This window comes from Acidobacteriota bacterium (genome assembly GCA_016196035.1).
Taxonomy (GTDB): Bacteria; Acidobacteriota; Blastocatellia; order RBC074; family RBC074; genus JACPYM01.
The window spans coordinates 1-115,343 of the sequence record JACPYM010000125.1 but is presented as its reverse complement, the minus strand read 5'-3'; the positions used below and the strand labels follow the sequence as shown (position 1 = coordinate 115,343).

General features: G+C 58.8%; 84 protein-coding genes and 2 tRNA genes (1 of these 86 running past the window's edge). 49 read left to right on the top strand and 37 right to left on the bottom strand.

Annotated elements, in window-relative coordinates:
* A protein-coding gene (locus HY011_35110; GenBank protein ID MBI3428184.1) for a Gfo/Idh/MocA family oxidoreductase crosses the window boundary here: on the bottom strand, nucleotides 1-341 show its start. The gene continues 637 nt to the left of window position 1, outside the view; only the first 341 of its 978 coding nucleotides appear in the window; the start codon lies at nucleotides 339-341; its stop codon lies off the left edge, out of view.
* A gap of 141 nt (nucleotides 342-482) precedes the next feature.
* Nucleotides 483-1,055, bottom strand: coding sequence for an elongation factor P (gene efp, locus HY011_35105; GenBank protein MBI3428183.1), 573 nt, complete (start codon nucleotides 1,053-1,055; stop codon nucleotides 483-485).
* A 149-nt stretch (nucleotides 1,056-1,204) separates the two neighbouring features.
* Here efp and HY011_35100 point away from each other — a divergent pair, with 149 nt between their 5' ends.
* On the top strand, nucleotides 1,205-2,374 hold the full coding sequence (locus HY011_35100; protein ID MBI3428182.1) for an NAD(P)/FAD-dependent oxidoreductase: 1,170 nt from the start codon (nucleotides 1,205-1,207) through the stop codon (nucleotides 2,372-2,374).
* Nucleotides 2,375-2,486: 112 nt separating this feature from the next.
* Here the strand turns inward: HY011_35100 and HY011_35095 are convergent, their stop codons facing one another.
* Nucleotides 2,487-3,293 (bottom strand): L,D-transpeptidase family protein, encoded by an 807-nt coding sequence (locus HY011_35095; protein ID MBI3428181.1) that lies wholly within the window; start codon nucleotides 3,291-3,293, stop codon nucleotides 2,487-2,489.
* Nucleotides 3,294-3,409: 116 nt separating this feature from the next.
* Between HY011_35095 and HY011_35090 the strand changes: the two genes are divergently transcribed.
* Nucleotides 3,410-4,243: a lipase family protein gene (locus HY011_35090; GenBank protein MBI3428180.1), complete on the top strand. Its 834-nt coding sequence runs from the start codon at nucleotides 3,410-3,412 to the stop codon at nucleotides 4,241-4,243.
* Between the two features lie 224 nt (nucleotides 4,244-4,467).
* Here the strand turns inward: HY011_35090 and HY011_35085 are convergent, their stop codons facing one another.
* The 4 genes from HY011_35085 to HY011_35070 all read right to left on the bottom strand — a co-directional run bounded on the left by HY011_35085 (nucleotide 4,468) and on the right by HY011_35070 (nucleotide 6,861).
* Nucleotides 4,468-5,916, bottom strand: coding sequence for an adenosine deaminase (locus HY011_35085; protein ID MBI3428179.1), 1,449 nt, complete (start codon nucleotides 5,914-5,916; stop codon nucleotides 4,468-4,470).
* A gap of 193 nt (nucleotides 5,917-6,109) precedes the next feature.
* Nucleotides 6,110-6,373, bottom strand: a complete 264-nt coding sequence (locus HY011_35080; protein ID MBI3428178.1) for a UPF0175 family protein — start codon at nucleotides 6,371-6,373, stop codon at nucleotides 6,110-6,112.
* A 52-nt stretch (nucleotides 6,374-6,425) separates the two neighbouring features.
* Nucleotides 6,426-6,608: a hypothetical protein gene (locus HY011_35075; GenBank protein ID MBI3428177.1), complete on the bottom strand. Its 183-nt coding sequence runs from the start codon at nucleotides 6,606-6,608 to the stop codon at nucleotides 6,426-6,428.
* Complete coding sequence (locus tag HY011_35070; protein ID MBI3428176.1) at nucleotides 6,589-6,861, bottom strand: hypothetical protein; 273 nt, start codon at nucleotides 6,859-6,861, stop codon at nucleotides 6,589-6,591. The genes HY011_35075 and HY011_35070 overlap by 20 nt, the downstream gene beginning before the upstream one ends.
* Nucleotides 6,862-7,085: 224 nt before the next feature.
* Between HY011_35070 and HY011_35065 the strand changes: the two genes are divergently transcribed.
* Nucleotides 7,086-7,382 (top strand): tyrosine-type recombinase/integrase, encoded by a 297-nt coding sequence (locus HY011_35065; GenBank protein ID MBI3428175.1) that lies wholly within the window; start codon nucleotides 7,086-7,088, stop codon nucleotides 7,380-7,382.
* A gap of 91 nt (nucleotides 7,383-7,473) precedes the next feature.
* Here the strand turns inward: HY011_35065 and HY011_35060 are convergent.
* Nucleotides 7,474-7,545, bottom strand: a tRNA-Cys gene (locus HY011_35060).
* Nucleotides 7,546-7,805: 260 nt separating this feature from the next.
* On the opposite strand from HY011_35060, the gene HY011_35055 reads away from it, so the two are divergent.
* The 8 genes from HY011_35055 (at nucleotide 7,806) to HY011_35020 (ending at nucleotide 15,817) form a co-directional block, all read left to right on the top strand.
* Nucleotides 7,806-7,889 (top strand) — tRNA-Leu (locus HY011_35055).
* An 80-nt stretch (nucleotides 7,890-7,969) separates the two neighbouring features.
* Nucleotides 7,970-9,247 carry an MFS transporter gene (locus tag HY011_35050; GenBank protein MBI3428174.1) on the top strand — a complete coding sequence of 426 codons (1,278 nt, stop codon included), beginning with the start codon at nucleotides 7,970-7,972 and terminating at the stop codon, nucleotides 9,245-9,247.
* An 11-nt stretch (nucleotides 9,248-9,258) separates the two neighbouring features.
* Nucleotides 9,259-10,524, top strand: a complete 1,266-nt coding sequence (gene larA / locus HY011_35045) for a nickel-dependent lactate racemase (GenBank protein MBI3428173.1) — start codon at nucleotides 9,259-9,261, stop codon at nucleotides 10,522-10,524.
* Nucleotides 10,525-10,660: 136 nt separating this feature from the next.
* Nucleotides 10,661-11,926, top strand: coding sequence for a cysteine desulfurase-like protein (locus tag HY011_35040; GenBank protein MBI3428172.1), 1,266 nt, complete (start codon nucleotides 10,661-10,663; stop codon nucleotides 11,924-11,926).
* Nucleotides 11,927-11,958: 32 nt separating this feature from the next.
* Nucleotides 11,959-12,384 carry an OsmC family protein gene (locus tag HY011_35035; GenBank protein MBI3428171.1) on the top strand — a complete coding sequence of 142 codons (426 nt, stop codon included), beginning with the start codon at nucleotides 11,959-11,961 and terminating at the stop codon, nucleotides 12,382-12,384.
* Between the two features lie 374 nt (nucleotides 12,385-12,758).
* Nucleotides 12,759-14,831, top strand: coding sequence for a S9 family peptidase (locus tag HY011_35030; GenBank protein ID MBI3428170.1), 2,073 nt, complete (start codon nucleotides 12,759-12,761; stop codon nucleotides 14,829-14,831).
* Between the two features lie 12 nt (nucleotides 14,832-14,843).
* A complete protein-coding gene (locus HY011_35025) occupies nucleotides 14,844-15,215 on the top strand; it encodes a VOC family protein (protein ID MBI3428169.1) in 372 nt (123 codons plus the stop codon).
* A gap of 221 nt (nucleotides 15,216-15,436) precedes the next feature.
* Nucleotides 15,437-15,817 (top strand): response regulator transcription factor, encoded by a 381-nt coding sequence (locus HY011_35020; protein MBI3428168.1) that lies wholly within the window; start codon nucleotides 15,437-15,439, stop codon nucleotides 15,815-15,817.
* On the opposite strand, the gene HY011_35015 is transcribed toward HY011_35020, so the two are convergent.
* Nucleotides 15,805-16,416, bottom strand: coding sequence for a hypothetical protein (locus HY011_35015; GenBank protein ID MBI3428167.1), 612 nt, complete (start codon nucleotides 16,414-16,416; stop codon nucleotides 15,805-15,807). The genes HY011_35020 and HY011_35015 overlap by 13 nt on opposite strands.
* 439 nt (nucleotides 16,417-16,855) lie before the next feature.
* On the opposite strand from HY011_35015, the gene HY011_35010 reads away from it, so the two are divergent.
* Entirely contained in the window at nucleotides 16,856-20,503 is a 3,648-nt protein-coding gene (locus HY011_35010) for a hypothetical protein (GenBank protein ID MBI3428166.1), read from the top strand.
* A 474-nt stretch (nucleotides 20,504-20,977) separates the two neighbouring features.
* Nucleotides 20,978-24,247, top strand: a complete 3,270-nt coding sequence (locus HY011_35005) for a tetratricopeptide repeat protein (GenBank protein MBI3428165.1) — start codon at nucleotides 20,978-20,980, stop codon at nucleotides 24,245-24,247.
* Nucleotides 24,248-24,409: 162 nt separating this feature from the next.
* Here the strand turns inward: HY011_35005 and HY011_35000 are convergent, their stop codons facing one another.
* Nucleotides 24,410-27,421, bottom strand: coding sequence for a hypothetical protein (locus HY011_35000; protein ID MBI3428164.1), 3,012 nt, complete (start codon nucleotides 27,419-27,421; stop codon nucleotides 24,410-24,412).
* Nucleotides 27,422-28,126: 705 nt separating this feature from the next.
* Here HY011_35000 and HY011_34995 point away from each other — a divergent pair.
* From HY011_34995 to HY011_34875, 25 genes are all read left to right on the top strand, one after another.
* Nucleotides 28,127-28,627 carry a hypothetical protein gene (locus HY011_34995; GenBank protein MBI3428163.1) on the top strand — a complete coding sequence of 167 codons (501 nt, stop codon included), beginning with the start codon at nucleotides 28,127-28,129 and terminating at the stop codon, nucleotides 28,625-28,627.
* Between the two features lie 73 nt (nucleotides 28,628-28,700).
* Nucleotides 28,701-30,959 carry a glycosyltransferase family 4 protein gene (locus HY011_34990; GenBank protein MBI3428162.1) on the top strand — a complete coding sequence of 753 codons (2,259 nt, stop codon included), beginning with the start codon at nucleotides 28,701-28,703 and terminating at the stop codon, nucleotides 30,957-30,959.
* Between the two features lie 114 nt (nucleotides 30,960-31,073).
* Complete coding sequence (locus tag HY011_34985; protein ID MBI3428161.1) at nucleotides 31,074-32,015, top strand: glycosidase; 942 nt, start codon at nucleotides 31,074-31,076, stop codon at nucleotides 32,013-32,015.
* Between the two features lie 23 nt (nucleotides 32,016-32,038).
* A complete protein-coding gene (locus tag HY011_34980; GenBank protein ID MBI3428160.1) occupies nucleotides 32,039-32,596 on the top strand; it encodes a DUF1003 domain-containing protein in 558 nt (185 codons plus the stop codon).
* Nucleotides 32,597-32,810: 214 nt separating this feature from the next.
* Nucleotides 32,811-33,509 (top strand): lipid-binding SYLF domain-containing protein, encoded by a 699-nt coding sequence (locus HY011_34975; GenBank protein ID MBI3428159.1) that lies wholly within the window; start codon nucleotides 32,811-32,813, stop codon nucleotides 33,507-33,509.
* A 107-nt stretch (nucleotides 33,510-33,616) separates the two neighbouring features.
* Nucleotides 33,617-35,323, top strand: a complete 1,707-nt coding sequence (locus HY011_34970) for an OmpA family protein (GenBank protein MBI3428158.1) — start codon at nucleotides 33,617-33,619, stop codon at nucleotides 35,321-35,323.
* Nucleotides 35,324-35,393: 70 nt separating this feature from the next.
* Nucleotides 35,394-35,954 (top strand): DUF1269 domain-containing protein, encoded by a 561-nt coding sequence (locus HY011_34965; GenBank protein ID MBI3428157.1) that lies wholly within the window; start codon nucleotides 35,394-35,396, stop codon nucleotides 35,952-35,954.
* Between the two features lie 24 nt (nucleotides 35,955-35,978).
* Nucleotides 35,979-36,161, top strand: a complete 183-nt coding sequence (locus tag HY011_34960) for a hypothetical protein (GenBank protein MBI3428156.1) — start codon at nucleotides 35,979-35,981, stop codon at nucleotides 36,159-36,161.
* A gap of 89 nt (nucleotides 36,162-36,250) precedes the next feature.
* Nucleotides 36,251-36,685, top strand: coding sequence for an SH3 domain-containing protein (locus tag HY011_34955; GenBank protein MBI3428155.1), 435 nt, complete (start codon nucleotides 36,251-36,253; stop codon nucleotides 36,683-36,685).
* A 90-nt stretch (nucleotides 36,686-36,775) separates the two neighbouring features.
* Nucleotides 36,776-37,375, top strand: a complete 600-nt coding sequence (locus HY011_34950) for a BON domain-containing protein (GenBank protein MBI3428154.1) — start codon at nucleotides 36,776-36,778, stop codon at nucleotides 37,373-37,375.
* A 128-nt stretch (nucleotides 37,376-37,503) separates the two neighbouring features.
* On the top strand, nucleotides 37,504-37,725 hold the full coding sequence (locus HY011_34945; GenBank protein MBI3428153.1) for a CsbD family protein: 222 nt from the start codon (nucleotides 37,504-37,506) through the stop codon (nucleotides 37,723-37,725).
* A 246-nt stretch (nucleotides 37,726-37,971) separates the two neighbouring features.
* The gene (locus HY011_34940; protein ID MBI3428152.1) at nucleotides 37,972-38,181 is read left to right on the top strand and encodes a CsbD family protein; all 210 of its coding nucleotides are present in this window, start codon (nucleotides 37,972-37,974) and stop codon (nucleotides 38,179-38,181) included.
* A gap of 61 nt (nucleotides 38,182-38,242) precedes the next feature.
* Nucleotides 38,243-39,067: a PRC-barrel domain containing protein gene (locus tag HY011_34935; GenBank protein MBI3428151.1), complete on the top strand. Its 825-nt coding sequence runs from the start codon at nucleotides 38,243-38,245 to the stop codon at nucleotides 39,065-39,067.
* Nucleotides 39,068-39,939: 872 nt separating this feature from the next.
* Nucleotides 39,940-40,620, top strand: a complete 681-nt coding sequence (locus HY011_34930) for a Crp/Fnr family transcriptional regulator (GenBank protein MBI3428150.1) — start codon at nucleotides 39,940-39,942, stop codon at nucleotides 40,618-40,620.
* A 208-nt stretch (nucleotides 40,621-40,828) separates the two neighbouring features.
* On the top strand, nucleotides 40,829-43,681 hold the full coding sequence (locus tag HY011_34925; protein ID MBI3428149.1) for a UPF0182 family protein: 2,853 nt from the start codon (nucleotides 40,829-40,831) through the stop codon (nucleotides 43,679-43,681).
* A gap of 203 nt (nucleotides 43,682-43,884) precedes the next feature.
* Entirely contained in the window at nucleotides 43,885-46,434 is a 2,550-nt protein-coding gene (mgtA, locus tag HY011_34920) for a magnesium-translocating P-type ATPase (protein ID MBI3428148.1), read from the top strand.
* Between the two features lie 1,025 nt (nucleotides 46,435-47,459).
* Entirely contained in the window at nucleotides 47,460-47,828 is a 369-nt protein-coding gene (locus tag HY011_34915) for a hypothetical protein (protein MBI3428147.1), read from the top strand.
* 88 nt (nucleotides 47,829-47,916) lie between these two features.
* The gene (locus HY011_34910) at nucleotides 47,917-48,063 is read left to right on the top strand and encodes a hypothetical protein (GenBank protein ID MBI3428146.1); all 147 of its coding nucleotides are present in this window, start codon (nucleotides 47,917-47,919) and stop codon (nucleotides 48,061-48,063) included.
* 401 nt (nucleotides 48,064-48,464) lie between these two features.
* Nucleotides 48,465-50,102, top strand: a complete 1,638-nt coding sequence (groL, locus tag HY011_34905; GenBank protein ID MBI3428145.1) for a chaperonin GroEL — start codon at nucleotides 48,465-48,467, stop codon at nucleotides 50,100-50,102.
* Between the two features lie 164 nt (nucleotides 50,103-50,266).
* The gene (locus tag HY011_34900; GenBank protein ID MBI3428144.1) at nucleotides 50,267-50,653 is read left to right on the top strand and encodes an STAS domain-containing protein; all 387 of its coding nucleotides are present in this window, start codon (nucleotides 50,267-50,269) and stop codon (nucleotides 50,651-50,653) included.
* The gene (locus tag HY011_34895; GenBank protein ID MBI3428143.1) at nucleotides 50,628-52,115 is read left to right on the top strand and encodes a B12-binding domain-containing radical SAM protein; all 1,488 of its coding nucleotides are present in this window, start codon (nucleotides 50,628-50,630) and stop codon (nucleotides 52,113-52,115) included. Before HY011_34900 ends, HY011_34895 begins: the two co-directional genes overlap by 26 nt.
* A gap of 156 nt (nucleotides 52,116-52,271) precedes the next feature.
* Nucleotides 52,272-52,475, top strand: a complete 204-nt coding sequence (gene rpoZ, locus HY011_34890) for a DNA-directed RNA polymerase subunit omega (protein MBI3428142.1) — start codon at nucleotides 52,272-52,274, stop codon at nucleotides 52,473-52,475.
* Between the two features lie 34 nt (nucleotides 52,476-52,509).
* Nucleotides 52,510-52,761 (top strand): hypothetical protein, encoded by a 252-nt coding sequence (locus tag HY011_34885; GenBank protein MBI3428141.1) that lies wholly within the window; start codon nucleotides 52,510-52,512, stop codon nucleotides 52,759-52,761.
* Between the two features lie 20 nt (nucleotides 52,762-52,781).
* On the top strand, nucleotides 52,782-52,982 hold the full coding sequence (locus HY011_34880; GenBank protein MBI3428140.1) for a hypothetical protein: 201 nt from the start codon (nucleotides 52,782-52,784) through the stop codon (nucleotides 52,980-52,982).
* Complete coding sequence (locus HY011_34875; protein MBI3428139.1) at nucleotides 52,979-53,212, top strand: hypothetical protein; 234 nt, start codon at nucleotides 52,979-52,981, stop codon at nucleotides 53,210-53,212. The genes HY011_34880 and HY011_34875 overlap by 4 nt, the downstream gene beginning before the upstream one ends.
* A 44-nt stretch (nucleotides 53,213-53,256) precedes the next feature.
* Here HY011_34875 and HY011_34870 read toward each other — a convergent pair whose 3' ends face one another.
* Both HY011_34870 and HY011_34865 read right to left on the bottom strand, forming a co-directional pair.
* On the bottom strand, nucleotides 53,257-54,513 hold the full coding sequence (locus HY011_34870) for a hypothetical protein (GenBank protein ID MBI3428138.1): 1,257 nt from the start codon (nucleotides 54,511-54,513) through the stop codon (nucleotides 53,257-53,259).
* A 207-nt stretch (nucleotides 54,514-54,720) separates the two neighbouring features.
* A complete protein-coding gene (locus tag HY011_34865) occupies nucleotides 54,721-55,785 on the bottom strand; it encodes a hypothetical protein (GenBank protein ID MBI3428137.1) in 1,065 nt (354 codons plus the stop codon).
* A 440-nt stretch (nucleotides 55,786-56,225) separates the two neighbouring features.
* Between HY011_34865 and HY011_34860 the strand changes: the two genes are divergently transcribed.
* The gene (locus HY011_34860) at nucleotides 56,226-58,874 is read left to right on the top strand and encodes a hypothetical protein (GenBank protein MBI3428136.1); all 2,649 of its coding nucleotides are present in this window, start codon (nucleotides 56,226-56,228) and stop codon (nucleotides 58,872-58,874) included.
* A gap of 238 nt (nucleotides 58,875-59,112) precedes the next feature.
* The gene (locus HY011_34855; protein MBI3428135.1) at nucleotides 59,113-60,243 is read left to right on the top strand and encodes an SPOR domain-containing protein; all 1,131 of its coding nucleotides are present in this window, start codon (nucleotides 59,113-59,115) and stop codon (nucleotides 60,241-60,243) included.
* Between the two features lie 109 nt (nucleotides 60,244-60,352).
* Here HY011_34855 and HY011_34850 read toward each other — a convergent pair whose 3' ends face one another.
* The 9 genes from HY011_34850 to HY011_34810 form a co-directional block, all read right to left on the bottom strand.
* Entirely contained in the window at nucleotides 60,353-62,230 is a 1,878-nt protein-coding gene (locus HY011_34850) for a hypothetical protein (GenBank protein ID MBI3428134.1), read from the bottom strand.
* Nucleotides 62,231-62,302: 72 nt separating this feature from the next.
* Nucleotides 62,303-63,790, bottom strand: coding sequence for a sodium/solute symporter (locus HY011_34845; GenBank protein ID MBI3428133.1), 1,488 nt, complete (start codon nucleotides 63,788-63,790; stop codon nucleotides 62,303-62,305).
* 492 nt (nucleotides 63,791-64,282) lie between these two features.
* On the bottom strand, nucleotides 64,283-65,698 hold the full coding sequence (locus tag HY011_34840) for an amino acid permease (GenBank protein MBI3428132.1): 1,416 nt from the start codon (nucleotides 65,696-65,698) through the stop codon (nucleotides 64,283-64,285).
* 31 nt (nucleotides 65,699-65,729) lie between these two features.
* Entirely contained in the window at nucleotides 65,730-66,920 is a 1,191-nt protein-coding gene (locus HY011_34835) for a hypothetical protein (GenBank protein ID MBI3428131.1), read from the bottom strand.
* A gap of 50 nt (nucleotides 66,921-66,970) precedes the next feature.
* Nucleotides 66,971-67,165, bottom strand: coding sequence for an antitoxin family protein (locus tag HY011_34830; protein ID MBI3428130.1), 195 nt, complete (start codon nucleotides 67,163-67,165; stop codon nucleotides 66,971-66,973).
* A 47-nt stretch (nucleotides 67,166-67,212) separates the two neighbouring features.
* Nucleotides 67,213-68,778, bottom strand: a complete 1,566-nt coding sequence (locus HY011_34825; GenBank protein ID MBI3428129.1) for a serine hydrolase — start codon at nucleotides 68,776-68,778, stop codon at nucleotides 67,213-67,215.
* 288 nt (nucleotides 68,779-69,066) lie between these two features.
* Complete coding sequence (locus HY011_34820; GenBank protein MBI3428128.1) at nucleotides 69,067-69,795, bottom strand: hypothetical protein; 729 nt, start codon at nucleotides 69,793-69,795, stop codon at nucleotides 69,067-69,069.
* Nucleotides 69,796-70,036: 241 nt separating this feature from the next.
* A complete protein-coding gene (locus HY011_34815; GenBank protein MBI3428127.1) occupies nucleotides 70,037-70,711 on the bottom strand; it encodes an HAD-IB family phosphatase in 675 nt (224 codons plus the stop codon).
* Complete coding sequence (locus HY011_34810; protein MBI3428126.1) at nucleotides 70,708-71,448, bottom strand: outer membrane lipoprotein carrier protein LolA; 741 nt, start codon at nucleotides 71,446-71,448, stop codon at nucleotides 70,708-70,710. Before HY011_34810 ends, HY011_34815 begins: the two co-directional genes overlap by 4 nt.
* 128 nt (nucleotides 71,449-71,576) lie before the next feature.
* Between HY011_34810 and HY011_34805 the strand changes: the two genes are divergently transcribed.
* Nucleotides 71,577-73,616 carry a hypothetical protein gene (locus tag HY011_34805; GenBank protein ID MBI3428125.1) on the top strand — a complete coding sequence of 680 codons (2,040 nt, stop codon included), beginning with the start codon at nucleotides 71,577-71,579 and terminating at the stop codon, nucleotides 73,614-73,616.
* Nucleotides 73,617-73,624: 8 nt separating this feature from the next.
* On the opposite strand, the gene waaF is transcribed toward HY011_34805, so the two are convergent.
* Entirely contained in the window at nucleotides 73,625-74,749 is a 1,125-nt protein-coding gene (waaF, locus tag HY011_34800) for a lipopolysaccharide heptosyltransferase II (protein MBI3428124.1), read from the bottom strand.
* Between the two features lie 180 nt (nucleotides 74,750-74,929).
* Between waaF and HY011_34795 the strand changes: the two genes are divergently transcribed.
* Nucleotides 74,930-76,300, top strand: coding sequence for a sigma-54-dependent Fis family transcriptional regulator (locus tag HY011_34795; GenBank protein MBI3428123.1), 1,371 nt, complete (start codon nucleotides 74,930-74,932; stop codon nucleotides 76,298-76,300).
* Nucleotides 76,301-76,308: 8 nt separating this feature from the next.
* Here HY011_34795 and HY011_34790 read toward each other — a convergent pair whose 3' ends face one another.
* The 8 genes from HY011_34790 to HY011_34755 form a co-directional block, all read right to left on the bottom strand.
* Nucleotides 76,309-77,607, bottom strand: a complete 1,299-nt coding sequence (locus HY011_34790) for a nucleotidyltransferase family protein (GenBank protein ID MBI3428122.1) — start codon at nucleotides 77,605-77,607, stop codon at nucleotides 76,309-76,311.
* 102 nt (nucleotides 77,608-77,709) lie between these two features.
* Nucleotides 77,710-78,861, bottom strand: a complete 1,152-nt coding sequence (locus HY011_34785) for a periplasmic heavy metal sensor (GenBank protein MBI3428121.1) — start codon at nucleotides 78,859-78,861, stop codon at nucleotides 77,710-77,712.
* A gap of 6 nt (nucleotides 78,862-78,867) precedes the next feature.
* Complete coding sequence (locus tag HY011_34780; GenBank protein ID MBI3428120.1) at nucleotides 78,868-79,554, bottom strand: hypothetical protein; 687 nt, start codon at nucleotides 79,552-79,554, stop codon at nucleotides 78,868-78,870.
* A gap of 86 nt (nucleotides 79,555-79,640) precedes the next feature.
* Entirely contained in the window at nucleotides 79,641-80,213 is a 573-nt protein-coding gene (locus HY011_34775; protein MBI3428119.1) for a sigma-70 family RNA polymerase sigma factor, read from the bottom strand.
* Nucleotides 80,214-80,593: 380 nt separating this feature from the next.
* On the bottom strand, nucleotides 80,594-81,694 hold the full coding sequence (locus HY011_34770) for an alpha/beta hydrolase (GenBank protein MBI3428118.1): 1,101 nt from the start codon (nucleotides 81,692-81,694) through the stop codon (nucleotides 80,594-80,596).
* Nucleotides 81,695-81,724: 30 nt separating this feature from the next.
* The gene (locus HY011_34765; protein MBI3428117.1) at nucleotides 81,725-85,219 is read right to left on the bottom strand and encodes a TonB-dependent receptor; all 3,495 of its coding nucleotides are present in this window, start codon (nucleotides 85,217-85,219) and stop codon (nucleotides 81,725-81,727) included.
* 561 nt (nucleotides 85,220-85,780) lie between these two features.
* Nucleotides 85,781-86,935 (bottom strand): hypothetical protein, encoded by a 1,155-nt coding sequence (locus HY011_34760; GenBank protein ID MBI3428116.1) that lies wholly within the window; start codon nucleotides 86,933-86,935, stop codon nucleotides 85,781-85,783.
* 21 nt (nucleotides 86,936-86,956) lie between these two features.
* A complete protein-coding gene (locus HY011_34755; protein MBI3428115.1) occupies nucleotides 86,957-88,507 on the bottom strand; it encodes a hypothetical protein in 1,551 nt (516 codons plus the stop codon).
* Between the two features lie 308 nt (nucleotides 88,508-88,815).
* Between HY011_34755 and HY011_34750 the strand changes: the two genes are divergently transcribed.
* A complete protein-coding gene (locus HY011_34750) occupies nucleotides 88,816-89,808 on the top strand; it encodes an NAD-dependent epimerase/dehydratase family protein (GenBank protein ID MBI3428114.1) in 993 nt (330 codons plus the stop codon).
* Between the two features lie 136 nt (nucleotides 89,809-89,944).
* Here the strand turns inward: HY011_34750 and HY011_34745 are convergent, their stop codons facing one another.
* Together HY011_34745 and HY011_34740 are read right to left on the bottom strand one after the other, a co-directional pair.
* Nucleotides 89,945-92,989 (bottom strand): serine/threonine protein kinase, encoded by a 3,045-nt coding sequence (locus HY011_34745; protein MBI3428113.1) that lies wholly within the window; start codon nucleotides 92,987-92,989, stop codon nucleotides 89,945-89,947.
* Nucleotides 92,970-93,584, bottom strand: coding sequence for a sigma-70 family RNA polymerase sigma factor (locus HY011_34740; GenBank protein ID MBI3428112.1), 615 nt, complete (start codon nucleotides 93,582-93,584; stop codon nucleotides 92,970-92,972). Before HY011_34740 ends, HY011_34745 begins: the two co-directional genes overlap by 20 nt.
* 249 nt (nucleotides 93,585-93,833) lie before the next feature.
* On the opposite strand from HY011_34740, the gene HY011_34735 reads away from it, so the two are divergent.
* Together HY011_34735 and HY011_34730 are read left to right on the top strand one after the other, a co-directional pair.
* Complete coding sequence (locus tag HY011_34735; GenBank protein ID MBI3428111.1) at nucleotides 93,834-95,795, top strand: hypothetical protein; 1,962 nt, start codon at nucleotides 93,834-93,836, stop codon at nucleotides 95,793-95,795.
* Nucleotides 95,796-95,855: 60 nt separating this feature from the next.
* The gene (locus HY011_34730; GenBank protein MBI3428110.1) at nucleotides 95,856-98,594 is read left to right on the top strand and encodes a hypothetical protein; all 2,739 of its coding nucleotides are present in this window, start codon (nucleotides 95,856-95,858) and stop codon (nucleotides 98,592-98,594) included.
* A 30-nt stretch (nucleotides 98,595-98,624) separates the two neighbouring features.
* Here the strand turns inward: HY011_34730 and HY011_34725 are convergent, their stop codons facing one another.
* The 5 genes from HY011_34725 to HY011_34705 all read right to left on the bottom strand — a co-directional run bounded on the left by HY011_34725 (nucleotide 98,625) and on the right by HY011_34705 (nucleotide 104,026).
* The gene (locus HY011_34725) at nucleotides 98,625-99,164 is read right to left on the bottom strand and encodes an inorganic diphosphatase (GenBank protein ID MBI3428109.1); all 540 of its coding nucleotides are present in this window, start codon (nucleotides 99,162-99,164) and stop codon (nucleotides 98,625-98,627) included.
* 6 nt (nucleotides 99,165-99,170) lie between these two features.
* Nucleotides 99,171-99,701, bottom strand: coding sequence for a phosphohistidine phosphatase SixA (gene sixA / locus HY011_34720; GenBank protein ID MBI3428108.1), 531 nt, complete (start codon nucleotides 99,699-99,701; stop codon nucleotides 99,171-99,173).
* A 230-nt stretch (nucleotides 99,702-99,931) separates the two neighbouring features.
* Complete coding sequence (locus HY011_34715; protein MBI3428107.1) at nucleotides 99,932-101,554, bottom strand: acyl-CoA carboxylase subunit beta; 1,623 nt, start codon at nucleotides 101,552-101,554, stop codon at nucleotides 99,932-99,934.
* 49 nt (nucleotides 101,555-101,603) lie between these two features.
* Nucleotides 101,604-102,041 carry a MaoC family dehydratase N-terminal domain-containing protein gene (locus HY011_34710; protein ID MBI3428106.1) on the bottom strand — a complete coding sequence of 146 codons (438 nt, stop codon included), beginning with the start codon at nucleotides 102,039-102,041 and terminating at the stop codon, nucleotides 101,604-101,606.
* A gap of 113 nt (nucleotides 102,042-102,154) precedes the next feature.
* Complete coding sequence (locus HY011_34705; GenBank protein ID MBI3428105.1) at nucleotides 102,155-104,026, bottom strand: PAS domain-containing protein; 1,872 nt, start codon at nucleotides 104,024-104,026, stop codon at nucleotides 102,155-102,157.
* An 884-nt stretch (nucleotides 104,027-104,910) separates the two neighbouring features.
* Between HY011_34705 and HY011_34700 the strand changes: the two genes are divergently transcribed.
* The 4 genes from HY011_34700 to HY011_34685 all read left to right on the top strand — a co-directional run bounded on the left by HY011_34700 (nucleotide 104,911) and on the right by HY011_34685 (nucleotide 114,875).
* On the top strand, nucleotides 104,911-108,345 hold the full coding sequence (locus HY011_34700; protein MBI3428104.1) for a TonB-dependent receptor: 3,435 nt from the start codon (nucleotides 104,911-104,913) through the stop codon (nucleotides 108,343-108,345).
* Between the two features lie 327 nt (nucleotides 108,346-108,672).
* Complete coding sequence (locus tag HY011_34695; protein MBI3428103.1) at nucleotides 108,673-109,686, top strand: carboxypeptidase regulatory-like domain-containing protein; 1,014 nt, start codon at nucleotides 108,673-108,675, stop codon at nucleotides 109,684-109,686.
* Nucleotides 109,687-111,098: 1,412 nt separating this feature from the next.
* Complete coding sequence (locus HY011_34690; GenBank protein ID MBI3428102.1) at nucleotides 111,099-112,658, top strand: tetratricopeptide repeat protein; 1,560 nt, start codon at nucleotides 111,099-111,101, stop codon at nucleotides 112,656-112,658.
* A 93-nt stretch (nucleotides 112,659-112,751) separates the two neighbouring features.
* A complete protein-coding gene (locus tag HY011_34685; GenBank protein ID MBI3428101.1) occupies nucleotides 112,752-114,875 on the top strand; it encodes an SUMF1/EgtB/PvdO family nonheme iron enzyme in 2,124 nt (707 codons plus the stop codon).
* The last annotated feature ends 468 nt before the right edge of the window (nucleotides 114,876-115,343 follow it).

Sequence of the window (115,343 nt, the reverse complement as noted above, 5' to 3'; positions counted from 1 at the left end):
GCGCAGGCGGCGATCATGAGGTCGCATTCGGCGGTGTTCAGCGCCATCGGTTTTTCACACAGCACGTGCTTGCCCGCTTCGGCGGCGGCGATGGTTTGTTCAGCGTGCAAACTCACGGGCGTGGCGATGTAAACGGCTTGGACTTCCGGATCGGCCAGCAACTCGCGCCAGTCGCGGTACCAGCGGCGCGCGCCGAATTCGCGGGCGAACTCTTCGGCCAAGTGGAAGCTGGCGCGGTTGACGGCGGTCAATTCGCAATTCGGCAAGTCGCGTAAGGCGGGCGCGACGCGTTTGCGCGCGATGTCGCCGCAACCGATCAGGCCCCAGTTGAGTTTTTGCATGGCTTATTTCCAATGAAGACAAGGAACGTTGATACAGTACGGGGAGCGTGAGCGACCTGAGCCGCGGAGTTAGGCGGTGTGGTTGCTGCTCAATGCTTTAACGACCGAGGCTCAGGTCGCTCACGCTCCCCGTACTGTATCTTATGCACGGCTCACAAACTCGCCCGTCTCGGTGTTCACGCGCACGACTTCGCCTTCTTTGATAAACAACGGCACGCGCACGACGAGACCGGTTTCGAGCGTGGCGGCTTTAGTGGTGCCGCCCGAAGCCGAATCGCCTTTCAGCGCGGGTTCGGTTTCCTTAATCGTCAAATCCACCATCGTCGGCAATTGAATCGAGATCGGGTCGCCGTTGTATTTGCGAATCTGCAAATTCATGCCGTCTTTCAAATAGAGCCGCTCGTCGCCCAGTTGCTCTTCCGACAGGGCGAACTGTTCATAACTCTCGTCATCCATAAAATGGAAGCCGTCGCCATCGCCGTACAGGAACGAGGCGGGTTTCAATTCGACATCGGGTTCCTCGAATTTCTCGCTGGTCTTGAAGGATTTTTCCAGCACGTTGTCGGTCAGCAGGTTGCGCAGCTTCGTGCGCACCATCGTCGAAGCGCCGCGCGCCGAGGGCGAGGCGAAAGAGACCTCGACCACGGCGTAAGGCTGGCCTTCGACCGCGATAAACATTTTGCGTTTGAGTTCGTTTGCTCCAATCAGTGCCATATCAACCTCGAAAGAAGGATGTGCCGCAAAAAGGCGCACAAGACGCAAACTTTGCCAAACAGTTTTTGCGCGTTTTGTGCTTCTTTGCGGCTGAATTAAGGCGGGCAGGATAAGCTACGCGGCAGCGTTTGGTAAACTGACCCTGACATATGCAACCTGACATCATTATCATCGGCGGCGGCGCGGCGGGTTTGTTCTGCGCGTTCACGGCGGGGCGGCGCGGGCGCAAGGTCTTGCTCATCGAACACGCGGGGCAAGTCGGCAAGAAGATTTTGATCAGCGGTGGCGGGCGCTGCAATTTCACCAACCTGTACGCCGCGCCCGAAAATTTCATCTGCCGCAATCCGAACTTTCATAAATCAGCGCTGGCCCGCTACACGCCGCACGATTTCATCGAACTGATCGAACGCCACGGCATCCGCTATCACGAAAAGAAGCTGGGCCAGTTGTTTTGCGACGGCTCGGCGCAAGAGATCGTCGAGTTGCTGTTGCGCGAAGGCGAACGTGCGGGCGTGACCATTCGCACGGGCTGCCGCGTTGAGACGGTGGATCAACAGCACGGACGTTTCGTCCTCACGACCAATCAGGGCCGTTTTGAAAGTGCCGCGCTGGTCATCGCGACGGGCGGACTTTCGATTCCGCAGATGGGCGCGACCGATTTTGGCTACCGCGTTGCCAAGCAGTTCGGCTTGAAGCTGGTGCAGACGCGCCCGGCCTTGGTGCCCTTCACGCTGGACGGAGCTGACCGCCGCGTGCTCAGCCCGCTGAGCGGCGTTTCAGTAGATGCGCTGGTGAGCCTGGATAATCAAGCCTTCCGCGAAAACATTCTGGTCACGCATCAGGGCTTGAGCGGCCCGGCCATCCTGCAAATCTCTTCGTACTGGCAACCGGGCGCGGCCATCAGCATTGATCTGTTGCCTGATACCGACGCGGCGGAATTGCTGAGCGCCGCGCGCGGCAGCCAAAAGGAGCTGCAAACGCTGCTTGGCCAATACTGGCCCCAACGTTTCGCGCAGGCGTGGGCACAGCTCAACGCCACAGCCAAACCGTTGCGGCAATACTCGAACAAGGAATTGCAAAGCATCGCCGAATGCATCCAGCGCTGGCGGCTCAGGCCCAACGGCACCGCTGGCTTCCGCAAAGCCGAAGTTACGGCGGGCGGCGTGGATACAGACGAACTGTCCTCGCGAACGCTGGAAGCGCGGCGCGTGCCTGGCTTGTATTTCATTGGCGAAGTCGTGGATGTGACGGGCTGGCTGGGCGGGTATAACTTTCAGTGGGCTTGGGCGAGTGGTTATGCGGCGGGGCTGGCAGCCTGACGGGCCTGAAAGCAAAAGGCAAAAGGCAAAAGGCAAAAATGGGGGGAAGCCTGGCGCCACCCTTTTGATTTTTGCCTTTTGCCTTTTGCCCTTTGCTTTATTTTCTCTTCCGCTACGGCAACCGCCACGCCCCTTTCAACCGCGCATATTCGCTAACCAGCAATTGCACCAGCACCGGCTGCTGTCGTGCATCCAGCCAGCGCAAGACCTCTTCCATCAAGCTGGCTTCCATCGCCGTGCAACCGGATGTGCTGGACTTCGGGCCGCCCCAGATGTGCAGGAAGATGCACGAGCCGCCGCGTGGTTTGGCTTTCACACTGCTTTGACCGACGCCGCCCGCGTTGTGTTCGACGACGACGCCCCAGCGGTACAACTCATCTTTGCGCAGCATGTCTTCGTGACTTTGCCAATCGGGTTGTTTGAGGTCGGCGCGATTTACGACGCGGTTGTAATAGGCCGATTGCGCGTCGTCCACGCATTGCATCGTCGCGGTTGACGCGACGTAAGGCATTTTCAACTGGCCCGCCTTCCCTTTCGGCGCATAACCAAACGCCGCATTCAGCCGAAACGCGCCCGCCGGAGATTTGCCATCGCCTTCCTGTTTTAACGGATCGTTACCTTGCGCCAGCGTGGCCGGTTCGCCGTGCAGCCCTGCGCCCCAGGCCAGGCCGCTGCGCCCGACAACGATGGGAACGGGTTTACCGACAGGTTGCCAGGCGCTGCGCGTGGTGCGGCGGGCGTAGCGTTGCAAGGTACCGGGCACGGTCTGCCAATCCTTCGTCGTCACGACAATCATTTGCCGCGACTGGGTGAGCGGCGACTTGGCCGCTTGTCCATAGACGGGCGTTGATGTTCCGTTGGTCATGATCACGAGCAAGCTGGCGCAAAGCGCGCCGCTCAATGTTTGCAAGGCTTTCATTCGACATCCTCAATTACTGTTGCTAGACTCCGCGTCGCGTTCGCCCCAGCATGGCAGATCAATTCGGCAGCACGCTGACCGATTACACCCACAACCTTTTTGCAGCGGAGACCATTATGCCTACCTTTGCGTTCAATGCTAAAGACGAAACTTACAATCCCCAAAATGCGCTGACGCTGGGCGAAGCCGCCCAATTGGCCTATGCCGACCCGGATGAAATCAACAAATGCGTCCAGGGTTGGGGCTTTGCGCCCGACCGCATCCACCACTTCCACAAGCATGTCTTGCTTCCACCGGTGGACACGCAGGGCTATGTGTTCAGCAACGAGGAAGCGATCATCGTCGCCTTTCGCGGCACCAGAGATAAATTGGATTGGCTGACTGACGCCAAGTTCCTGCCGGTGCCAGGGCCAAATTCGATTGGCTTTGTACACAGTGGATTTGAATTTGCCCTCGCACCAATCATTGACGAACTGGTACAAGTCATCAGCCGGTTCCGTGATAACGGTCAACCGATCTTTTACACCGGCCACAGCCTGGGTGCGGCGCTGGCAACGCTGGCGGCGCGGCGCGTGCAATTCGCCAGCAAAAACGTGCATTGGCCGCAGGGCGTTTACACCTTCGGCTCGCCTTGCGTGGGCGATCACGCGTTTGCCAATGCGTATGACAAGGAACTGCAATCGCGCACCTTCCGCTTCGTCAACAACAACGATGCCGTGCCGCGCTTGTTGATGGCGACGTTCCGACACGTCGGGCGCTTGCTTTATTTCGACGGCGAGGGCCGCGTGAATTCGGAGACCACGGCGATGCAGCGTTTCGCCAACCTAATTATGGCGGCGGTCAAAGACGTGCGCGCCGCCAACGTTCATCAGATCGCCGGCCTCAACGATCACGGGATGGCACATTACGTCGAGCATCTCAAAGCCAATCTCGATAAAGACCTGCTGTAATTTACGGCACAGCAATGCGTGAAACTACAGCTTTCAAGAAAAAGAAATTCTCCCACGAAGCTACACGAAGAAAACACGAAGCCGGATTGATTTGTATTTCTTTCTTGGTGGAAGCTTCGTGTGGCGTCGAGGGGAAAATCATTATCTTGAAATCTATCACCTGAGAGGCACCGGCAACTGAAGCTCACAAGTCAGCGCCGCTCACGTTAAAGGGAAAAACTGTATTACTGCGGCAGCGCGCGCTCGAATTGCCGCAAGTCCTCTTCGAGTTGCCATTGCAGCCGGGCTTTTTCATTGCCATTCAAAAATTGCTGACGGGCGTTCGTTGCCCCGTTGGCGCACGCCGGCACGGGCTGAAAGCGGCGCGCATCGGCCCACAAACTTTTGCCCGGCAAGAAAGCATGTTCCAGGCTGTGGCGCGCCAGCGCCTTGAGTTGCAGATAACCCAGCCCGTGCTCTTCAGCAGCTTTCAAAAATTCGCGCGAAATTTCAGAACGCGAGACGCCTTCGTCATCGGTCGCCAACGCCACCGGCACGCCGAATTGCAGATAGGTCGCCAGCGGATGCTGTGCGCCCCGCACGCCCAGAATCACCTCATTACTCGTCAGGCAGATTTCCACCAGCACGCGGCGGCGCGCCATTTCGCGCAGCAACTGGTACGGCTCGTCTTCGTGCATGATGTCTACACCGTGCCCGATGCGTTCGGCCTGCGCCTTCAGCACCGAATCACGAATGTGAAACGACAACCCGGCGGGAGGTACGCTGCCGGGCGCGAGTTCGCCCGCGTGCAAGCTCAAATGCGCCTGTGGATAGCGCGGACGCAGGAAGGCCAGCATCTCCATGTGCAACGCGAAATTTTGCATCGAGAGCAAGCCGTCTTCCGGCTGCACCAGATTCACCCCGACGACTTTGGAATTTGGATCATTCGCCAGCGCCAAGCCTGTCGCCATTTGCGCAAACACGACACCGAGCGCCGCGCCACGCGAAACCTGCGCGACATAACGCAACGTCACCTTGCATCCGGCAGCGGCTTGCGGGGTGCCACATTGCAACACCTTGTCCTTTTCGGCTTCGGCTTGCTGCAACGCCTTGACGCCTTCGGCTACCGCGTCGGCGAGGCCGTTGCTTTTCAATTTGTCCAAAGTGCCCGCGAAATCACCATCCCAGCCGACCTTCAAGCCCAACGCCGTAGATTGCCCGCTCGCCGGTGTCAGCATCACTTCCAAGTAACTGACCCGCCCCCTGGCCGCCCGCGCCGCCGCTTCGGCCAGCATCTGCCCCGTCTGCCCGGCGGTCGCCGCGCCGAATTTGCCAAAGGCATCAAAGAAATGATCGTGCCCGTTCTGCCCCGACAACGGCCCCGGTTGCCAATATCGCATAGACCAGGCGTCAATCAATTGCCGGTACAACATCCCATCCGTCAGCGCCTTGCTCACCGGCGGCACGCCCTTGTCGGGGTCACAGGATGGTTGCGTCAGCACGCCCGTCGCCTGATTCACACACAGATTTTTCTCCGCCGCCCACTGGATAAACGTTTCGGCGTAAATGCCTCCCGACAGATGATTGTGCAAATCGCCGCCCTTCGGCATGCGCAACAAAAAGGCCAGCATCTGCGGCGGCGCACGGCGAATGGATTCAAAGTAGCGGGCGGCGCGTTGTTCTGGCGTCCCCAAGCGGACGGGCGGCTTGACTGCTTGCGCCTGGGCAGGCCAAACGAACAGTAGCAGCCAGAGGAGATCGACGAGGTATTGCTTAAAGGAAGCGCGGGAAGAAGTAGTGGGGTTCATATTTTAGCTTGATAGGGCGGATTATCGAATTCGCCGAGTTCCGCTAACAGGATCAAAGGGGAGGCATTTGAGACAGCAATCACGAGGAAATTTGCGGCAAGAGTTTTCCGATGCTCAACTGATCTTGTTCGTAATCTTCCTGCGCATAATGCAACGGCACGGCACGTTCAGCGGCGAAGTCCATAAACTCGGCGACTAACACGCCGCCCAGTTCTGCCGCGCCCCCCAGCGACACGGCATCCTCGCGGAACAATTCCAACGCCAGCAGCTTGGGCGTTTCACTCGCCTGAATGCGGGCAGCGTCTAACAACTCAGCCGGTAGCTCAACCTGTACAGTCATCATTCATTGTTTACCACCTTGCTTTCAGCATAGCACAGACGGCAACTTCCACTCATCACGCTAACACCGCCCGCTCCACCAACGCCCGCAACACCGGCTCACGCTCTTGCGCTTCAACCAGGCGGCGCAAGTCTTCGCCGTCAATCGGCACGACGCGCAAGCTGTCTTTGCTATCGCGCAAGGCTTCGCGGTGCAAGGTCTCGGCTATTCGGTGCAGATCAGGAAACCCAACGGGCACTATCCACCGCGCGTTTCGAGCCTGCGGTAAAACTGCACGTCTTCATTCTTGCCGCCGCGCGGGGCTTGCCGGTGTTTGTTTCGACCAGGATGAGGCTGCCCCAGCCGCGCCAGAACGGATCGGCGCTCGCATTGCGCAACGCCAGCTCAAGCTCTTCCGTTGCCGTGTGGTAGTTGCGCTCGCCGACGGTGAACCCAGGATTGTGGCAAAACTGCCGCGGTGTTATCTCGCGGACGCTTCCCAACCCTTGCACGACATCGCCGCCTTAATCTTGCAGACCGGCTGCCGTCCAGAGGAAATCTATCCGCTGACAGCAACCAACGTGAATCTTGTCGAAGGCTTCCCCCAGGTCACAAAAGGCAGAACCAAAGCCGCACGTCGCCGCATCCCGCTCACCTAAACCGCAAGTGAAGTCCTTGAGAAACGCATTAACGAAGCCGAAGCGAAGGCACTGACCCATTCCCTCACAAGGAAAACTTGAACAAACCGATGCTGAAGGCCAATCACGCCCATGACGGGGCACTCAGACGTAGCGGCATCGCCAAATGCACCATTTACAGCTTGCGCCAGATCTTCGCCAGTCGTGCGGCAATGAGCGGAACTAATTTCGTCACGCTCGCGGCATTGCTGGGACACAGCCGTATGCAAATGGTGCCGCGCTACGCTCACTCGTCAGAAGAACACAAGATCAACCCTATTTGGAAAATGGAAGATTGGAACCGGGAGCTTGCGATGTCAGAATTTCAGGTTGGTAATGCTGAGACGGTCAATTGATGGCAGGGCTGATTCCGAAGAAGTGCGAATAGCCCCCACAGCGGCTATTTTGACGCGAACTGCAAACCCTGCAAATTCTTGAAAAGAAAAGAGGCGGCGATCGGAATCGAACCGATGGATAAAGGTTTTGCAGACCTCTGCCTTACCACTTGGCTACGCCGCCTAATCTGACTCGTAAGTTGGAAAGAAGGCTCGCTATCCGAGAAAAAGGGCTTCATGTAGAAGCCCGCGAGCGAGGCGTATAGTTCCATAGAAGGTAGCCCTCGTCAAGACCCCGACCGTGCATAAATTCAAGCAATGGTGCGAGAAAACAATCCTTATAAAAGCTGAAGACAGGGTGTATTTATGCGCCTGTCCGCTGCTTGACAGGCTATAGTTCGGTCGCTACTATGCACGCCGTCTCAACACTGAGAGCACTGATACGCGGATGTGGCGGAACTGGTAGACGCGCAGCGCTCAGGACGCTGTGGAAGCAATTCCGTGGAGGTTCGATTCCTCTCATCCGCATCAGCGAAATAAAGGGCGACCAAGCTGGTCGCCCTTTTCGCTTTCCCAACACTTATTCAACCTGCTTTGCACTTCTTCGTATGGATACGGATTCGGCGCTCACTGAGACTGCGGCCAAACGCGATGCCTATGGCGTCTTGCGCGTGCGCGCTTACCGGCTTTTTCTCATTGGTCATGTCGTATCCGTCCTGGGCGTGCAAATGCAAACGGTGGCTGTCGGTTGGCAACTCTATGAGCAAACACGCTCGGCCTGGGCGCTGGGCATGGTCGGCTTGGCGCAGTTCGCGCCCATGCTTGGCTTTTCGTTGATCGCCGGACAAGTGGCGGATCGGTATGACCGGCGCAAAGTGCTGATGAATGCCACCTTGCTGGCCGTAGTCGCGGCCTTCGGCTTGGCCATTGCCGCAACACGCGGACAGCTTTGGATGATTTACGCTTGCCTGTTTCTGAGTGGGATGGCCCGCGCCTTTCAAGGGCCAGCGCGTTCGGCCTTGGTGCCGCAGCTAGTCCCGCGCCATCTGTTCAGCAACGCCGTCTCGTGGAATGTCAGCGTGTTTGAATTAGCCTCGCTGACGGGGCCAGCTTTAGGTGGCTGGCTCATTGCGTTATTGGGCGGCGCAAAATGGGTCTATGTCTTGGGCGGCTTGGGCAGCGTCTGGTACTTGGCCTTTCTGTCGGCGATGACGAATAAAACGTCTGTGGCGGCCAGCACTGAAGAGAATAAAGCCACGCCGAATTGGCAGACCATTCTCGCGGGTTTCGCCTATTTGTCCAAAACGAAAGCCCTCTTCGCCGCCATTAGCCTGGACATGTTCGCTGTGCTGTTGGGCGGCGCAGTGGCCTTGCTCCCGGTTTATGCCAAAGACATTTTGCGCGTCGGGCCGACCGGCTTGGGCTGGTTGCAGGCTGCGCCTTCGCTGGGCGCCGTCACGATGGCGCTGGTCACGGCGCACTTGCCGCCGTTCAAACAAGCTGGCAAGACGCTCTTATTTGCGGTGGCAGGTTTCGGTCTAACCACCATCGTGTTTGGCTTTTCGCGTCATTATTGGTTGTCGCTGGTGATGCTCTTTCTGACCGGCGCGCTCGACAACATCAGCGTCGTCGTGCGGCACGTGTTGGTGCAGGTACTGACGCCTGATGAGATGCGCGGGCGCGTTTCCGCCGTCAATGGCATGTTCATCAACGCTTCAAACGAACTGGGCCGTTTTGAATCGGGCGCGGTGGCAGCGCTGACGACGCCCATGATTTCAGTGGTGGGCGGCGGCATCGGGACGTTGCTCGTTGTGCTCTCCATCGCTATGCTATCGCCTGAATTGCGCAACTATGGGGCGCTCGATAGCGAACCCAAACCCAAATAACCGAAATAACCATGCAAACACATCTGCAATACGGCAAAGACGGGCTGCATGTTGACCTGCCATCCAACCACGTCACGCTCCTTGCGCCGCACTTTATTTCCGGCCTGGCGGATGAAGCCGCCGAATTTCGCCAGGCCGTGCGTGCACCCATCAAGGCCAGGCCGTTGAAAGAACTGATCGCCGCGACCGACCGCGTTGCCATCGTCATCCCGGACATCACGCGCCCGCTGCCGACCGAGCGTCTGCTGCCGTGGTTGTTCGCCGAATTGAACCATGTGCCAGCGGCGAATTTCGTCATCATCAACGGCACCGGTTCGCACCGCGTGAACACACCGGAAGAGTTGCAGGGGATGGTCGGCGCGGAGGTTTTCAAGTATTACCGCATCGTCAATCACAATTCGCACGACGCCGCGACGCTGGCATTGGCGGGGAAAACGACCGACGGGCGCGAGGTCTATTTCAATCGTGATTATGTCGAAGCCGACAAACGCATCGTGCTGGGCTTCATCGAGCCGCATTTCATGGCGGGGTTTTCGGGCGGCTACAAAGGCATCTTCCCCGCCGTGGCTGACATTGACGCGATCATGTATTACCACCGTGCCGACGTGATCGGCGACGCCAACAGCACCTGGGGCGTACTCGAAGGCAATCCGACACAAGCGCAGATTCGGCACAATGGCGCATTGCTGCCGGTGGATTTTTGCATCAACGTGACGATCAATCGGCAGCGCCACATCACCGGTTTCTTTTGCGGCGAAGTGCTGGCCGCGCACGCCAAAGGTTGCGAGTTTTCCAAAGCGACGGTGATGCTGCCCTGCGCAAAGCTGTTCCCGATTGTCATCACGACCAACAGCGGCTATCCGCTCGATCAGAATCTGTACCAGGCCGTCAAAGGCATGTCCGCCGCCGCCCAAATCGTCCAGCAGGACGGGCTGATCGTGCAGGCCTCGAAATGCAACGACGGCTTTCCTGAACACGGCAATTTCAAAACGCTGCTCTTTGACCACGACTCGCCGCAAGCGATTCTCGACACCATTCTCGCGCCCGGCTTTTCGCTTTATGATCAATGGGAGGCGCAACTGCTCGCCATCATTCGCCTGAAAGCCCGCGTCGGTTTGTTGAGCGACATCCCGGCGGATGAAGTGCGCCGGGCGCATCTGGAACCCGTGACCGACATCGCGGCGTATGTCGCGGCTGAATTGCAACGTATCGGCCCGGACGCGCCGATTGCGGTGCTACCTGAAGGCCCGCTGACCATTCCCTATCTCCAAAACTGATCTGACTGCAAAAGAGTGAAACCACGAAGCAACGAAGAACACGAAGGATTAGCCGACCGCTTTGCTCTATTCTTTCTTCGTGCTCTTTGTTTCTTCGTGGTAAAAGCTTTTCTGATGTTATTAGCACTGAAAAATTATGAGTAATCCGACCTCTTCCGTGGCTTCGACCGAAGCGATTCGCGCCTACTTCCCCGCCCTACAACGCCAGCACAACGGCTTCCCCGTCGCTTATTTCGATGGCCCCGGCGGCACGCAAGTCCCCCGGCAAGTCGCCGAGGCGATGAGCGATTATCTCTTCCATCACAACGCCAACACGCATTGGGCCTATCCGACGAGCGCCGAAACAGACGAGTTGATCGCCAAAGCGCGCCAGACACTGGCCGACTTTTTCAACTGCGCGCCTGACGAAGTTTCATTCGGCGCGAACATGACGACGATCACTTTTCACATCGCGCGCGCCTTAGGCAGAGGGTTCGGCCCTGGCGACGAGATCGTCATCACCGAACTCGATCACCACGCCAACAACGCGCCTTGGCAGGCGTTGGCAAAAGAGCGCGGCGTGACGATTCGCACCGTGCGGATGCTGACTGAGACGGGCCAACTCGATTGGGACGATCTCGCCAGCAAGCTCAACGACAAAACCAAAGTCCTCGCCATCGGCGCGGCCTCCAATGCGCTGGGCACCATCAACGACATCAAACGCGCGGTTGAATTGGCGCATGCCGTGGGCGCGCTCGTTTACGTGGACGCCGTGCATTACGCGCCGCACGAGTTGGTGGACGTGCGAGACCTGGATTGCGATTTCCTGGCCTGTTCGGCTTACAAGTTTTACGGCCCGCACATCGGCGTGCTGTATGGCAAACACGAATTGCTCGAAACGCTCGATGTGCCCAAACTCGAACCTTCGCCCAACGAAGCGCCCGACCGCTTGGAAACCGGCACGCAAAATCACGAAGGCATCTGCGGCGCGGCGGCGGCGGTCAACTTCGTGGCTTCTTTTGCTGAAGGTTTTGCCGAAGGTTTTGCGGAAGGCGCAACGCGGCGTGAACGCTTGGTCAGCAGTTTCGCCGCGCTGCACGCGCGCGGTCACGCCTTGCTGACACGGTTGTGGGACGGCTTGCACGCGATTCCTGGCGTGACCGTCTTTGGCCCTGGCCCTGACGAAGCGCGCACACCGACCGTCTCGTTCATCGTCAACGGCATTCCGGCGGAAGAGGTCACCAAACAACTGGTTGAACGCGGCGTCTTTACTTCGCACGGTGACTTTTATGCCATGACCGTGATCGAACGATTGGGCCAGACTGAGCATGGCGTGGTACGGGCGGGCTGCGCTTGCTACACTACGGCGGAAGAAATCGAACGCCTGCTCGACGGCGTGCGCGCTATCGCACAGGCAAACTAACAACCGCTCAATTTGTGAGGAGGAACAACGTTATGGCAGTTCGCACTGCAAAAGCCGTTTGGAACGGCGACCTGCAAAAAGGCCAAGGCAGCATCGCGCTGGGCAGCGGCGCGTTTGAAGGCCAATACTCGTTCGCCTCGCGCTTTGAAGAAGGCACGGGCACCAACCCTGAAGAGCTGATCGGTGCGGCCCACGCCGGTTGTTTTTCGATGGCGCTGGCGGCGACGCTCGGACGCAACGGATTCAATCCAACCCGCGTCCAGACCGAAGCCAAAGTCCATCTGATCAAAAATGGCACGGGCTTCGTCATCTCCGCGATTGACCTGGAAACCGAAGCCGAAATCCCCGACATCGAGAACGATAAGTTTCAGGAACTGGCCGAAACGGCGAAGCAGACTTGCCCCGTTTCGCGCGCACTAACGGGCGTGACGATCAAGCTCAACGCCAGGCTGGTCTGACAAAATTCAATCCGCTCGCGTGATGGCACAAGAGGATTCAGTTAAACCGCAAAGCCCTGAGAGGGCGAAATTCAATAGCCAGGGGCAACGCCCCTGGTACCGGCATCGTGAGGTTGGCAAGCCCTGAAAGGGCGCAATCCTGACTCGCAATTGCGCCCTTTCAGAGCTTGTACGACACCTCGCCACTTTCCCAGGGCGCTGCCCTGGGCCATTGAATTTCGCCCTTTCAGGGCTGTGGGCAATCTCTTAAAAGTGCTCATGTTTCACGCACTGCAACCGCTGGAGCCATTATGAATTCCCGCCATCCCATTCGCTTACACGCCGCCAGCTTCGCGCTCGTGGCGTGGCTGCTTTCCACCAACACCTTCGCGCAAATGAACAAGCAATACACCTATCCGCCCGCCCGCAAAGCCGAGCAAGTTGACGATTATCACGGCACGAAAATCGCCGATCCGTACCGCTGGCTCGAAGACCCTGACAGCGCCGAGTCGCGCGCCTGGATCGAAGCCCAGAACAAACTGACCTTCGGTTTTCTTGACCAGATTCCGCAACGCGCGCAACTCAAGGCGCGGCTGACCAAGCTGTGGAATTACGAACGCTACAGCCCGCCGGTCAAAGAGGGCGGCTTGTACTTCTATCAAAAGAACGACGGCTTGCAGAATCAGGCGGTGCTTTACTCGACGAAGTCGTTGAGCGATGCGGGCGCTGTGCTGCTCGACCCGAATACGCTCTCGGCGGATGGCACCGTCGCGTTGTCGGGTTACGCCATCAGCCACGATGGCAAGTATCTGGCGTATGGGTTGGCCGCCTCGGGTTCGGATTGGAACGAGTGGAAGGTGCGCGACATCACGACCGGCAAAGACCTCGACGATCACCTGAAGTGGGTGAAGTTTTCGGGCGCGGCCTGGACAAAAGACGGCCAGGGGATTTTTTACAGCCGCTATGACGAACCGAACGCGAAGACGAAGCTGGAAGACGTGAACTATTTTCAGAAGCTGTACTTTCACCGGCTGGGCACGCCGCAGAGCGAAGACGTGCTGGTTTATGAACGCAAAGATCAAAAGGAATGGGGCTTCAGCGGCGACGTCACCGAAGATGGCCGCTATTTGCTCATCAGCGTCTGGCAAGGCACCGATCCACGCAATCGGTTTTTTTATAAAGACCTGTCGAACAAAGAGGCCAAGGTCGTCGAACTTATTCCGAACTTTGAAGCCGCCTATAACTTCATCGGCAATGACGGCGCGGTTTTCTATTTTCGCACCGACCTCAACGCGCCGCGTGGCCGCGTCATTGCGATTGACACCGCCAAGCCAGACAAAGCCGCCTGGCGCGAATTGGTGCCGCAAGCCGCCGAGGCGCTCGAAGGCGTCTCGCTCATTGGCGATCAGTTTTTCGCCTCGTATCTGAAAGACGCGCGCACGCAGATCAAGCTGTTCGATCTGCAAGGCAAGCTCATTCGCGAACTGGCGCTGCCCGGCATCGGCACGGCCACGGGCTTCAACGGCAAACGCACGGACACGGAAACCTTTTACGCCTTCACCAGCTTCACGACGCCGACGACGATCTATCGCTACGATCTGAAAACGGCGCAGAGCACCGTCTACCGCCAGCCCAAGGTGGATTTCAATCCGGCGGATTACGAAACCAAACAGGTCTTTTACGCCAGCCAGGACGGCACGCGCGTCCCGATGTTCATCACACACAAAAATGGTTTGAAGCTCGACGGGCAGAACCCGACGCTGCTGTATGGCTACGGCGGTTTCAGCGTTTCACTCACGCCCGCCTTTTCGATCAAGAATCTGGTGTGGATGGAATTGGGCGGCGTCTATGCGCAACCCAACCTGCGCGGCGGGGCCGAATACGGCGAAGAGTGGCACATCGCGGGCACCAAGGCGCAAAAGCAAAACGTCTTCGATGATTTCATCGCAGCGGCGAAATGGCTGATCGCGAACAAGTACACCTCAACGCCGAAGCTGGCGATTCACGGCGGCTCGAACGGCGGATTGCTGGTCGGCGCGTGTATGACGCAGCGCCCTGAACTGTTCGGCGCGGCGTTGCCGGCGGTGGGCGTAATGGACATGCTGCGCTTCCACAAATTCACCATCGGCTGGGCCTGGACATCGGATTACGGCTCGCCCGACAACGCCGCCGAGTTCCCGGCCTTGCGCGCCTACTCGCCGCTGCACAATTTGAAACCGGGCGCGAAATATCCGCCGACGCTGATCACGACCGCTGATCACGATGACCGAGTCGTCCCCGCGCACAGCTTCAAATTCGCGGCGGCTCTGCAAGGGGCACAAGGCGGCGACGCGCCTACGCTGATTCGCATCGAGACCAAAGCAGGTCACGGCGCGGGCAAACCGACGACCAAGCAGATCGAAGAAATCGCTGACGAATGGGGCTTTCTCGTCAAGGTGCTGAACTTTGTGCCGAACCTCAAACTATAAGGAGTCAAGCTGATGAACAACGCCAAACTGATGGGCTTTGCCGCCATCACCGATGCAGCGCGCGCCAGAGCCTTTTACGAAGAGCAACTCGGTTTGAAATTCGTCGCGGACGATGGCTACGCGCTGGTGTTCGAGACGGGCGGGAATCTTTTGCGCCTGCAAAAAATGAAAGCGCACACGCCGCTGCCCTTCACCGTGCTGGGTTGGCAAATCACGGACATTCACGCCACGATCCGCGAACTGACCGGCAAAGGCGTCACCTTCGAACGCTACGATTTTATGCAACAGGATGAGTGGGGCGTCTGGGAATCCGGCGGTGACAAAGTGGCTTGGTTCAAAGACCCCGACGGTAATCTGCTCTCGCTGGCGCAATTGAAGGCGTAACGCGACACAGGCGCCGCACGGTTGCTCATGGTCTATTCATGCTCGGAAAACGTCCGACAAGCTGCCAGCTTGTCGGCGTCTGGGCTGGCGAGCCAGCGGGTTTACCGCCACGACCGCGCCAAGCTGGCAGCTTGTCGGACACCAGAGCAACCTGCCCGGCGAGAATGAATGGACCTGCACGGTTGCCAGTCTGCCCAGTGGCGGCTATAACCGGATGCATCATGACCAAGCCCCTGAATCAAATTCTGATTGCCGAGGACGTAGCGGAAAATCGTGAGGCGCTCAAACTGCTGTTGAAATTTGCGGGCTTTGCCTGTTTGGAAGCTGCCGATGGACGCGCGGCGGTCGAGACGGCCTTGCGTGAACAGCCGGCGCTGGTGCTGATGGATTTGTCGTTGCCGGAAATAGATGGTTTGCAAGCTGTGCGCGAGTTGCGCGCGGCGGGGGCGTCAATGCCGGTCATCATGGTTTCGGCTTACGACGCTCCGGAAACGCAGGCGCAGGCACGCGCGGCAGGCGCGAACGATTATGTGACCAAGCCGCTCGACTTCGACCACTTGAAAATCCGCATCGCCGCGTTGCTCGCGGCTCAGGCCAACTGAATTGTCCCGCGCAGGTGTTCCACCAGAGCGGCGAAGATGGGCGGCGTGAAGATTGGCAAATCAGGCACGACTGCCCGTGCGTGCTCGGCCTCAAGCAAATACAACGCATCAATCCAACCCGCGCGCAACGCCTGCCGCGCGGAGGCTTTGATTTTCACCGGTTCGTGTGCGCCGACTAGCAAGGCAAAATCAGGCTGCACATACTGCAACAAACTGGTGCCTTCGAGCAGCACACGCCCCGTTTGCACACGCGCCAGCGCCTGCCGCACGCCGGCCTCGACCTGCTCATTCGTCGCAATCACCCAATGCACATTGCTGGCGCCCGCCTCCCAATAACGCCCGGTGTCTTTGCCCGCCACATACGTGGCCTCGCGGCCCGAACGCACCAGCGGTTCGGCCCCCAGCAATGGACTGACGCAGCAAGTGTGCGGGTCTTTGCCGCACGAACGGTAATGGCCGCGCGTCAGCTTGATCGCTTCCCAACTCTCGTGCGGCGTGAAGTGCCGCAACAATTCACAAAGCAGCGTTGTTTTGCCCGTGTTGGAAGCGGTGCCCGCAATCGTGATGAGTTGCAATCCGGGTGAAAAATTTTCGCGCATGGTGCGCACAGTTTACACGAAGCGCAGCCCACGGTACGTATTTGGCGCTGCCGTTTGGCAAAAACTACAGCGCCTTGGAAGGGCCGGCCCAAGCGCACGGGGCGATAGCTATTAATCCGCGCGAGTGACGGAACTTCAGCAACCCGGCGGCGTTTTGAGTAAGCGAACAAACCCCGGCATTTCGGATCAATTTCACTTCGACGTAGGGCAAAAGCTGCGGCGCCGGGACAGTACCGCGCGCGTCAGCAAGCGGCGCGTCAAGTCTGGCGGACTGGTGCAGTCGTCCAGTCTCCGCTTGCTCACGCGCGCGGTACCGTCCCGGCGCCGCAGGCCCTGCCCGACACGCAAATCCGATCCAATGCCTTTGCCCCAGTGTCACTGTCCGCCCCGCAAGTAAGCACCGAATCCCAGACTGCGTTGATTCTTTGGAGGTACTTCGATGAAACCGTCATTGTCACGAGTGTTGTGCAGCGCGCTGTTGGCACTCTGCGCCAGCCTTGTCCCTTGCCTGTTCGCCAGACGCTCAGCCGCGGCACAGTCAGCACCGCTCAATCTGGTGGCCGTTTCCGCCGCCACCTTGCAACACGGCCCCTTGGCGCGCGGCTCGCTGGTCTCGTTGTTCGGCAGCAAACTGGCGACGACGACCGCCGTGGCCGTTGATACCGACCCTGCTCAGCCGGGCGTGCAATTGCCCTACAGCCTGGGCGGCACAACGGTGCGCGTGGCGGGGCAATTGGCGCAGTTGCTGTTCGTGTCGCCGCAACAAGTCAACCTCGTGCTGCCGGATTCGCTCAACCTTCATCCGACCTACAAAGACAGCTTGCTGATTGAGGTACTGGCGGGCGACAGCACGTTCAGTGCGGGCACGGCGGAATTTGCTGACAGCGCGCCGGGCGTATTCACGGCCAACGGTTCGGGCAAAGGCTTGCCTGCCGGCACGGCGTTGCGCGTGCGCGCCGATGGAACGCGCGTGAACGAACCGCTCTTTACGGTTGAGAATGGCGTGGTCTTCCCGCTGCCGGTGGAACTGGGGCCGGCCACTGACCGGCTCATTCTGACGCTCTTTGCCACCGGGTTGCGCAATGCGCCGGACGCCAATGCGGATGGCAATTTGAACGAGAGCGTGCGCCTGCTGGCCAACGGCTATGAAACCGCGCCGGATTTTGTGGGCGTCGCGCCCGGCTTCCCCGGCGTCGAGCAAATCAATTGGGAAATCCCGCGCAGCCTGCTTGGACAGGCGCGCTTGGAACTCGCGCTCGAAGTCAACGGTGCAGCACCCACGACGCAGGCGCTCGAACTGCCACTGGCCCTGCCGCCGCTTGGCGCGTTGACGTGGCGCTTGGCGGGGCTGGACGGCAAACGCATCACGGCGCTACTTTCTACTGCGAGCACAACGTTCGCCGGTACCGAGGAAGGCATCTTCCGCACGCCGAACGCCACCACTGACTGGCGGCTGGTCAACTATTCGCTTCCCGGCGTGCGGCGCGTCACTGCTTTGTTTGCGGTCTCGAACTTTTTCCCCAATCCCGGCCTGCTCTTGCTGGCGGGGGTCGAGAGTGGCGGCGCAGTATTATCGGCGTTCGGCGCGACGGGCGACGTTTGGGTAGACACACCGATCACGACCGTGCCGGTGTTGAACGGCAAAAAAGTGCGGGCCTTCGCCGCCAACACCACATACGTCTTTGCCGGTGGCGACGACCTCAGTGTCGCGCGCCTCAATTGTTGCAATCGGCCCTGGGAACCAGCCGGTGCGGTTTTCGCGCCGCGCGTCAATGCCCTGGCCGCCAACGGCGCGCGTATTTTTGCAGGCACGGCGGCCAATGGCCTGTTTCTTTCCACGGACAACGGCAACACCTGGGCGCAAAACAACGGCGGCATTCCCCTCACGGCTGAAGTCCGCGCGTTAGTGCGACCCGGCGGCAACACGCTGTTGGCGGGCACGGCGAACGGGTTGTATCGCTCGACCGACAACGGCGCGAGTTGGACGCGCGTGACCGAGGGCGTGGCGGCCAATGCCGCAATCAATGCGTTCGCGCTCTATGGCACGACCGTGCTGGCAGGCACAACGACAGAAGGCGTGCTGGTTTCGACGGACGGTGGCGCGCGCTGGCAAGCGCTGGGCACGGGCCTGACAAATCCGAACGTGCTGGCGTTGACAGTGGATGGCAATCGTTTGCTGGCGGGCACTTCGGCAGGCGTGTTCGGCGCGACGATCACCGCCAACCTCAACCGCGCGCCACTGGCCGAAAGCCAATCCCTCACGCTGGACGAAGACAGCACGAAGTCCCTGACCCTGGCGGGCACGGATCCCGATGGCGATAGGTTGCGTTACGACATCGTGCGCGGGCCTGCGCACGGGTACTTGCGCGGGACAGCGCCGAATCTGGCGTACATCCCGAATGACGATTATTTTGGCGCAGATCAATTTGAGTTCCGCGTGAACGATGGCAAGATCGGCAGCCGCGCCGCCGTCGTGCGTTTCACCATCAACCCGGTCAACGATCCGCCGCAGCTTGAATTCAGCGGCGAGCGCTTGCTGCTGGCCGGGCAGTTCAGCAATTTGCCGATCCAGTTGGGTGATCCCGACTGGCTGGGTCTCAGCCTGCCGCCGCGTTTGACCTTGACCGCGACCGGCTTGCCCGAAGGCGCGCGTATCAGCCCGCCGCAAACCTTCGTCGTCACGCCCAGCCAAGTCGTTCCCGGCCAACCCTTCGACACGCGCCGTTTGCTTTGGGTGCCGACGACGCCGGGAAGCTACACGATCAATTTCACTGTCAGCGATGACGGCGCGCCGCCCTTGAGTACGACGCAATCCGTCACCTTGCGTGTCGCCGACAACCCTGAGAAAGGTGCGTGGACGCCGGTCAATTCACCCGTGCGCCCGCCGCGCACCGATCTCATCAGCAATCTATTCGCCGACGGCAGCGATCTTTACGCCGTCACCAATGAATTCGCGGTCTTGGGCAGCCCCGTGCCACCACCTGGTTTCTGGCGTTCGACCGATGGCGGCGCAACGTGGAAAGACGCCGGCAACGGACTATCCGGCACGCCCACGGTGTTGGCGCGCGCCGGAAACATGCTCTTTGTCGGCACCGACCAAGGCGTGTTCCGCAGCCCTGTTCCCGCTGCCGATGGCACACCCAGTTGGACGGCGATCAACACTGGCTTGCCGGTGATACGCGCCATCACCAGCCTGGCCGTGCGTGATAACAAACTGGTCATCGCCACGCTCTTCGGGCTGTTTCTCTCGACGAATCAGGGCGCGAGTTGGACGTCCATCAACGGCAATCTGCCGCTGCCCGCACTCGCGGGTGAACAATCTCTCTTCACCATCTCGGTGGTAACTTCGGTGGTCTTTAACGGCGACACGCTGTTTGCCAGCATCGTCGGACGTAGCATCGGCATTCTCGCCGCCGCCATGCCAGACCCGGCGGAAGTCGCAGCCACCTTTGCCGCGCAAACTGAAGGCGAGAGCGAAGCTGACCTGATGCAACAAACCGAACCCGTCGAAGGCGTCTTTCGCTCCACCGACAACGGCGTGACCTGGACGCCGGTCAATCGGGGCTTGGGTTTGCCGCTCAGCAGCAATTTACCCCTCTATGGCGTCGCCAATCTGACGGTCAGCGGCACGACGCTTTATGCCAACACCAGTTTCGGCCTCTTCCGTTCCGCCAATCAGGGCGAACGTTGGCAGCGCGTACCCACGCCTTTCCCGAATCTCTTCGGCCTTCCGACCGTGTCGTTCGCCAGTTTGCGGCAAGCGCTGGCCACCGAAGCCGCGCCGCCCTTGCTCAACCAGATCATCATCGGCGTGCCAGCGTTGCTGGTGCTGCCGTCCCTGCCGCCGGTGGCGGTGAACGGAAAGCTGTATCTCGCGCCCTATGGCAGCGGCGTTTATGCCTCGCGCGAAGACGGCAGCGATTGGCTGCCGCTCAATCAGGGCTTGGATGAGCCGAACATCCGCCAACTCTTCGCGGCAGGCAACCGGCTGTACGCGGTAACCGCCAATACCGGCATAGGCATAAGTGACGGAACGCAACAGACGCTCACGACGCGCATTTTCACGCGCAATCTGGCGGCGAATTGAGCCGAGTTAAAAATGCCGCGCGCCCGCGTCTTGCCGGTGAAGATGCGGGCGCACTTATAGCGGTTTACAGTTGAGTGCGACCTGTAGCAACCTCATGGAACGTAGGGGCAGACCTGCGTGTCTGCCCCGGTCGCGTCAGATGGAATCGAAGGCTACAAAGGCCACCGGGGCAGACACGCAGGTCTGCCCCTACGCCGGGTCGCACTCAAGTGCAAATCGCTATAATTATCAAGCTCAGCCTGACCAATCGGCGCAATGCACACGAGTCCAAACATGCCTTGCGATTTCAAGAAAGCGGAGTACACTCCGCGCCAGACTTAACCCAGCAGCAGGATTTATTCCCCCTAGCGAAATAATGCTTGAACGCACAGAGAGAATTTACTGACCTTTGCCTATGGCGACGGCCCGCCGGAATAATTTGGCCTGGCGTCATCGGCAAATTATGCAATCGGGCAATCGGGAAGGAGTCTGGTTATGTGGTTGGAATCACGTCTGCAATGGTGGGCCATTGTATTCAGCCTGAGTTTTTACAGCCTTCAGCCAACGCTGGCGGCTGCGAGCAGCCAAAGTTCAGCCGATGAAGCGGCCTTGCGCACGGGCGCGGAATCCTTTTTCAAAACCTGGACGGCCAAAGACGTGGACGGCTTTTTGCGATTGTGGAGCGCACAAGCGCCCGAATTGGAAGCCCGCCGGAAGGCCGACGCCGAGTTGTTTGCGAGCGGCGCGCGGCTGGTGTTGAAAAGCTTCGCCGTCGGCCAAATCAAGGTCGCAGACGCTAAAGCCAGCGTGCGCGTGATGGTCGAGTTGCAAGTGCTCGAAGCGCAAACGGGCCGCGAGAAACCCGGCTACGACACACGGGCGCGCACGCTCGAATGGGTAAAGGAAGACGGCGCGTGGAAGGTTTGGCGCGAGCTTTCGACCTATGATGAAGTGGCCGCCGCCTTAGCCGCGCTGCCTAGCGAGCCGGAACGCATGGCCTTGCTGACGAAAATCCAAGTCGAAGAAAAAGAGTTGGCGACGCCTGCCCTGGCGCGCGCGCTGGTGGAGCAAGGCAATCGCGCGTTTGAGCAAGGCAACTTTCAGCAGGCGCTGCCGCTGCATCAACTGGCGCGCAAACTGGCCGAACAACTTGGCGATCAACCTGGCATTGCGCGCGCGCTCAACAGCCTGGGGAACGTTTATTGGGCGCAAGGTGATTACGAACCCGCGCAGCTTCATTTTCAACAAAGTCTGGCGCTCAGCGAATCGCTCGGCGACAAACTGGCCGTCGCGGGCACGCTGCGCAATCTGGGCAACCTGCAATACGTGCAAGGCAATTGGGAGCAGGCCGCCGACCTGTTTCGCCGGGGCACGCAAATGAGCGAAGAGTTGGGCGACCGGCTGGGTGTGGCGCGAGGCTTGGGCAGCCTCGGCGTCGTGACCGACGCGCAAGGCGATTACGCGCGTGCGTTGGATTACTACCAGCAGGGCCTCAAGCAATTTGAAGCCTTGAAAGATCAAGCTGGTCAGGCGCGCACCTTGGGCAACCTCGCCATCGTTTATCTGGAACAGGACAACTTCGCGCTGGCGCTGACCTATAACCAGCGCAGTCTGACGCTCTTTGAGGCATTGGGCAATCAGGCGGGCAGCGCGCGCACCTTGCATAACCTGGCGCTCGTTTATAACGCGCAAGGCGACTACGCACAGGCGTTGGAATACAGCCACAAGAGTCTGGCCGTCCGCGAAACGCTGGGCGACAAACCCGGCATCGCCTACACGCTGGCCGGCATCGGGGACATTTATTACGCGCAGGAGGATTACCCGCAGGCCCTTGAGTATTACCAGCGCAGTCTGGCGTTGCGCGAAACGTTGGGCGACAAACAAGGTATCGCCGACGCGCTGCACAATCTGGGTGGGATTCATTATCACCAGGGCAATTTCACCCAAGCCCGTGATTACCTGCAACGCAGCCTGGAGAAAAGCGAGGCGCTGGATTACAAAACCGGCATCATCACGGCCCTCGGTTTTCTGGGCAGCGTGTATGAGAAGCAAGGCCAATACACACGCGCGTTGGAAAATGTCGAACGCGCCGAAACGCTGGCGCGCGCGCGCGGCGAGGCCGATCTGCTGCGGCAAATCCGCTACACCGCCGGGACGATTCATCGTGCGCTCAACCAACCCGCCCAAGCCCGGCAAGCGTTTGAAGAAGCCATTGCCATCGTCGAAACCTTGCGCCAGCAGGTCGCGGGCAATGAAGTGGAACAGCAACGTTACTTTGAATCCAAACTCGCGCCCTATCACGCGCTGGTGAGTTTGCTCAGCACGCAAGACCATCCGGCTGAGGCGTTGGCCTTTGCCGAACGCGCCAAATCGCGCGCCTTGCTGGATGTGCTGCACGGCGGGCGCATCGGCATCCAGAAAGCAATGACGCCAGCCGAGCGCGAAGAGGAACGCCGCTTGAAAGCGCAACTCACCCAACTCAACGCCCAACTGGCCGAAGCGACACAGGCGGACAAGCCCGCGCCGCAACTCATCAACGAACTGAAACAGCGCCAGGACAGAGCACGGCTGGCTTACGAAGCCTTTCAAACTTCGCTCTATGCCGCGCATCCCGAATTGAAAACCCAACGCGGTGAAGCGCCCGTCATTCAAGCAGCCGAACTCGCCGCGCTGCTGCCCGCCACCACCAGCGCCTTGCTCGAATTCGTCGTGACCAAACACGCGACCTACCTTTTCACCGTGACCCGCAACACTGCGCAGCAAGCCGACGTGCGCGTTTTCACCTTGCCAGTGCCGCGCGCGGAACTCGCCCGCCAGGTCGAAAGCTTTCGCCAGCAACTCGCCAATCGTGAATTGGGCTTTCGCGCGGCGGCGGCGCAGCTTTACACGCTGCTGCTCAAACCGGCGCAGGCGCAACTCAAAGGCAAAACCAATCTGATCATTGTGCCGGATGACAAGCTGTGGGATTTGCCGTTTCAAGCGCTGCTGACTGGCGCACAACGCTTCGTGCTGGAAGACGCTGCAATCACTTATGCGCCTTCCCTAACCGTGTTGCGCGAGATGTCGCGCGGGCGGGCCGGACAACAGGCAGCAACCGCGCCGCCCACTCTGCTGGCGTTCGGCAATCCGGCGCTCGGTCAGGAAACCATCGCGCGCACGGCCCTGACGCGGCGCGCTGAAAGGCTGGCCCCCTTGCCCGCCGCCGAACGCGAAGTGAAAGCGCTGGGCCAGCTTTATGGCGCGGCGCACAGCAAAATTTATGTCGGCGCCGCCGCGCGCGAAGACCGCGCCAAAGCCGAGGCTGGCAACGCCCGCGTACTGCATTTCGCCACGCACGGCGTCCTGAACAACGCCGCGCCGCTCTATTCCTATCTGGTACTGGCGCAAGGCGAGGTGCACAACGGCGCACAGGACGATGGCTTGCTCGAAGCCTGGGAACTGCTGCAACTCGATCTGAACGCTGACTTGGCCGTGCTCTCGGCCTGCGAAACGGCGCGTGGCCGCATCGGCGCAGGCGAAGGCGTGATCGGCCTGACCTGGGCGCTCTTTGTCGCGGGCGTCCCCGCGACCGTCGTCAGTCAATGGAAAGTCGAATCCGCCGGGACGCGCGACCTGCTGCTCGACTTCCACCGCCAATTGCTCGCGCCGGGCAAGACGACAAAAGCGACGGCCTTGCGCCAGGCGGCGTTGAAGCTGCTGAAACAGCCCGATACAAGTCATCCATTTTACTGGGCGGGATTTGTGCTCGTAGGCAATGGCCGGTGAGACTTTGGCGTAACTTTGGCGTAACTGAGGCACAAGCAACTGCTTCGCGCCTGAGGCAAGGCAACACAGAGTGGCGGCAGGAACCGCGCGCGCTGCTTCCTGCCGCCATTTTGCTATTTCACCGCTGGTCAAGGAGCGCCGCTTCGCGCGGCTCCCTTTCGGCTATTTCACGAGCTTCGTGACCTGGGCCGTGGCCGTGTGGCCCTGGCTGTCAGTCACCGTGAGCGTGATTACGTGATTGCCGCTGGAAAGCCCCTGCAACTTCACCTGACGGCCCGGCGCGAGCCGTCCGTCACGATCCGAAGTCCAGGTGAGGTTCGCCGCCGGCAGCAAGCCGTCTTCGGCATCATAGGCAATGGCGGTCAATTGCGCGGCGTCCGCATTGAGAATGCCGACCAACGGAGCCTTCTGCGGCACGACAAAAGGCTTATCCGATACGGCTTCAGTGCTGTTGACGCCATCCGTCGCGCGCACCATCACGCGGCCCTGGTCTGAGCCGGGCCAGAGCGCGGTGTCAACGCTGAGCGAGGTCGCTGTGACGCCCGTCGCCAGCGGCCACCACGTCGCGTCAACACCGTTGTTGTAAAGCACGTCGTAACTGAGCGCGTCGCCGTCGGCATCGCTGGCTTCCCATTCGATGACGGCTTTATTGCTCAGCCATTCGCCGCCGTTGGGCGAGATCACTTGCACGCTCGGTGCGTGTGAACTCACCGAACGCACGGCCAGGATCGCGTCTTTGCGTTTGAGCACGATGCGCTGGGCGTCAGCGTTCCAAGGCACGAATTCCGTGAAACCCAGCGTGCCTGCTTCGTCGTGCGAAACCGCTTGCGCGTCGAAGTGATGCGCGATCAGCACGCGGTCTTTGGCGTCCAACAACTCCAGACTGAATTCGCCTGTCGCGCCGTCGCCGGAACTAAACGCCGTGCTGGTGCGATAGAACGGTTGCAGTTCAACCGTGCCGTCGGCGCCAAGCTGTCCGCTGGCAACCAGTTTCTCTGCGGGCTTCTCTTCCGGCAGGCTGCGTTGCGCGAGCGTCTGGTCAGTGACAAATCCAACTTTCAGACTCGTGCTGAGTTTGAACTTGCTGAACAAAGCCGTGTACGTGTAGGGCGAAACCCAAAAGCCGGTGTTCAACGGATCGTTCTGACCATAAGACATAAAGTCATGCGCGTGCGGCCCCAAGGCCTCCGGATTCGCCGCGCCCGGCGCGATGAAATAAGGCGTGCCGCCAGCGCGCCACCATTCGGTAATCAACGCCAGGCCCGGTTGCCCGATGCCGCCGTGGAAGTTGGGGTAATTCGCATCGAAGCCGCCGCCGCCCGCTTCACCGTGCCAATTGCCCGCATGACTGCGCCCAAAGGTGTGACCCAGTTCGTGCGCCCAGGTCGTGCCGTAGCCTTCAAAATTGGCGGCGGGCACGGGGCCATTCTCTTCGGCCCAGGTGTCAACGAACCCGGCGCGCCCATTCAAATAGGCTTCGCCGCCGCAACCGCAGGGAACCATGCCTAACAGCCGCGTGTCCGAAGGAATGTTCGACCCGCTCTGGCTTTGCAAACTGGCGAGCAGGCTTTGCAGGTCAGCCAGGAAGGCATCTTTGCCGCTTTGCGTTTGCAGGTTACGCGTCGTCGTGCGGCGCGGCAGGATGCGAATCAGGTTGATGCCTGCGCTATCCGAGGGGAAGTTTCCCGGCAGCGGATAGACGTTGTTCGTCCATTGCAGCGCCCCGGCGGGCGTAAACAAAAGCTCTGCCGAAAGCGGGAACGGCGGCTCGTTGCGAGGCTGATAGACAAATGGCACGAGAATCAGATTCATCGGGCGCGTGGGCGAGAATTTCACGAACAGGGGCAGCGAGGTGTTTAAGGGGTTGCCGTTGTCGCAGTTCGTGCAAGGCAGATTCGACGGGCTGGTCGGGCTGTCCTTGATGTCGGGGCGGAAGCTCAAGTGCAAATCCCCGGCAGCCGTCCAGGCGGCGGGCAATTCAAAATTCAAACTCGCCGTAAAACTCTGCCGCCGCGCGTTCAGGTCAGTCGAAGCCGTGGCCGTGATCAGATTCAACGGACGCAAACTGCCCGGCGCCAAAAAATCGCCCAAAACTTTCCCGTTGCGGCGTTGCGCCGTCAGGAAGCCGCGCACGTCGTTGATCGCGACGTTTTGCCCGGCGGGCGGTTGAATGCGCAAAAAGACGCGCGCCACCGCTGGTTTATTCGCGATCAACGGCACACCGTTCCGGGCATCCTGTGTCGCCTGCGTGACTTCGATGCTCATTAACTCGAACCGCGTGCCTGCCGGAATCGGCGCGTAGGTGATCGTTCTGCTGCTTTGCACCGTGCCTTTGCAATCCTGGTATTTGAGCGTGAGTGTGTTGACACCAACAAACAGGAAATCATTGAAGTGGATGGGGCCATACTTGCCATTGTTGAGCGTCAACACCGTGGAGCGCGTCGCGCCGTTCGGCCCATTGGCCGTCAACGTCAACGCCGTCGCGAGCGTATCCAGCGAATTGACTTGCGCTTCCAGCATGAAGCCGTTGAATTGCACTGTCTGCCCGTTCGCGGGTTGAATGAAGTTCAGCGTCGGCGGTTGTGTGCTTGGGCAAGGCGGCGGCGGCCCGGCGCTGTCGAACTCAATGTCGTCCACAGCCAACGAATTGGTGGCGCTGGTGGTGGGCGAAAAGCTCACAATGGCGCGCCGGATGCGGGCGCTCGATACCGTGACTTCCAACGGCGTGCGGATCAACTGCGGACTGTTGCTTGCATTGAACGCGGCGGTCGCTTGTCCGATTTGCGCGCCGTTCGCATCCAGCACGCGCAAAAGCACGGTGGTGCTCACGCTGAATGGCGTTGATAACCCGACCCACACCTTGACGCGGCGCTGGGCGGCGGTAAAGCTCATATCAATGGGCGCGCTGCAAAACTCCTGCGCAAAACATTGCTCAACCGCTTGCACGCCCGAATGCGTAAAGCCAGGGATGCTGGGGTAACGCAGCACCTTCACACTGTTGAAGGTAATGCCCTGCGCCGCATATTGACCGGTCACGGGGCTGCCTGAGGCTAAATTCTCGAAATCAATTACTACCGGCGCTGCCGGTGCCGCTTGCGGGCGAGAACCGCCCGGCCAAAGAATGAATGCGCTGATTGCTAAAACGAATGTCATTGCAAAACTAAGCCTTTTCATAGTCTTTCTCCTTCGTGGTTGATGAGGGCCTGCCAAATGATCGCTCCCGCGAATATTCAGCAGACCGGCGCGGTTTCTTCGCCTCGCGCCGCTCGCACCAGGCATAACTCCGCGCTCGGCGGGGGAAGTTGCTGAAAGCCGCGCCGTATTACCGGTGCCAAAGAAATGCGGAAAGATTGTTTGGTTAGAGAGGAATTGGCGCGGCGGCTGGCGGCCTGGCCGCGACGCGCTTGGACAGTTTTGCAAAGCGCTGGCCTGACGGGCACTCAGGGTGTTTGCCAAGTCGCCAGCGCGGGCGCTCGAACGGTTTGACTGCCCCCGATTCCTGACTCCTGATACCTGACAAATTGAAAATCAGCCGATATTTTCAGTTTAGCAGGAATCAGGAACCAGGAATCAGGAGTCAGTCAAAGGTCTTTGGCAGATGTTTTAAGGACTTTGCAAAAGCCCTGGACGGGCGCTCCCTTGAAAATCGCTAAATTGACAAAGGTGCTTTAGAAGCCTAGTGTACTGATGAAAAGAGCTTAGCTTACTCCCTTCTCAGATTTTCTGAATTCGTCAGACCACCTGAAGTCAATAGCTCACCTGACAAGGAACCAATCAGATTCGCGCCCAACTCAAGCAAGATGTATGCGCCTTCCACAGCAGGCTGAAGGAAAGATGAGTTGCCGAGCGCTGATGAATTGTTGATAGGAGGATGAACAAATGACATTGACGGTGGGAACCAAAGTGATTTACCCGAGTCAGGGGCCTTGCCTGATTGACTCAATCGTGCAGAAAGAGATCGGCGGCCAACCCGTCAGCTTCTATCAATTGGCGCTGCTGGACGAGAGCGGCGGCGAATTGTTCGTGCCTGTCGAGAAAGCCCAAGCCAGTGGGTTACGGCGCTTGCTGAGTCAGACTGAACTGTCGCAATTGCTCAGCCGCTTCAAACAGGGCGTCAGCGCGGCCAAGGACTGGAAGCAACGGGCCAACGAAAACTCGAAACGGCTGGCCTCCGGTTCCGCCTTCGACCTGGCCGAAGTCGTCGAGTCACTCACGGTGTTGAGCGCCACCAAAGAACTCTCGTTTCGCGAAGGGCAAATGCTGGAAAAGGCGCGCCGCTTGCTAGTCAGCGAAATCGCCGAAGTGATTAGCAAACCCAAAAGCGCCGCCGAAGAACTTATCAACGAAGCGCTGCAAAAACGCAGCGTGGTGAGCGCTTAGCCGGGCGCTGAGGATTCCCGCCAGGAAACCTCGAAAGGAACTGTTCGTGACCGACTCCGGCCCAACCAATTTGATCAATCGCCTCGCCTTCATCGGCAATTACCTGCCCCGCCAATGCGGCATTGCCACCTTCACCACCGACCTGTGCGAAGCCATCGCCGCCGAATACAGCGGCATCAAGTGCATCGCGGTGCCCGTCAACGACACCGAAGCGGGCTATGATTATCCGCCCCGTGTGCGCTTTGAGCTGACGGAAAAAGACCTTGATTCATACCGGCGCGCCGCCGACTTCCTGAACATTAACAACGTAGACTTGGTCTGTCTGCAACACGAATATGGCATCTTCGGCGGACGCGCGGGCAGCCATGTGCTGACGCTGCTGCACGAATTGAACATGCCCATCGTCACCACGTTGCACACCGTGTTGCGCGAGCCGGACGCCGAGCAGCGGCGCGTGCTGGAACAAGTCGCGGGCTTGTCAGACCGCCTGGTCGTGATGAGCGAGCGCGGCGCGGAATTCCTCAAAGACATTTATCACGTGCCCGCCGCGAAGATTGATTTCATCCCGCACGGCATCCCCGATCTGCCTTTTGTTGATCCCAGCTTCCACAAAGACCTGTTTGGCGTCGAAGGCAAAATCGTGCTGCTCAGCTTCGGCTTACTCTCTGCCAACAAAGGCATCGAAACGGTCATCAACGCGCTGCCCGCGATTTTGGAGCGTCATCCGAACGTGGTTTACATCGTGGTCGGCGCGACGCACCCGCACGTGCTGCGCCACGAAGGCGAAACCTATCGTTTGTCGCTGCAATGGCTGGCGCAGGAAAAAGGCGTCGAGGGCAGCGTGATCTTCTACAACCGTTTTGTTGATTTGGAAGAACTCGTGCAGTTCATCGGCGCGGCGGATATTTACATCACGCCTTATCTGACCGAAGCGCAGATCACGTCGGGCACGCTGGCTTACACGGTCGGCGCGGGCAAGGCCGTGATCTCGACGCCGTATTGGTATGCCGAAGAAATGCTGGCCGATGAACGCGGCGCGCTGGTGCCGTTCCGCAATCCGGCGGCCTTGGCCGAGCAAGTGATTGACTTGCTGGACAACGAGGCCAAACGTCACGCGATGCGCAAGCGGGCTTACATGTTCGGACGCGAGATGATCTGGCCGCAGGTGGCGCGCCGCTACGTCGAGAGCTTTGAACGCGCGCGCGCCGAACGCCGTCATTACACGCAACACGGCTTGGCGGTGAAGCCGCTCGATAAACGGCCCGGCGAATTGCCGCCGCTCAAACTCGATCATTTGCGCCGCCTGACCGATGACACCGGCATGTTGCAGCACGCCATTTTCACCGTGCCCAACTATCACGAAGGCTACACGATTGATGACAACGCGCGCGCGCTGCAAGTAAGCGTGCTGCTCGAAGAAGCCGGCAACAGCGAAGCCGAAGACCTGGCGACGCGTTATTTGGCCTTCGTCTGGTATGCCTACAATCCTGAGAACGGGCGCTTTCGCAATTTCATGGGCTACCAACGTAACTGGCTGGAAGAGAGCGGCTCAGAAGACAGTCACGGCCGCACGTTGTTGGCGCTGGGCACAGTGTTGGGCCGCTCCAACACGCCCGCGTTGCAAAGCATGGCTGGCTGGGTTTTCGAGCAATCGTTGCCCGCCATAAGCGCCACGACCAGCCCGCGCGCCTGGGCCTTCGCGCTCATCGGCATCCACGAATACTTGAAACGTTACTCCGGCGACAGCATGGCCAATCAAGTTCGTGAAGAGTTAGCCCAGCGCTTATTGGCTTTGTATCAACATTGCCGCACGGACAAGTGGCGCTGGTTTGAAGCCGGGCTGACATACAGCAACGCGGCCTTACCGCAAGCCTTGCTGATGTGCGGGCAATGGATTCCCAATCAGGCCATGACCGAGGCCGGGCTGGAATCGCTGAGTTGGCTGACGGACTTGCAACGCTCTGAACCGGCGGGCGGGCATTTCGTCCCCATCGGCTCGAATGGTTTTTATACACGCAAAGGCAAACGCGCCCGCTTCGATCAACAGCCGGTCGAGGCGCAAGTGACAGTCTCGGCCTGTCTCGAAGCCTATCGCATCACCGGCGACAAACGCTGGCGCAACGAAGCGCGCCGCGCCTTTCAATGGTTCCTCGGACGCAACGATCTGAACCGCACGATTTATGACCCGACGACCGGCGGTTGCCGCGACGGCTTGCATTCCGACCGCACGAACGAAAATCAGGGCGCGGAATCTACGCTAGCCTTTCTACAATCTTTGCTGGAATTGCGGCTGGCTGAAAACACGTTGCAAGCGGTAACGAGTGAAAAGTGAAAAGTGAAGCCTGATTGGTTCAAACAAATTCCTCGCCGATGAAGAAGCCCCTCTTTAATCGGCAACAACAACTCATCACCTTTCACTTTTCACTTTTCACTTTTCGGTAACGAAATGAACAACCAAGCACCCGAACTTTTCAAGCGGCACAAACTCAATCCCATTCTGACCGCCGCCGATTGGCCATACCCGATCAACAGTGTATTCAATCCCGCCGCCGCATTGCTGCCCGACGGCACGACGCTGCTGCTCTGCCGCGTCGAAGATCGGCGCGGGCATTCGCATTTGACCGCCGCGCGTTCGGCCAATGGCGTGGATGACTGGCAGATTGATGCGCAGCCGACGATGTTGGCCGAGCCGGGCAAGCATCCCGAAGAGTTGTGGGGCATCGAAGACCCGCGCATCACCTTCATCCCCGAACTGAAAAAGTACGCGCTTGTTTACACGGCTTACACGCGCGACGGGCCGGGCGTGGCGCTCGCCTTCACCGAAGACTTCCGCGCCTTCGAGCGGTTCGGCGTAATCATGCCGCCGGAAGACAAAGACGCGGCGTTGCTGCCGCATCGCATCGGCGGCAATTGGGCCTTGATTCATCGCCCGGTCAGCGCGCCGCGTGCGCACATGTGGATCAGCTATTCGCCCGACCTGCTGCATTGGGGCAGTCATAAGTTGATGATGGAAGCACGGCGCGGCGCGTGGTGGGACGCGAACAAGATCGGGCTTTCGCCCCCGCCCATTGAAACACCGCAAGGCTGGCTGGTGATCTATCACGGCGTCAAACACACGGCGGCTGGCTGTATTTACCGGCTCGGCCTTGCGCTCTTTGATTTGCACGCGCCGGAACGCTGTATCAAGCGCGGCGACGAATGGGTCTTCGGCCCGGTGGAACCATACGAACAGCACGGCGATGTAGGCAACGTCGTCTTCCCGTGCGGTTACACGCTGGCGGCGGATGGCGACACGCTGCACCTGTATTACGGCGCGGCGGACACGAGCATTGGTCTGGCGACGGGCAGTTTGCGCGCGCTGCTTGAATGGCTTGAACGGAGCGCCTAAAAACAACGAGCGGGCTGCAACGTATGACTACCGTAAATAGAACCGCGACCGCCCAACGCCTGTTGGCAAAAGAACTCGACAAGCTCTCTGAGCACGAGCGCCAGATCGTCGAAAGCTTCATCAAGCACGGCCGCGTCGCGCGCAACGTCGCGCACGAGTTCGAAGAGCAACTGACCTTTGGGCAACGGGTCGCGGATCGTTTCGCGCAGATCATCGGTTCGTGGCGCTTCATCATCATTCAAAGCGTGTTGCTGCTGGTGTGGATTGTGTTGAATATCACGGCGTATGTTTACCGCTGGGATCCGTATCCTTTCATCCTGCTCAACCTCGCCATGTCATTTCAGGCCGCCTATGCCGCGCCGATTTTGATGATGAGCCAGAACCGCCAGGCCGAAAAAGATCATCAGCAAGCGAAGAACGATTACGAGGTCAACCTGAAAGCCGAGTTGGAGATTATGCAGTTGCACGAAAAATTCAATGAGTTGCGCGATTCGTTATGGGTAGACCTGGTGCGTATGCAACAGCAGCAGATCGAAATGCTCGAACGGTTAGTAGCAACAGACCGCGCGCCCAAACCCTAATTTCGCTTACCCTAACTTTCACTCTCAGTTCAGCCATAATTCTTTCCAACCACGTTCATTACTGCACAGCAATCTTTTTCGAACTGAACGAAGATGCTGCCACTCCCTTCGTTCTGCAAAGCAAGTAACACAGGCGGCGAATCCTCGCCCGACCTCGAACGCGTGCGAGCTGGGAGACGAATTACTCGAAAGGATAGTTATGAAAAGTAAGTTGATCAGCAGGTTGTTAGTAACTTTCTGCCTGGCGCTGGCGGTCAGCGCCGTGGCGCAAGCGCAGGCGCAGAAGAATCTCAAAGATAAGATTAGCCAATCCGACAAGGCCGCGCGCGTCTTTAACGAGATTATGGGCACCCCGGACAAAGGGATTCCCGTGGAATTACTGGAGCACGCCGAATGCGTCGCGGTCTTCCCTTCCGTGCTTAAAGCCGGCTTCATCATCGGCGGACGCGGCGGGCGCGGCGTGGCGAGTTGCCGCACGGCAAGTGGCTGGAGCGCCCCGGCCTTTTTCAATTTGGGCGGCGGCAGCTTCGGCTTGCAGATCGGCGCGCAATCCACTGATTTCGTGATGCTGTTCATGAACAAGGACGGGCTGAACAGTTTGCTGTCAGACGGCTTCACGCTGGGCGGCGACGCTTCGGTGGCCGCCGGGCCGGTCGGGCGCCAAGCCGGCGCTTCGACCGATCTGAAGATGAATGCGCAGATTCTCTCCTATTCGCGCAGCAAAGGGTTGTTTGCCGGACTCGAACTCAAAGGCGTCGTCATCAAGCCGGACAAAGATGATATGCGCGATGTTTACGGCGAAAACGTGACGGCCAAAGAAGTGTTGCAGGAGAACAAGATCACTGCGCCCGCTTCGATCCGGGCGTTCCCCAACACGCTGGGCCGTTACTCTTCGCGCATGGCTGAGAAGTAAGACAACAGACCTTCCGCCTAAAGGCCAATGCGGTTGAATTAGCAATGTCCGACAAGCTGGCAGCTTGTCGGACATTGCGGGACTACGAACTTTCAGATGGAGAACAAATGAAGATTACCAGATTGATTACCGCGAGCGCGCTGTTTCTGCTGACGCTCGTTGGCACGGTTGCGGCGCAAACCGCCACGACCACATTACCCACACAATGGCCCACGCAATGGATTGCCGCCAAGCGGCAAGTGCTGGCGGTCAAGTACAACGAAAACAAACAGACAACTGTCATCATGTCGGGTACGGCCATTGCGCCGCGCGTGACAGGCAAGGCCGATGTGGAATTCAAACAGGGCCGCACGAATGTCCGGCTCGAGATGGGCAGCTTCGCCAACCCACAATCACTCGGCGCTTTCTACACCTGCTACGTGCTGTGGGCCGTGGCGCCAGAGGGGCAGGCCGAGAACCTGATGGAGTTACCGATCCAGAAGAATTTCAAGATTGAGTCCACGGCGAAATTTCAGACCTTCGGGCTGATCATTACTGCCGAGCCGCATTCCCGGGTGGAGCTGCCGAGTTCGATGATCGTGGCCGAGAACACCCTGGGCAAAGCGACGACAGGCGCGCTCACCACGAGCAAAATCGAATACAGCGGCGACCCTGGCACGTTTTACGCGATCTTCCTGCCCAACGCGCCGGCGGCCAATCCCGATTACACCACGCCGCTGTTGATCTTGGGCGCGCGTCGCGCCGTCGAGATTGCGCAGCGGGCCGACGCGAAACGGTTCGCTGAGGTGGAGTTGCGCGACGCCGAAACAAAGCTCGCCACGCTGGAACAGGCCTGGCCGCGTTCGCGCAAACCTTCGGACTTGCGCGATAACGCGAAGAAAAACAGCGGCCTGGCGCACGACGTAATGCGCATCGCCGAACAAGCCCGCAAATTGAGCGTCGAACGCAGCGATCAAGCGCGCCTCGACGCCGAGCGCCAGCAGGCCGGCAATAACATTGCCCAAGCTCAATCCGAAGCCGAGCGTGCGCGCAACGCCGCCGCGCGCGCCACCATGAACGCTGAACGCGCCAGAGCTGAAGCAGGCAGCGCTCGCACCGATGCTGAACGCGCGAAAACGGAAGCGGAACGCGCCCGCACGGACGCAGGCAGCGCTCGCACTGAGGCTGAACGCGCGAAAATGGAAGCGGAGCGCGCGCAGTCAGCCGAACGCGAAGGGACAGCGCGCGCTGCCAACGAAGCCGCGCTGGCGCGGGAACGCGTTGCGCAGGCGCAATCCGAAACTGAAAAAGCCAAAGCGAATGAAGGGCTGGCACGCAACGACGCAGACAGCGCGCGCCTGCAAACCGCCGCGGCGCAGCGTGAACGGGACGCGGCCCAACAAAGCCTCTACGTCTCGCTCTCAGCGGTGCTCGAAACCCGCCGCGACGCGCGTGGGCTGATCGTCAATCTTTCGGATGTCTTATTCGACACCGGCAAAGCGACGCTCAAACCCGGCGCGCGCGAAAAGCTCAGCAAGCTCTCCGGCATTCTGTTGGCTTATCCCGGCGCTTACCAGATCGAGATTGAAGGGCACACCGATTCAGTTGGCTCGGAGGAGTCGAACCTCAATCTGTCGCGCGGGCGCGCCGAAGCGGTGCGCGATTACTTGACGCAAAACGGCATCAAGTCAGAGCGCATCATCGCGGCGCGCGGCTTTGGCGAAGCAAATCCCGTCGCCGACAACAACACGGCGGCGGGCCGTCAGGTCAATCGGCGCGTGGAGATCGTCATTGCCGATCAACCCCAGGCGCAGGCGAAAGCCGGTAATCAGTAAAGACGAATCCGTCCGACAAGCTGTTAGCACTGGCAGCTCGTCGGACGGCCCATTCAAAAGGGGATAACGTATGCAAGCACAGCCAGCACTTAGCACCGAGCAGGTCGAGCAGAAAGAACTGAGTGCCGTCGTGGCTCTCTACGAAACGCACGCTGAGGCAGAGGAAGCTGTCCGCGAACTCCAAAAGTCGGGATTCGACATGCAGAAGCTGTCCATCGTCGGCAAGGACTACTACACCGAAGAAGAAGTGGTCGGTTACTACACGACCGGCGACCGTATGAAAGCCTGGGGCAAGTTGGGAGCCTTCTGGGGTGGCGTCTGGGGGCTATTGTTCGGGTCGGCATTTCTCGTCATTCCGGGCATCGGCCCGCTGCTGGCCGCCGGCCCGCTCGTCGGTTGCATCGTCGGCGCCTTGGAAGGCGCGGCAATCATGGGGGGAGTGAGCGCCTTGGGCGCGGGCCTGATCAGTTTGGGGGTTCCCAAAGACAGCGTCATCGAATACGAAACCCAGATCAAAGCCGGCAAGTTCGTGGTGATCGCGCACGGCTCGTTCGACGAAGTAAGCAAAGCCCAAGCGGCCTTTGCGGTAACTAAACATCAAGGTGTGCGAGAACACACCTCCGGCGCATAAGGCTGCGCATAACAAGGAGAAACAATGCCCATACTGAGCATCATCGTCGTGTTAGTCGTTATCGGCTTAGTGCTTTATCTGATCGAAAATTACGTGCCCATGTCACCGCCCATCAAAACGGTACTGCGAGTCGTCGTGATCTTGGCGTTATGCATCTGGCCGTTGAATGCCTTCGGCATCGTGCACATTCCGATGCGGCTAACCTAGCGGCACTTGTTGGCAATGCACACTGGTGGCAATCCACCCCAGCAGGCTACCCAGTTATTTATTTGGGGGAGCTTTGGGAAACGGAAAATATGGGCGTCATTTACGACAACGAAGGACCGTCTTATTACGATTCGGGAGGGTACAATCACCCAAGGTATACCGGTGGCACCGTTTTGTTAGCCATCGTTATCCTGTTGATGTTCTTTTTCTGGGCCGACTTGGCGCCGCTGCGGAATAATCTCAGCAATTGGATAAGCGGCAACCATAATCCAACGGCTTTGCCCGCTGAAACTTCAAGAACAGGAAATAACACCGCGACATGGCACGTAACTGCGGACAACCTGGCGTTGCGCAAAAAACCAAGCCGTCTGGCCCGCGCCAGTTATGCGCTACCCAGAGGAACCAAAGTCGTATTACTCGGCAACACCCAGCAAGAGACCGCAGGCGCTGTTTGGTTTAAGGTGCGCGTTGAAACATTCAGGGGCAGGCGGATTGGGTGGGTGAATCAACAATACCTCGAATAACTCGCGCGTTGCGCTTCAGCGCGTGGCGCAAAGTAACAATTTAAGTGGGATAGGCTGACCAATCTCATGCCATCTCATAGAGGAGAAATCATGCGACCAAGAACAATTATCGGCGCGTTCGTCGTGATCTTTATTGTGGCATCCGCGTGTTATTATTTTTATGGGTATCGTAGCCAAGCCATCTCCGCTAACTTCAATGCCATGGTGGACAGCACGTCCGGCACGGCCACAACCACCGCAGTCAAAACCGCGCTGGCCTTGAATAACAACGTTGCTTCCTTCGACATCCACGTTGAGACCAGCAACAACGACGTGACGCTGACGGGTCAGGTGCCGACCGTTGAGGACAAGCGCATCGCGGAAGAGGTTGCCCGTAGCACCAAAGGCGTGGCCAACGTAGTGAATAACCTACAGGTTGACCCAAAGATGTTAGCGGCCACGGCCGCCAAGCAATACGTCACCGACCTTGAAATCAAAACCGCCGTGTTGGAATCCATCCTGAATAACCCGGACTTGAAAACGCAACAGCTTAAAGTCGAGGTCAGCAATGGCGAGATCAAGCTGAGTGGGAGCGTCCAAACCGCCGCGCAGAAAACCGCCGCCGAAGCAGCCGCACGGGCAATCACGAATGTCCGCAAGGTGGAGTCGCAGGCTTTGGCCGTAACACAAGTAACAAACGAGTTGAGGTAAGCCAGCCGCTTTTCTTTTCAAGCCTGTCCAATACGGGACGGCGCGTCACTTCAGTCTGACTGAGAATGCGAACCTCAAGTAACAAGCAACACTCAAACCGATCCTTCTTTGTAGGAAGCGATCATTTCATGGAGGCAAGTATGTGGAGTAAGGACGAAGTTAAAGGCATGTCCAACCAGGTCAAGGGCGCAATCAAAGACAAAGTTGGGGAAGTGACTAACAACCCAAGCCTAGAAGCCGAAGGCGAAGTTGAACGCCTGGCCGGAAAAATTCAGGAGAAAGTCGGCACCGGGCTGCGCAAAGCCGCTGAGGCAGTCGAGGCGGGCAAAGCGCTGGCCGGCAAAGCCTAGTACTCCATCAAGCTGTAAGTGATGGATGCTGAGAGCGCATCCGGGATGTAGGGCGGGATTAAATCCCGCCCTACATCCCTCATTTTCAGCTTGATGGAGTACTAGCCCGGAATTCCCCGGCAAGCTGAGCAACGGACGTTACGCGGCAAAATGATTGAAAGCTGACTTGGGGCGCTCAAGTCCAAGTCCAATTATTTGCGGCGTAACATCCAGTATGACTCAAGCAATCATGGCAAGGAGGCAAGTATGTGGAATAAAGACGAGGTCATCGGCAAGAAGAAACAAATCACCGGCGCGATCAATGCCAATGTCGGGGAGTTTATCCACGATCCGCAACTCGAAGCCGAAGGCGAAACAGAGCAAGTGGAAGGACAAGTTCAACAGCAAGCCGGCAAAGTGCGCCGGAAGGCCGGTGAGGCATTAGAACAAGCGGGCAAAGTGCTTGCCGATCTTTAACGCAACGGAGCATAAGCCCGGCGGCAGTCAGCGGAACGGTAGCAGAAAAGAGAGACAACCTATGTTACGCAGTGTAAATGAACTGAGCGGTTTCAAAATCGCCGCCCTAGATGGCGAGATTGGGAATGTCGAGGAGTTCTATTTCGATGATGAACGCTGGGCCTTGCGCTATATGGTCGTCAATACGGGTAACTGGCTAGCAGGCAAGCAGGTGCTGGTATCGCCTTTCTCAGTGATGCAGGTGGATCATGAGCACCGCCAGCTTCATGTCGCCCTGACCAAAAGTCAGGTGGAGAAAAGCCCGGACATTGACACCCGCAAGCCGGTCTCGCGGCAGATGGAAGCGCATTATGCGGATTACTACGGTTTTCCCTACTATTGGGGCAGCCCATTCCTGTGGGGAGCTGAGGAACGTCCTGCTCTGGCAGCGCAGCAATCCCTCGCCGCGACGGCATCCCCGGTCGCGGCAGGTGCGGCCTCAGTAGGACGTTCAACCAGTGCTGGTAGCAGTGCCGGGACTGCCGCCACCGTGCGCGCCGTCGTTTCGGAAGACGTGCATTTGCGGAGCACGCAAGAGGTGTCCACATATTCGATTGAGGCGACGGATGGCGAGATCGGGATCGTCGAAGATTTCATCCTGGACGATGAGAGTTGGGCGATTCGCTACCTGGCGATTGACACGCACAAATGGTTGCCCGGCAAGAAAGTGATGATCTCACCGCAATGGATTGCGGCGATAGATTGGGCGCAGGCCAAAGTCCGCGTGCGGCTCTCACGCGAGGGGGTTGAGCAAAGTCCCAGCTACAACAGCGCCAAGCTGATTACGCGCAAATACGAGGAATATCTGTATGGGCATTATGGTCAACCCGGCTATTGGGTGAACTAGCGCAATAGTCCGAAGTCTGTGATCAGCAAGAACATTCGATTGCCCAGGAGAAGGAGGGATGATGGCGCGCAAAGCACAGTTCAACTTGACGAACTTCAGCCGCGCGCGGGTTGACGCGCTAACACGCAAAGCGGAAGTGTTAACGAAACATTGGCAGCGCGAGCGGAGCGCGCGGCTGCTAGAGCAACTGGCTGTCAATGCTGAAACCAAACAGCGTTGGTTGGAAGCTGACTCAAGCGTGGCACGGCAAGCGCCAGCGGCAACCCGTACTGCTACGGTTTCCCACCCATCCCAGCCGCGCAGCTCTCCGTTCAAGGCGTGGCTTGCGGCGGGAAAAATACCTGTCAATAACGCCTTGGCATACATCGTTTCCGTGCTTGGCCTGCAACGCTTGGCGAGCCATCAAGCGAACTGAAGTCACGGTTGAGCGGACGCAATAACAGTCATTTGTGCGCCCGCCACTTTTTTTCTCGAACACGTTCAATATTGGACAGCAGCCTATTGCCAACCAGCCGATCATAGGATTTCAAATAGTCATATTTCAGAAATATTGACGCGCTTTCCCTTCAATTCACTCGCCAGCGAGCCAATGTTTGCTCTAGCACATCACGTTGGTCAACTCACACCCGAACAACGCCCGTTGATCGAGACAGTGTTCTTCGACGGAGGCCAACAGGCCATTTAGCGTAACCTACCGGCGTCTGGTGCAGGCGGAACCTTCGGCAGACTGGACTGGCTACCGCACAGTGATATGAAAACCCTGCTAAATCAACGCGCGCGCCACTGGCGGGAGAGGAAAGAGGTGTGGGATGATAGGCAAGGCGATGCGGTGAAGACAGAACGGTAAGCAGCAACCACAAGGAGAGGCAATCATGATTCAAGAAACACCTCAATCTGACCTGTTCAAAGTACAAATGGGTGAATCGCTGCGGCAAGAGACCCTGCATTCACGCGCCATCATGATTCCGAAGCACGATAACGTTTATACGTGTGGCGACAATGATGAGTTGGTTTATTTCATCGAGAGCGGACAGATCAAACTGCTCATGCTCTCGCCGGAAGGGAAAGAATGCCTGCTGGCTGTCCATACGGCGGGCGATATCTTCGGTGAGTTGTGCCTGTCCGGCTTAGGCGCACGGCTGGAAACCGCGACGGCGATGGAAGACACGCACTTAAAACAAATCCCTTGTCCCAAATTCTTTGCGCGCCTGGAGCGCGACGCCTTGTACCAGGGCTTCGTACAGTACCTGGCCGTGCGGATTGCCGACCAACAACAGGTCATCGCCGACCTGGTCACGGTGGATAGCGAACAGCGCCTGGGCAAGACGTTGTTACGGCTGGCGCGCACCATGGGTAAGAAAGACCCGCGCAGCATCCGCCTCGAACCGAAAATTTCGCACGAAGAATTGTCGGAGATGGTGGGCACGACGCGGCCCCGCATCAGCGTCTTTATGCAGCGTTTTAAGAATCTGGGGCTGATTGAGATCAACGAAAATAACTTCCTCGTGATCAAAGAAAACAAGCTCGCGGCTTACCTCACGCAGATCGCCTAGCCCATGGCAATTTATTTCATCCTGACCGGACATGCCGGCATTCCACCGGTGCGGTACGCGCGAGCGGTAGCGACTTGGTGACTCCGAATTGTGCGCACTCAGAGTCACCAGGTCGCTACCGCTCGCGCGTACCGCACCACGCGCCGCCCTGTAGATCCAAATGCAAGCCGATCTAAGCGGATGAACGCCCCGACTGAGAGAAAAGCGTATGCAACAAGAAGAAGAATTTGACGAACCAATCATCAACGCAACAAACATGCTGGGAGGCTCTGGACAGCAGCGCAGACGCCCACGCTGGCTATTGATTGTGGCGGTCATCGCCTTCATCGCTATTTTTGCCTGGCCTGCCTGGGCGGTGTTTTATACGGACTGGCTCTGGTTTCAGTCGCTCGGCTACCAAACCATCTTTTCGACGGTGCTCCTGACCAAAGTGACGCTGGGACTCAGCGCCGCTCTGCTGGCTGCGGCATTCATCTGGCTCAACTTCAAATTGGCGTTGCACCAAAGCCCTGTCCCGGCGCCCCGCGCGGAGGCAAACCCGCGCTTCTTAAATATCGAGGGACAGCAGATACCTGCGCCGGATTTTGCCGAGCTAGCGGGACGCTTGGCGCTGCCTGCCGCGTTGGCGTTGGGCGCTTTTGTCGGTTTGTCGGCGTGGGGCGCGTGGGAGATTTGGCTGCGCTATCGTCACCAGACACCCTTTGGCGAGGTTGATCCGATCTTCGGGCGTGACCTCGCGTTCTATTTCTTTACGCTGCCAGCACTCGAAACGCTCGCCAGTCTGTTGCTCACGCTGGTGGGAATTTGCCTACTGGGGACGGCAGCCATCTATGCCGCGCGCGGGGCCGAGACGTTTCTCAAGCTGCGCCGGATTGAACTGGGGCCAGGGCCGCGCACACACTTGCTGGGTCTGGTGGCGGCGCTGTTTCTGGTGTTGGCCGGGCAAACATATTTGGGCATCCCGAATCTGCTCTACTCCACCAACGGGCCTAACGCGGGCGCCAGTTACACCGATCTCAATGCCACGCTGCCGCTGCTCTATGTGCAGGTTTGCGCGGCGGTGCTGGTGGCCGTGCTGGCCGCCGCCAGCTTATTGCGCGCCAAGACGAGCTTGCTGTGGGCGGGATTGGGTCTTTACGTGCTGACGCTGGCTGTGGGCTTGATGTATCCGGCGCTCGTGCAGCGGTTCTCGGTCGGGCCGAACGAGTTGGTCAAAGAAACGCCTTACATCACGCACAACATCGCCGCGACGCGCAAAGCCTTCGGGCTGGATCATGTCGAAGAGCGCGAGTTGCCGGGCGACACCGTGCTCACCGCCAAAGACATTCAAGAGAATCAACCGACCATCAATAACATCCGCCTCTGGGATCAGAAGCCGCTGCTCGACACCTTTTCCCAACTGCAAGAGATTCGCACCTACTACGATTTTCAATCGGTGGACAATGACCGCTACCGCATCAATGGCGAGTTACAACAGGTCATGCTCTCGGCGCGCGAGTTGTCCACGGCGAGCCTGCCCAACCGCAACTGGATCAATGAGCAACTGACCTTCACGCACGGCTTTGGCCTGACGCTCGGCCCGGTCAATCAGGTGACGCCCGAAGGCTTGCCGGTGCTCTTCGTCAAAAACATTCCGCCGGTTTCGTCGGTGCCTGTGCTCAAGGTCGAACGGCCTGAAATCTATTTCGGCGAATTGTCGAATGACCGTGTTTACGTCAAGACCACCGCGAAGGAGTTCAACTATCCGGCGGGCGAAGAGAATGTCTTTGCCAGTTACACCGGGACGGGCGGTGTCAGCATTGCCTCGACGTGGCGGCAGATGTTGTTTGCCTCCAGATTCGGCGATATGAAGTTGTTGCTGTCGAATGATCTGACGCCAGAGAGCCGCGTGCTTTACGTTCGCAACATCAAGGAGCGGCTCGCGCAGGTCGCGCCCTTTCTGACCTTCGACAGCGATCCGTATCTGGTCATCTCCGAGGGAAGGCTTTTCTGGATCGCCGATGCCTACACGGTGAGCGACCGCTATCCTTATTCGCAACCGGTCAACGGCATCAACTACATTCGCAATTCGGTCAAAGCTGTCGTGGATGCCTATCAGGGCGACGTGCGGCTATATCTCGCCGACGAACGCGATCCGCTGATTCAAACCTGGGCACGCATCTTCCCCGGCATTCTGAAACCGCTCGCCGAGATGCCCGCCGATTTGCGCGCGCATCTGCGTTATCCCGAAGACATCTTCCGGTTGCAGGCGGAGGTTTATTCGACTTGGCACATGAGTCAGCCGCAGGTCTTTTACAACAAAGAAGACCAATGGTCGGTGGTTGCCATGCCTGAAAAGCAGGGGAAAGCCGAAGCGCAGGGGTTGGATCCGGCAGGCTCTGGCGCGGCCACACAATCGCGGGTGATGAATCCCTATTACGCGATTATGAAACTGCCCAGCGAGCAAACCGAGGAATTCATGCTGCTGCTGCCCTTCACGCCGAAAAGCAAAGACAATCTGGCGGCCTGGATGGTGGCGCGCGCCGATGGTGCGCATTACGGCCATTTGCTGGTGTACCGTTTCCCCAAACAGAAACTGATTTACGGCCCCAAACAGATCGTCGCACGTATCAACCAGGACCCTGACATTTCACGCCAAATCTCGCTCTGGGATCAGCGCGGCTCTGAAGTCATCTTCGGCACGCTGCTGGTGATCCCGATCAAGGAATCGCTCATTTACGTCCAGCCGCTTTACCTGCGTGCGGAGTCCGGCAAGATTCCCGAACTCAAACGCGTCATCGTCGCCGCCGAAAATCGTATTGCGATGGAACCGACGCTCGAAGCCAGCCTGGCCCGCGTCTTCGGGAACGCGGCACCGGCAAGCGCCGCCCAAGCGCCCGCGCCAAATGCGAGCGCGCCGCCCGCCGCTCAACTAACGGAAGGCACGCAAAGCCTCGCAACGCAAGCCAAGCAACATTACGACCGCGCGCTTCAGGCGCAGCGCGACGGCGACTGGGGGCGTTACGGCGAAGAGTTGAAGCAACTCGGCGCGGTGCTGGAACAGATGTCGAAGCAGAAATAGCCGCCTGGGTGCGCACTGCTTCCAGCGTGCAGCTTTGGCAGGGGGCGCAATGAAATCACCGGCGTCCATAACGCAAGCTCAGCGTTCACGCTTCAGCGTGTCAGGGGTATGAAGCTGCCACACTGAAGCGTGAACGCTGAATTTATCTCACCGATTTTTTTTCATGCGCCGCATTGAAAAGGTGAGGTGCTACTTCAGAGAAGATGCGTATGCCAGAAATTGTCGCTGTCGCCACAACCGAAAGACCTATCCCGGACGAAGACGGCCTGACCACGCCAGCAGCCAAAGCGCGGTTGGCCAAGGCCGGCCCGAATGAACAGGCGCCAGTGCGACGGGCAGCCGGCTTGATCCAGGTGTTGCTGCTGTTTGCCAATCCCTTAGTCATCATTCTGTTGATTGCCAGCGCTGTCTCAGCCTTCGTCGGCGAGTTCGTCAACGCCATGATTATCGCGTTGATGGTTGTGGTCAGCATTGTCATCAACTTCTTTCAGACTTGGCATTCGCAACGCGCGGCTGAACGCTTGCGCGGGCAGGTCGCACCCACCGCTACAATTTTACGCGATGGTAAATGGACGGAGTTGCCCTGGCGCGAAGTAGTGCCGGGCGATGTCTTCAGGCTTTCTGCCGGAGACCTGGTGCCCGCCGATGCGCGCCTGCTGCAAGCGAAAGACCTGCACGTCAATCAAGCCGCCCTCACCGGCGAATCGCTGCCGGTCGAAAAAGAAGCCGCCGCCAAAGGCGCAGTGAGCGAGGCGGCGGCGGAAAACTCCGCCCATGATCGTCACGCGGTCTTTCTGGGCACTTCGGTAGTGAGCGGAACCGCGACCGCATTCGTCACAGCCACCGGCCCGGCGACCGCGTTTGGCGACATTGCTGCACGTCTGGCGGCGCGGCCACCAGAGACCGAATTTGAACGCGGCACAAAACAGTTCGGTTACCTGATTATGAAGACCATCTTCTTTCTGGTCTTCTTCGTGCTGCTGGTCAGCATTGTACTGCGGCACAATCCGCTGGAATCCGTCCTCTTTGCGCTGGCGCTGGCGGTGGGGTTGACGCCGGAGTTTTTACCGATGATCACGACGGTCACGCTCGGTCGCGGCGCGCTGCACATGGCGCGGCAAAAGGTCATCGTCAAACACCTGGAGGCGATTCAAAACTTCGGCAGTATGGACGTGCTGTGCAGCGATAAGACCGGCACGCTGACCAGCGGCGAGATGACGCTCAGCCAGCATTCGGACGCGCTCGGCAACCCGTCAGACCATGCCTTGCTGTTGGGCTATCTCAACGGCACTTATGAATCAGGCGTGAAGAATCCGATCAACGTGGCGATTCTCAAGCACGATCCGCTCGACATCAGTGCCTATCGCAAGGTAGATGAAATCCCCTTTGATTTCGAACGGCGGCGGCTCTCCGTCGTTACGGAGGCGAAGGGCGAGATTCTGTTGATTACCAAGGGTGCGCCAGAAAGCGTTCTGACCTGCTGCTCCCAGTATGAAGTGAATGGACAGGCGCAGCCATTGGACAGTGAGACGCGCGCCAAGTGTCAGACAACCTATGATGGATTGAGCGCGGCGGGGTATCGCGTGTTAGCCGTCGCTTCTCGGACTGTCCCACAACAAGAGGTCTATCGCCTAGCTGATGAGAAGGACTTGGTGCTCGCTGGCTTTCTCGCCTTCTCCGATCCGCCGCTGGCGGATGCCGCTGAATCGCTTGAAGCGCTGCGCCGCGATGGCGTGCGAGTAAAAATCTTGACCGGAGACAGTGAATTGGTCGCCCAGCATATCTGCTCGCAAGTCGCGTTGGACGCCAAACACATCGTCCTCGGCGATGAACTCGACCGCATGAGCGATGCAGCCCTCGCGCACGTGGCGGAGAAGACGATTGTGTTTGCCCGCGTCTCACCGATGCAGAAACACCGCATCATCCTCGCGCTCAAGGGGCGCGGCCACGTCGTCGGCTATCTCGGCGACGGGATCAATGACGCGCCTTCGCTGCACGCGGCGGATGTCGGGATCTCGGTCGCCACGGCGGTGGATGTCGCCAAAGACGCTGCTGATATTATTCTGCTGGAGCGCAGCCTGCGCGTGCTGCATCAAGGCATCCTCGAAGGACGCAGAGCCTTTGGCAATGTCATGAAGTATCTACTTATGGGTACCAGTTCCAACTTCGGCAACATGTTCAGCATGGCCGCCGCCGCCGTGTTCCTGCCATTTTTGCCGATGCTGCCGACGCAGATTCTGCTCAACAACTTTCTCTATGATCTGGCTCAGATCACGATTCCCACGGACAACGTGGATCAAACCTACAGCGACAAGCCACGGCGCTGGGACATCAAACTGATCCGTGATTTTATGATCTACATTGGCCCGCTCAGTTCGATCTACGATTTCCTGACCTTCTACGCACTGCTAAAAATCTTTCACGCTTCCGAAGCGTTGTTTCACACCGGCTGGTTTGTCGAATCGCTCGCCACACAAACGCTCGTCCTCTTTGTGATTCGCACCGCTGGGAATCCGTTTCGCAGCCGCCCCAGTCTGCCGTTAGCAATAACGACCGTGCTAATCGTCGTGATTGGCATCCTGTTGCCGTGGTCTCCGCTGGCCGCAATTTTTGGATTCATCCCATTGCCGATTACGTTTTTCCTCTTTCTGGGCGCTGCGGTGCTAACGTATTTGCTCTTGGTCGAACTCGTCAAGCGGCGCTTGATGGGGCGGCGTGCGCGTGTCCAGCGGCGGCCCTCACGCCTGAGATAGCCCGGATAGACACGCCATTGGCGAGCAATAACCAGCCTGGAGCCGCCCGACGTTGCACTAAATCTGAACAACAAAGACTGACACTGACAGACTGCGGGGAACACGGGGAAAACCAAGCGCCAAAAGCCTCCCTGTGTGCCTCGTGCCCCCGTGGTTAAACCCGCCGTACTAATGTTGCGTGCGCTGATTTAGCGCCGCGGCCACGAAGCGAACAGAAGTCACGATTACGCGGGCGCCAAACCAACAATTTGGTGCCCGCGCGCTTTTTCGCAAGCTGTGCAACGCAAACTCTCTGCGCCTGGCCCCAGCGGAAGCAGCCATAGAGAGGGGCGGGCTAATGCATGGTGTGATGAAACCTGCGCGTGGCTGGCGTGACAGGAAAGGGGGGTGGGATGATGGCGCGGCGCGGCAAGGAAAGCACGGTAAGCAGCAATCACGCGAGGGGGCGACCATGATTCAAAAAACACCATAAACGGAACTCACGGCCTGTCTCGCGCAGATCGCCTTGTCTCGTGCAAACGCGCAAATGCTTTTCGACCTTGTTCCAGACTGGGCGGCCCCCCCTCACCAATCGGCTCATCAGTCACCTTTAGATCGGATGGCAGAGCGGTGTACGGGAAAAGGCGCGCTCCCGGGCAGTACCGCGCGCGTCAGCAAGCAGAGACTCCGGGTATGCCATAAGCCGCCAGCGTTGACGCAGCGCTTGCTCACGCGCGCGGTACTGACCCCACCGCGCCGCCCGTACATTCAATTACAAACTGATCTAAGACCTTGAAAATGTGTGCGGCATCTGGGGCGAAGAACAGAGGATGCGGTTGTGAAAGGCAAACTTACCGAGTATCGTGTAATCCTGAAGGTTTCGTTCGTGCTGAAAAACTGAGCAGGTAAGCAATCTGCCAATGGGTCTGGCCACTAAATAGCCCAAATTGATGAGCCACTTTCCCTACCCGCTTGCTGAACCAATGTGCCTGACAGCGCTGAATCCGTCTAGCAGCCTTACGAATCAACCGCGACACGACTCATAGTTGAACACAAAACCGCAACAGCCTAGAGGTCAAAGAGAACCCCTAGAGGTCAAAGAAAATATGGATACAGAAACGAGAGCAAAACTAAAGGCGATTTTACTGCGCGGCAAGCTGGGGCAGTTCGTCAATGAAGACGAAAACGCGTTTGCCCGCACTTGCTGGCGCCAATGGCCCAAAGAATATTCCCTCTTGCAAACCGAAGAGGTCATCCCGGAGGCCGAAAAACTAATTCCCCGCCTGCGGACCAACACGCATTCCAATGCCACGCATTCCAATGCCACGCAGCCCCGCTCCAATTCCGTGCAACCGCGCAAGGCCCGCCCGGCACAGAAACGGCGCACGGGGCCACAACGCGGACGGCGCTCTTGAGCAACCCGCTGCGGCATGTTTGAAAATCGCCCGCCCTCCGCCCAACCAAGGCTAATTCACGCTTATACCAAGCAGAGGAATGACCGGCATGCAAAAGAAAGTCTTCTGGATCAGCTTCACGGTTCTGGGGCTTTGCGCGGACGTGGCCTTACCTTTGGTGTGGGGTGTTGTCCTGACGCTGCCGCTGCTGATTGGCTGCTGGTGGCTGGCTTATCGCAGCGCATGGTTTGACTGACTCTTTTTCGCAAACGCTTGCGGCCCCAGCGCACCGCAGTGCTTGTTGCCCTCAAATGTGTTAGTCTCACGCCGGTGATCTGTTACCCCTTCAATTCTGTAGGCTCAGCACCCAAGAGAGTTCCCTTCAACGCCTGCAAGATTTCCGAGTAAAACAACCGCAACCAAGCGCAGGACGGACTTTAGTCTGTCGCAGGCCTGCATTGGTACACCAAGGAGAACCATGTCAAAACGCAATGGCGACCGCTCGAGAGCGCACCGCGAACAACAAAAGAAATTGCTCCGGCGCAAGCGCACATTGGAACTCCGCCAGGGCTTGCCAGGCAATCCTGCGGAACCAGTGCCGGCTCCTGGTAAAGCCGCGCCGAAGACCGAACACGCTGAGTAACGAAAGAAGCAGATATGGCAAAACAAATCACGTATGGAACCGATTCGCGCGCCGCGTTGTTACGCGGCGTCAACATGCTCGCCGACACGGTCAAGCTCACGCTCGGCCCGCGCGGGCGCAATGTGGTCATTGATAAAAAATTCGGCTCGCCCGCAATCACCAAAGACGGTGTGACCGTCGCGCAGGAAATCACACTGCAAGACCCGCTCGAAAACATGGGCGCACAAATGGTGCGCGAGGTGGCCGCCAAGACTTCTGACATCGCGGGCGATGGCACGACGACCGCGACCGTGCTGGCCCAGGCCATCTTCCGCGAAGGCGTGCGCACCGTGGCGGCGGGCGCGAACCCGATGGCGTTGCGGCGCGGCATTGATAAAGCCGTCGAGCGCGCGCTGAAAGAGATCAAGCGCCTGGCCAAGCCCATCGCGGGCGATGCCATCAAACAGGTCGGCACGATTTCGGCCAATGGCGACGCGGCCATCGGCGCGATCATTGCCGAAGCGATGGCCAAAGTCGGCAAGGACGGCGTCATCACGGTCGAAGAAGCCCAGACAATGGAAACCACGCTGGAATTCGTCGAAGGCATGCAATTCGACCGCGGCTATCTCTCGCCGTATTTCTCCACCGACACCACGCGCATGGAAACTGTATTTGAGAATGCGCTGATCCTGCTGCACGACAAGAAGCTCAGTTCGATGAACGACCTGCTGCCCTTGCTGCAAAAGGTCGCCGAAAAACGCCAGCCGCTGCTGATCGTCGCCGAAGACATCGAAGGCGAGGCATTGGCGACGCTGGTGGTCAACAAACTGCGCGGCTCGTTGAACGTCGCCGCCGTCAAAGCGCCCGGCTTCGGCGACCGCCGCAAAGAGATGCTCGAAGACCTCGCCATCCTGACCGGCGGCCAGGTCATCAGCGAGGAACTCGGCATCTTGCTCAAGGATGTCAAGCTCGACGAGTTGGGACAGGCCAAGAAGGTGGTCGTGGATAAAGACTCCACCCTCATCGTCGAAGGTCACGGCAAACCTGGTGATTTGGCGGGCCGTGTCAAAAACTTGCGCAAGCAGGTGGAAGCTTCGACCTCTGAATACGACCGCGAGAAGTTGCAGGAACGCCTCGCCAAATTAATCGGCGGCGTGGCCGTCATCAAGGTCGGCGCGGCCACCGAGATGGAAATGAAAGAGAAGAAAGCGCGTGTCGAAGACGCCATGAACGCCACACGCGCGGCGGTCGAAGAAGGCATCGTCCCAGGCGGCGGCGTGGCCTACATACGCGCGGCCAAGGTGTTGGAGAAGTTCAAACTCTTCAAAGATGAAGAGGGCGATCCTGACGAACAGATCGGCGTCAACATCGTCAAACGCGCGCTGGAAGAACCGCTGCGCCTGATCGCACAAAATGCGGGCAAGGAAGGCTCGATCATCGTCGCCCGCGTCCGCGCGGAAAAGAATGAACTGGTGGGCTTCAATGCCGTGACCGAGGAGTTTGAAGACCTGGTGGCGGCGGGCGTGATTGATCCGGCCAAAGTCACGCGCTCGGCGCTGCAAAACGCGGCCTCGATTGCGGGCTTGCTGCTCACGACGGAAGTGATGATTTCGGAGTATCCGGGCGAAAGCGCGGTGGGGATGCCAGCGGGCGGGGAGATGGGCGGCTATTAGCGCGAGTAGGTTTCGGGAGGGGTAGCGCGACCTGGGTACGCACCGCTTCCAGCGTGCAGGCTTGGCGATTGATCCGGTCAAAGCCACTGTGTCTGTCAATCAGTCCTGCACGCTGGAAGCGGTGCGTACCCAGGGTCGCCTCCATACTAGGTAGAGGCAAACTAATGACAATTACCGAACGCACAGTGAACGACATCACCGTGCTGGAACTCGAAGGCGAACTGGCGCTGGATCACAACGCCCAATTCCGCAAAAAGGCCAACGCCGCCTTTGACGCAGGCGCGCGCAAGCTGATCGTCAACCTCGCAAAAGTCCAATACATGGACAGCAGCGGGTTGGGCGAATTGATCTCTTGCTATACCACGCTGAAAAAATTGGGGGGACGCCTGACGCTGCTTCAACTCAACCAGCGGTTGCAACATTTGCTAACGATCACGAAACTCCATACTGTGTTTGAAATGTTCGACACCGAAGCGGCGGCTGTGGCCAGCTTTACCACGCTGGCAGAAAGTGAGACGTCCGGCAATGCGAGTGCTGCTCGTTTATCCTGAATTTCCCGACACGTACTGGAGCTTCCGGCACGCGCTTTCTTTTGAAGGCAAGCGTTCCGCCTTCCCGCCGCTCGGCTTGCTGACGGTGGCGGCGCTCTTGCCGCAGGCGTGGGAGCGGCGGCTGGTGGACATGAACGTGCAAGCGCTCAAGACGGCGGACATCGCCTGGGCCGAGTTGGTTTTTGTCAGCGCGATGCTCACGCAGAAAGAGGCGCTGGCGCGCGTGATCGCCCGTTGCAAAGCGCTGGGCAAGCGCGTCGTCGTGGGCGGGCCGTATGCGACGACCAGTGCCGCCGAACTGCCCGAAGCCGATCATCTTTTTCTGGGCGAAGCCGAAACCACGTTGCCGGAGTTTGTGCGCGATCTCGAACGCGGCGCGGCCAAGCGTATCTATGAGGCGGCTGAGCGGCCCGCGCTGGCGCTGACCCCGCTGCCGGATTTCAAACTCGCCGAGCTGAGCAAATACAGCGCGCTGTCGGTGCAGTTTTCGCGCGGCTGTCCGTTTCAATGCGAGTTCTGCGACATTATCGAAATTTATGGCCGCGCGCCGCGCACCAAAAGCAATGCGCAGATGCTGGCCGAACTGGATGTGCTTTTCGATTTGGGCTGGCGCGGCATGGTCTTCATCGTGGATGACAACTTCATCGGCAACAAGCGCAACGTCAAAAAGTTCTTGCCTGAATTGGCGGAGTGGTCAACGCAGCACGGCCAGCCGTTTTCCTTCATCACCGAAGCCAGCGTGAATTTGGCGGATGATGACGAATTGCTGGCGGGGATGCAGCGCGCGGGGTTCCGGCGCGTCTTCCTCGGCATCGAGACGCCGGTGGAAGCCAGTTTGATCGAAGCGCAAAAGGGACAGAACACGCGCGGTGACTTGCTGGCTTCGGTGCAAAAGATTCAGCGTTACGGCATGGAAGTGATGGCGGGGTTCATCGTCGGTTTCGACAACGATCCGCCCGACATTTTCGCGCGGCAGATCGAATTCATTCGCGCCAGCGCCATCCCGCTGGCCATGGTTGGCTTGCTCACAGCGTTGCCGCAGACGCAACTCTGGCGGCGGCTCGAACGCGAAGGGCGCTTGCTGATGGAAAGCACGGGCAACAACACCGACGGCACATTGAACTTCATCCCCAAGATGGAGGCGACGCGGTTGCTCGCTGGCTACCAGACCATTCTGCGCACCATCTACAGCCCAGGCGAATACTATCAACGCGCGCTCGATAGCCTGGCGCGCGTCACCGTGGGATCAAAGGAGCCACGCCGCACCGGCTTCCTCAGCGATGTCGTGACCCTCGCGCGCGTGGTACTGGCGCTGGGTGTGCGCGACCCGGCGCGCGGTGCGTTTTGGCGGTACCTGCGCCAGGCGTTTATCGCCCACCGCGCCAAATTCGCCGAAGCGGTCAGGCTGGCCGCGCTGGGTTATCACTTTCGCAAACTCACCGAAGGCTGTTCCAAAACCTGAGGCGCAGCGCCGCAATCGAGTCGTGCGAAAACAGTTCTCTCCCTGACCGCCACAGGCGGTTCGCGCCACTTTGCCGAGTCCATAGTTTGGACACAAAGTGGCATTTCAAAATCCGTTCCAGGCTGGCTATGTGGCCCGCCAAGGAGTAAAAGATCAATGCAACCACACATTATTGAAAACAAGTACCGCAAAGTGCTGGTGGCTTCGCAACGCGCCAGACAATTGGAAAAAGGCGCGCGCCCACTCGTGCAAGTCGGGAATAACAAAGTCACGCTCATCGCCGTTCAAGAAGTCGAAGCCGGGTTGATCGGATATGAACTCTTGCCGAGCACGGAAGAAGTAGCGGCAGGCCGCGCCTAACCGCACGCAGCGGAAGCAGAAGGTTGGCAAAATCATGATCGTCACTCTCATTGATCTCAATGATGCGCTAGCGCGGCTGGCCGCCGGTGAATTGCCCTATGAATTCATGACCGATGACCCGCAACTGCGGCTGCTGGGGCCAGCCTGCAAATTCGGCGCTTCGCTGCTGCAAAGCTATCGCAAAGAGGGCTTGTACGCCGAGAGCATTGAGGAAGCCAGTGAGATGGCCCGTGCCAAAAATGCCATCGTCACAGGCATCTGGTTCGTCAAGCGCGAGCAGAATTAAGCGGAAAGGAAGTAAAGCACATGGAGAAACCACCGCCCGCCAAGGCTGAATCCCCCAAACCAACCGTCAGTTATCCGCCCGACCAAAAACCCGTGCTGCGCGCCCTGAAACGGCTGGTCACCCAGTCTGAACGCGATGAAGTGGCGGGACTGCCAGCGCCAGCGGCCCAGGCGCAGACCGAGGCGCAGGCGGAAACGGACCACGCAGCGGAGGGCCGATGAAACTGTGCGACTTTTGCCTCTTACAACAAGAGGTAGACAAGTGTTCCGCCGGACACACCATCCCCAAGAAAATGAAATGCCCTGGGTTCACACCTGGCATCGAGCGTTTTTGCGCCTCACCCGCCGATTACAAAGGCCCGGAACAACTCAAGCAGATGGCCGTCTTTTTTGGCTTGGCGGGCAAAGAACTCAAACGCGTCATCGCGCTCAGCGACGCAACTCGCCAGTAAATCCGCACAGAAAACGCACGGCGTGGCGCTCAATCAAGACAGCTTCAGCGCCGCAAGGCCTGCACATTCGCCAGCAACCGCCGCACGCTGGCCGCGTCCGGATTGGCCGCCTGCAAGACGCGCAATTCCTTTTCCGCTTCATCCAACAGACCCGCTTGCGCACAAAGCAGGCCCAACAGCAGATGCGCATTGCCGTGCGTGCGGCGGACGCGCGCGATTTCGTCAGCCGGCGTTTGCGCCAACACACGGAAACGCGCTTGCGCGGCGGGCGGTTTGGGCGCAATCACTTCCTGCCCGTCTTTGTTCGCCTTCACTTGCCAGGCGTAGAGTTGGCCGCGCGCGAGCGGCTCGCTGGGCAGCCATTGCGTGTTTTTCAATTCCCCACTTTTCCTCACCAACGAAAAGCGTTCGTCGTAAATTTCGGCCAGATAGCTCACGGCCCCGGCCAGCGGCGCCCACAGGAAAAGCGGGCGATCCGTCAACACGACCTTGCCCACCGGCGCGCGCAAGGCAAACTGATTCCCCTGTTCATCCGCGCCCATCAGCGAACTGCCGGGCCGATTCAAGCCGGTCAGCGTGGCGGGTTTGGCGATCTGTTGCGTCATCAAAGCCGTTTTGACCATCTGCTGATACGCGGGTGACAACCCCTCCACACCGGCCAGTCGCTCCTGCTGGTCGAGCGTAATCTGCCCGCCGCCATCGTTGAGTTGCGCCAGCAAGGGCGCTGCGGCGGGGGTGGGCGTCAGGGTGAGCACAGGCGTCACAGACGGCGTGGCGGTTTGCTGCGCCAATTGCGGCGCGGGTGTAGGTTTGACAAAAACAGCGCGCCACAACCAGCCCAGCAAGACGATCAATAACAACCCAGCCACGGCGAACCCGAAAGCGGGCACGGGCATTATGGGTGACAGCAACGCGCGCACTTTGTCCCACCAGCCTGCGGCAACCGGTGGCGGGACGCGTGCGGGCACGGGCGCGGCTTCGACCTTGAAGGCGCGCAGGTCAGCGGCGGCGACGACGCAATGTGCGCAAGTGGCTAAGTGATCCGTGCCGAATTGTTGTTCGTCACCGGTCAACGTGTTCTCAACGTAGGCGGCCAGTTGGTCGAAGCTCAGGTGCGGCGCGTTTTCCTCGGCCTGCCAAGCGGAATAAAAGGCAATGGCCGTGGTGGGCAGCGCGGCTTCCAAGCGTTGGCGGCAGGCGGCGCACGCGGTCAGATGATCGTCAACGGCGATCAGTTCTGCCGGGGCCAGCCGTTGCTGCTGGTACGCTTCGAACTGAATTGTGGAAAGATGCTCGGTCAATTGATTTCTTGTGTGTGCAAAGCAAGGGTTAAAGCCGTATCGCGGAACGCTTCTGCGACAGTGTTGAGCTTGGTCATTCAGGTAAGTTGCCCAAAGTTACGGCTTATTACCAGTGTGTGAAAAAAGTCATTGCCATTTTTAGAAAATGGTTTCGGTGGCGTCTGCCGCAGAGCATTCCACTGGCCCTAATCCCTTCCATGCTTTCAGTTAAAGGAATCCGCGCAGCCGCCGCGTCAGCCGTTCGCGAGCCGCTTTGCGCGCATTGATGACCTGTTGACGAGTCAGTTTAAGCAATTCGGCAATCGTCGCATCATCCAGCGGCAATTGATTCCAGAGCGCTGCCAACCGTTCGAGCGGCAGTTCGAGCGCGGCGGCCAGGGCGCGCAAATTGGCGATGCCCAGCGTGGGGAAAAGCGCGATGCACCCGCGCCCGCCCGCGTCGCGCAAATTGAGCAGCAGCGCCGCGCGTTGCGGCAATGGCAGCAACCGCACCTCTTCCCACAGCCGTTGCAAAAAGAGGCGCTTTTCAACCTGCCAGGCCACATCGTCCGGCGCGGCAGGCAGCGGGATTTCGCCGCCTTCCTCAGTCGCCGTAGAAACTGCCTGTTCATCGCGTACTTGCAGCAACGCGCCGCTCAGACTCACCAGTTCATCAAATTCAATCGGCAGGCGTGCGCTGGTAAAAACGGCCCGCAGGAATTCACCGAACGCGGCGGGGCCTTTGCCCTCGCCCATCCGCCCGGCGCAGGCGCGCAACGTTTCATCCGCAGCCAGTTGCTGCAATTGCGCTGCCGAAGCCCAATCATTCCGCCCACGCCAGGCCAGCAATCCGCTCAGCACCCGCTTGACCAAATCTTTTGAGACGGCGGGCCACAACGCCAAACCTGCTTGCCGCGTCAGCACGTATTGCAACCGATTGCGCAAGGCAGTGCGGCGCGGCGCTTGGCGGCGTAACCAGCGGTAACACGCGCGGTAGGTGATGGTAGCGGCCAGCCCGCGCACGTCGCCGATGGCGTGTTGCGCGGGCGCAGTGCGGCACTTGCGCAATTGGCCCAAGAGTTCGGCCAGCGCCTCTTGCCGCAGGTCTTCGGCATCCGGCGCGTCCGGCCCCAGGCGCAGTTTGAAGCGAATGACGCCCGCCATCAGCGGCCTAAGCTCAGTGCCAATGAGTTGGGTCAGCCATAGCTCGGCCTCATCGCCCGCCGCCGCCAACCAGGGCGCGAGCAAGGGGTCAGTTGTGGCGGTGCCTGTTTGAACCTCTGCTTGAATCATTGAAGCAAGCTTCCAGGGGGAGCGGGAAAATGATGCAGAGCCAATCTTACGGCGTTTGACCGGAAGCACAAGCTGGCGCGCCGCACCGGGTGTGCGTCAAAGTTTTGCGCAGGCGGAAACGAACAGTTCAGCGCGCGTAGCGCAACCTGCCGAGGTTGCGTGGTGTCGCAAGTGAAGCCTGGGCCGTAGCTGTGACACCGCGCAACCTCGGCAGGTTGCGCTACGCGCGCCGCCGCCGCCCGGCTTGCCTTTGTGCAAAACTTTGACGCCCACCCCGCCGCACCGGCACATCACCAAAACATCACCAAACCAGGCATGAGCCATCACCGGACACTTGGCTAGACTCCGCCCCGTTGCCGGACGTCCCCGCCCGGCCAACCGGCGGCGCACCGCGCGGCGGTCGCGCGCCCGACAGAAAACGGGGGAGGAGGAATTAGATCATGAAAACTCGCATTCAAACTTTCATTTTGGCTGTGCTCGCCGTGACTGGCTTGAGCTTGGCCTCGAATTACTTTTTGCAGCAGGCCAGCGCGGCGCCCGTTGTGCCAGTCGTTGAGCCGGTCGCTTGCACCTTTACCGTCTCGCCGCTCACGAAGACCGTGGCGGCGGCGGCCAATTCATTCCAACTCAATGTGGATGTCTCCAACATCGGCTGCGCCTGGACGGCGACGACGCCCGCGACCTGGTTGCACATCGTGCCCGCCGCCGGCCTCACCAGCACCGTCGTCACCGTGATCGTGGACGCCAATCACAGCCCGCAGCGTTTGGACAATATCACCATCGCGGGCAAAGTCGTCACGGTCACTCAGGTCGGCGGCTGCGGTTTCACGATCAGCCCGCCCTCAAAAGATTTCAGCGCGGCGGGCGGCAATGGCACGACCTATGTGACCGCTTCGCACATCCTCTGCCAATGGACGGCCAGCGAGAACGCGGCCTGGATACAAGTGGCGCAGGGCAGCACCAGCGGCCAGGGCAACGGCACGATCAATTACACGGTCAGCAGCAACAACGGCCCGGCGCGTTCGGCGGTCATCAACATCGGCGGCAACGCTTACACCGTCAATCAGGCGGCGGGCTGCACCTTCACCGCCGCGCCCAACGATTTCACCTTTACCGAAGCGGGCGGCGGCAATCAGGTCAACATGCAACCGAGCAATGCCGCGTGCACCTTCAACGCCAACAGCCTGGTGCCCTGGGTGCACATCGGCGCCAGCGCCAACGGCAAATTCAATTTCACGGTGGACGCGAATCCCGGCCCCGCGCGCGACGGTTTGATTTCCGCTGGGTTCAATTCGATTGCAATTCATCAACGCTCAGGCTGCGACTATACGTTCAGCCCGGCCAGCCAGAGCCTGCCCGCCACGAGCGGCATCGGTTCGTTCACGGTGACGACCACGTCGAACATGTGTAAATGGCACGCCGACAGCAACGCCGCCTGGCTGCACATCCCGAACCATCCGGACATCGCGGGTGACAAACAGATGGCCTACACCTACGACGCCAACCCCGGCGCGCAACGCACGGCCATCATCACCGCTGGCGGCAAGCAAATGACCGTCACCCAAGCGGGCGGCTGTGTGCTGACGGTCAATCAAAACAGTCAGAGCTTCCCTGCCAACGGTGATACCGGCGCTGTGAATGTATCGTCCACCGGCAGCGACTGCCCGTGGACAGCTTCCAGCAATGATGCCTGGATCACCGTTGGCAACGGGCCGGGCGTGCAGAAATATCTGGGTTCGGTCAACGTCCCTGTCACCGTCGCGCCCAACAACGGCCCCGCGCGCACCGGCACGATCACGGTCGCGGGCAAGAACATCATCATCGGTCAGGCGGCGGGCTGTTCGTTCACGATCAACCCGGCCTCGCAAGCGTTCCCGGCCACGGGCGGCGATGGCGTCGTCAACGTGACCGCCTCGAACGCGGCTTGCCCTTATTTCATCAACAATCCGCCCGCCTGGGTCATCGTCACCAACGGCGCGAACGGCATCGGCAACGGCGTCGTCAAATACACCGTCGCCGCCAACAACGGCGCGGCGCGTAGCGGCCAAATGGATGTCGCGGGCAAAACGCTCGCGCTCACACAGGAAACCGCGAACGCCAAACCCGCGCCCGTCATCGCCAACTTGAGTCCCGGTTTCACCGCGTTGGGCAGCAAGGATTTCGCGCTGAAGGTCACGGGCATCAACTTCAACAACAATTGCCGCGTGCGTTGGAACGGGCAGGAACGCCCGACGAATTACATCAGCAACGGCGAACTGCTGGCGACGATTCCCGCCAGCGACCTGATGGCCGAAGGCGCAGCCGCCGTCACTGTGCTGGACTTGAACGCCAATGCATTCTCGAACGAGAAAGCGTTTATGGTTTACGGCCCGCTGGCGAATGTCTCGGCGGCGAGCTTCACCGGCGAAACGCTCGCGCCGGCCTCGATGGTCGCGGCCTTTGGCAACGATCTGGCGACGCAAGTAATGGCCGCCAACAAAGTGCCGCTGCCGACCGAACTGGCGGGCACGGTCGTGACGGTGCAGGACGCCCTGGGGCAATTGCATCAAGCGCCGCTCTTTTTCGTGTCGGGCAATCAGGTCAATTACCTGATTCCGGAGAAAGTCGCGCTCGGCCCGGCGCTGGTGATGATTCAGAGCGGCAGCAAACACATCTCGGTGCAGTTCGTGCAGATCGCGCCGGTCGCGCCCGCGCTGTTCACGGCGAACGCGAATGGCGCGGGCATCGCCACCGGCCTGGTGTTGCGCGTCAAAGCGAATGGGCAGCAGGTCTACGAAACATTCGCGCAACTCGACCCGCAAACGAAAAAGTTCGTCGCCAAGCCGATTGACGTGTCGGATGCCAGCGAAGCGGTTTACCTCGTCCTGTACGGCACGGGTTTCCGTTACCGCAGCAAGATCGAAGCGGTGACGGTCGAAATCGGCGGCGTGCAACTCAACGCCGATTTCGCGGGCAAGGTCGGCGGCTTGGAGGGCCTGGATCAACTGAACGTGCTCGCGCCGCAAAGCCTGGCCGGGCGCGGTGAGGTGGAAGTGCTATTGACCGTGGATGGCAAGAAAGCCAACCCGGTGAAGCTGATGTTCAAATAAAATCACATCGTAGGGGCAGACCTGTGTGTCTGCCCCGGTGGCATTTGTAGACTTCGATTCCGTCTAGCGCGACAGGGGCAGACACGCAGGTCTGCCCCTACGTTATTTCAAAGCTCACTTTCCGGTTCAAATACCCGGGCACTTCATGCATAATACGCGCGTCCCTGCATTTGAAACCGACATCCCAAACTTAAAAATCGAAGTGCCCTGGATTATGGTGTTAGGTGGAAATCAGCTTATGAAAAATAGACCCACGTTTTCACTCTCGTTTCTGACAATCTGTCTCGTGCTGGTGTTGGCCGCGACCGCATTGGCCCAGGCCGGACGTTTTGCCCTGCAATTCGGCGCCTATCCGACGCGCAGCGAAGCCGAAGAAAAAATGGCGCAACTCAAAGCCGCAGGCCTGGACGTTTATCTGGTCAAAAGCAACGTGGCCGGCAAAGGCGTCTTTTACCGCGTGCGCACCGGCAATTTCGCCAGCCGTGCCGCCGCCGAACAAAAAGGCCAGCAACTCAAAGCACAAGGCGCCTTCAGCGAGTATTACGTCGCCAACTACGAAAAGCCCGATGCCGAAGCGCCTGCGAATGTGGCAAGCAATACGCCCAAAACAACCGCCGCGCCGCCCATGATCAAGCCCGCGCCAACAGCGCCCGCGCCCGTTAACACAGCGCCCCCAACGGCCAAATCCAAAGAGCAACCCAACACGGCCAGTACGGCCACATTGACGCCGAACTCGACGACTACGTCGAAACCTACAGCGAATACGACGCCCGTCAGCGCATCGTCCACAATGCCACCGGCCACTGCTGCCGCCAACCCGCCCGCAACCGCTACGAGTAATCCGGCGGGCAATCCGGCCAATGCTGGCGCGGGATATTCGCGGTATCAGGATCAAGCGGCGGGCTATTCATTTGAAATTCCGCAATACTGGGTTGGCGGTTCGCTCAATTCCAATGAGATGCAGTCGCAGAAAGTCAGCGCCGGGGCGATGTTCAAATCGAATGAAGACGCGGCCTTTCTGAACGCCATCTGGAACAAGCTCGACAAGGCCAACAGCCCCGATCACGACAACGACATGATCGTGGACTTGATCCTCAAGAGCATGGGTTCCGGCAACGGCATTCAGAACATGCAGGCCCTCTCGCGCCGCGTCGTCACCGAAGGCCAACAGATCAAAACCTTCCTGGATTTGAAAGCGGCCTTTCAGGTGCCCAACCAACCGGCCCCGCTCGATTTCATCGGCAAAGGCGTCATCATCCGCGCCAACAAAGGCATCTTGCTGCTGGTCACGTTCTTTTCCAAAGATGCGCCGCAAACTGTCGCCCTGACGGCTGACCACATTATTCAAACAGCCCGGACGCCGGAATAAACTGCGGTAACCATACAGAAAAGCTGAAGAGCGCTACACCTATCTAACCAAGACAGGCATAGCGCTCTTGCATTTTTTCACCCTCGGTTCTGAAGCTTCACCACATTCTTTACTTGGGCAGCACTTGCTTCCGCTCCACTTTCATCCCACTGCCTCGCTCATACAATCCCGGCAACGTCACTGGCAATTTCCCATTGATTTCAATCTCACCCAACACCGCCTTGGCCGCCGCGCGTTGGCTGACTGGGAACGGACTCCACGCCAGCAGGTATGACGGCGAAGCGGGCAGCGCGTTCAGCAAATACGGATTGCCGAACGAAATCGTCACGAGCGGCAGCCGCGTGGTCATATGCCGTTTGATCAACTCTTCGGCAATGCGTTTGCCAATGGGCGGCAAGGCGACGCTGCCTTTGCCGCTGCGGGCGCGGACAGCGATGGCGAAAAGCACGGCGGTGTGCGGACGCGCATCCAACTTCTCCAGGACGGCGGCGATCTGCGCGTCGGTGGCATTGCGATTGAGCAGGTGACTTTCAAGCTGAATGTTGCCAGCGCGGGCGCGCAATTCATCAACAAAGGGTTTGGTGATCAGCGGGTCTTCTTCATCGGTAAATGTCAGGTGAAAGAGTTGCGCGGGTTTGCTCGAATCGAGTGGCAGCAGCTTTTGATAATCGCGCACCAGCGTGATCGAACGGTCGGCAATTTGTTGGGCGACGTCGTTGAATTCAGAGGCGGCAACCAGACGGTCAACTTCGTTAAGGTCAACCGTCTTGCGCACGTTCAGACCCAACGCAGCTTTGGCGCGCAGCATCCGCTCAACCGAAACATCAAGGCGCGCGGCGGAGATTTCGCCGGTCGTCACAGCTTGTTTGACGCCCGCGATGGCCGCGTCAATGTCGGGCGATTTGATGATGAGGTCAGCGCCTGCCTTGATCGCGCGGATGGCGGCTTCGGCGGGGGTATAGCGCGCGGCGACCCCGGCCATGTTCATCGCGTCGGTCACGACGATGCCGTTGACTTTGAGTTCTTCGCGCAGGATGCCCGTCAGCACTTTGGGTGAGAGCGTGCCGGGCAGCGTGACGCGAACGCCGGTCTCTTCGGTCAGTGATTTGAATTCGGCGACTTCATTTTCGGGTAAGGGGCGCACAGGAGCGGCCAATTCGGTTTCGATCTGTGGCAATGCAATGTGCGCCGACATGATCGAGGCTACACGCGCGTCAATCGCCCCGCGGAACGGCACGAGTTCGAGTTTCTCCAACCGTTCGCGGCTGACGTCAACAATAGGCAAGCCGATGTGCGAATCAGTTGCCGTGTCGCCGTGGCCGGGGAAATGTTTGGCGCAGGCGAGCGCGCCCGCCGTTTGTGCGCCTTCGATAAACGCCTTAGCGAAGATGGAAACCTGCGCCGGGTCTTCGCCATACGAACGCACGTTGATGACGGGGTTGTCGGGGTTGTTGTTCACATCCACCGACGGTGCATACAGCCAGTTGATGCCCAGCGCGCGCGCCTGTTTGGCAGTGGCTTCGCCGTGCAAGCGCGCCCATTTGGTATCGCCGGTCGCGGCCACGGCCATATTCGGTGCCCACCACGGCGTATCGTCGAAGCGCATGCCCATCCCCATCTCAAGGTCGGATGAAATCAGCAACGGCGTTTGCGCTAATTCCTGCCAGCGATTGTTGAGCACAGCGGTCGGCCAGACGTCGCTGCGAAAGACGAGGATGCCGCCGACCTTGTTGTCGGCGATGCGATGTTGCAGTTCTTTGTAGGCTGCGCTTTCGCGATTCCAAAAGCCCGTGTAATAAGCATCAGCCAAAAACATCTGCCCGACCTTTTCGTCGAGCGTCATTTTATTGAGCGTGTCGCGCACCCACTTCTCTTCTTTTTTGGAGAGTGGACGGTCTACGGGTTGATACGGCTTAGTCTGCGTGGCGGCGGTTGGAATGGAGACAAGAATGAAGGCAAAAATGATCGCCAGAAATCGTAGCTGCACAAAAACACCTCTCAAAACTTTGGGCGCAAGGGACAAGACAGAAAACGAAAATAATTATATCTGACAAGCCCACTATTCGGTCTGCTTGGCTGGCAGCAAAGCGCTGAGCGAATATCCCACTACCAAACAAACGACCGTCCCGATCAACACATACCAGGTCCACGCAATCGTCGTGTAAAACTTGACCGCCGTCATCGTCACCAGCGAGGCCAGCATGCCGCAGATCACGCCGCGCTGGTTGGCGCGTTTTGTCAGTACGCCCAGCAGGAACGCGCCCAGCATCGTGCCGTAAACCAAGGAAGCCAGCGTTAACCCTACGGTAAACACCGACCCCCAGTTGCGCGAGATGATGGCGATCAGAATCAGCAACACGCCCCAAGCTGCCGTCAGCCAGCGCGAAAGTTTGAGCAAACTGGCATCGTCGGCATGCGGTTTCACCAGCGGTTTGTAAAAGTCGAGCACCGTCGTCGAAGCGAGCGAATTGAGCGAGCCGCTCAGGTTTGACATCGCTGCCGCAAAAATCGCCGCGATCACCAGCCCAGAGATGCCGTGTGGCAAGCGTTGCACGATGAAGTTCGGAAAGACTTCGTCATTGCTCGCCAGCGGCACCGCCAGCGGATAGGCTTTGTAATACGCAAACAGCATCACGCCGATCAGCAGGAAGAGCGCGAACTGGAAGAAAACAAAAAAGCCGCTGAAGATCAGCGCCTTCTGGCTATCGCGCATGTCGCGGCAAGTGAAAAGCCGCTGCACCAGCAATTGATCCGTGCCGTGCGAGGCCATCGTCAAAAACGTTCCGCCCAACAAACCCGCCCAGAAGGTGAATGGCAAACTGAAATCCCAACTAAATGAGACGATCTGGAATTTGCCCGCCGCCGTCGCTTGCGCCGCAATTTCGTTCCAGCCGCCCGGTACCAGCTTGATCAGCATATACGCCGCCAGCAACGAACCGCCGACATAGATGATCAGTTGCACCAAGTCCGTCCAGATCACCGCCGCGATGCCGCCTTCAAAGGTGTAAACCAGCGTCAGCAAACCAACGATGATAATTGACCACAACCACAGATTCGGCTGACTGGGAAAGCTCGATTTCAGCACCGCGCTCAGCACGATGGAGGCTGCATAAATCCGCACGCCCTCGGCCAGCGCCCGCATAATCAAAAACAGCGAGGCCGCAAAATTTTTCGTACCGACGCCGAAGCGCTGCTTGAGCAACTCATACGCCGTCAGCAATTCGCCTTGAAAATAGGCTGGGATGAACAGCAGGCTGATGATAATGCGCGCGATGATGTAGCCGATGACGACTTGTAGATACGTCAGATTGCCGCCCTGCTCGGGGTGCTTGTAAGTCGCATAGGCAATCGCGGGCACACCGACCAGCGTCAGCGTGCTGGTTTCTGTGGCGACAATCGAAAGGCTGATGACCAGCCAATGAATATTTTTCGCGCCGACGAAATAATCCTTGACGGTTTTCTGCGTGCGCCGGAAGAGCGTGCCAAAAACCGTGATGCCCACGAGGTAAAGCAGTAAGACGATGTAATCAATGGCAGAGAATCCCATTGAACTTTCTCCCTGAAGTGATGAAGTAAAGCTGTTGCTCGTTCGATGCGTGCGGGTGTCGCACAAGTACTTGACTCTTTGTACAGGTAAGGCAGGAAAAGGGAAAGGGCGCGTGCAGCGAACCAGCTAGAATATGGGCCGGGCAGAAACATTGAGTTACTAACGAATTGAGCCTGCCAACTCCCTTGCGGTAAATTGGCAGGCTCTTTGATTTAGTAACCGATGCGTCAAGAGACGCATTCAAGAACGTTTGATCAACGTTCGGTTTGTATGATTCAGTTGTGACTCAATTGCTATGCAGCACCTCCTTTGTCGGGGCCAGCGACTTGCCAGCACAGTTAATAAGGTTGCTCGTTCCATCGTCGCTAATGATCAATGGTTTGAGCCTGCAAGTACGATCACTGCGGTCACCTTACGCCTCTCTGTGCTGACGGTCAAGATAGGGGCAAGATTTAATTTCAGCCGAAAAGCCAGCAATAAAGGGAGAATTCATCACTTGCTAACAAAATTCTTTTGCTGGGCGCGAAAGTAATAATAGAGTGGCAGCCCCAACGCCATCAGCACCAACCCCACTACAGATTCCACCGGCTTCGTAAACAGCGTGTTGATGATTAGCCACAACGCCACCAATACAAAGATCAGCGGCACGACCGGATAGCCGAATGTTTTGTAGGGCCGTTCCAAATTCGGCAGCTTGCGTCGCAACACAAATACTGCCGACGTGACCAAGCCATAAAAAATCCACGAGGCGAACAACAAACAATCCGTCAACTGATCGAACGTTCCCGACAGCGCCAGCACGCACGACCAGATCGCTTGCACGATCAAGCCGAAGACGGGCACGCGCGTTCCCTCACTCAACGCGCCCATCTTTTCAAAAAACATCCCATCGCGCGCCATCGCATATGGCACGCGCGCATTCGACAGGATCGAACCATTCAGCGCGCCGAACGCCGAGACAACGAAGACAATCGAAACGAAGCGTCCGCCAAAATCGCCCAGAAAGGTTTGCGCCGCTTTTGACGCGGCAGGCAGCGCCTCGCGGTATTGCGTCGAATTCGCTGTCACGACTTCCTGAAACGGCAGCGCGTAAAAATACGAGAGGTTCAACAAACAATAGATCGCCATCACGATGACCATCCCGGCAATCAGAGCCAGCGGGATGTTGCGGCCCGGACTTTGCACTTCGCCCGCCGCCATCGGCATGTTGTTCCAGCCGTCGTAGCCCCACAGCGCCGCCAGCATCGCCGTGCCGAAGAGCGCAAACCCGCTCCATTGCGGCGCGCCCGCCGGCGTCGCCAGATGCGCCCACGACGCCGTGTGCGAAGCGAAGAACACGCCGAAGATCACAAAGGCAATGCCCGCGACTTTCAGCACCGTCAGCAAGGCCTGCACCTTGCCGCCAAAGGCTACGGTCAGGCAGTTGATGGCGGTGAGGAACAGAATCACCGCAACCGCGACGACCTCTTTCGCGCCGAAATGCCAATTGATCATCTGCCCCAGGAAGTTGAAATCGTGCCGCGCCCACACGGCATCCAGCGGCACAAAGCGCGACAGGAAGATCGCAAACCCCGCGCCTAGCGCCGCAATCGAAGCGCTACCCGCCACGATGAAACGTTGCCAGCCGAACAGGAACGCCGACGCTTCGCCGTAAGAATGCCGCAGGTAAACGTATTCGCCCCCCGCGTGCGGCAACATCGCGCCGAGTTCGGCGTAGGTCAGCGCGCCCGCCAGCGACAGCAGCCCGGCGGCTACCCACGCGGCTAACACCAAGCCGGGCGAGCCTACGCCCTGCGCCATCGGGGCCGCTTTCAGAAAGACGCCCGTGCCGATGACGGTGCCAATGACGAGCGCGGTGGTGCCGGTGAGGGTGAGACCGCGAAGGAGTTGTGATTTTTCTTCAGCCATTTTGTGTTTAGAGGAGAGAGTTGAAGGTGGCCTAAGCTACAGCTAGCAAATAGGCAGATAAATCCAAATTCCCTATGCCCTTCTTTCGGTTTAATCGGAGCTTTGCGCCTTCTTGCTGCAAGCGAATATGCCAATACATCCGATCCTCAAGTTCGGTAGTCCACAAATCGCCCAACAACCCATTAACCACAGAATAAGGAAGCGCCAGTACTTGTTTGCTAGAACCACAACCAAGCACTAGGTAAGAATTGGGATGGGACTCAAGAAATTCTTTTTGGTGGGGGTGGAATGCAAACCAATAATTCTGTTTGCCTTGAAGTTGATGAGTCTTGGAAACCGCACACACAATAGCAGTTTGACCATCAGGGGAAAGAAAAGTGTTCCTAGTTCGTTTTACAAGAATTACTTTTTGAGCCTGAGAAAATAGCTCAACACAAGCTTCGTGGTAGGCGGCTGGTCGAATTACTTTGCCAGGAGCTTCGTCCTTATTTGGCATTTCCTCGTCTTCAGTTTCAGCAACAAGTTCATCTTCAACTTTGGCCTCGGCTGCCGCAGAAAATACAATGTCAATGATTCCATCAACGCGAGTGAATTCTCTTGGGATCAAGATCGCGCAAATTCTCTGTATGATAGTTGGGTCATCAACAGATTCCTTCAAGAACATCAGCTTCAATAATGCATCCACACTTATTAGCCGAATATCCCAAGCATAACGAGACCCCCTTATTTGTGCCTCTAAGTCACCAGTATCTTCTCGGCCAACCACGATTAAGATCGAGGAGTGGTCTTCGTCAATTTCTTCTGCCACTACTAATTTTTTACGATAATCAGCGATCTTAGAAGTGTCGATCCTGTATGCGTCGGTTGTTTTCACCTCAACGATAACACTGTGCCCATCTGGAAAACGCCATAACCCGTCATATCCGATGTCCCTCTTTGTCCCGCGGTAACGCCCGTCTTTTACTAAAAATCCAAGTCTTTTCCCAACTTGATTTACAACGTCCTGCAACGCCAAGCCTGAATCATCAAACTTGGTGGTCAAACATTCGCTAGCAAACCTTTCGAGTACTTCAGAAGAAACTTGTTTCAGAAAATCCCGAAACTCATTACTGGTTGCACTCTCATCCAGTAGTTTCCCTTGCCCAGCAAAGGCAATAATCTGTTGAACGTGTTTACTTTCGATCTCGCTGCGCGAGCTTTGTAACAATAAACTCAGCCCCATATCTCAACCATTCTCTTCCAATTCGTGCCTATTGATAACGGACTACATGCTCAATGTTTACTTTCCTCGATTGCGCTCCCATTCATCAGCCAACGCTTGTAATCGCTGACACACAGCTTCTTTTCCTCTGCCGATTCGTCGCCGCGAACCTCTTCAAAAAATACGATGTACCGCTGTCCTTCAACGAGATCAACGGATTCCAACGGTTTCAGCACACCACCTTCAAATACACATTCAATGCACATGACGCTTCCTCAATCTTTGTCTACGAAATCTATGGCTTCGATAATACTCAGTGTTTGCCCGCCAGTTTCCCCCCAAACTTCTCATCAAACAACCCCGTCCGCTCCTTCGCCTGCACGCTCACGCCGCTTTCCGTAAAGTTCAGCCGCAAGCGATAGCCGTTGGTACTGGCGATCTCGTCATAGTCCAACACGAAGGTCTGCGCGTCTTCCCAATTCCCTTTCAGCCCGACCGATGAACCCATGATGCCGTCGTTGGTGATGAGCGGGACACCGTAAAGGCCCACCGGGCGCGATTCGGTCAGCACGCCCAGGCCGCGCACTTTGGCAGACAAGCCGAACTGGTATTGTTTGAGCGCAGGGACGAATTCCAGTTTCGCCAGCGCGGGGCCTGCCGTGTTGCGAAAGGTCAGGGTGAGCGCGTGCAGACCCAGCCAGTTGTCTTCGAGTTCGTAGCGTTGGCCGGAAATGGCTTGTACCAGCGCGGGCAACGGGGCCGTTTCGATGGACGCGGGCGGTTGCGCAACGGCGGCAATGACGGCTTTCAGCTTGGTAAAGGCCGCAGGGTTTTCCGGCAAGGGTTGTTCGGATTGGAGCGCGGGCAACAACAGCTTCATTGCTTCGGCAGTGCTAAAACCGCCGCCGTTCAAAACGATCACGGTGTTCTTGGACGGCAAGATGCTGAGTTGCTGGCCGCCGCGTCCGCTGGCTTCAAACGCCACCGCACTGCCGGGCGGCGGCACGCGCCAACCGTAGCCGTAATCGCTGGTGCCCGCGCCGCCCGTTTTGATGTGCGAACTCGTCGCGGCTTTGATCCATTCGGCAGGCACGATTTGTTGGCCGTTCCACTTGCCTTGGTTGAGAAAGAGCAAGCCGAGTTTCGCCAAGTCGCGCGGCAGCAAGTGCAGATTGCCGAAGCCATGATTGACGCCCTGCGGGTCTTGCGGCCAGTTGAGCGTGCGGATGCCGAGCGGGCCGAAGAGATATTTTTGCGCAAAGGCCGCAGTCTTCATCCCCGTCGCCTGCGTGAGGATGGCGGAGAGCAGATGCATGCCGCCGCTGCAATAGCCATAGGTGCTGCCCGGTTCGGCGACCATCGGACGGTCAAGCATGTATTGCACGTTGTCGTCAGCGCTGAGCATGCCCCACAACGCGGGTTCGCCACGGCCCGCGCAATCCAGGCCCGATGACATCGTCAGCAGATGTTCGATGGTGATGCGCTCTTTGCGTGAATCGGGGTTGGCGAATTTGCGGCCTTTGAAAAAGCTGAGCATGGGTTCTTGCACAGACTTGATCTTGCCTTGCGCGATGGCGAGGCCGACCAGCGTCGCGGTCAGGCTCTTCGTCACCGAGGCCAGGTCGTGCGGCTGTTTGCCGTCGTAGGGGAAGAAATATGCTTCCGCAATCAGATAGCCGTTGCGCGCGATGAGCAGGCTGTGAATGTTCAAGCGGCGCGCCTGTTCGATGGCGGCGGCGAGTTGGGCGGAATCTACGCCTTGGGATTCGGGTGTGGCGGTGGGCCAGCCGTTGGTTGGCGCGGGCGGCGTTCGTTGTTGTGCAAGGGCGGGCAGCACTGCCAGCAAGAGAACGAGAACGAGACGGAAGTAGGTAGTCATAATCTCTCCCTTGAACCTAAATCGGTTTTCACATCAGTGTATGGGAAAAGCCGGGCAGCGGGGCGGTACCGCGCGCGTCAGCAAGCGGAGCCTGAGCGGTTCAGCCAATGGCGCAAGCTTGACGCGCCGCTTGCTGACGCGCGCGGTACCGCCCCGGCACAACGCGTTCTGGGTACGCACGGCTCCCAGCGTGCAGACTTGGCATTAAACCAATTGAGACTGAAAAAAACCTCCGGCCTAGTTCCGTTCGACGCCCAGACTGCACGCTGGAAGCGGTGCGTACCCAGGTCATGCCGTCAGCATCACGCCTTGCAACGCTTCCAGCCGGTTGCGCGCCTTGCGAATTTGCCGATCCACTTGGGCGAGCAAATCCATGAACAGATCCGCGCCCATCGCATCCGCATTTTCGACGCGCAGTTTCAAGCGGTACAGCTCTGACGAAGTGAGCGCGGCGATTTCCATCTCCAGCTTCGAGACTTGTTCTTTGGTTTCGGCCACCCGGCGCATCAGCCAGATCAATTCGGGTGAACCGGTGGCGCACGCTTCGACGGCTTGGCCCGCTTCCAGAATGGCTTCGAGCGTTGCGTGCGCGCCCGTTTCGTAGGCGCGATTGGCTTCGATCATGAGTTGATGGCAGTGCAAGCGGTCGGATTCGTCATCGGCCAGATCGGGATGAAACTTGCGCGCGACTTCGCGGTAAAGCTTTTTGAGTTTGTCAGCGTGAAAGCGGTTTTGGCCGCAACCGACTTCGTCATCAGCCAGCGACTCGCCGTCGAGCAGGTCTTCGTCTGGCAGTAAGCCTTGCAGCTTGGCGATCTCGATTTCGATCTCGGCCAGTTCGTCATAACGCGCGCCGATGATTTGCAGGTAGCGCGTCTCAAACACACGCATCAGGCTTTGCAAGGTCGCCAGTTGCGGCTCGGCTTCCGCCAGCCGCGCCTCGAGTTCTTTCAGTTCAGCCCGCTTGCGCGCAATCTCGCGCTGGTCAGAGCCGTTGCTCAAGATCAATTCAGCCATGCGTAACTCTCAAGAATTCGCCACAGAGTCACGGAGGCACAGAGTTTTATTTTTAAGCGGTCTGAAAAAGTCCTTTGCCAAAGTCTTATAACCACGAAGCAACGAAGACCGCGAAGAAGGACGGAGAGCTATCATCAGCGGCCTCTTTTCCTTCTTCTCATCTTCTTCGCGGTCTTCGTTGCTTCGTGGTTATCAAACAACTAGCAGTTCTTCCTCTGTGTCTCGGTGACTCTGTGGCCGATTAACGTTCGGTCTCAAACCTGCCGCGTAACTGCGCCCAGACTTCGGCAAAAGTTTGGTATTCGTGACAGGCGATGCCCTGCGCGCGGCAATGTTCGGCCAGCGCAGGTTTGGCGAAGACTTCATCGGCAGCCTCGGCGGCGCGCCGATCCGAAAGGCCGTCGCCGATGAAGACGGTATATTGTCCACGTTGGCGCGCGGCGCGCAATGCCTGGGCTTTGTCATGGCCGTCATCCGAATTATCGCGGAAGATGCATTGCCAGCCGGTGCGCTCGTTGGGTTGCAACTCGTTCGCCAGAATTTCTATGTGCGGGAATTCGTCGCGCGACAAAAACAAGTGGATGTTTTGATAAAAGCCTGCGCTCAAGATGGTCAGCGGCAACCGTTGCGCGGCGCACCAGTGTGCAAAAGGTTTGAAGTGCGGATCGAGTTGCACTTCGGCGCGTAGCAGTCTTTCGGCTTCGGCATAAGGCACGCGGACGCTGCGCATTTCGGCGGCGATGGCTTCGCGCAGGGTGATTTCGTGGGTTCTAAGCAAGCGCCCGATGGCCTGCACCATTTCAGGCCCGCCACCCAGCCGTGTCGCCAGAAAAACCAGCGTGTCCTGTTCGGTAATCGTGCCGTCGAAATCGGTAAAGATGTGCAGGCGCGCCCGGTCAAGCAAGGGTGCGCTCATTGCTCCACCACTTTCACACCGGCGGGCGCTTTGAACGCGAACTGCGCTTCGCTGGCCGGGGCGTTTTCGCGCATGTTGCTGAAGAGGAAATCAGAGCGCGCCAAATTGCGATCAATGAGCACCAGGCGCGCCAGTTGCAAGCTGCCGGGTTCGACTTCGACCAGTAATTCGCGGAAATCCTGTGTACGTTTGGGCACTAGGCGCAAGACGCGATTGCCGGCTTTGGTGGGCGCTTCGCTGGCGAATTCGATGCGCTGGAAATCGCGGCGCAACTTGCCGCGTCCGAGCAGGAAGGCGAAGGGCGCGCGCAAATCGTCAGACTCGCGCACAGCGCTGCGGGTCGCCAGCTTTTCGGACTCGACGTATTCATACAGCCATTTGCCGTCGCTGATGAATTGTTTGCGTTCGGGCGTCGTGTAATCCCAGCGCATGCGGCCCGGCTTTTTTAAGAGCAGCGTGCCGCTCTCGCGCCGCGTGCGTTCGCCGCGCGCGTTGTAGACCTGAGTGAAATCGGCGGCCAGCGAGGTCAGGCGGTCATACTTGGTTTGCAAAGCGTTGACCAACGCGGCCAGATCGTCGGCTTGGAGCGGCGCGCCCACGTTGCGGTACGGGGAGCGGTAGCGACCTGGTAATTCCAAGTGTGGGCGACGCAGCAGCATCGGGTCGCTACCGCTCCCCGTACCGCACTGCACCACGCCGCTCAACACCAACCACGCAAAACTAATCGTTGTCAGCAAAATTCTGGATTGACTCATCATTGCGCCGATTATACACTCCGCCCGCATCCTACACCGAACCTAGACACGCCGCAGTAACTCCATCCCACGAGCAATTCTATCTTTCCGCGTCCCCTGAGCATGGTTTTATGTCTGTCCGCGCCACCCTCCCAAATCCGTTCCGGCAACGGACGATTGACGACCTCTGGCAACCGCCGGAGGTGGATCATCCGTCCTTGCATCAAATCTCGTTTGAAAATTGCTGCCTCGCCTTCGCCCAATTGCGCGCCGAAAGCCAGACGAGTTCGCTGCTGCTCTATGGCGAAGCGGGCAACGGCAAGTCGCATCTGTTGGCGCGCATGCTGACCCGCTTTGAACAGGCCAACGCTGACAATGATTTTACGGCGGCGGAAGGCTGGACGCTGCTGGCCGTAAATTTGCAAAGCCTGCCGAAACTGAGTTGGCGGCAGTTGCAAATTTGCCTGGTCAACGATTTTTTGCGCCCGACGCCGAGCGGCTTGACACAACTCGAACGGCTCTTGCTGTGCCGTCTCACGCATTACGGCCTGGTCGAAGGCGAAGGGCGCGAATGGCTGGAGCACATGCGCAAGGACGCGCGCAGCATCACCGCCTTCTTCAAATACTTCGAGGAAATTTTTGAAGCGATTGATCCCGATTCCCGCATCGGCAACGACATGCGCCTCGTGTTGCGCAATCTGTTGTTGGGTTTCAACGACCGCACCGCCTGCGCCTGGTTACGCGGCGAAGCCCTGCACCCGCTCGTGCTGGATCAATTAAATCTCAAACCCTTGCCGACCGAAGAAGCAGCGCTGGAAGAACACGCGCGCGCCGTGGTGCTGGGCCTGCTTTTATTGGTCACGCCGCAACTGCCTTTTGTCATCTGTTTCGATCAGGTTGAAACGCTGCAAACCCACCCGGAAGACACGGCGGGGTTGGAAAACTTCCTGCGGATTTACGAAGAGTTGCGGCAGGCGGCGCGTTGCACCCTGTTCATCACCAGCACCCAGTCGCAATACCGTGATCCCTTGCGCAAAGTCTTGCGCAAGCTCGAGGCCGGTCACGAATGTGAATTAAACGAAGTTTGGTTGGCACCCCTGACCTGGCGCGAGGCGCAGCATTTGATCACCTTGCGGCTCAATTCCGTGCCCGCCCTGGCGCGTTTGCGCGAAGAGCGGCGCGACCAATTCTGGCCGCTGGATGAATCCGACATTCTGACCGTCATCGGGTACCAGGCGCGCGAATTGTTTGCACATTGCGCGCTGCTTTACGAGCAATCGCGGCCCGTGGGTACCTCTGGCGCGTTGCAGGCGGTGCGTAACTCGGGCCAACTCGGTTCGGGCCATTTGCCGCCGGCCCAACACGAGCAGTTCAAAAAAATCTGGCAAGCGCAATACGACAAACTCTTGCCGGACATGCGCGAAGACGACTGCTTCGACGAACGCATCCCACGCTGTCTGGCTTCGTTGATCGGCTATGCGCGCCCCGAATGGCGCTTGCGCAGCGATGAATTGCCGCGCGATGTTGATTTACTCTTCGAAGGCTCGGAATACAACGTGCACATCACGCTGGTCAATCACACGCACCTGCCGAGTTACACCAAAAGAATCCAGCGCATTCTCGAACGCTTTTACGGCCACCGCACCTATGAATTGGTGCTGACACGCGACAGCCGCCGCACTTTCGGCCCGATGTCGCGCACGCCGCGCAAATTACGCGAAGAGATCATCGAAAAGGGCGCGACTTGGATTGACGTCACGCCCGAAGCGCAAGCCGCGCTGGAAACGCTGCATCATTTCGCCAGCGAATGCGCCAAGGGCGATCAGGGCAGCCGCGGCGTTTGCGATTGGGCCGTCAACTGGCCCGTGCCGGACTTGCGGCAATGGCTGATGGAAATCTTCCCGCTGACCATGACTGAGGAGATTAGCCGTAAGATCGCGACGGGCGAATTGCGCACGAACTCCGGGCGTCTGGGCTTGCCCACGGGCGGCTTAAAGATGCCCTCCGGCGATCTGCGGCTGCCGTCCGGCGGCCTCAAGGTGCCCTCCGGCGATCTCAAGTTCCCCAGCGGCAGCCTGAAATATCCTTCGGGAGAAGTTAAATTCCGTTCGGGCGAATTCAACTTCGACAGCTTTGGAACGGGCAAACTCAAACCGCCGGAAAGCGATTGATCCAGGGTTCAGACCCGCAACAATTGCAACGCACGTTCAGCCACGGCCCCAACTTCCAAGCGCGTCATACACCGATGATCAATCGGGCAAACGCGGTGCATGCAACGCGCACATTCAATGCCGTCAACCCGCAACAAAGCGGCGCGTTCGCCCGTCGGCGCCGTCTCAAATTCATTGGTCGGGCCAAACAGCGTCAGCGTGGGACGGCCCAGGGCCGCCGCGATGTGCGCCGGGCCGGTGTCGTTGCTGACCAGCAAATCACAGCGCGCCAGCAAACCGATTAACTGGCTCAGACTGGTTTCACCCGCCAGATTCAAGGCTGCCCGCGTTTGCATTTGGGCCAGCACGCGCGCGGCATTTTCGCGTTCGGACGGCGCGCCGATGAAAACGATCTGGGCTTGCAACCGCGTGCTAAACAAATCGGCCAGGGTGGCAAAGCGGTCTTCGGGCCAGCATTTGGCGCGGCTGTTGGTCGCGCCGGCATTGAGGGCGATGAGCGGCTTGGCGTGCGGCTGCTGCACTTCGATTCCCTGCTGCCGCAACAGCACTTCGGCTTCCTGCATTTGGTCAATACTGGCGTTGAGTTTTGGCAAGAGGTCAGGCGCGGTCAACGGCGCGGCGGATTGTCCAAGGCAAACGCGTTCGGCTAACTTTACGAGGTCAAGATAATCGTGCACCTGATGGCGATTACGATGTTGCTGGCCGCGTTTCAAACGATGCGTCAGCAACAGGCTGCGACCTTGCGCGGCATACCCCAACCGCAACGGAATCTCACCCAGCTTCGCCAGTAAGGCCGCTTCAAAGGCATTTTGAAACAGCAGCGCCAAGTCGAATTGATGCGCCCGCAAGACCCGCGTCATCTGCCAAAAGGCCTGCACGCCTTCTTCCTGCCGATGATAGATCAGCACGCTGTCCACCAGACTGGAATCCGTAAAAAGGCCGGTCGTGCGCGGCGTCGCCAGCAAGGTCAGGCGCGCCGCCGGAAAAGCTGCCCGCAAACGGCGCAAGGCCGGGGTCGTCATCATCGCATCGCCGAGCCAATTAGTGCCGCGCACCAAAATATTTTTCGGCCATGCGGATTGTGCATTTTGTTGGGGCAACATATTGGTGCCGGATTGTTGCGGATGAACCATGAATTTTCAAACCTGGTTGTCCTGGGTACGCAGCGCTTCCAGCGTGCCGTATCAAATCGGACGGATGGATGTTGAAAGGAAACCCTCCGGGATGATTTCGCCTGCCGCCACGCCTGCACGCTGGAAGCGCTGCATACCCGGATTGGCAAGGTGGCGCGCTGTTGCTACACTGCACGCCCTATGGATAAGGCAAGAGTTTTGATCGTTGATGATGAACAGGCGGCCCGCACCGGCTTGAGCGAAATCGTGACGGCCTGGGGCTATGAAACGCGCGCGGCGGGCGACGGCATGGAGGCCATCGAAATGGCCAGCGAATTTTACCCGCAGGCCGTGATTACCGATGTGTTCATGCCACGGCTGGACGGCTTCGGCCTGCTCAAAAAGCTGCGCGAAGAACACCCGGCCACGGCGGTGATCCTGCTCACGGGCCAGGGCACCATCGAAGACGCCGTGCGCGCCGTCAAAGAAGAAGGCGCGTTCTATTACTTTGAAAAGCCGATCAACACGAAGCAGTTGAATGTCGTGTTGCAACGCGCCATCGAACAGTCTTCGACGCAGCAGGAAAACGTGCGGCTGCGGCGGCAACTGGGCGAATACGGCGTCTTCGGCAAACTGGTCGGCAATTCGCACGCGATGCGGCAGGTTTATACGACCATCGAACAGGTCTCTAGTTCGTCCGTCTCGGTGCTGATCACCGGCGAATCCGGCACTGGCAAAGAAGTCGTCGCACAAACCATTCATCAGCTCAGCCCACGCGCCACCCGGCCCTTTGTGCCGATCAACTGTTCGGCCATCCCCGAATCGCTGATGGAATCAGAACTCTTCGGCCACGAGCGCGGCGCGTTTACCGGCGCAGTAGCGCGGCGCGACGGCTGTTTTGAATTGGCCAACGGCGGCACGCTCTTTCTGGACGAAATCGCCGAGATGCCCGTGATGTTGCAGGCCAAACTGCTGCGCGTGCTCGAAGACCGCAAGGTGCGCCGCCTGGGTGGCAGCAAAGAAACGCCGGTGGACGTGCGCGTGCTGGCCGCCACCAACAAAGACCCGCTCGAAGCCGTCCGCAAAGGCGAATTCCGCGAAGACCTGCTCTATCGCCTGAACGTCATCCACATGAAACTGCCCGCCCTGCGCGAACGCCGCGATGACATTCCGCTGCTGGTACAACACATGGTCAAGGAACTCACGGATCGGCATCAACGCCCCGCCCGGTTGGTTTCACACGAAGTGCTCGAAGTGTTCGCGCGTCATCCCTGGCCCGGCAATGTGCGCGAATTGCGCAACGTGGTCGAACACGCCGTCATCATCTGCGACGGCCAGCGCATCGAAAAGCATCATCTCTCTTCGCAACTCTTCGATGGCCGCTCGCTGCGCGCCGAAGACACCATCACCTTGCCCGTCGGCATTCCGCTCGAAGAAGCCGAGCGCCAATTGATCCTCAAAACACTCATCAAGACCAACAACAACAAGACGCGCGCCGCCGAGTTGTTGCAAATCAGCTTGAAAACATTGCACAACAAATTGAAGTTGTATCGGGAAGAAGGCGAGGAGTAATGCCGAAGTCAGGCTTCAGTCCGGCTGGCTTCCGTCAGCTTCCGCCAACGCCAGACTCGCCACAGATTGGCAGGCCGCAAACTTGACCAAGGGAACTTGCCCAACAACACAAAAGGCCGTTGTACATAACGCCACAGCAACGTTCCCTGCCCTTCATACTGCTGCGCCAAATGCTCACGATTGGTTAACAGCAGCGCGCCCAGATTGCCTAGCTTGCGCAAAGGCGCATGCGAAAAATCCAGATACTCAAGCAACCGCGCGGCAGCGGCCAATCCTTGAGGGCGTTCGTCCAAGGCCGTTTTCAACAAGAGCGTGCAATCGTCGGTGCGTTCTCCGACATATTTCAGCCCCCGCAAATCGCTGACTGCCAGCAAGCGCTCTGCCTGCAAGGCTGCTTCAACCGCCCCGCGAAAGCCGTATTCAGCCGCCCAGGCACGCAACTGCTTGGCAATTGCGCCATCCCGCGTCAGGATGAAATGCAGATCGGCCAGCGTGCGCAGGATGGCGTGCGTGCTTTGCAAATCCACCAGCGTGTGATGCACCAGATGCAAGGCCAACGCGGCGGGGGCGCAGGGAGTTGAGGCGGTACCGGGAGCGGTAGCAACCGGGTTGGTTGCTGGTGAATCAATCCCCGCGTTAAAGCTCACCTGGTCGCTACCGCTCCGGATACGGCCAAGCTCACACATTTCAGCAAACCCAAAATCGCGCCCGACGCGCACCGCGTGAAAGGCGCGCGTATGCAATTCCAGCAACAACCCGTTTGCGCCGCGTCGCGGAGCCGCGTGATTGAGTTCATTCGGCAGCCGTTGGCGCGGGCGGGCTTTGGTGCGGCCCGGTTCAAGGGCGTAGCCGCAAGCTGCCGCGACCGCTTCGGCCTCGGTGATGCGCGCGGGATCAACCAGCAAATCAAGATCAACGGCAGGGCGCAAGCCGGCTTGCGGATAGTAAGCGCCCAGCATCAACGCCGCGCCTTTGAGCGGAAACGCCACGATCCCGGCGGCAGCCAAGGCAGTGCACAACCGCTCGGCTTCGTGCACATACGCCATGTGGCGCGCCGCCCAGGTCTGGCTGCTTTGTTCGAGTTGGTGTTGGGCGGCGGCGGGCAGATGCGGCAAACAACCACCGCGTGCCAGATTGAACCGCAATAAGGGCGCGAGGTAAACGGCTTCGGCGCGCGCGACCAGCGCCAGCCAGTCCACCGCTTGCCCATTCACGCCGGTTTGCATGAGTTGGCGCAAACGGCCGTGGCTCGCCTCGGTTGGCAGCAAAGCACTGAGCAGGATTTGTTCGGCAAGAGTGAATGTCACGATGCGGAAAACTCAAAAAGAAAGTGGTGCGCCCAGGCACGCGCACCACTTTACCCGCATCTTTTAGAACAGCCAAACGGCTGTCGAACCTCAAGAAGTTGCTTATTCAGGATTTTTGAGCAAGGGCCGGACGGGCCGGTTTTTCAGCAGCGGTTGATTGACGGGCGGCGCTGCCGGACGCACGACATTGCCCACCAACATGCCGCGCAAGAGGGTCGTATAGGTTTCCCACTGCTTGGGATTCAAAATTTGCCGGAAGCGCGTTTCGACGTGCGTCTGGCGTTTCATCAGCCGCGCCTGACGATCTGCGTTTTCTTCGACAATTTTCAATTTGTTTTCCAGCCGTTCCGCCAGCGGTTCGCGCCCGGGTTGTTCGCGCGCGGCGGCATTGCGCTGTTCAAACTCGGTGCGTAATTCATTGCGCACTTCCTGGGAAAGCGCTTTGAACTCGGCTTTTTGCGCTGGTGCCAACTCCAGTTGGCGCAAGACCAGCAGAATCGTCAGCGGATTGCCAAAGCCGGGGATCAGCATTTCCAGATCATCGCCAAACAGTTCGGCCAGCACGCGCCACGGGCCGTTGTATTGCCGGTTGAGCAGCATCGGCAACGGCGGGCTATTACGTTGCGGGCCTAACGCCTGCTCGTACAAAGCAAGAAACAGCCGCGCCTGGCCGCGATTCTCGACGGCGAGAATGCCGAGCAGGCGGGCTTCGAGCGTCGCCTGCCGGGTCATCAATTCCTTTTGTGTGGCGGCGGATTCATTCACCAGTTGATCAATCGCCTGCGGGTCGAAGCTCTCGCCGTAGATGGCCTCTTCCAAGGCGTGTTCCTGTTTGCCACGTTGTTCGCGCAAAGTACGCAGCCGGGGAGTTTCTTCTTTGAAGAGCGCCAGGATGGCCGCGCGCTGCTTGTCGCTGAGGGGAAAGCGGCGCTGCAATTCGCGGAACACCAGCATCTGCGCCACCGGATTGCCCACGCCCAAGCGGGCCAACTGCTGTTCGTCGGCGCTGAAGAAATCCGCCACCTTCGTTTGTTTGGCGGGGTCTATCATTTTGACGGCTTCGACTTGTACTTTTTTTTCAGGCCGCGTCTCGGGTTTCGCTTCAGTCCGGCTGACGAAACCGGGGCGCGTTTGTTGGTTACGCGCTTGACCGTTCAAGCCGCGCGCCAGATTTTGGGCAACGGCAGCCTGCGTCAGCAATAAGATCAGCGTCGCCAAATTCAACCAAATTGTCCTTGAGACAGCGGGTTTCATTGCCAATCACCTTTCACTGTTCGGCTCAGCCTCGGCAAAGATGCTGCGAATCGAAGGCTGTTGGGCCGCCAGCATTTCCTGATGTCGAACGTTCAAGGCGCGCAGTTGATGCGTGAGCGTTTGCAATTGGGCGCGCTGCTCCTGATTGCGCGCATCCAACGCCGCCATTTGCGTCCGCAACGTTTGCCGCTCTTGCTCAAGCGCCTTGGCCACTTCGGCCCCGACTAGGGTTTTGATTTCGGCGGGTGACAAGGCTGCGGGCGTCGTAATTTGCGGGGGTGCCACAAGCTGCACATTCAGCGGGGCAGGCGTTGCGCCGCCAGCCATTTTGTCCGGCACGGCATTCGTTTGCCTGAACAGACTGAGCGTGCCGAGCGCGATCAAAATCGTAGCGACAGCCCCCGCCGTCGCCAGCATTGCGCGCGACCAAAGCGGAAACAGGCCCAGCAATTCTTTCAGCACGTCGAGTTTCGAGCGGGGGATGACCAGTTCCATGCGAGGCACCGTCTGGACATCCCACACGCGCAATTCGCCCCGCAGCCGCTCCATGCCGACCAAGTCAGCGCTGCAACTGGCGCAAGCGGTCAAATGATCGGCAAATAGCGCGCGGCGTTGGAACGGCATCTCGTCATAAAGATACTCGACCAATTCTTCCTTCCGCTCACATTTGGGGGCTTCATGTTGCGACTTCATAATCTCTCCGTTCGGCTCACTTTCTCTTTCGGCCAGTACCTCGATCATTTTATTGACGGTTGCTTCGTGCACAGTGTTGCGGCCGTTCAAATCGCGCGGCGCAATTTATCGAGCCGCGCCCGCATCTGTTGCAATCCGGTATAGAGCCGTGATTTAACCGTGCTCACCGGAATTTGCAAGACCTCGGCAATCTCAGCAAAGGTCATTTCGTGATATTCCTTCATGATTAACACCTGCCGCATCTCAGCCGGCAGCGCTTGCAACGCCCGGCGCACCAGCACGGCCCGTTCGTCACGCTGCAAACGATCTGTGCTTTCCTCGGCGCCCCAGTCGGGCAATTCAAATTTGCGCCCGTCCGCATCCTCCGTGTCGAGCGAATATTCGCGCACGCCGCCATGTTTGCGTAACTTGGAATGACAGGCATTGAGCGCGATGCGATAAATCCACGATGAGAATTTGGCGTCGCCGCGAAACTTGCCTAGATTGCGGAACGCCGCCAGAAAGGTTTCCTGGCAGACATCGCGCGCGTCCTCATCACGCCCCAGCATACGCAGGGACAACCCATAAATCGGGCGTTCCCAGCGTTGCACCAACAGACCGAACGCATCAGTTTCCCCTGCCAGTGTGCGTTCGATGATCTGATCGTCGCTGATTTCCATAGAATGAATCAGAATCACCTTCCCCGGCCGTTGCCAACTTATCCCAGCAAATTGTTGCGCGGCATTTTCGCACGCGCTGCCGTCACGTAACTGTGCGACCGCTTAGACGAACCGGTTTTGGGCAAAGTCTGAAAATTAATCTCTATGCACGACAGACGAACCGCGCTCTTCTTCCGGTGCGGCCAAACGCGACGGGGTGAATAGCTTGTAGGATTTAGGTTGACTCTTCAAGAGGAGGGCGGGCTTGCTGGAAATTCAAGCTGTGCGGATGGGCTGAATGGAATTCAAGAGAGTGCGACTTGCTGTCGTAGCGAGGGGGAAGCCACACAATCGGAGTCGTTCCGCCGTGTGGCTCCCCGCCAACCGAACGTCAAACCAAGCTAAGGGGCTTGTTGCAACTTGCCGCCTTTAGCCGTGAGCATCAGCTTGATTAACTCTTCGGTGATTTTCGGTTCCAGCCCTTCGGTGTGGCCTTTGTCGAGGCGCACGACATCGGCGACGACGCGGCCCTCCTTGCAATCGGGAAAGACAGAGACCTGCGCTTTCCCGGGCGCGGGCAACAGCCCCCAACCGGGGCGCAATTGATTGAGCCGGGTACTGTCATACACATAGCCCGCTTTGGTATCCACCACTTCCATCGGTGCGCGGCGCGGGCCGCAGGCATACTTCTTCGCCCAATCCGAAGTTTCGGGCACGCCTTTCTCATCCACTTCGCGCTGCCCCGTCTCGTAAATAAACGAGAAGTCAGCCGCTGGCGGCTCGCGCAAAGCCGCCATTGCCGCCATCATCGGCGCATTCGCGGCGGGAGTGGCGCCACCGGGAGCGGGACGCGTGGCCGCCGCTGCGGGGGGCGTCGCGCCCGGCAAGCCAGCCGGTGCGAAGGTTGCCGAACGGCCGGGGTTGCCGCCCAAACGCCCGCCGGACAAGCTAAGCCAGCCGTCCACTTTGTCTTTGAAAAAGTCGGTGCGGATGATGCGGTTGGAAGTCATCCCGCCTTGCGAATGCCCGGAGAGCCAGAAGGCTTTGATGTTCTCGCGGCCAAGCTGTTCGATGACGAAGTTGACGATGTTGTGCAGATAGGTGTCGTCCGCCTCTGACCACGCGCGCGTCGGCGCGTTGGGCGTGGCGACGACCAGGCGATACTTGTTCACGTAATCCATGAGCGGGAAATAGTTGCGCTGCCAGTTGCCATACGAACCGCCGCCGTGCAGGCTGAGAATGAAGGTGACTTTCTCGCCCTTCTTCAGATCGCACGGATAATCCAGGAAGTAAGTGCGGCGCGTCTTCATCTCCACCACATTCCCCTGATTGATCACGATAGACCCTGAGCATTCGCTGTCGGGACAGTGCAGGTATGGCGTCGTGGTGCAGGTCGTGCCCGCAAAGCGCACGAATTCATCTTGCGCGCTGGCATAGACCGGCAAGATCAGCAGAGCACAGATCAAGGCCGGCAGTTTGAGCAAATTCAACGACACTTTCATATTCATTCCTCCAGTTAGAAATTAAGCCGCTTAGAAACTAAGCCGTGCTGCAAATTGGAATGCGCGCGGGCCGCCCGTTCCGAAAATCGGGCTGACGCGCGAGGTCGCTTGTCCGAAAGTATTATTCGGATTGTTACGGCCAGCGGCGGTGATCGCGCCCGCTGCATTCGCGGTCGGGCGAATGTAGGCCGCGCTCGCCAGCGAACCGCTGAAGCCGCCCAGATTGGCGATGTTGAAGATGTTGAAGCCTTCCGCAATCAGGTTGAGCCGCACCTTTTCGCGGATGGGAATCGAGCGCGTGACACGCAAGTCGTGCGCGATGAAGCTGTCGCCAGAGGAAAAATTATCCGGCAACACGATGTAAGGATAAGCCGCGCCCACCTTGTCACGATTCGCCGTCCCAATCTGTTGCAGTGGCGTGTCCTTTGGTGCGGCGAAGGTCGTGTTATAGGCATCCACCAGTTTGCGAATGTCGCTGGCGCCCTGCCCGCGCCCGAATGCATTGATCTTGCTGCCCGGCAGCAGGAAGGCAAAGGTGCCGTCGCCGTCTGTGTCAAAGGTGCCGAGTTGCACGGTGTTGATGTCACGGCTGCGCATTTGCCAAATTGTCGAGAGTTGCCAATTGTTCAACACCCCCTTCAGCAGTTTGTTGCTGCTCTTGGTGTCCGGCAAATCCCAGATGGCGCTGAACGAAAACTGCTGTTTCGGGCTGGCGCCGCTGAGGCCGAAATTCTGTGCCGAATCGTTGAAGCTGTTCGGCGTCGCCCCATTCAGCGGCAAGTAGGTCGTGTAACGCTGCAAGGCGTAAGCCGCCGTCAGCATGAAGCCTTGCGAAAATCGCTTGTCCACTTTGACCTGCAAGGCCGTGTAGCGCGAGAGAATGCTGGGGTTGCCGTAATAGATGATGTTGGTCGAGCAGAGCGCCTTCGGATCGAGCGCTTGCGCCTGTGAGCAAACGGGCAACACCGGATTGCGGACGGGCGCGGCCACGCCGGTCGCGGGCGTGATCGAGTAACTGCTGAAGCGGTTCCAGCGGTTGATGTCTTCCATATAGCCTTCGTAAGCGCCGAACTTGACGCCCCGGCGCATCACAAAATCCGCCGAGACAGATAGGTTGTGCATGACTTGCCGCTGCACGCCCGCGTTGAAATGCATCGTGTAGGGCGTGCGGAAGTGTTCGTCAAAGACGGCTTCGGTCAAATAGGTCGGTGCCTGTTTGCGCACGTCAATGTTGCGGATGGACAAATCCGTGCCATTAAAGCGTGCCTGTTGCGCTTCCAAAATGCCGCGCAAGGTTGGCAGGTAGGCCAGCATCTCCCCGCCGGTCAGATTGGTCGGCAACACCGTCGCAAAGTTGATACACGTGCCCGTCACCGCCGGGTTGCAGGTTGTGCCCGCGCCCAGCTTGGGATTGCCCAACGCCGACGAACTGGACGACGTCAGGCCGATGCCCGCCGGGCCGTTCAGGATTTCATCCTGCAATTTCAGATAGCTGCGGTTGGCTGACGTGTGGTGCAGCGAGGCGCTGCCGCGCATGACTGTCTTATCGTTGAGCGCCCAGGCGAAACCGAAAGCCGGATCAAAGTTATTCAAATCCTGCGGCACTTTGGTGGACTTCAGCCCTAGTGCCACCAGATAGGGCGAACGCTCGTAATCGTGGTAAACGATGTTGTCTTCCCACGACCAGGCCAAGCCGTAATTGAGCGTGAGCTTCGGTTTGATCTGCCAGCCATCCTGCGCGTAAAAACGAATCAGGTTGTTGCGCGCCAGTTTGTTGAAATTTTGTTTGACCGGCTGAATCGGATCGCCAATACCAATGGTCAACGCGCCCGTCATTGGCAGTTGCAGCAATTCAGCGAAGGTCGCCACCGGGCCGGTGTAGCCCAGCTTCAAACTGGCGGGCAGCGTGGCATACAACGTCGGATTCGAGGCCGCAATCGTCGTCGGGCTGAAGACGCCAAACGTCCCGGCAAAATTCCGGTTCCAACTGCCCGCGCTGAAAATGTGTTCCCAGTTGCCGCCGAAGCGGATGCGGTGCGTGCCCTGCGTCCAGCTCACGTTGTCGGTGAATTGGTAGGTGCGCGGATGGCGGTCTTGCGGAACGTTAGCGTTATTGCCAATGCTCAAACCGCCAAAGAACGAGATCAGCGTACTGCCGACACCGATGCAATAACGCGGATCGCCCGCCAGCGCCTCGCAATCTTTTTGCGAGGGTGGAAAGAGCCGGTTGCGAAAGTAGGAATACGCAAAGCGAAAATCGTTGACGCGTCTGGGGCTGAGAACGCTCGTCAACCCGAATTGCGTTTGATAGGAATAGTTGCTCGAACCGATCCAGTTCGATTCCATGCCGCCGCCCGAAATGCTGTCATTCTTGTCAATGTTGCCGCGCATGAAGGCGGTGTGTTTTTGCGTCACGTTGTAGTCAAGGCGCACGCCGATCAGATGTTGATCGAAAGGCACCTTCGCCACGTGGTTGTAACCGAACAGCAGCGGGTCGGTGAACCTGACCTGTTGCGCGCCCACTTGATCGCTGCGTTCGTAGTTGGTAAAGAAAAAGAGCTTGTTCTTGATGACCGGCCCGCCGAACGTTCCACCATATTGCCGCCGCACAAAGAAGGGGTCTTCGAGCCGTTTGCGCGCGCTGGTGGCGCACAACGGACTATCCGTCGCCAGGCCCGTGCAGGGACGGCTCAACGCCGAAAAGGCCGCCAGATTGTGATCGCGGAAAAACAGAAATGAACTGCCGTGATAGGCATTGCCGCCACCGCGTGAAATGACGTTGACCGCACCCGCCGACACTGTGCCCGTCGAGAGATCGAAGCCGATGGTGCTGATTTGAAATTCCTGCACCGTTTCAGACGAGAAGTTTTGCGAGGTGCCGCCCGTGATGCGGTCATTCGCGCGCGCGCCATCCACCGAAATCGTGGTCATGTATGAAGGCGCGCCGCCCACGCCCACTTGGAAAAAGTCATTCTGATTGAGCACACCCGAAGTCGCCTGATATGTCACCGAAACGCCGGGTTCCAAACTGGCGACCGAAAGAAAACTGCGCCCGTTGAGTGGCAGGCTTTCAATCTGCTTCTGCGTCACGATCCCACCCAAGCCGGAATCCGAAGTATTCAAAATCGGCGCGCCGCCGCCCACGACTTCGACGGTCTGATTCGCCCCGCCCACCGTCAGCGTGAATTTGCCGGAAACCGTCACGCCAACCTGCACGGTCAGCACTTGCAATTGCGAAGTGAAGCCCTGCGCCTCCACCTTCACCTCGTATTCGCCGGGGATCAGGCTCTCGAAGATAAAGCCGCCCTCGGTATTGGAAGTGAGCTTGCGTACTGCGCCGGTGGCACGATGCGTGGCGCTGACCTTGGCGCCCGCGACCACGGCTTCATTCGGATCGGTAACCATGCCGTTGATCGCGCCGGTGGCGTTTTGGGCATAAGCCGGCGTCACGGGACTCAACCACAGTCCCCCAACAATCACTGCAAGCCAAAGCAGAAAGAGCGTGCGACGAGCGGAAATTTTCATGGTGCTGACTCCTTGTGGACGCCGAAACAGGCTCCCAAAGTTGCTGGTTGGAAGTTGATCTGGCGACGGGTTGAACCCGCCCGATCTGGTGCTTGCTATTCTGGTGCTTGAATAATCAGACAGGGTCTTTGCCCTGCCTTGATGTCATCCCACAGCTAGCCCCGAACCAAGATGATTGCTTCGTTATAGTTTTATCGAGTCAACAGGAGGTCTGCGTTTATGCGCCACCCGCAGTTTATTGATGCTTACTGAACGGGCGGTCAGTGGAGTCTAACAAGCTGGCGGGAGGGGTTCACCTATCGAAAGTTAGGGTCAGAACAGAAAAGTCTTCAGGACATACGCCAAAGAGCATGGAGTTCAGGCTGAAGCCTAATGGCATTGAATTAGTGTTCAGAGTTCACGCTTCAGCGTGTTAATTCGACTTAGACACGCTGAAGCGTGAACTCTGAACACCTCGTTGTCACGCTTAATTCAATGCCATTGGGCTTCAGCCTGTGCTCGCGCTCTCCAAGACAGGCTGAAGCCTGAACTCCATGCTCTTTGGCCATGTTTCTGCATTTGTCAGATGAGGTTGAGTTGGCGGGCCTGCGCGACGGCTTGCGTGCGGCTGCCGACGCTCAGCTTGCCGTATATTTGGTTCAAGTGCCATTTGGTCGTGCCTTCGGTAATAGCGAGGCGGGCGGCGATGTTGCGGTTTGATAAGCCGTCGGCGACCAGGCGCAAGATGGTGCGCTGAGTTTCGCTAAGCGGTTCCAGCAGCAGTTGCTTCCTGGCGGCGGAAGCAACTGCTGCTGGCGTGCCGTGGGCTTGTTTGGAAAACCCTTCGAGCAGCCCGGCCACGAACGCAGGCGCGAGGTGCTGGCTGCGCGGCAGAAGCGCGACAATGGCCGTGCCCTCATCCAGAAAGGGGCGGCGGTAGCCTTCGGGCGCGGCCAGGCAAAGCGCCTGTTCCAAATAAGCCCGTGCGGCCTCTGGCTGTTGCAACGCCTGCTGGGCCAGCGTCTGCAAAAGGTAAATCGCAATCAAGCTGCCCTCGCGGCCCTGTTGACGGGCGAAGCCTTCGATTTGTTGTAACAGGGCGGCGGCCGCTTGGGGCTGATCCTGCGCCAGTAACAAGCGGGCAGAGGTCAGATTCTCTTGTTCGGAGCGCGCTGCCGCAGCGGCGGGCAATGCGCTGAGCGTCGCGGCGGCGGCGGCGGTGTGGCCCTGCCGCAATTGCAATTCGGCGCGCATGGCCGTCACGGTGCGAATGCGCCGTTGATTTTCTGAACGCTCCGCCAATTCGCGCGCCGCCGCGAGGACTTCCCAGGCAGCCTCAAGTTCGCCTTGCGCGGCGTGCAATTTGAGCAGCGTGCGCTGCCCGGCCAGTGTGGCATACACCGTCCCCATCTGCTGACAGAGCGCAATGCCAGTCGTCAGGTGATAAGCGGCGCGCGGCAGGTCGTTGATCTCGTAATAGAGCATGCCCAGCGGGACGTAAATAAACCCCGCGACGGGCAGCGGATGCCCGTGCGCGTCCATGAACTGGCAAGCCGCCTGCTCGCACGAACGGATGGCTTCGCGTAATTTCCCCTGTTGATACAGTAGCAATGCCAGATACCCCAACGCTTCCAACGTAGGCAGGTAATGTCCTAGCCGCTGCCCCAGCGCAATGGTCTGGCGCAATGTGTGAAGCGCCGCCTGCCGGTCGCCGACGAGCCGTTGCGCCTGTCCCAAATGGCTGAGCGCCGTCGTTCGCTAAAAGGATTCGGTCTCGTTGAGAAAGGTCAACGCCTCTTCGGCAAACTTTACGGCTTGCGCCGGTTCATCACGATTGATTGCCAGATAGGCTTGAAAGCCCCGCAACATGCCACGATGCAGGGGCGGCGCATCCGGGCGTTCGTTGGCGACGGCGAGCGCGGCGTAGGCTTCACCGGTGACGATCTCGCCGCGCAAATACAGAATCCAGCCTTTATGCACCAGCAAATCACTGTGCGCGCGCACGACTTTTTCCGGCAGCGCGTTCACCCAGCCGAGCAAGGTGCTGTATGCGCCAACGCGGCATGCTTCTTCAGCGCCGCGCCGGATCAGGCGCACCGCCGTCTCGTGATCGCGGCCCGCCTGGGCGTGCTTGATCGCTTCGGGCATTGAGCCATGCGCCTCGTGCCAGCGGCTGGCGACAACGTGCAAGGCCTGCTGCTCCGGCTCGGTCAATGCGGTGCGCAGAAAATCGGCAAACAGGTGATGGTAGCGAAACCACTGCTGCTGTTCGTCGAGCGGAATCAGAAAGAGGTTGGCGCGTTCGAGATACGCCAACGCGGCCTGTCCATCGCCGCGCCCCGTGACGGCATCGCACAACGCGGCATTGAACCGGTCGAGGATGGCGGTCTGACGCAAAAAGGCGCGCATCTCTGCGGGCTGCTGCCGCAACACCTCTGCCGCCAGATAATCAATGATGTCGCGCCCGCCGCTGCCCAACGCTTCGGTTTGCCAAGCCGGTGGCAAAGCCAACTGCAAAACGGGTGGCTCTTCATCTTCACTAGGCCCTTCATTGCGACCACGTCCGCGCAACGAGAGCGCCGCCATTTGCAAGCCCGCCACCCAACCTTCGGTGTGATCTTCCAGCGCGCGCATTTCTTCGGCGGTTAGCGCCAGCCCCATCGTGCGTTTCAGAAAGGCGACCGTCTCTTCGCCGGTGAAGCGCAAATCCTGCGGGCGTATCTCGGTCACTTCGCGCCGCACACGCAAGCGTGGCAAGGGCAAGGCTGGTTCTTCGCGCGTCGCCAAGACCAGATGAAAGTGCGGCGGCAGGTTTTCCAGAAAAAACGCGATGGCGGTTTGCAGGTCACGCTGACTGATGACGTGGTAATCATCAAGCGCCAGGATGTTTTGTTGCGGGGGTTGCGTGGTGCTCGCTTCGGAATGCTTGGCCAAGTCGTTGATGAGCAGCGTCATCAGATGATTGAGATTGAGCACGTGCGGCGTTTTCAGATAAGCCTGCGCCGCCCGCCCCAACTGCGGAGCAAGCCGCTGCAACGTGGCGATCAAGTGCGAGAGAAAGCGCACCGGGTCGTTGTCTTCCTGATCCAGCGAAAGCCAGGCGATGTTTACCGCACCATGCTTGTGCCCGCTCAGGCCGTGCAACCACGAAGCCGCCAGCGTCGTCTTGCCCGAACCCGCCGGCGCCGAAATCAGCGTCAGTTTGCGCCCCAACCCCTTGTCCAACTGATTCAACAAACGCAGCCGCACGATCCAGTCCGGTCGTTTAGGCGGAAGTGATAGCTTTGTGGTCAGGATGGGAGTAGCCATGATGCGCCTTTTGCAAACCCAGCTTTCGGCGGGCAGAGCATAGCGTAGCCCACCGGTTTCGTCATCAGCCGCCCGCCCGCCTCACAACCCAAGCTGGGCTTTTGCAAAGTCGCAGACCGGCACGCTTGCACGGCAATCCTGATTCCTGGATCAGGGCAACGTCTTCAGCAGATGCGCCAGCGGGTGCCGCGAAAGCCCCGCTCTCTTCGTTTGCTTCGTTTGCTTCGTGGTTTATTTTGCTGGAAGTCTGTATATTCCGCGCCGCAATTCATTGCCGCAAAGACATCCAGCAAGAGGAGCATACCCGCATGAAATACTTCATCACCGGCGCAACCGGGTTCATCGGCGGCCACGTCGCGCGCCAACTCGCCGCCGCCGGACACCACGTCACCGCGCTCGTCCGCAACTCCGCCCAAGCGCAAGACCTGGCCCAACTCGGCCTGCAACTCGCGCCCGGCGACATCACCGATAAAGAAAGCATGCGCGCGCCCATGACCGGCGTGGACGGCGTCTTTCACCTCGCCGCCTGGTACAAAGTCGGCGCGCGCGACAAAGCCGCCGCCAAAAAGATCAACGTCGGCGGCACCCGCAACGTGCTCGAACTCATGCGCGAACTCGGCATTCCCAAAGGCGTATACACCAGCACCCTCGCCGTCAACTCCGACACGCACGGCCAAATCGTAGACGAAGCGTACCGCTTCAATGGCGCGCACCTCAGCGAATACGACCGCACCAAGTGGCAAGCGCATTACGCAGTCGCGCTGCCGCTGATCGCAGCGGGGCTGCCGCTGGTCATCGTGCAACCCGGCGTCAATTACGGCCCCGGCGACACCAGCGCCATCGGCAACGCCTTGCGCGATTACCTGCGCGGACGCCTGCCCCTCGTGCCCGACCAAGTCGCCTATTGCTGGGCCCACGTCGCCGACACCGCGCGCGGCCACTTGCTGGCCATGGAAAAAGGCCGCGTCGGTGAGAGCTACATCATCGCCGGGCCGCCGTGTACGTTGGTGGATGCGCTGCAACTGGCCGAACAAATCACCGGTATCAAAGCGCCGCGTTTGAAAGGCTCGCCGGGCATGTTGCGGGTGCTGGCGGGGATGATGGGCGTAATGGAAAAGCTCGTGCCGGTGCCGGAAAACTTTGCCTCTGAAACCTTGCGCGTTTCGGCGGGCGCGACCTATCTGGGCAGCAGCGCGAAGGCGGAACGCGAGTTGGGCTTTCAGGCGCGGCCGCTGGCGGAGGGGCTGCGCGAGACGCTGGCTTATGAGATGAAGGCACTGGGGTTGGCTGAGCGGAACTGAATGCGCTCAACCTGGGTACGCACGGCTTCCAGCGTGCTCTTGGCGAAAGACCGAACAATGCCGAAGGGTTTCCTTTCAGATTCATCAGGTGCTATGCCAAGACTGCACGCTGGAAGCGCTGCGCACCCAGGTTGCCTCAATCCCAATTCATCCCCCACAACGTGCGCTGGCGCGTGTAAAGCCGCACCGAATGATCGTGCTCGCCGGAAAGCAACTGTTTGCCATCCGGTGAAAAGGCCACCGCATAAACCGGCGCGGTGTGCAGCCCGATACGCGTCACCAGCCGACGCCCGGCGACATCCCACAGCGCAATTGCTTTGTCATCGCCTGCCGAAACGACCTGCTTGCCGTCGGGCGAGAAGGCGACCGATTTGATGCGCGCGTCGTGTTTGCCAATGACTTCGGTTGGATGCAGCGGCTGCGTCGTCCACAACTGCACGAGCTTGCCATCTTCACCGGTCACCAATTGTTTGCCGTCAGGCGCAAACCCGACACTGATGAACGAACGCGGAGTGAAGTCGGCCTTTTCAACCTGGCTCCAGGTCGTGGTATCGAGCACGACGACACGGCCATTTGAATTGGCCGTCGCCAGCCGCAAACCATCGGCGGAAAAGGCCAGGCCATAAATTGCGTTTGCGCTGAGCCAAGGCCCCTTGAGTTGAAAATCCGCCAACTGCCGACCAGTGGCGCTGTCATAAACTCCGTGCGAAGTTGCCAACCAGCGGCCATCCGGCGAAATCGTCAGACAGTTGGCGGCAGCATCTCCTTCATTCTGCGGATGCGCGAACCGCAGCCGTTCGCGCTGCTGCGCCAGTTCCCAAATAATCACTGTTCCGTCGCGGTCAACCGAAGCCAACGTTGCGCCATCCGGCGCGAAAGCCAGGCCCACGACGCGCGTGGCATGACCGAAGAGCAACATCTCGCGGCGCTGGCTTTCCGCATTCCAAACCATCACCGAACGATCTTCGCCCGCCGAAGCGCAGCGTTTGCCGGTGCGCGCCCAGGCCACGGCGCGCACCGGGCCGTCGTGTTCGTTGAAACCGACGGCGCGCCGCCGCTCCACCACGTCCCAAACCCGAATCCCGCCGTCGCCGTGCGTCGAAACCAGCCAGCGTCCGTCGGGCGAAAACGCCGCGCTCCAAACAATGGACGGGTAATCAATCGTCGTGATCTTCCGCCGCGTCACCGCATCCCACAGAATGATGTTTTCGGCGCCCGTTGCCGCCAGCCGCCCATTGGGCGAAATGGCAACCGCGCGTCCGTTGTCCTGATGCGCTTCGAAGCGGCCCAGCAACCGCCGCCGTTTGAAGTCGGCAAAGATGACTTCACCCTGAGCGGTTATGCTGATCAGCCACGCGCTAGCGGGCGAGAGCGCGGCGTTGTTGCCAGCCCAGGCCGAATCGAACTCATCGCCCAGCGGTTGCCCTGTCGCCATGTCCCAGGTATTTGGCAGGTGATCTTGCGAACTATCGCGGTGATAGATCAGCCGCTTGCCGCCAGCACTAAACAGCGGCGAATTAGCGTCAGCAGCACCAGCCGGAATCTGCGCATATTTTTCCCAACTCCCCACGCGCCACAGCAGCGTGGCTTGACCCAGTGAATCGTCAGCAGCATCGGCGGAAACCAGCACTTGCCCATCCGGCGAGAAAGCTACGCTGACCACTCTGCCACGATGCCCGCGCAGCACTGCCTCTTTCTGTAGTTTGACGGCGTCCCAAACAATCACCGTCTGGTCAGCGCTCCCTGTCGCAAACCATTTCCCGTCCGGCGAGAAAGCGACCGCCGCCACCCAGTCGGTGTGATCGTTGAAGGTCGCCAGCCGTTCGCGCTTCGCAAAATCCCAGACGATCACTTGCTTGTCTTCACCAACTGAAACCAGCAAACGCCCATCCGGCGAAAAGACCGCGCGCCGCGCCGCCGCCGTGTGCCCGTCGCGCAACACCTGTTCTTCCCACATTTCATGGATCGAAAGCCGCGCTGTCCCCACCACAAATAGCGTAGCCAACAACAACGCCAGCGCGCCCAACCCGACTAGGCGGCGGCTGGTGCGGTTGGCCAGCCGCTGTTTCAATTTGTTCAGCTCGTCCAGCAACTCGCCCGCCGTGGCGTAGCGTTCCGCGCGCTCACGCCGCAGCGCCTTGCGGATGATGCGTTCGAGTTCTTTCGGCGCGTGCTCGAATTTCAGTTGCGCTGACAATGGCTCCTGCGCACCGCGCAAAACATCCGCCGCTTCGACCAGCGGCGCCCCGGCGAGCAAGCGCGCGCCTGTCACCATTTCGTAAAGCACCAAGCCCAGCGAGAAAACATCCGTGCGTCCATCCAGCGTTGCGCCGCGCGCCTGTTCGGGCGACATATAACTGGCCGTGCCCAAAATCGTCCCCGCCGCGGTGAGTGAGGGATGAGGGATGAAGGATGAAGGATGAATCGGACGGCTGCTTTCATCCCTCAGTCCTCCGCCCTCATCCCTTTCATTCAGCTTGGCGATGCCGAAATCGAGCACCTTCACTAGCCCATCCGAGCGCACCATGATGTTTTCGGGCTTGATGTCGCGGTGCACGATCCAGGCGGCGTGCGCGGCTTTGAGCGCGCTGGCGATTTGCGTGGCGCAATCGAGCGTTTGCATGACGCTCAAGCGGCGCGACTGTTTGGTTTCAGGATCGGTCAGCCACTGCCGCAGCGTCTGGCCTTCGACGTATTCGGTGGCGATGAAATGCGCGCCGCCCGCTTCACTGGCAGCCGCGCCGATTTCGTAAATGGTGATGATGTTCGGATGGTTGAGTTGCGAGGCGGCATTGGCTTCCACCTCAAAGCGCCGCACGCGCTCCGGGTCGGCATTGAACCCGGCGGGCAGGAATTTGAGCGCCACCGCGCGTTTGAGCCGCTCATCCCACGCGCGCCAGACTTCGCCCATCCCGCCCACGCCCAGGCGCTCTTCGATACGGTAATGGCTAATCTGCTGACCGGTGAAGGCCGCCGCCTCTTCGACGAATGCGCCGGTCAGATCGGCGCGCTCCGGCAGTTGCGCCGCCACAGCTTGCAGACTGAGCAAGGCTGCGACCTCACAGCGCAGCGTTTCGTCAGTGCCGCAGGCTTCTTTCAACCAAGCCGCGCGCGCCGCCGGTTCAACGGCCAGCGCGCCTTCCAACAAAGCATCAATCCGGTCAAAGCGCGCTTGATTCATGATGTGCCTCCTTTCCGCCCAGCCGTTCGGCCAGCCACAAACGCGCCGTCTGCCAATCGGTTTTGACCGTATCGGTCGAAATCCCCAAGGCCGCCGCTGTCTCTTCGATGGTCAGCCCGCCAAAGAAACGCAACACGACGACCCGGGCTTTGCGCGGCTTGAACTGCCGCAGCCATTCGAGCGCTTCATCCAGCGCCACCAAATCGGTCACGCCTTCGCGTTCGATCACCAGCGACTCATCCAGGGTCACGCGCGTCCATTCGCCGCCGCGTTTGTGGCGCTGGCGGCGGCGCGCGCATTCCACCAACACGCGCCGCATCACCTCCGCCGCAATCGCCAAAAAGTGCGCGCGCCCATGCCAATCCACGCGCCCGGCCTCGACCAGCCGCAGATAGGCCTCGTTGACCAGCGCGCGCGTTTCCAGCGTCTGCCCGGCCCGCTCGCCGCGCAACGCCTGCCGCGCCTGCCGCCGCAAGTCTTCGTAAACCAGCGGGAAGAGTTGGTCGAAGGCGGCTTGATCACCGTTGTGCCATTGCAACAGCAATTGCGTCACCGCGCCGGGCGCGGCCTCTGCTCGCGGGGTTTCGGTCAGCATCGGATGTGGCCTCCTTAAGGGAAAAGGATTGCACTGACTGACTGGCAACGAGCGCATTGGCGGCTGAAAAAAAATTCTTGCGCAACTCCACCACTTCAGCCCCAGTTGGCGCATGTAGCCAGTGAAGCCCAACTGCTTCGCGGCGGGTGTTGGATTGTTTGCCTGTTGAAGAGGGCGGCAATTTACACCCGCCGTTCGTGGCTGACAATGCCATCACCACAAACCCTGTCCTGTAAAAACGGAGTGAACATGCGACGCTTTAACCGAATGTTGTTAGGCTTTGTTTGCGTGCTGACGATATTCAGCACGTCCGTCAGCCTCTCGGCTCACCATTCCAACCAGCGGCTGCGGCCAAAGGCACAATCCGTCCCGGCCCAAACCCGTGGCAGTTGGACGGGCCGCACCGCGCAGGATTTGCCAATCAAGTTTGCGATTGACGAACAAGGCCGTGTCGTCAATCTGGAAGTTGATTACCGGATGAGCTTTTCGGGCCTGGGCACCTGTGTATACAAGCTGTGCGGCTTCACCACCACCATCAGCAACAATCAATTTGATGCCGAGGTCGGCTGTGGCGGGATCGCCTTCGTGACCGGCGAAGCGCCGCGCGCGCGCGGAACCTTTAGTTCGGCGACGGCCATGACCGGCAGCATCAGCAACTTTCGCGTAGGCTTTGCGCAATGTGGCGGCGGCATCCTCTTCGGCAGTGTAAGTATTTCTGGCACTACGTTCAGCGCGCAGCAACAACCGGATTGCCACACCATCAGTGGCATCAATCCGGCCAGCGGCAGCGTCGGCACGGCAGTCACGCTCACCGGTACCAATTTGATCGGCGTCTCTGCCGTCAAATTCAACAACATCACCGCCACATTCACCGTCAACAACGCCACCCAGATCACGGCGCAAGTGCCCACAGGCGCGACCACTGGCCCCATCACGGTCGGCAAGACTAATTGCACCGATTTTCCGACGGCGGCCTTTACCGTGCAGACGCAAGCGCCGCTGACGACTATTTCCGCCGCCAGCTTCCTCGGTACTGAACTAACCGCTGAAAGCATCGCCGCCGGTTTCGGACAAGGGCTGGCGACGACAACGGCGAGCGCGAACGCCTCACCGTTGCCTACTGCCTTGGCGGGCACGAACATCAAGGTCAAAGATAGCGCCGGGGCCGAACGCCCGGCTCCCCTTTTCTTCGTTTCACCGGGGCAAATCAACTACCTGATTCCAGCCGGAACCGCGAACGGCACGGCAATCGTCACGGTTATGCGTGACAACACGATCAGCGGCACGGGCACGGTGACCATTGCCACTGTCGCGCCGGGGTTGTTTGCCGCCAACGCCAATGGCCAGGGGCTTGCTGCCGCCGTGGCCCTCCGCGTCAAAGCCGACAACTCGCAAAGCTTTGAACCGCTGGTACGCTTCGATCAGGCGAGCAATCGTTTTGTCGCCGTACCACTTGATCTGGGGCCAGCCACTGACCGCGTGTTTTTGTTGTTGTTCGGCACCGGCTTCCGCAACCGCAGCGCGCTCGCTGCCGTCAGTGCGCGTCTAGGCGGCGCAACCGCTGAAGTCTCTTTTGCCGGAGCACAGGGCGATCTCGCCGGTTTGGATCAAGCCAATGTGCTGCTGCCGCGCAGTCTGGCGGGACGCGGCGAAATAGATGCAGTGCTGACTGTGGATGGCAAAACCGCCAACACCGTTCGCGTGAACATCGGCGGGACAGCGGTCAATCCAACTCCCAGCATCACCAACGCCAGTCTCAATAAACCCGACTTCGCCAGCGGTGTCGCCACGCTCAGCGGACGTTTCAATTTCACCGATGCCGACGGGGATATTGCGTTCAATGGCGCGTTGGCTAACAGCGCCAAACTGCGCTTCCGCATTCTGGGCTCTGCGGTTTGTGGAGCGTTCGAAGCAACCGGCGCTTTCCTGAATCTCAGCGGACAGACCGCTGGAACGGTCAATTTCACGTTGAGCTATAACTTTCGCAATGCCGTTTTCCTGCCCAGCGATGTGGAGGTGCAGTTGGTTGATCTGGCAGGCAATGCCAGCGCGGCGGTGCGGGTGCAGGTAGAGCAATGGTTTTGTCAACTTCGCGAATGGGAACCGGCGCGAGCAACAGAAGTGCTGCTTGAACCGGCCCTGGGCAGACCACAACGCCACTGGTCAGGCTCGCGAAACGATTCTTCTTTATTCGACATGCTTGGCGCCTAGAGCGGGTCTGCCGTGGGGCAATGACTCTCGCTGAGAGCAAGCACATCAGCCGGAGCTACTATGTTGATTCGAACTTTGTCTTCAACCATTCACTCCGCGACAACCCTGCTGCTGGTTGTATGCGTGATCTCGCTCCTTGCGCTTCTGCCGCTTCGCACGGCGCACTCCACGGGCGAAACTTCCTTCGGTTCGAGCAAGCACGCGCGCGCAATAAATGAACCGTTGGTGAATGGGCGGCAGACGGCAGCGCTCCTTGATCCTGCACAGAGTGCGAGTCAATGGCGCGCGCTGGCGCCGTTAGAAGGAGGCACAATCTTTACGCTGGCAAGCGAAGGTGGACGCATCTACGCTGGCACGAGCGGGCGTGGAGTGTTTCTCTCTACTGACAACGGCAAAACCTGGCGCGCGAGCGGCAACAACCTGAGCACGGTTACAATCAACAATCTCTTGGCAGTCGGCAAGGCGGTCATTGCCGCGACCAGCAGCGGCGTTTTTTATACCGATGATGGGGGACAGCGTTGGAACAATACGCTGGCGAATGTTTCCCTCGTGGCACTGGCGCAGAGCGAGTCTACGTTATATGCAGGCAGCGCTGCCGGGCGCGTCTTTCGCTCAACGGACAATGGGCTGAGTTGGCAGGAACGCGGCTCGCCCGGTGGCGGCAGAATTAACGCCATAGTGTCCAAGGATGGCGCTTTGTTCGCCGGCTTGGCAGGCGGCGCAGTCCTCGGGGTATTTCGCTCTGCAGATCAAGGGCAGACCTGGCGGGCGCTCACGTCAGGTTTACCGAATAACGGCACGCCTGCGGTGTTTGCTTTGACGCTGAACAGCAATGCCCTTTATGTCGGCACGCTCTTTTATTCGAACAACCAGCCGCAGGTTTACGGCTCGCTCGACAACGGTGAGAGTTGGTTTCCGGTGGGGTCCAGCAGCATTGGCTTTAACGTAGGCAGCAGTACTTCGCCGGTTTCCTTGCTGACCAATGTCCAGGGATTTGCGGCAGACGGGAATGCGCAACCATATCCTTTGGCGCTCTGCCAGGGAGGAATCGCTTCGTTCAATGGAGACTGGAGCGAATACCTCAGTAATCGCGGCTTGCCGATGGGCAGCACTGTTTATGCGCTGTTGCGCACAGAACAAGCAACCTTGCTGGGCACCTCGGGCGGATTGTTCGCGCTAAGCGCCGACCGACTAAGTTGGACGCCCAGTCAAACCGGGTTGACCGCTGCCGCAATGACCGCACTGGCGGCGAATAACAACGTGCTGGTGGCCTCTGCGGGCGACAGCGGCTTTTTCCGTTCCACGAATGATGGGCAAAACTGGCTTCCCATGACAACGTTGAATTTGAATGGTCGCCCCTATAACGTGCGGCGGCTGCTCGCACGCGGCAACGATTTGCTGGCTGGCACGGCGTATGGCGGGGCGTACTTTTCCAGCGATAACGGAACAACGTGGACGGCGGTCAATCGCGGCTTGGCTTTGACCAGCGCCTCAACCATCACAGACCTGGCTGTCAGCGGCAATGACGTGTATGCCCTCAGTTTCAGTATCGTGCACAAGCTCGCGGCAGATTCCGGTAGTTGGACGCAATTGAACGGCGGCAGGTCGTTAACCCCGACGCCCGCGCGCTTGGCGGCGAATGGCGTTTACCTTTTCGCCGGAACCACGACGAACCTGTTGCGCTCGACCGATAGCGGCGCCAATTTCAACCCGGCGAATCTGGGGGCAACGCCTGTCGGAGCTTTCAAAGTAGCCGCGCGTGGAAACAATGTGTATTACAGCTACAGCGCCAACAATGTGGGCAATATCGCGGTTTCGACAGATAACGGCGCAAGTTTTGTGCGCGCGCAAACCGGATTGTTCGTCAATGATTTTGCGTTCAATGGCGATGTGCTTTACGCCGCCTCTTCCACGGGTATTTTTTATTCCACGAACAACGGCAATAACTGGTCGCCCATTAACGCAGGCTTGCCTTTCAGTAACATCACCAGTCTCGCTATGCGCGGCAACCTGCTGTTTGCGGGAACGACCGGGCACGGTGTTTTTGCTGCCACGAATCCGCATCTGCAACCGGCCAACTTGGCGAATACTTCTGCCGCCAGCTTCAGCGCCAATGAAATCGCCGCCGAAACCATCGTCGCGGCTTTCGGCGCCAATCTGGCTACGACAACGCAAGCCGCGTCCTCAGTGCCATTGCCGATTTCATTGGGCGGCACACGCCTTACCGTGCGCGACAGTGCCGGTGTTGAGCGCAACGCCCCGCTCTTTTTCGTCTCACCGAGTCAAGTCAACTATCAGTTGCCGCCAGGCACCGCAGCGGGCAAAGCCGTCGTTTTCATGCTAAGCGGACTGAACGAATCCTCGTTCGGGGAAATCAACGTCGCTCGTGTAGCGCCAGGTTTGTTTAGCGCCAACGGCAACGGGCAAGGCGTCGCAGCAGCGGTCGCCTTGCGGGTGCGAACCGATGGTTCACAAAGCTTCGAGCCGGTCGCGCAGTTCGACGCCAACGCCAATCGGTTCGTACCCATCCCCATAGATTTGGGCGCGAGCACTGAGCAGGCCGTGCTGTTGCTATTCGGCACCGGCATTCGCGGACGCAGCAATCTCTCCGCCGTCACTTGCCGGATTGGCGGTGTCGAGACGCCCGTCAGCTTTGTCGGAGCGCAGGGTGATTTGGTGGGCCTCGATCAAATCAATGTCGGGCCGTTGCCGCGCGCCTTGGCGGGACGTGGCGAGGTTGACTTGGTGTTGACTGCGGATGGCAAGGCGGCGAACACGGTCAAGGTCAGTATTAAATAAGGCCGGGCGGCAAGCTGGTGAAGCAAAGCGTTATTTGATGAGTTGCGGCTTCATATCTTCGTACAGCTTCATGCTCCGCTCGATGATATTGAGCGCATCGAAGCGCCCCATAAACCGCTCCACCTTGACCTGCTTGTTTTCGAGCGCCTTGTAATCCTCAAAAAACCGCCGCACCGATTTCAGCTTGTATTCGGGCAGTTCCGAGATGTCTTTGTAATCGCGGTATTCGGGGTCGTCGGCGTGGACGGCGATGATTTTGTCGTCCTCTTCGTTCTGATCAATCATCTGCATCACGCCGATGGCTTTGGCGCGCATGATGCAACGCGGGACGACTTCGACCTGGCCCAAGACGAGCACGTCCAGCGGGTCGTTGTCGTCGCAATAGGTGCGCGGCAGGAAGCCGTAATTGGCCGGGTAATGCACCGAGCTGAAGAGAATGCGATCTACGCGCAAGAGGCCGGTCTTTTTATCGAGTTCGTATTTGACGTTGGAGCCAATGGGAATTTCGATGACCGCGTTGAAAATTTCGGGGGCCTGCTCACCGAGTTCGACTTCATGCCAGGGATTCATGGTGTTCTATTTCCCCTTGTTCATCAGGCGCATTTGTTTGGGCGTCAGCATCCAACGCAACAGCCCCGGCCCGCGCGGCGGCAGGCTGGACACTTCGACGCAACAGAGCGCGCCTTTTTTGTATTCGACATTCAGATTGCGATTGCCCGTCAGCAGGTACGATGTCAGTTCGGACAAGTCGGGCATGTGGCCGACCAGCAAGGCGCGGTCGAATTGGTACGCGCCCAGTTCGAGGAAGATTTCGGCGTGCCCGCCTTCGCCCTGGGCGAACTGGCGGCCCGGCGCGAGCGATTCCAGGGTTTTGACTTTGTGTTGCAGTTCTAAAACCTCGGCGACGACTTCGGCGGTCTGGCGTGCGCGCAATAGTGGACTGGTGAAAATCAGATTGAATTTCGGCCCCAGTTCGCACAGGCCCAACGCGGCTTGTTTGAGTTTGGCGCGCCCTTCCAGCGTCAACGGTCGGTCGGCATCTTTGAGCACACCGCCTTCGCCCAGATCGGCGGCAATGCCGTGGCGCATCACATAAATTTCGATCAACTGTTTCCCCTCCAGCAAGAATCTTGGCCGCAGATTTTCGCAGATGGACGCGGATCAAAGTCAGTCATTGAAAGGCGATGACTCTTTCACCCCGAAGAAACGAAGGACACGAAGAAGTTTGGAAGAGACCTCAGAGCAGCAACGGCCTGTTGCGTGTGCTTCGTTTCTGCGGGGTTTCATTCTTAAATACATCTCGTCGAACTGCGAAAATCTGCGGCTAAAAACGTGATTCACTCTAGCACAAACGCTCCCAGATGCGCGCCCGGATTGTTGAGCGCCGTGCGCAAGGCCAATTCCAGCGCGGGGCGAATTTCTTCCGGCGCGAGTACCGCATCCACAAAGCCACGCGCCGCCGCATATTTGGCATCGAGCTGCCGTTCGTAATCGGCCCGCACGCGCGCCATCTCCGCGCGCAACTTGTCGTCCGGCTCTTTGCCTGTGGCCTTGAGCTTATCCAACTGCGCGGCAAAGAGCGCCATCACCGCCGATTCGCCTTCCATCACGGCCATGCGCCCGGTCGGCAGCGTGAAAATAAAATCGGGATCAAAGCCTTGCCCCGCCATCGCGTAATAGCCCGCGCCACTCGCGTGATTGAGCGTCAGGACGATCTTCGGCACGGTCGCGGTCGCCATCGCTTCGACAAAACGCGCGCCGGCGCGAATGATGCCGGAGCTTTCAGCCTCGACGCCGACCATAAAGCCGGAGACGTCCTGAATGAACAGCAGCGGCGTGCCGTGCCGGTTGCAGGTTTCGATGAAGTAGGCCGTTTTCTCGGCGCTCTCGGTATAAATGATGCCGCCGAATTTGGGCGGCTTGCCGGGGCCATTGGAAATCAGGCCGCGACTGTTGGCGATCACGCCGACGCTGATGCCGCCCAGGCGCGCGTGGCCGGTGATCATCTCTTTGGCAAAGTCAGCCTGGAATTCGTCAAAGCTGTCCGCATCCAGAATGCAATCCAGCACGGCCCGCGCATCATAAGGCGCGCGATGATCGGCGGGCAGCAAGTCGTAAAGCGCATCGGCGTTTCTGGCCGCGTCTTGCGCTTCGGCAATGTTCACACGCGTAGCCGCTTTGGCAGGCAGTTCAGCGATCAGCTTGCGAATCTGTTGCAAACACTCTTCGTCATTCTTTGACCGGTAATGCGCCACTCCCGACACGGCGTTGTGCATACGCGCGCCACCCAGCGTCTCGCTGTCCACCTTTTGGCCCGTCGCGCCCTTGACCAAATTCGGCCCGCCCAAACCCATAAACGAAGTGCCTTCGACCATCAAGATCACGTCGGAGAGCGCAGGCAGATATGCGCCACCCGCCACGCACTGCCCCATCACGGCAGCGATCTGCGGCACCTTCAGGTACCGCCGCATGATCGAGTTGTAATAAAAAATCCGCGCCGCGCCGTATTGGCCGGGAAAGACGCCGTCCTGATACGGCAGATTCACGCCCGCCGAATCCACCAGATAAACGATCGGCACGCGGCAACGCATGGCGATTTCCTGCGCGCGCAAAATCTTCTTGATCGTTTCGGGCCACCACGCGCCCGCCTTGACGGTGGCGTCGTTCGCCACAATCACGGCTTCCCTGCCCGCGACCATGCCAACACCCGTCACCACGCCCGCCGCCGGGGCCTGCCCTTCATATTGATCGTAGGCGATGAGCAAGCCGATCTCTTGAAAGCGTGTATTAGCATCGAACAGCGCGGCGATGCGTTCGCGCGCGGTGAGTTTGCCCTGCTGATGTTGTTTTTGGATTTTGTCCGGGCCGCCGCCTTGCTGAAGCTGTTCGGTCAGGGTGCGCCACGACTGCACCAGGTTTTTCAGGTGCGAGGGCGGTGGTTCAATCGGGGTTCGTTTCATAGCGGCGCTAGCTTGGCGAGCAATGGTAAAGAAGTCAAACACCCTTGCTTCAACCGCGCCGTTTCACCAACACCCGATCAATATAAACAATCACTGGCTCGTCATGCTGGTTCAGCACAGTCGTCTCAAACGCGACCACGCCGCGCTGGTCGTCTTTGGCCGCAAGTTCGAGCACGCGTTTTTTGACGCGGAGGGTATCGCCGATGAAGACCGGTTTGACGAAGCGCAGTTTGTCCAGGCCGTAAAACGCGATGATGTGCTCGCTCGCGCCCATCTGAATCATCAGCCCCGTTGAAATGCTGAACACGAGCGCGCCGTGAGCGATGCGCCTGCCGAAGGGGCCGCGCTTGGCGTATTCCTCGCTCATGTGCAGTTCGTGGAAATCGCCCGACAGGCCGGCAAAGTTCACGATGTCGGCTTCGGTGATCGTGCGCGTGCGGGTGAGCAGGATTTCATCCAGTTGGTAGTCGTCGAAGGTTTTGTCCATGTTGAAAGTAGTCAATAGTCAGTAGTCAGTGGTCAGTGGTCAGTGGTCAGTAGTCGGTAGTCAGTGGCTGGTTGATCGCTAGCCACTAACCACTGGCCACTGACCACTGACTACTATGCTTTGGGCAGCAGAATCCGAAAGCACGTGCCCTTGCCCAGTTCGGTGTCGAGTTGAATCTTACCGTTGTGCAATTGCACGGCGCGGAAGGCCTGCGCGAGGCCGATGCCGCTGCCTTGGGGTTTGGTGGTGAAATAGAGGTTGAAAATCTTTTCGCGCACCTGCTCAGGGATGCCCGGCCCGGTGTCGCGGATCGAGATGAAAACCATCTCCTGCTCGTCTTCGTGAAGGCGGCCCGTTTCGATGGTCAGTTTGCCGCCATCGCCTTTTTCGGACATGGCTTGGCAGCCGTTGACGATGATGTTGAGCAGCGATTGTTTGAGCAAATCGGAATCGGCTTTAATCGTGAGCGGGCTTTTGCCGTATTGCTCGACCAAGTTGACGCCCTGTTCACGCGCATCGGCGGCTAGCAGGATGACTTCGCGCACCAGGGTATTGGCGTCCATGTCTTTGAGTTTCACTTCGACCGGGCGCGTGAAATCGAGGAAGGTTTGCACGACGCGCTTCAGGCGGTTGACTTCGGAAGTCAGGATGTCGAGGTGCTGTTTGGGATCAAGGCCCGCGTCTAGTTTCGCCGACAGCAGTTCGAGATGAATCACCATCGAGTGCAGCGGATTTTTGACTTCGTGCGCGACCCCGGCGGTGATGCGGTTGAGCGCGGCGACCTTGCTGGCGAAATCAAGTTGCGTTTCGAGCCGTTGAATCGTCTCGAAATCCCGCAAGGTCAGCAGCGCGCCCGCCGGTTGGCCGCGATCCTGAAAGAGTTGTAGCGAGGCCAGAATCGTTTGCGGATGCCCCGCCCCATTCGCGGCAATCGTCGCCATCTCTTGCAACGATTGGCGTCCGCTGAAGGCGCGTTCGGTGATGATCGAAAGCGGATGCGTGCGTGTGAGTGCATCGGGCAGCCGTTTACCGCGCAAGGTGAAGTTGCCGTTGCCGAGCAGCTTTTCGGCTTCGGGGCTGGCCAGGATGACGCGCTGTTCGCGGTCGAGCAGCAAGACACGTTCGGTCAGATTGCCGACGACCTGTTGCAATTGGTCACGGATGGTTTCGATTTCGTTGCGGCTGCCGGCGAAGCGGCGGCCCAGTTCGCGCAAACGTTGCGCGATGTTTTGCATGTCGTGCGGCGGGTTGACGGGTGCAGTGGGCAATTCGCCGCTGGTTGCCGGATTGGCACTGACGGCCAGCGCGGCGTGTGAGAGACTTTCCTCTTCCAGGTTCTCGATGCTGGCCACAATCTCGCGCAAGGGACGCAACACGTAACCAGACAGCAGGGCCGCAAACAACATCCCGCCGCCCAAGATAATCAGTGACAAAACCAGTCCCAGTTTGAGCGAAGGGATCAATTCCTGGCGCAGCCCAGCGGCAGGCACGCCGACCAGAATGTTGACGAAGGGTTTGTTGCTCAGGCTGATCGGCAGGTTCAACTCAAAAATATCGCTGCGGCGCAACACCACCGCCAATTGCTTGAGCCAGCGCGCGGCTTCAAAGGCTTCAAAGGGATAGAGCCGGTCGGTCTGGCGGCGCAAATCGAACGGATCGGCTTCGGCGATGATCGTGCCGTCTTCGGCAATGATGGCGCAATAGGCGAAATCCTTGCGTTCACCGATACTGGCTTTGACCAGCGCAATCAGCGCCCGATCCTGGCCGACGGCGGCCTGGGGCGTTTCCTGCGGACGGCTCAAGATGGCCTGCTGGGCAATCAGCGTGACCTGATCGGCCAGCGTTTCGATGGCGCGGTGCCGGGTGACGAGTTGCGCGTTGAGCAAGCGCGTCAGGTTAAAGCACAGCCAAGCCGCCACTGCCACTAACAAGAGCGCGGTCATCACGGTGAAATGCCTGGTGCGAACACTTGGATCCCAACTCATGCGGTTTGCGAAATTCTCAGGGGGAAGCCTGCTGTAGGGACAAACGCGCAAACTTCTCGCTGAACAGAAAGCGGCGGCAAACACCTTAACGTTTGTACCGTGAGCTTCACTACGCCAAAAAGGTAAGGAGCATAGCGCGTGAGCACAAAATTCAAAAAAGACCGGTGTAATTTGCCAAAGTTTTGCGCGCTCCGCAGGGCCTGTTTGTTGTTGCGAGTCTTTGACTCAATCATTCATAGCAGTGCGCTGACATAGCGGTGCGCTGGCGCGATTTGAATATCTGATTTCAAGGGCAACTGTCAGCGTCAATGTAGACTGATTGACAGATGGCTGGCAAGCCCGCACAAAAACGCGGATGCCCGTCACAGCTTTGCGTCGGGATGTTTCCAGCGAGACCGGTGATTGGCGCATACGTAGCGCAACCCGCCGGGGTTGCGCGCTGTTGCAAGTGAAGCCCTGGCCGTAACTGCGACACGGCGCAACCTCGGCGGGTTGCGCCACGCACGCCGAAGCATCGGGTTCCCTCGGCGCAAAGCTTTGACGGACACCCCAAAACCGCCTGGCCAGGGCGAGTTGTCAGCCTTGGGGTTTTGGTTATAATGCGCTGGCTCTAAAGCGTAAATCAGACGCTTGGCGGCGCGAATGATACGACAAGCTTGCTGGCAGGTTATGCGAATGAGCAAGCCTTTGACCGTCTTTCCCGATCAAGCACAACGAAGTCATCAAACCGATACCCTACGGTTGTAATCCTGGCTAGCCGGGCAAGATACGCCACGCCGCTCAATCGTTGCAGGATTAACGAAAGCCCAGTCGAGGGTTCGGTTGGCCCCCCGCTAGGCAGCACCGGTCTTACAACGCGCACTTTCCAATCAAGGAGCATCCACATGAAATATCCCGCCAGTTCAAGGTTGAAATTCTCGCTGTTGTTTCTCACCCTGGCCATTTTCACTCCGGTCAACGCCCAAGTGCCGACGGGTTCGTTGCGGGGCAATGTCGTTGATCCGTCAAAGGCCATCATTCCCGGCGCCCTGGTCGAGGTCAAAAGCAAAGCCGCGGGTGAAGCGCGCCAATTCACCACCAAAAACGACGGCGCCTTTTTGATTAGCAGCCTGTTGCCCGGCGAATACGAGGTCAAAGTCACGGCCAAGGGTTTTAAGACCGCCGTGTCCAGCATCACGATTCAGGTCGGCGTGACCTCCACCACAGAAATCAATCTGGAAGTCGGGCAGCAATCCGAAACCGTGGTGATCTCCGGCGATTCGACCGCCGTCGTCAATCCTACCGACTTCAAGATTGACGGCGTCATCTCGCGCCAGAAAGTGGACGGCCTGCCGTTGAATGGACGCAACTTTTTGCAACTGGCCGCGCTCGAACCGGGTGTGCGCGTTTCGACGGGCAGCCCCGGCGATGCCAACAATCTTTTTAACGTTTCGATTGGCGGCGGCAACTCCGATCTGACGCGGCTGACGGTGGATGGCGGCAACATCGTTGATCCGGTGACGGGCGGCGCGGCGCAAAACTTTTCGGTGGATACGGTGCAGGAGTTTCAAATCTCCAGCTTCAATTTCGATCTGGCGACGGGCGTGACGTCGGTGGGCGCGGTCAATATCGTCTCGCGCACGGGCAGCAACGAATACCACGGCACGGGCTTCGGCTTTTACCGTGACAATCACATGTCGGCCTATCCGACCTTGAATCGCGTGGCGAACAATCCCGATCCGTTTTTCCGCCGCTTGCAAGCGGGCTTTACGCTGGGCGGCCCGATCATCAAAGACAAACTGGTCTGGTTCACCAATCTGGAACGGCTCAATCAAACGACGGCCTATTCGACGATTCACACCGGCGCGCCGGTCTTTCAGCAATTCGACACGGTGTCGTCCAGCCCGTACAAAGGCTGGCTCTACAACCTGCGCTTCGATTACACGCTCAACAGCAAGCACACTTTCTTTTTGCGCTACAGTTCCGACAACAACCGCGTCTTTGCGCCCGTGACTAACAATGTGCTGCCTTCGGACTGGCGCGCCAACAAGAATGACGTGTATCAGGGACAAGCCGGCTGGACGGCGAGTTGGCGGCCCAATCTGGTCAATCAACTCAGCTTCAACTATCAATACATCGGCAACAAGAGCCTGATTCCCAGCACGGCGGATTGCCCCGGCTGCATCGGTCTGGGCGGCGCACAAGTGCGCGTCAACGGCAGCAGCTTCGTGATGGGGAACAGCACCGACGCGCCGCAAAACCGCGCCTTGTTCCGCTACGAAACAACCGACAACCTGACCTGGACGAAAGGCCGGCACATTGTGCAGACGGGGCTGAATTGGGAGAAGGCTTATGGCACGGGCGGCTGGAGCTTTGTTGACCCGGCCATCGTGGTCACGCACGACCCGCGCACGGTCAAAGACATCAACGACGCGATTGACGCGCTGGCGGGCGGCTTGGGCTTGCCTGCCAATGATCCGATTGGACAGCAACTGCGCGGCATCTTCGGCCCGGTCGCGCCCAGTTTGAAATTGCCGTTGCCAGCAGCGTTCACGACACCCGGCGCGCGCATTACCGCAAACGACATTCTGGGCTTGCCGGTAGCCTTCATCGTGCGCGGCCTGGGCGATGGCAGCCAGCCGCCGCCGTTCAATTCTTCCTTCGCCCGTCACACGCAACGCTGGCGTTTTTATGGACAAGACACCTGGAATATCGGCAAAGGGCTGACGCTGAAATACGGGCTGTCGTATGTTTATGAAAACAAGCTCTGGAACCATGATCTGAAAAAGTCGAGCCTGTTTGCCAACACGGGTCTTTACGGCACGACTGATCCGAACGCCCGCGACAAAAACAATTTCGCGCCTTCGGTGGGCTTTGCCTACAACGTCAAAAACGACAACAAGACGGTCGTGCGCGGCGGCTTTTCGATGGCGTATGACACGAGCCTTTATGTCAACCGGCTGACTGAACGCGCGATTCTGGGGCCGCTGGGCAATGGGCGCGTGATTTTGCCGGGCGACTTTTTCCAAAACACGATCAGCTTCCCGCAACTGCCCGCGCAGGTTGCTGGCGCCTTGCCCGTAGTTTCGCAGGCGTTGTTGGCGGTCGCCAATACGCCGGGCTTGCCCGCCGATCAACGCGCGCAGTTGCTCTTGATCGGCGGCGCGGTCGTGCCCAATCTCGGCGTCATCAATCCGGCGACGGGCGCACGGTTGAGCGCGGCGACGTTGCAAGTGTTGCCAACGAAGTTGACCACTGCGCAGGCGCTGCAATTGGTCGCGCAACAAGGCGCGCTGATCCAAAACCAATTCAACCAACTGGCCCAAGCCGGCGTGATCGGCGCGGACTTTTTCAAGACCGTCTCGCAAACCTCGGTGCTGATTGATCCGAACATCAAGATTCCCTATTCGACGACCGCCAGCATTGGGCTGCAACGACAGTTGCCCTGGAACATGGCGGTGAATGCCGATTTTGTCTGGCGGCGCTATCTGCACACCTTCTTTCAACGCGACCGCGCGCTCTGGAATCGCGCTCCGGCGGCGGGCGGCCCCATCGTGCGGCCTTGCGCCACGGCGGCAGAAGCCACCAATCCAACCGTGCGTTGCCTGAACGGGCCGTTTGAGGTGCTGGAAGGCAGTGGGCGCGACGATTACAAGGCGCTGCTGGTCAAGCTCGAAAAACGCTTCGCGCAACGCGCGCAGTTCACCGCGTCGTATGCATACTCGCGGCTGCGCAGCTTCAATTACACCCGCGACATCGCCAGCCCCTTCGCCTTTCCCGGCTATGCCGGCAGCGACCGTCCGCATGCCTTGACGTTTAGCGGGCTGTGGGACATCGCCTGGGGCTTCAAGGCGGGCTTGATCGTGACCTATGAGAGTGGCGCGCCGCTCTCGGCCAGCATCCCCGGCAGTAACAACAGCGATCTGAATGGCGACGGCTCGAACAACGACTACCTGCCAGGCACAGGATTCAACACGCTCAATCGCGACATCAACGCCGATCAGTTGCGCCAACTGGTCGCGCAATACAATCAATCGGTGGCGGGCAAAGCTGCGCCGCGTGGCGGGCAATTCCCGGCCATCACTTTGCCGTCGAATTTCGATCTGGGCGATTCCTTTCAATCGCACGACCTGCGGCTCTCGAAGGAAATCAACATCGTCAAAGAGCGGCTGAAACTCGAATTGATTGGCGAGGTCTTCAACCTCTTCAACCTGTCGAACAAGCTCGGCTACAGCGGCAGCCTGGATACGGGCTTCGGACAACCGACCAGCAAGGCCAATCCGATTTTGGGCATTGGCGGGCCGCGCATTTTCCAAATCGGCGGACGGCTTAAGTTTTAGCGCTGTGCGTTGCGGCAGTATTTTGACGGGATGAACAAGATTCATTTCAGGGTGAACAGGATTGGCTGCCTACGATCAGCACACCTTCCCTAGAGCGGTTGGCAATTGCATAGACGGGACGGTTGCGCCGGGACAGTACCGCGCGCGTGAGCAAGCGGCGCATCAAGCAAGGCCCAGCGGCATAAACGCGCCATCTCCGCTTGCTCACGCGCGCGGTACTGTCCCACGCCGCGCTTTTCCCGTACACCGAAGTGCAAACTGATCGAATTAACCTTGTTCATCCTGAAACAATCCCGTTCATCCTGTCCCAATGTTTTGTGAACCGAAATGAATTCCAGGCATTCATTCAAATGCGTGTTATTGCTGCTGGGCTGGCTCGGGCTAAGCGTGTTACCCGGCTGGGCGCAAAGTAATCAAGTGCGCGGCAAGGTGCGCCTGCCTTCCGGCGAAACAATCGCGGGCGTGGTCGTCGAGTTATGGCAAAACGGCGCGCGCATGGCCCAGACCGTGACGACGCGTGACGGTGATTTCACCTTCAACAGCCTGGCGCCTGCCGAGTATCAGGTCATCGTCAATTATCTGGGCTATCAACGCGCGGCTGAACTGGTGACGGTTGCGGCAGCCAAGCCAACCAAAGCTGGCGGCAACATTGCGCCTGCCTTAATTGAAATTCAACTTAAGGAACCGCCACCGCCGCCTGCGCCCAAACCAGCGTATGCGCCTTTCACGCAAACCGTCCCGTTCGCGGCGCGGCTCTTTTTCACCGAGGCGCAGGCCAGATTCAAAGCCGCCAAACCTGCTGAAGGGTTGGCCAAATTGAAAGAAGCGTTGACGGTCTTTCCCGATTATTTTGACGCGCTCTTCACGCTGGCCAACGAAGCGCACAAAAGCAAAGATGACGAAACGGCCCTGGCGACGCTGGAACGCGCGCGCAAAGTCTATGACGGCGACGCGCGCATCTATCGGCTCTTCGGTCTGATTATGTCGAAGCAGCAAAAATATCTCGTCGCCGAATTCGCTTTCCGTGAAGCGCTGCAACGCGATCCCGCGCATGCGCAAAGCTATCAGGCGCACGGCATCACACTGCTGGAACTAGGGCTGGCTGAAAAGACGCCGCAACAACGCCGCAAATTTTTCGATCAAGCCGAGCAGCAAATGCAAACGGCGCTCAAGCAAAGCGGCCACAAACTGCTCGCCGTGCATTTGAATCTGGCCGAGGTCTATGAAGCGCGCGGCGAAAACCAGGCTGCGATTCGCGAACTGGAAACCTATCTCAAGCTGCAACCAAACACCCCCAATGCCGCCGCGATTCGCGCCTCCATTACACGCTTGAGCCAGTAATGCGCCGCTGTCAGCGTTCGTCTGACAGGGCACTTTCCTTCCCTTCCGACATCAGCTTTGAGTGCCAAAATTATCTCAGCGAAACGCTGGTGCAATGTGTAACGTTTCATCTTCTCTTCCACTCATAGGCGCAACGATGAAGAAACAACAACTTCTTACCACAACGCATTACTGATAACTGCCGGTATGGCCCCGGCAGAGGCGTGCGCTGCGGTTCGTTGCAAGTGCAAACATTCAGGAGCAGGTTGGGTGTCGGAATGGCGTAGATGGCTCCTAGCAGATTGAAAGCGCGCACAGGCGCGCCCCGCCACCAGTGCCGCCCGGTGCTGGCCCAAGGTCTTCAATGACCCCGCACACGACCCGCTCAAGAAACGATTCAAAACAATCGGTTCTAAACACTCCGTGGTACTGGTGCGCCATCGAGCGTGAAGACGCTGCCATAGGAGAACGATCTTTGAGACTAAGTGTCTACAACCCGTTTGATGAGTTATCGCGCGAAGAACTAAACGTGGCCGGGGTCGGTTTGTCAGAACGCCCGGGGCATCGCTGTTCTGGCAAGCTTGGCCGACAGCGTGAAGTTGTTCGTGCGATAAACCTTCAGCCGGATATTTGCCATCGTCGCGGCACTTCGATGCAATATCTGGTTCGTGCTCGGGCCCCCTGGGTCGCAGAGCGCGGGGCGCGTTGTCTGCTGATCGTGGGCAGCGGACAGCGCGCTCTGAACAACTTTCCCGCCACCTGAGGGTGGCCTGATGCGAAGCGCCATCACCCATGAACCGCACCGCTTCGCTAAACGACATTGCGATGTCTCTGTCGCTAGAACATCGCATACGAGGTTTGCCGGTCGCGTGTCTCCCGTCTGCCCACGACCCTTAGGCAGGGAACATGCAAAACTCCTCCTTTGAACCCCCCAATACGGGGCCTGTTCTTGTCTCGCCCGAATTATAGAACAGGCCCCTCCCTCCTTCTCCCACAATGCGTCCACATCAAACGGTAATCGCCCACGGAAAGCTGCGCCCAGGTCATCGCTCAATTGCCGCCTGAGCCTGCTTGAGGAGCAATGGACACGTGTCGGTTTTCCTGCACTCGCCGGTAGGTTGTTACGAAAACTAAAGTGCCTGGCGTGAGCGCCGATAATCAGTGTGCTGGGCTGAAGCATGCAGCCCGCACAGATAGCTCTCAACACAGAGACGGCGTGAAGTATTAATTAAACAGTGGGCAACAAAAGCGACCATAGTGTATAGTTACGCCATCCTGGCCGCGTCAAAAATAGCTTTGACAATGGCGGCTGGGACTCGCAGCAGTGAAGCGCGCGGCGCGGCTGTTTCACCGGCTGCTGAGTTGACTCAATCCCAAAAACCTATCTTAGACATTGCGTTATGCAATTGGTGCCCTGCCTCAAAAGGAGTCGTATGAAGCTCAAAGCCACACTGCCAGTCCTGTCCGCGTCGGGGCTGGTATTAATGTTCTTCGCGTTTCAACTTTTGCTCGTCGTTGGCGCCCAAGACATTGGACATCTAGGCGTCAATGATGATCCTGCACCGCTGTTTCAAGCCAAACGCATCCGCAAATTCATCGCCCGTAACAATATTCGCAAGAACGATACCTTGATTGCCGATGTGAGCACGATGGCAGGCACGGCCATGCGTCCGGCCCCCAGGCCGAATGTCGTGGCGGCGGCCACACCCACGCCCAGTGTGTTGCCCAATACGGCGGCGGCCAGCAATACCGCCTTGATTGCCGCGCCGGTCAATATGGCGGGTGCGTTACCCACGAACGCCCCTACCCTAGCCAAAATCTCGCCGTATGAGGAAGCTATGGCCCGTGCCGACATCGCGGCTTCGATGGGCAAACAAAGCGCTGCCATCGAGGCGTATCGGCAAGCGTTGAATTTGGAGCCGAATGCGCCCGATGCGCTCTTGGGCCTGGCCGATGCCTTGCACGATGCCAAAGACTACGCGCAGGCCGACAAGGAATATCAGCAATTGATCGCGCAACAGCCGAACTCCATCGAAGCGCGGCGTGGACACGCTGATGTACTTTATGAATTGAAGCGTTGGGACGAAGCGATTGCGGAATATCAGGCGGCAATCAAAGCTGGCGCTACCGATGCGGGTATCTATAACAATTATGGTAACGCTCTGTTCCGCACCGGCGACCGCGCCAAACGCGAGCAGGCGATTGTGCAGTATCGGGTAGCCGTCCAGAAAGATCCGAAATTCGGCGAAGCCCACGCAGGCTTGGCCAATGCCTTGCGCACCGCCAAGCAATTGACCGAAGCGCAACAATTGGCTGAACAAGCCGTCCAACTCGCGCCCGAATCAGCCGTCGCGCATTCGATTTTGGGCCGTGTTTATGCCGATCTAAAAGATTTCCCGCGCGCCACCGCCGAGGGTGAAAAGGCTGTGCAGTTGTCGCCGAGCGATGCCTTTATGCACGTCAACCTGGGCGGCATTTATTCGCTGCAAGGCCGCCTTGACGACGCGCTCCGTTCGTACTTGCGCGCCTGTTCGTATGACAAGCAATGGGCTTTCCCGCACAACAGCCTGGGCAATCTTTTCATGAAAATGAATCGCCCGCCGGAAGCGATCGAAGAATTCACTTCGGCCGCGAACCTGGAGCCGCGCAGTTCGACGATTCAAAACAATCTGGGCACCGCGCTCGCGACGCAACGCAAATGGAACGAGGCCATCGGGCATTTCCAACAAGCCGCCCAATTCGATCCGCGCAATACCACGGCGTTTTCCAATTTGGGCAGCGCCTTTGTGGCGCAACAGCGCTACACGGAAGCAATTGAGGCCTTCAAGCGCGCCAGTGAGATCGAGCCGCAAAACACGTCGTACAAGTTGGCGTTGGCCGACACCTACAAGCTCGCGGGCAACGCAAAAGAAGCCAAACTTTTGTACCAGGAGTTGGAAAAGCTCGGCGTGAGCACCAAGCAAGAGCAAGAGAAAAAGAAGAAGAAGAAGTGACGGAATGACACTGAAGCGGGGCTGCACCAGCCAGCGGGCAGCCTCGCTTCAGTGGATTGCATGCCTTCATAACTCCATCCCACAAGACCAACCATGCCCACAGTACCGCCCACATCATCGAATGCGTTTGTGACGAACCCGCTTGGGAATGATTTGATCGGCAGAGTCGTTTGCGGCTATCGCATGATTAAAGAAATCGGCGAAGGCGGCATGGGCAAGGTTTATCTAGGCGAGAGCGCGTTTCTGACCGAATATAAACAGCAGGTCGCCATCAAAACGCTCACGCCCAAAAGCGAGCGCCAGGCGGCCCTGTTAAAAGACCTGTTCATCCGCGAAGCCAATATCCAGGTGCAGCTCAAACACCCGCATATCGTCAGCGTCACGCAATTCGCCATCGAACAGATCAACGACGTCGAGCAACATTTCCTGCTGCTCGAATACGTGCCCGGTTATCAGCACAAGGGCCGCCGCATCTCGAACGTCAGCGAGGCGATCCGTTATGAAACCGGCCCGCTGCCCTATCAGCGTGCCTTGCGGATGTTCGTGCAGGCACTGGATGCGATGGATTACGCGCACAATTTCAAATACCGCTGGGAAGGCGAAGAGCGCATCGGCATCGTCCATCGCGACATCAAACCGGCCAATATGCTGCTGGTTGATCCGGACACTATCAAGATCAGCGATTTCGGCATCGTCAAAGTCCAGCAGCGTCGCGAATCGGCAACCCAAAAATTTACGCCCGGCACGTCCGCCTATATGCCGCCCGAAGCGATCTTGCTGCCGCAGCAGTTCGGGTTGAAAGAACTCGATGCGCGGTCAGACATTTACGCGCTGGGCATTTCGCTGTATGAAATGCTCTGCGGCCAATTGCCGTTTACGCCGGATGATACGACCAATCCGGATGCTTCGATCCGCCGCAAGCAGGTCGAGCAAATGCCGCTGCCGCCCTCCATCGTCAACCCCGGCGTGCCGCGCCCGCTGGATGCCGTGGTGATGCGTGCGCTGCAAAAACATCCCGATCAGCGTTATCAATCGGCCGTCGAATTCAAACAGGCTATCTTTGAACTCGACGCTTCATTGCAAATGGGACTGCGCAAACTCGCGCACGATTACGCCACGCGCGGCTTTGGCGCTCAGTCCGAAGCCGCGACCATGCCCATCAATGTCGTCAACGCAGGCGTGCCGACCAGTGTGCCCACGGCCCAGATAGAGGTGCTGCCCACTAATGTGCGGGCCTGGACAACGCCGACCGCCACGCCGCAAACGATCCCGCCCAGCGAACCAAAATCGTCTTCCTCAATGAAGCTGCTGGCCGCCGTGGCCTTGATCGCCATCGCCATCGCCGCCGCCGGCATCTTCATGTTGCCCAAGTGGCTCGGTCAGACTTCAGCGAATGTGGCGGGCGGCGCGGCCACCAAAACCGACCCGAAAACGCTTGAGGCTCCCACGGGGATGGTCTTCGTTCCCGGCGGATCGTTTATGATGGGGCGCAATTTATCGGAGCAGGAAAAGGGTGTGCGCATTGATAACAATGGCCGGAAAGAAGGGATTTTCAAATTCGATTATCCGGCCCACGCGGTCGAAGTGCAGCCTTTCTATCTGAACAAAACTGAAGTTTCGCGCCGCGAATACGCTGAGTTCGTGCGCGCCACCCAACACGAAGCCCCCGCCGATTGGAATGGCGATGAACCGCCGGCCAATACCGAAGAGATTCCCGTCACTGGCGTCAATTACCGCGATGCGGTGGATTACTGCAACTGGCTGACTGAAAAGCGCCGCGATGCGTTCAGCTATCGTTTGCCCACCGAAGCCGAATGGGAGTTTGCCGCGCGCGGCCCCGACGCGGGCCAACCGGGCAAGCCGCTCAATCTCTATCCCTGGGGCGACGACTGGCAACCGGGCAATGCCAACACCAAAGAAGCGCGCCTCGACCACACGCAAAACGTCACCGCCAATCCGCAAGGCGCTTCGCCGTTCAAAGTGCTCAACCTCGCGGGCAATGTTTACGAATGGACAGCCACCGATTTCACCCACTACCCCGGCAGCGACCAGGAAACGCCGCGCGAAAAGGGTTATGAGGGAACCTATCAAGTCGTGCGGGGAGGCGCGTTCGCTTATCCGAAAGAATGCGCAATGACCACCACGCGCGTCTGGGCGAAACCGACCGACAAAGGGCCGAAGCTCGGCTTCCGTTGCGCCGCAGAAGTGAAGCGCTAGTCCATCTTCCGTTCCCAACTAAATTCAACCCTGAGAGAGATGAAGATCAACAGAGTTCTAAGTTGGTATGAGAAGTCTCCAGGTAGTGCTTTTGTTGAGCAGGCAAAGTTGGAAGAGATATCCCTCTGTGAGCTTCAGCAATTGTTCAATCAACCTGTAGAAAATCCCATGTATGAGTGCTATCCAGTCCAACAGCAACACGTTGTTGTCTTGAGTCAGTATGCGGGAAGGAAGATCAATCTCACTGAGTATGAGTACTTCGTTGAATGCTATTCATCTGACTAAATTTAAGTACAGGCAATTCTATAGACCTCAAGAAAAAGAATTGCCGTACCAAGCTCCAACGGAGCGTCAGCCAACAGCCTGGGGTGAAGCCCCAGCTGCATATCGAGTCGTGGTGCGAAGCCCTGAAAGGGCGGCAGCCAGAGGCTTGGCTGCCGCCCTTTCAGGGCTTCGCACCCCCATTTG

Excerpts from the sequence above, each read along its gene's own strand:
- efp (MBI3428183.1), bottom strand. The coding sequence starts at position 1,055 with ATGGCACTGATTGGAGCAAACGAACTCAAACGCAAAATGTTTATCGCG.
- HY011_35100 (MBI3428182.1), top strand. The coding sequence starts at position 1,205 with ATGCAACCTGACATCATTATCATCGGCGGCGGCGCGGCGGGTTTGTTC.
- HY011_35095 (MBI3428181.1), bottom strand. The coding sequence starts at position 3,293 with ATGAAAGCCTTGCAAACATTGAGCGGCGCGCTTTGCGCCAGCTTGCTC.
- HY011_35090 (MBI3428180.1), top strand. The coding sequence starts at position 3,410 with ATGCCTACCTTTGCGTTCAATGCTAAAGACGAAACTTACAATCCCCAA.
- HY011_35080 (MBI3428178.1), bottom strand. The coding sequence starts at position 6,373 with ATGATGACTGTACAGGTTGAGCTACCGGCTGAGTTGTTAGACGCTGCC.
- HY011_35050 (MBI3428174.1), top strand. The coding sequence starts at position 7,970 with ATGGATACGGATTCGGCGCTCACTGAGACTGCGGCCAAACGCGATGCC.
- larA (MBI3428173.1), top strand. The coding sequence starts at position 9,259 with ATGCAAACACATCTGCAATACGGCAAAGACGGGCTGCATGTTGACCTG.
- HY011_35040 (MBI3428172.1), top strand. The coding sequence starts at position 10,661 with ATGAGTAATCCGACCTCTTCCGTGGCTTCGACCGAAGCGATTCGCGCC.
- HY011_35035 (MBI3428171.1), top strand. The coding sequence starts at position 11,959 with ATGGCAGTTCGCACTGCAAAAGCCGTTTGGAACGGCGACCTGCAAAAA.
- HY011_35030 (MBI3428170.1), top strand. The coding sequence starts at position 12,759 with ATGAACAAGCAATACACCTATCCGCCCGCCCGCAAAGCCGAGCAAGTT.
- HY011_35025 (MBI3428169.1), top strand. The coding sequence starts at position 14,844 with ATGAACAACGCCAAACTGATGGGCTTTGCCGCCATCACCGATGCAGCG.
- HY011_35020 (MBI3428168.1), top strand. The coding sequence starts at position 15,437 with ATGACCAAGCCCCTGAATCAAATTCTGATTGCCGAGGACGTAGCGGAA.
- HY011_35015 (MBI3428167.1), bottom strand. The coding sequence starts at position 16,416 with ATGCGCGAAAATTTTTCACCCGGATTGCAACTCATCACGATTGCGGGC.
- HY011_35010 (MBI3428166.1), top strand. The coding sequence starts at position 16,856 with ATGAAACCGTCATTGTCACGAGTGTTGTGCAGCGCGCTGTTGGCACTC.
- HY011_35005 (MBI3428165.1), top strand. The coding sequence starts at position 20,978 with ATGTGGTTGGAATCACGTCTGCAATGGTGGGCCATTGTATTCAGCCTG.
- HY011_35000 (MBI3428164.1), bottom strand. The coding sequence starts at position 27,421 with ATGAAAAGGCTTAGTTTTGCAATGACATTCGTTTTAGCAATCAGCGCA.
- HY011_34995 (MBI3428163.1), top strand. The coding sequence starts at position 28,127 with ATGACATTGACGGTGGGAACCAAAGTGATTTACCCGAGTCAGGGGCCT.
- HY011_34985 (MBI3428161.1), top strand. The coding sequence starts at position 31,074 with ATGAACAACCAAGCACCCGAACTTTTCAAGCGGCACAAACTCAATCCC.
- HY011_34980 (MBI3428160.1), top strand. The coding sequence starts at position 32,039 with ATGACTACCGTAAATAGAACCGCGACCGCCCAACGCCTGTTGGCAAAA.
- HY011_34970 (MBI3428158.1), top strand. The coding sequence starts at position 33,617 with ATGAAGATTACCAGATTGATTACCGCGAGCGCGCTGTTTCTGCTGACG.
- HY011_34965 (MBI3428157.1), top strand. The coding sequence starts at position 35,394 with ATGCAAGCACAGCCAGCACTTAGCACCGAGCAGGTCGAGCAGAAAGAA.
- HY011_34960 (MBI3428156.1), top strand. The coding sequence starts at position 35,979 with ATGCCCATACTGAGCATCATCGTCGTGTTAGTCGTTATCGGCTTAGTG.
- HY011_34955 (MBI3428155.1), top strand. The coding sequence starts at position 36,251 with ATGGGCGTCATTTACGACAACGAAGGACCGTCTTATTACGATTCGGGA.
- HY011_34950 (MBI3428154.1), top strand. The coding sequence starts at position 36,776 with ATGCGACCAAGAACAATTATCGGCGCGTTCGTCGTGATCTTTATTGTG.
- HY011_34945 (MBI3428153.1), top strand. The coding sequence starts at position 37,504 with ATGGAGGCAAGTATGTGGAGTAAGGACGAAGTTAAAGGCATGTCCAAC.
- HY011_34940 (MBI3428152.1), top strand. The coding sequence starts at position 37,972 with ATGTGGAATAAAGACGAGGTCATCGGCAAGAAGAAACAAATCACCGGC.
- HY011_34935 (MBI3428151.1), top strand. The coding sequence starts at position 38,243 with ATGTTACGCAGTGTAAATGAACTGAGCGGTTTCAAAATCGCCGCCCTA.
- HY011_34930 (MBI3428150.1), top strand. The coding sequence starts at position 39,940 with ATGATTCAAGAAACACCTCAATCTGACCTGTTCAAAGTACAAATGGGT.
- HY011_34925 (MBI3428149.1), top strand. The coding sequence starts at position 40,829 with ATGCAACAAGAAGAAGAATTTGACGAACCAATCATCAACGCAACAAAC.
- mgtA (MBI3428148.1), top strand. The coding sequence starts at position 43,885 with ATGCGTATGCCAGAAATTGTCGCTGTCGCCACAACCGAAAGACCTATC.
- HY011_34910 (MBI3428146.1), top strand. The coding sequence starts at position 47,917 with ATGCAAAAGAAAGTCTTCTGGATCAGCTTCACGGTTCTGGGGCTTTGC.
- groL (MBI3428145.1), top strand. The coding sequence starts at position 48,465 with ATGGCAAAACAAATCACGTATGGAACCGATTCGCGCGCCGCGTTGTTA.
- HY011_34900 (MBI3428144.1), top strand. The coding sequence starts at position 50,267 with ATGACAATTACCGAACGCACAGTGAACGACATCACCGTGCTGGAACTC.
- HY011_34895 (MBI3428143.1), top strand. The coding sequence starts at position 50,628 with ATGCGAGTGCTGCTCGTTTATCCTGAATTTCCCGACACGTACTGGAGC.
- rpoZ (MBI3428142.1), top strand. The coding sequence starts at position 52,272 with ATGCAACCACACATTATTGAAAACAAGTACCGCAAAGTGCTGGTGGCT.
- HY011_34885 (MBI3428141.1), top strand. The coding sequence starts at position 52,510 with ATGATCGTCACTCTCATTGATCTCAATGATGCGCTAGCGCGGCTGGCC.
- HY011_34880 (MBI3428140.1), top strand. The coding sequence starts at position 52,782 with ATGGAGAAACCACCGCCCGCCAAGGCTGAATCCCCCAAACCAACCGTC.
- HY011_34875 (MBI3428139.1), top strand. The coding sequence starts at position 52,979 with ATGAAACTGTGCGACTTTTGCCTCTTACAACAAGAGGTAGACAAGTGT.
- HY011_34865 (MBI3428137.1), bottom strand. The coding sequence starts at position 55,785 with ATGATTCAAGCAGAGGTTCAAACAGGCACCGCCACAACTGACCCCTTG.
- HY011_34860 (MBI3428136.1), top strand. The coding sequence starts at position 56,226 with ATGAAAACTCGCATTCAAACTTTCATTTTGGCTGTGCTCGCCGTGACT.
- HY011_34855 (MBI3428135.1), top strand. The coding sequence starts at position 59,113 with ATGAAAAATAGACCCACGTTTTCACTCTCGTTTCTGACAATCTGTCTC.
- HY011_34845 (MBI3428133.1), bottom strand. The coding sequence starts at position 63,790 with ATGGGATTCTCTGCCATTGATTACATCGTCTTACTGCTTTACCTCGTG.
- HY011_34840 (MBI3428132.1), bottom strand. The coding sequence starts at position 65,698 with ATGGCTGAAGAAAAATCACAACTCCTTCGCGGTCTCACCCTCACCGGC.
- HY011_34835 (MBI3428131.1), bottom strand. The coding sequence starts at position 66,920 with ATGGGGCTGAGTTTATTGTTACAAAGCTCGCGCAGCGAGATCGAAAGT.
- HY011_34830 (MBI3428130.1), bottom strand. The coding sequence starts at position 67,165 with ATGTGCATTGAATGTGTATTTGAAGGTGGTGTGCTGAAACCGTTGGAA.
- HY011_34825 (MBI3428129.1), bottom strand. The coding sequence starts at position 68,778 with ATGACTACCTACTTCCGTCTCGTTCTCGTTCTCTTGCTGGCAGTGCTG.
- HY011_34820 (MBI3428128.1), bottom strand. The coding sequence starts at position 69,795 with ATGGCTGAATTGATCTTGAGCAACGGCTCTGACCAGCGCGAGATTGCG.
- HY011_34815 (MBI3428127.1), bottom strand. The coding sequence starts at position 70,711 with ATGAGCGCACCCTTGCTTGACCGGGCGCGCCTGCACATCTTTACCGAT.
- HY011_34805 (MBI3428125.1), top strand. The coding sequence starts at position 71,577 with ATGTCTGTCCGCGCCACCCTCCCAAATCCGTTCCGGCAACGGACGATT.
- waaF (MBI3428124.1), bottom strand. The coding sequence starts at position 74,749 with ATGGTTCATCCGCAACAATCCGGCACCAATATGTTGCCCCAACAAAAT.
- HY011_34795 (MBI3428123.1), top strand. The coding sequence starts at position 74,930 with ATGGATAAGGCAAGAGTTTTGATCGTTGATGATGAACAGGCGGCCCGC.
- HY011_34785 (MBI3428121.1), bottom strand. The coding sequence starts at position 78,861 with ATGAAACCCGCTGTCTCAAGGACAATTTGGTTGAATTTGGCGACGCTG.
- HY011_34780 (MBI3428120.1), bottom strand. The coding sequence starts at position 79,554 with ATGAAGTCGCAACATGAAGCCCCCAAATGTGAGCGGAAGGAAGAATTG.
- HY011_34775 (MBI3428119.1), bottom strand. The coding sequence starts at position 80,213 with ATGGAAATCAGCGACGATCAGATCATCGAACGCACACTGGCAGGGGAA.
- HY011_34770 (MBI3428118.1), bottom strand. The coding sequence starts at position 81,694 with ATGAAAGTGTCGTTGAATTTGCTCAAACTGCCGGCCTTGATCTGTGCT.
- HY011_34765 (MBI3428117.1), bottom strand. The coding sequence starts at position 85,219 with ATGAAAATTTCCGCTCGTCGCACGCTCTTTCTGCTTTGGCTTGCAGTG.
- HY011_34755 (MBI3428115.1), bottom strand. The coding sequence starts at position 88,507 with ATGGCTACTCCCATCCTGACCACAAAGCTATCACTTCCGCCTAAACGA.
- HY011_34750 (MBI3428114.1), top strand. The coding sequence starts at position 88,816 with ATGAAATACTTCATCACCGGCGCAACCGGGTTCATCGGCGGCCACGTC.
- HY011_34745 (MBI3428113.1), bottom strand. The coding sequence starts at position 92,989 with ATGAATCAAGCGCGCTTTGACCGGATTGATGCTTTGTTGGAAGGCGCG.
- HY011_34740 (MBI3428112.1), bottom strand. The coding sequence starts at position 93,584 with ATGCTGACCGAAACCCCGCGAGCAGAGGCCGCGCCCGGCGCGGTGACG.
- HY011_34735 (MBI3428111.1), top strand. The coding sequence starts at position 93,834 with ATGCGACGCTTTAACCGAATGTTGTTAGGCTTTGTTTGCGTGCTGACG.
- HY011_34730 (MBI3428110.1), top strand. The coding sequence starts at position 95,856 with ATGTTGATTCGAACTTTGTCTTCAACCATTCACTCCGCGACAACCCTG.
- HY011_34725 (MBI3428109.1), bottom strand. The coding sequence starts at position 99,164 with ATGAATCCCTGGCATGAAGTCGAACTCGGTGAGCAGGCCCCCGAAATT.
- HY011_34715 (MBI3428107.1), bottom strand. The coding sequence starts at position 101,554 with ATGAAACGAACCCCGATTGAACCACCGCCCTCGCACCTGAAAAACCTG.
- HY011_34710 (MBI3428106.1), bottom strand. The coding sequence starts at position 102,041 with ATGGACAAAACCTTCGACGACTACCAACTGGATGAAATCCTGCTCACC.
- HY011_34705 (MBI3428105.1), bottom strand. The coding sequence starts at position 104,026 with ATGAGTTGGGATCCAAGTGTTCGCACCAGGCATTTCACCGTGATGACC.
- HY011_34700 (MBI3428104.1), top strand. The coding sequence starts at position 104,911 with ATGAAATATCCCGCCAGTTCAAGGTTGAAATTCTCGCTGTTGTTTCTC.
- HY011_34695 (MBI3428103.1), top strand. The coding sequence starts at position 108,673 with ATGAATTCCAGGCATTCATTCAAATGCGTGTTATTGCTGCTGGGCTGG.
- HY011_34690 (MBI3428102.1), top strand. The coding sequence starts at position 111,099 with ATGAAGCTCAAAGCCACACTGCCAGTCCTGTCCGCGTCGGGGCTGGTA.
- HY011_34685 (MBI3428101.1), top strand. The coding sequence starts at position 112,752 with ATGCCCACAGTACCGCCCACATCATCGAATGCGTTTGTGACGAACCCG.